76 protein-coding genes, 2 pseudogenes, 4 riboswitches and 1 other annotated feature are annotated in these 88,336 nt (G+C 44.0%); of the genes and pseudogenes, 61 read left to right on the forward strand and 17 right to left on the reverse strand.

Annotated features, from left to right (window positions below; genetic code table 11):
• Nucleotides 1-111: 111 nt before the first annotated feature.
• Genes ACEW8F_RS08190 through ACEW8F_RS08200 form a run of 3 tightly spaced genes read right to left on the reverse strand, consistent with a single transcriptional unit; the run spans nucleotide 112 to nucleotide 1,677 of the window.
• Nucleotides 112-261 (reverse strand): hypothetical protein, encoded by a 150-nt coding sequence (locus ACEW8F_RS08190; RefSeq protein ID WP_373482985.1) that lies wholly within the window; start codon nucleotides 259-261, stop codon nucleotides 112-114.
• A gap of 55 nt (nucleotides 262-316) precedes the next feature.
• Nucleotides 317-865 (reverse strand): toll/interleukin-1 receptor domain-containing protein, encoded by a 549-nt coding sequence (locus ACEW8F_RS08195; RefSeq protein ID WP_373482986.1) that lies wholly within the window; start codon nucleotides 863-865, stop codon nucleotides 317-319.
• 11 nt (nucleotides 866-876) lie between these two features.
• Nucleotides 877-1,677 (reverse strand): hypothetical protein, encoded by an 801-nt coding sequence (locus tag ACEW8F_RS08200; RefSeq protein ID WP_373482987.1) that lies wholly within the window; start codon nucleotides 1,675-1,677, stop codon nucleotides 877-879.
• Nucleotides 1,678-2,178: 501 nt separating this feature from the next.
• Nucleotides 2,179-2,350: riboswitch (cobalamin riboswitch) on the forward strand.
• A gap of 90 nt (nucleotides 2,351-2,440) precedes the next feature.
• On the opposite strand from ACEW8F_RS08200, the gene ACEW8F_RS08205 reads away from it, so the two are divergent.
• The 21 genes from ACEW8F_RS08205 (at nucleotide 2,441) to ACEW8F_RS08305 (ending at nucleotide 28,732) form a co-directional block, all read left to right on the forward strand.
• Nucleotides 2,441-3,943, forward strand: coding sequence for an ABC transporter ATP-binding protein (locus tag ACEW8F_RS08205; RefSeq protein ID WP_373482988.1), 1,503 nt, complete (start codon nucleotides 2,441-2,443; stop codon nucleotides 3,941-3,943).
• Nucleotides 3,943-4,674 (forward strand): energy-coupling factor transporter transmembrane protein EcfT, encoded by a 732-nt coding sequence (locus tag ACEW8F_RS08210; protein ID WP_373482989.1) that lies wholly within the window; start codon nucleotides 3,943-3,945, stop codon nucleotides 4,672-4,674. The genes ACEW8F_RS08205 and ACEW8F_RS08210 overlap by 1 nt, the downstream gene beginning before the upstream one ends.
• Before the next feature lie 87 nt (nucleotides 4,675-4,761).
• Entirely contained in the window at nucleotides 4,762-5,319 is a 558-nt protein-coding gene (locus ACEW8F_RS08215) for a hypothetical protein (RefSeq protein ID WP_373482990.1), read from the forward strand.
• 128 nt (nucleotides 5,320-5,447) lie between these two features.
• Entirely contained in the window at nucleotides 5,448-6,809 is a 1,362-nt protein-coding gene (locus ACEW8F_RS08220; protein ID WP_373482991.1) for a UbiD family decarboxylase, read from the forward strand.
• A 13-nt stretch (nucleotides 6,810-6,822) separates the two neighbouring features.
• Entirely contained in the window at nucleotides 6,823-8,898 is a 2,076-nt protein-coding gene (locus ACEW8F_RS08225) for a hydantoinase/oxoprolinase family protein (protein ID WP_373482992.1), read from the forward strand.
• Nucleotides 8,882-10,609 (forward strand): hydantoinase B/oxoprolinase family protein, encoded by a 1,728-nt coding sequence (locus ACEW8F_RS08230; RefSeq protein WP_373482993.1) that lies wholly within the window; start codon nucleotides 8,882-8,884, stop codon nucleotides 10,607-10,609. The genes ACEW8F_RS08225 and ACEW8F_RS08230 overlap by 17 nt, the downstream gene beginning before the upstream one ends.
• Nucleotides 10,609-11,178 (forward strand): UbiX family flavin prenyltransferase, encoded by a 570-nt coding sequence (locus ACEW8F_RS08235; protein WP_373482994.1) that lies wholly within the window; start codon nucleotides 10,609-10,611, stop codon nucleotides 11,176-11,178. Before ACEW8F_RS08230 ends, ACEW8F_RS08235 begins: the two co-directional genes overlap by 1 nt.
• The gene (locus ACEW8F_RS08240; RefSeq protein WP_373482995.1) at nucleotides 11,171-11,557 is read left to right on the forward strand and encodes a hypothetical protein; all 387 of its coding nucleotides are present in this window, start codon (nucleotides 11,171-11,173) and stop codon (nucleotides 11,555-11,557) included. The genes ACEW8F_RS08235 and ACEW8F_RS08240 overlap by 8 nt, the downstream gene beginning before the upstream one ends.
• Before the next feature lie 13 nt (nucleotides 11,558-11,570).
• On the forward strand, nucleotides 11,571-13,301 hold the full coding sequence (locus ACEW8F_RS08245) for a hypothetical protein (RefSeq protein ID WP_373482996.1): 1,731 nt from the start codon (nucleotides 11,571-11,573) through the stop codon (nucleotides 13,299-13,301).
• Nucleotides 13,302-13,580: 279 nt separating this feature from the next.
• Nucleotides 13,581-14,504, forward strand: a complete 924-nt coding sequence (locus tag ACEW8F_RS08250; RefSeq protein WP_373482997.1) for an AAA family ATPase — start codon at nucleotides 13,581-13,583, stop codon at nucleotides 14,502-14,504.
• Nucleotides 14,505-14,537: 33 nt separating this feature from the next.
• Nucleotides 14,538-16,304: a nitric oxide reductase activation-like protein gene (locus ACEW8F_RS08255; protein ID WP_373482998.1), complete on the forward strand. Its 1,767-nt coding sequence runs from the start codon at nucleotides 14,538-14,540 to the stop codon at nucleotides 16,302-16,304.
• A 71-nt stretch (nucleotides 16,305-16,375) separates the two neighbouring features.
• Nucleotides 16,376-17,278 carry a helix-turn-helix transcriptional regulator gene (locus ACEW8F_RS08260; RefSeq protein ID WP_373482999.1) on the forward strand — a complete coding sequence of 301 codons (903 nt, stop codon included), beginning with the start codon at nucleotides 16,376-16,378 and terminating at the stop codon, nucleotides 17,276-17,278.
• Nucleotides 17,279-17,359: 81 nt separating this feature from the next.
• Nucleotides 17,360-17,818 (forward strand): GyrI-like domain-containing protein, encoded by a 459-nt coding sequence (locus tag ACEW8F_RS08265; RefSeq protein ID WP_373483000.1) that lies wholly within the window; start codon nucleotides 17,360-17,362, stop codon nucleotides 17,816-17,818.
• Between the two features lie 14 nt (nucleotides 17,819-17,832).
• Nucleotides 17,833-18,459: a GyrI-like domain-containing protein gene (locus ACEW8F_RS08270; RefSeq protein ID WP_373483001.1), complete on the forward strand. Its 627-nt coding sequence runs from the start codon at nucleotides 17,833-17,835 to the stop codon at nucleotides 18,457-18,459.
• A gap of 124 nt (nucleotides 18,460-18,583) precedes the next feature.
• Nucleotides 18,584-18,687: riboswitch (glycine riboswitch) on the forward strand.
• Between the two features lie 162 nt (nucleotides 18,688-18,849).
• Nucleotides 18,850-19,227, forward strand: coding sequence for a glycine cleavage system protein GcvH (gene gcvH, locus ACEW8F_RS08275; protein ID WP_373483002.1), 378 nt, complete (start codon nucleotides 18,850-18,852; stop codon nucleotides 19,225-19,227).
• A 26-nt stretch (nucleotides 19,228-19,253) separates the two neighbouring features.
• Nucleotides 19,254-21,896 (forward strand): glycine cleavage system aminomethyltransferase GcvT, encoded by a 2,643-nt coding sequence (gene gcvT / locus ACEW8F_RS08280; RefSeq protein WP_373483003.1) that lies wholly within the window; start codon nucleotides 19,254-19,256, stop codon nucleotides 21,894-21,896.
• Between the two features lie 13 nt (nucleotides 21,897-21,909).
• Entirely contained in the window at nucleotides 21,910-23,256 is a 1,347-nt protein-coding gene (gene gcvPA / locus ACEW8F_RS08285; protein ID WP_373483004.1) for an aminomethyl-transferring glycine dehydrogenase subunit GcvPA, read from the forward strand.
• A complete protein-coding gene (gcvPB, locus tag ACEW8F_RS08290) occupies nucleotides 23,249-24,709 on the forward strand; it encodes an aminomethyl-transferring glycine dehydrogenase subunit GcvPB (protein ID WP_373483005.1) in 1,461 nt (486 codons plus the stop codon). The genes gcvPA and gcvPB overlap by 8 nt, the downstream gene beginning before the upstream one ends.
• Nucleotides 24,710-24,824: 115 nt before the next feature.
• On the forward strand, nucleotides 24,825-25,487 hold the full coding sequence (gene sdaAB / locus ACEW8F_RS08295; protein WP_373483006.1) for an L-serine ammonia-lyase, iron-sulfur-dependent subunit beta: 663 nt from the start codon (nucleotides 24,825-24,827) through the stop codon (nucleotides 25,485-25,487).
• A gap of 8 nt (nucleotides 25,488-25,495) precedes the next feature.
• Nucleotides 25,496-26,371 (forward strand): L-serine ammonia-lyase, iron-sulfur-dependent, subunit alpha, encoded by an 876-nt coding sequence (gene sdaAA / locus ACEW8F_RS08300; RefSeq protein WP_373483007.1) that lies wholly within the window; start codon nucleotides 25,496-25,498, stop codon nucleotides 26,369-26,371.
• Between the two features lie 321 nt (nucleotides 26,372-26,692).
• Nucleotides 26,693-27,160 (forward strand) — a binding site (T-box leader).
• 51 nt (nucleotides 27,161-27,211) lie between these two features.
• On the forward strand, nucleotides 27,212-28,732 hold the full coding sequence (locus tag ACEW8F_RS08305; protein ID WP_373483008.1) for a 2-isopropylmalate synthase: 1,521 nt from the start codon (nucleotides 27,212-27,214) through the stop codon (nucleotides 28,730-28,732).
• 117 nt (nucleotides 28,733-28,849) lie between these two features.
• On the opposite strand, the gene ACEW8F_RS08310 is transcribed toward ACEW8F_RS08305, so the two are convergent.
• Entirely contained in the window at nucleotides 28,850-29,290 is a 441-nt protein-coding gene (locus tag ACEW8F_RS08310; protein WP_373483057.1) for an Lrp/AsnC family transcriptional regulator, read from the reverse strand.
• A gap of 266 nt (nucleotides 29,291-29,556) precedes the next feature.
• On the opposite strand from ACEW8F_RS08310, the gene ACEW8F_RS08315 reads away from it, so the two are divergent.
• The 9 genes from ACEW8F_RS08315 to ACEW8F_RS08355 all read left to right on the forward strand — a co-directional run bounded on the left by ACEW8F_RS08315 (nucleotide 29,557) and on the right by ACEW8F_RS08355 (nucleotide 42,219).
• Nucleotides 29,557-30,816, forward strand: coding sequence for a Glu/Leu/Phe/Val dehydrogenase (locus tag ACEW8F_RS08315; protein ID WP_373483009.1), 1,260 nt, complete (start codon nucleotides 29,557-29,559; stop codon nucleotides 30,814-30,816).
• Nucleotides 30,817-31,101: 285 nt separating this feature from the next.
• Nucleotides 31,102-31,563, forward strand: coding sequence for a MarR family winged helix-turn-helix transcriptional regulator (locus ACEW8F_RS08320; RefSeq protein ID WP_373483010.1), 462 nt, complete (start codon nucleotides 31,102-31,104; stop codon nucleotides 31,561-31,563).
• Entirely contained in the window at nucleotides 31,547-33,010 is a 1,464-nt protein-coding gene (locus ACEW8F_RS08325; RefSeq protein WP_373483011.1) for an MFS transporter, read from the forward strand. Before ACEW8F_RS08320 ends, ACEW8F_RS08325 begins: the two co-directional genes overlap by 17 nt.
• A 497-nt stretch (nucleotides 33,011-33,507) precedes the next feature.
• Nucleotides 33,508-34,872, forward strand: a complete 1,365-nt coding sequence (locus ACEW8F_RS08330; protein ID WP_373483012.1) for a cation:proton antiporter — start codon at nucleotides 33,508-33,510, stop codon at nucleotides 34,870-34,872.
• Between the two features lie 524 nt (nucleotides 34,873-35,396).
• Nucleotides 35,397-37,055, forward strand: coding sequence for a substrate-binding domain-containing protein (locus tag ACEW8F_RS08335; protein ID WP_373483013.1), 1,659 nt, complete (start codon nucleotides 35,397-35,399; stop codon nucleotides 37,053-37,055).
• The gene (locus tag ACEW8F_RS08340; RefSeq protein ID WP_373483014.1) at nucleotides 37,055-37,678 is read left to right on the forward strand and encodes a 5-bromo-4-chloroindolyl phosphate hydrolysis family protein; all 624 of its coding nucleotides are present in this window, start codon (nucleotides 37,055-37,057) and stop codon (nucleotides 37,676-37,678) included. Before ACEW8F_RS08335 ends, ACEW8F_RS08340 begins: the two co-directional genes overlap by 1 nt.
• Before the next feature lie 3 nt (nucleotides 37,679-37,681).
• A complete protein-coding gene (locus tag ACEW8F_RS08345; RefSeq protein WP_373483015.1) occupies nucleotides 37,682-38,752 on the forward strand; it encodes a hypothetical protein in 1,071 nt (356 codons plus the stop codon).
• An 89-nt stretch (nucleotides 38,753-38,841) separates the two neighbouring features.
• Nucleotides 38,842-39,966: a toxic anion resistance protein gene (locus ACEW8F_RS08350; RefSeq protein ID WP_373483016.1), complete on the forward strand. Its 1,125-nt coding sequence runs from the start codon at nucleotides 38,842-38,844 to the stop codon at nucleotides 39,964-39,966.
• A 411-nt stretch (nucleotides 39,967-40,377) separates the two neighbouring features.
• Nucleotides 40,378-42,219: an alkaline phosphatase gene (locus ACEW8F_RS08355; RefSeq protein WP_373483017.1), complete on the forward strand. Its 1,842-nt coding sequence runs from the start codon at nucleotides 40,378-40,380 to the stop codon at nucleotides 42,217-42,219.
• A gap of 518 nt (nucleotides 42,220-42,737) precedes the next feature.
• Here the strand turns inward: ACEW8F_RS08355 and ACEW8F_RS08360 are convergent.
• Nucleotides 42,738-43,547, reverse strand: coding sequence for a CPBP family intramembrane glutamic endopeptidase (locus tag ACEW8F_RS08360; RefSeq protein WP_373483018.1), 810 nt, complete (start codon nucleotides 43,545-43,547; stop codon nucleotides 42,738-42,740).
• Nucleotides 43,548-43,727: 180 nt separating this feature from the next.
• Between ACEW8F_RS08360 and ACEW8F_RS08365 the strand changes: the two are divergent.
• The 4 genes and pseudogenes from ACEW8F_RS08365 to ACEW8F_RS08380 all read left to right on the forward strand — a co-directional run bounded on the left by ACEW8F_RS08365 (nucleotide 43,728) and on the right by ACEW8F_RS08380 (nucleotide 47,415).
• Nucleotides 43,728-44,564 (forward strand): annotated as a pseudogene (locus tag ACEW8F_RS08365) (methyl-accepting chemotaxis protein).
• Nucleotides 44,565-44,824: 260 nt separating this feature from the next.
• Complete coding sequence (locus ACEW8F_RS08370; protein WP_373483019.1) at nucleotides 44,825-46,183, forward strand: MBL fold metallo-hydrolase; 1,359 nt, start codon at nucleotides 44,825-44,827, stop codon at nucleotides 46,181-46,183.
• Between the two features lie 112 nt (nucleotides 46,184-46,295).
• Complete coding sequence (locus ACEW8F_RS08375) at nucleotides 46,296-46,523, forward strand: DUF3006 domain-containing protein (RefSeq protein ID WP_373483020.1); 228 nt, start codon at nucleotides 46,296-46,298, stop codon at nucleotides 46,521-46,523.
• Between the two features lie 43 nt (nucleotides 46,524-46,566).
• Nucleotides 46,567-47,415 (forward strand): EFR1 family ferrodoxin, encoded by an 849-nt coding sequence (locus ACEW8F_RS08380; protein ID WP_373483021.1) that lies wholly within the window; start codon nucleotides 46,567-46,569, stop codon nucleotides 47,413-47,415.
• Between the two features lie 431 nt (nucleotides 47,416-47,846).
• On the opposite strand, the gene ACEW8F_RS08385 is transcribed toward ACEW8F_RS08380, so the two are convergent.
• Nucleotides 47,847-48,365: a heme-binding protein gene (locus ACEW8F_RS08385; protein WP_373483022.1), complete on the reverse strand. Its 519-nt coding sequence runs from the start codon at nucleotides 48,363-48,365 to the stop codon at nucleotides 47,847-47,849.
• A 396-nt stretch (nucleotides 48,366-48,761) separates the two neighbouring features.
• On the opposite strand from ACEW8F_RS08385, the gene ACEW8F_RS08390 reads away from it, so the two are divergent.
• From ACEW8F_RS08390 to ACEW8F_RS08405, 4 genes are all read left to right on the forward strand, one after another.
• Nucleotides 48,762-49,382: a TetR/AcrR family transcriptional regulator gene (locus tag ACEW8F_RS08390; RefSeq protein WP_373483023.1), complete on the forward strand. Its 621-nt coding sequence runs from the start codon at nucleotides 48,762-48,764 to the stop codon at nucleotides 49,380-49,382.
• 174 nt (nucleotides 49,383-49,556) lie between these two features.
• Nucleotides 49,557-50,255, forward strand: coding sequence for an ABC transporter ATP-binding protein (locus tag ACEW8F_RS08395; protein ID WP_373483024.1), 699 nt, complete (start codon nucleotides 49,557-49,559; stop codon nucleotides 50,253-50,255).
• Between the two features lie 9 nt (nucleotides 50,256-50,264).
• The gene (locus ACEW8F_RS08400; RefSeq protein ID WP_373483025.1) at nucleotides 50,265-53,153 is read left to right on the forward strand and encodes an FtsX-like permease family protein; all 2,889 of its coding nucleotides are present in this window, start codon (nucleotides 50,265-50,267) and stop codon (nucleotides 53,151-53,153) included.
• A 263-nt stretch (nucleotides 53,154-53,416) separates the two neighbouring features.
• Complete coding sequence (locus ACEW8F_RS08405) at nucleotides 53,417-54,403, forward strand: MBL fold metallo-hydrolase (RefSeq protein WP_373483026.1); 987 nt, start codon at nucleotides 53,417-53,419, stop codon at nucleotides 54,401-54,403.
• Between the two features lie 191 nt (nucleotides 54,404-54,594).
• Here the strand turns inward: ACEW8F_RS08405 and mutM are convergent, their stop codons facing one another.
• Nucleotides 54,595-55,407: a DNA-formamidopyrimidine glycosylase gene (gene mutM, locus ACEW8F_RS08410; protein ID WP_373483027.1), complete on the reverse strand. Its 813-nt coding sequence runs from the start codon at nucleotides 55,405-55,407 to the stop codon at nucleotides 54,595-54,597.
• Between the two features lie 235 nt (nucleotides 55,408-55,642).
• Between mutM and ACEW8F_RS08415 the strand changes: the two genes are divergently transcribed.
• The 4 genes from ACEW8F_RS08415 (at nucleotide 55,643) to ACEW8F_RS08430 (ending at nucleotide 57,377) form a co-directional block, all read left to right on the forward strand.
• Entirely contained in the window at nucleotides 55,643-56,203 is a 561-nt protein-coding gene (locus tag ACEW8F_RS08415) for a cysteine hydrolase family protein (protein WP_373483028.1), read from the forward strand.
• A 40-nt stretch (nucleotides 56,204-56,243) separates the two neighbouring features.
• Complete coding sequence (locus tag ACEW8F_RS08420; protein ID WP_373483029.1) at nucleotides 56,244-56,579, forward strand: TfoX/Sxy family protein; 336 nt, start codon at nucleotides 56,244-56,246, stop codon at nucleotides 56,577-56,579.
• Between the two features lie 150 nt (nucleotides 56,580-56,729).
• Nucleotides 56,730-57,146, forward strand: a complete 417-nt coding sequence (locus tag ACEW8F_RS08425; RefSeq protein WP_373483030.1) for a secondary thiamine-phosphate synthase enzyme YjbQ — start codon at nucleotides 56,730-56,732, stop codon at nucleotides 57,144-57,146.
• A gap of 60 nt (nucleotides 57,147-57,206) precedes the next feature.
• The gene (locus tag ACEW8F_RS08430; RefSeq protein ID WP_373483060.1) at nucleotides 57,207-57,377 is read left to right on the forward strand and encodes a hypothetical protein; all 171 of its coding nucleotides are present in this window, start codon (nucleotides 57,207-57,209) and stop codon (nucleotides 57,375-57,377) included.
• 88 nt (nucleotides 57,378-57,465) lie between these two features.
• On the opposite strand, the gene ACEW8F_RS08435 is transcribed toward ACEW8F_RS08430, so the two are convergent.
• Nucleotides 57,466-57,684 carry an Ltp family lipoprotein gene (locus ACEW8F_RS08435; protein ID WP_373483058.1) on the reverse strand — a complete coding sequence of 73 codons (219 nt, stop codon included), beginning with the start codon at nucleotides 57,682-57,684 and terminating at the stop codon, nucleotides 57,466-57,468.
• Nucleotides 57,685-58,309: 625 nt separating this feature from the next.
• Between ACEW8F_RS08435 and ACEW8F_RS08440 the strand changes: the two genes are divergently transcribed.
• Nucleotides 58,310-58,942, forward strand: a complete 633-nt coding sequence (locus ACEW8F_RS08440) for a DUF305 domain-containing protein (protein WP_373483031.1) — start codon at nucleotides 58,310-58,312, stop codon at nucleotides 58,940-58,942.
• 248 nt (nucleotides 58,943-59,190) lie between these two features.
• Nucleotides 59,191-59,313 carry a hypothetical protein gene (locus ACEW8F_RS08445; RefSeq protein ID WP_373483032.1) on the forward strand — a complete coding sequence of 41 codons (123 nt, stop codon included), beginning with the start codon at nucleotides 59,191-59,193 and terminating at the stop codon, nucleotides 59,311-59,313.
• A gap of 38 nt (nucleotides 59,314-59,351) precedes the next feature.
• On the opposite strand, the gene ACEW8F_RS08450 is transcribed toward ACEW8F_RS08445, so the two are convergent.
• Nucleotides 59,352-59,888: a S24 family peptidase gene (locus ACEW8F_RS08450; RefSeq protein WP_373483059.1), complete on the reverse strand. Its 537-nt coding sequence runs from the start codon at nucleotides 59,886-59,888 to the stop codon at nucleotides 59,352-59,354.
• Between the two features lie 303 nt (nucleotides 59,889-60,191).
• Between ACEW8F_RS08450 and ACEW8F_RS08455 the strand changes: the two are divergent.
• Nucleotides 60,192-60,470: pseudogene (locus ACEW8F_RS08455) on the forward strand (hypothetical protein); the annotation flags it as partial.
• 88 nt (nucleotides 60,471-60,558) lie between these two features.
• On the opposite strand, the gene ACEW8F_RS08460 reads toward ACEW8F_RS08455, so the two are convergent.
• The 4 genes from ACEW8F_RS08460 to ACEW8F_RS08475 form a co-directional block, all read right to left on the reverse strand.
• The gene (locus ACEW8F_RS08460) at nucleotides 60,559-61,296 is read right to left on the reverse strand and encodes a phosphatase PAP2 family protein (RefSeq protein ID WP_373483033.1); all 738 of its coding nucleotides are present in this window, start codon (nucleotides 61,294-61,296) and stop codon (nucleotides 60,559-60,561) included.
• Between the two features lie 46 nt (nucleotides 61,297-61,342).
• Complete coding sequence (locus ACEW8F_RS08465) at nucleotides 61,343-62,374, reverse strand: diacylglycerol kinase family protein (protein ID WP_373483034.1); 1,032 nt, start codon at nucleotides 62,372-62,374, stop codon at nucleotides 61,343-61,345.
• Between the two features lie 210 nt (nucleotides 62,375-62,584).
• Nucleotides 62,585-62,908, reverse strand: a complete 324-nt coding sequence (locus tag ACEW8F_RS08470; RefSeq protein ID WP_373483035.1) for a DUF1206 domain-containing protein — start codon at nucleotides 62,906-62,908, stop codon at nucleotides 62,585-62,587.
• Nucleotides 62,909-63,330: 422 nt separating this feature from the next.
• Nucleotides 63,331-63,477 carry a hypothetical protein gene (locus ACEW8F_RS08475; RefSeq protein WP_373483036.1) on the reverse strand — a complete coding sequence of 49 codons (147 nt, stop codon included), beginning with the start codon at nucleotides 63,475-63,477 and terminating at the stop codon, nucleotides 63,331-63,333.
• A 478-nt stretch (nucleotides 63,478-63,955) separates the two neighbouring features.
• Nucleotides 63,956-64,031, forward strand: a riboswitch (cyclic di-GMP riboswitch).
• A gap of 59 nt (nucleotides 64,032-64,090) precedes the next feature.
• A riboswitch (cyclic di-GMP riboswitch) is annotated at nucleotides 64,091-64,166 on the forward strand.
• A gap of 191 nt (nucleotides 64,167-64,357) precedes the next feature.
• Between ACEW8F_RS08475 and ACEW8F_RS08480 the strand changes: the two genes are divergently transcribed.
• The 6 genes from ACEW8F_RS08480 to ACEW8F_RS08505 all read left to right on the forward strand — a co-directional run bounded on the left by ACEW8F_RS08480 (nucleotide 64,358) and on the right by ACEW8F_RS08505 (nucleotide 70,593).
• Entirely contained in the window at nucleotides 64,358-66,052 is a 1,695-nt protein-coding gene (locus ACEW8F_RS08480) for a hypothetical protein (RefSeq protein WP_373483037.1), read from the forward strand.
• A gap of 25 nt (nucleotides 66,053-66,077) precedes the next feature.
• Nucleotides 66,078-66,482: a hypothetical protein gene (locus tag ACEW8F_RS08485; RefSeq protein WP_373483038.1), complete on the forward strand. Its 405-nt coding sequence runs from the start codon at nucleotides 66,078-66,080 to the stop codon at nucleotides 66,480-66,482.
• A 261-nt stretch (nucleotides 66,483-66,743) separates the two neighbouring features.
• Nucleotides 66,744-67,745: a hypothetical protein gene (locus tag ACEW8F_RS08490; protein ID WP_373483039.1), complete on the forward strand. Its 1,002-nt coding sequence runs from the start codon at nucleotides 66,744-66,746 to the stop codon at nucleotides 67,743-67,745.
• A 354-nt stretch (nucleotides 67,746-68,099) separates the two neighbouring features.
• Nucleotides 68,100-69,569, forward strand: coding sequence for an ice-binding family protein (locus ACEW8F_RS08495; RefSeq protein WP_373483040.1), 1,470 nt, complete (start codon nucleotides 68,100-68,102; stop codon nucleotides 69,567-69,569).
• A gap of 367 nt (nucleotides 69,570-69,936) precedes the next feature.
• Nucleotides 69,937-70,251, forward strand: a complete 315-nt coding sequence (locus ACEW8F_RS08500) for a 4Fe-4S binding protein (RefSeq protein WP_373483041.1) — start codon at nucleotides 69,937-69,939, stop codon at nucleotides 70,249-70,251.
• Between the two features lie 99 nt (nucleotides 70,252-70,350).
• Nucleotides 70,351-70,593: a hypothetical protein gene (locus ACEW8F_RS08505; protein WP_373483042.1), complete on the forward strand. Its 243-nt coding sequence runs from the start codon at nucleotides 70,351-70,353 to the stop codon at nucleotides 70,591-70,593.
• A gap of 129 nt (nucleotides 70,594-70,722) precedes the next feature.
• Here the strand turns inward: ACEW8F_RS08505 and ACEW8F_RS08510 are convergent, their stop codons facing one another.
• On the reverse strand, nucleotides 70,723-70,950 hold the full coding sequence (locus ACEW8F_RS08510; protein WP_373483043.1) for a CsbD family protein: 228 nt from the start codon (nucleotides 70,948-70,950) through the stop codon (nucleotides 70,723-70,725).
• Between the two features lie 44 nt (nucleotides 70,951-70,994).
• Nucleotides 70,995-71,264, reverse strand: coding sequence for a lmo0937 family membrane protein (locus ACEW8F_RS08515; protein WP_373483044.1), 270 nt, complete (start codon nucleotides 71,262-71,264; stop codon nucleotides 70,995-70,997).
• Between the two features lie 297 nt (nucleotides 71,265-71,561).
• Here ACEW8F_RS08515 and ACEW8F_RS08520 point away from each other — a divergent pair, with 297 nt between their 5' ends.
• Nucleotides 71,562-71,690: a hypothetical protein gene (locus ACEW8F_RS08520; protein ID WP_373483045.1), complete on the forward strand. Its 129-nt coding sequence runs from the start codon at nucleotides 71,562-71,564 to the stop codon at nucleotides 71,688-71,690.
• A 119-nt stretch (nucleotides 71,691-71,809) separates the two neighbouring features.
• Here the strand turns inward: ACEW8F_RS08520 and ACEW8F_RS08525 are convergent, their stop codons facing one another.
• A complete protein-coding gene (locus ACEW8F_RS08525) occupies nucleotides 71,810-72,067 on the reverse strand; it encodes a hypothetical protein (RefSeq protein ID WP_373483046.1) in 258 nt (85 codons plus the stop codon).
• A 221-nt stretch (nucleotides 72,068-72,288) separates the two neighbouring features.
• On the opposite strand from ACEW8F_RS08525, the gene ACEW8F_RS08530 reads away from it, so the two are divergent.
• Nucleotides 72,289-73,878: a 4Fe-4S binding protein gene (locus ACEW8F_RS08530; protein WP_373483047.1), complete on the forward strand. Its 1,590-nt coding sequence runs from the start codon at nucleotides 72,289-72,291 to the stop codon at nucleotides 73,876-73,878.
• Between the two features lie 149 nt (nucleotides 73,879-74,027).
• Here ACEW8F_RS08530 and ACEW8F_RS08535 read toward each other — a convergent pair whose 3' ends face one another.
• Complete coding sequence (locus tag ACEW8F_RS08535; RefSeq protein WP_373483048.1) at nucleotides 74,028-75,941, reverse strand: diguanylate cyclase; 1,914 nt, start codon at nucleotides 75,939-75,941, stop codon at nucleotides 74,028-74,030.
• A 266-nt stretch (nucleotides 75,942-76,207) separates the two neighbouring features.
• Here ACEW8F_RS08535 and ACEW8F_RS08540 point away from each other — a divergent pair, with 266 nt between their 5' ends.
• From ACEW8F_RS08540 to ACEW8F_RS08575, 8 genes are all read left to right on the forward strand, one after another.
• Complete coding sequence (locus ACEW8F_RS08540; RefSeq protein WP_373483049.1) at nucleotides 76,208-76,738, forward strand: DUF2284 domain-containing protein; 531 nt, start codon at nucleotides 76,208-76,210, stop codon at nucleotides 76,736-76,738.
• Between the two features lie 42 nt (nucleotides 76,739-76,780).
• The gene (locus ACEW8F_RS08545) at nucleotides 76,781-77,293 is read left to right on the forward strand and encodes a hypothetical protein (RefSeq protein ID WP_373483050.1); all 513 of its coding nucleotides are present in this window, start codon (nucleotides 76,781-76,783) and stop codon (nucleotides 77,291-77,293) included.
• 106 nt (nucleotides 77,294-77,399) lie between these two features.
• Nucleotides 77,400-79,361: an FAD-dependent oxidoreductase gene (locus ACEW8F_RS08550; protein ID WP_373483051.1), complete on the forward strand. Its 1,962-nt coding sequence runs from the start codon at nucleotides 77,400-77,402 to the stop codon at nucleotides 79,359-79,361.
• A gap of 104 nt (nucleotides 79,362-79,465) precedes the next feature.
• On the forward strand, nucleotides 79,466-80,377 hold the full coding sequence (locus ACEW8F_RS08555; RefSeq protein WP_373483052.1) for a DMT family transporter: 912 nt from the start codon (nucleotides 79,466-79,468) through the stop codon (nucleotides 80,375-80,377).
• Between the two features lie 867 nt (nucleotides 80,378-81,244).
• Nucleotides 81,245-82,219, forward strand: coding sequence for a helix-turn-helix transcriptional regulator (locus ACEW8F_RS08560; RefSeq protein WP_373483053.1), 975 nt, complete (start codon nucleotides 81,245-81,247; stop codon nucleotides 82,217-82,219).
• A 63-nt stretch (nucleotides 82,220-82,282) separates the two neighbouring features.
• Nucleotides 82,283-83,986: an NERD domain-containing protein gene (locus ACEW8F_RS08565; protein ID WP_373483054.1), complete on the forward strand. Its 1,704-nt coding sequence runs from the start codon at nucleotides 82,283-82,285 to the stop codon at nucleotides 83,984-83,986.
• A 2-nt stretch (nucleotides 83,987-83,988) separates the two neighbouring features.
• The gene (locus ACEW8F_RS08570) at nucleotides 83,989-86,304 is read left to right on the forward strand and encodes a dynamin family protein (RefSeq protein WP_373483055.1); all 2,316 of its coding nucleotides are present in this window, start codon (nucleotides 83,989-83,991) and stop codon (nucleotides 86,302-86,304) included.
• Nucleotides 86,291-88,210, forward strand: a complete 1,920-nt coding sequence (locus ACEW8F_RS08575) for a dynamin family protein (protein WP_373483056.1) — start codon at nucleotides 86,291-86,293, stop codon at nucleotides 88,208-88,210. The genes ACEW8F_RS08570 and ACEW8F_RS08575 overlap by 14 nt, the downstream gene beginning before the upstream one ends.
• The last annotated feature ends 126 nt before the right edge of the window (nucleotides 88,211-88,336 follow it).

An 88,336-nucleotide genomic window follows, 5' to 3' on the forward strand; every position in this document is an offset into this window, starting at 1 on the left:
TCAGAAGTTGACTGATTAATTCTTTTCGTTCTTTGGTTAGTTTTCGTTGTCTCGCCATAATAAAAATCCTCCCAGATTAAATTTATTTTAACATTAATCTGGAAGGTTTTTCTAGCTTGACACAAAATTATTTACAGTCTCAGATAGTGCAAAAATACCCGCTATCAATGTGACCGCCCAACCTTTGAGAGTGAAAGAATTACCAGCCATTCTGCTAATAACAGATTGGATCATTTCTAAATGTTTAGTTTTATTTTCCATTTATTAACCGTCCTTTTCAATTAAATTTGGAACCACAAGCCAAGCGAAGTAATTGTTAGAGATCTGTCGTCTTTTTCTGTGCATACATAATATCCTCTTTTAATTGGATTTCCGTTTGAGTATTTCTCAGTTCCATCATAAAAGGTATGTATGGATATATTGACATATGCTCTGTTCCTCTGTAAGAGCTATCATAGGCGTCTTTGGGTTTTATTGGAAATAATGCAATATGGTCTTGGAATTTTTGAGCGTCACCAAATCCCAATTCCCAGTTACACCATTTCGAATCGATTGCACCATTAGTTGCCAATAGAATGAATTTTTTACATTGCCTAATCCTGTTTTTTATATTCTCTGCTGTTTTGCCACAAGTGATTTGTGGCATTGAGGTATCACGACTATCAATGTATACTTTTACTGGATATTCTTTCTCTAAGAAACCAACAATATCTTTTAAATCATCAAGATCAGCATGCTTGTGTGATAAAAACACAGTACTACATCCCTTTGAGAATTGATAGGATTCTATTACTGTGCTTTTTGATTCATACAAGCTCGATACTTGATATTGACTAAACTCACGACTTTCAAATATATTCTTCAATATTGTTCATCCTATACTTTCTTAAAGTGTAAAATATCTTTGATCTCATATAGTTTATCCAGTGGTATTGAGCATATATCCTGTTGTCGCTGCTTTTGCCATTCAATTAAATCACCATCTGTCAAGTCTATTAGATCTTCTAATGGAATGTTATAACGTATTTTCAAATCCTCACGTTCTTTAGAGAAATTTGCAGCAGATTCGTTAATAATACTGTTGACATTACGATATTCAGACAGTTTTCGATGTCGTATCATTCGCGTTGTTTCTATTTCTGTATATATCCATGGCGATAATGTATGATTGTTTTTTTCTATGTTTTCAGATACAGTGATTGAATTGGGTGTGTTAACGAAAAAAACGCATTCACATTTATCAATCATTTTTGATAGAGCTGTTGAAAGCATCATATGGACGTGACTTGTTGAGATATTTCTTTTTTCATAACTATAGTTTTTTGAAGAGTTCAAACAATATTTATCATCAAGAAGCTTCAATAGATTATTAGAATATCCCCACACCATGGAATCAATGAAAGTATGTAGCCCAAATTTTTCGTACAGCCAACCAGCAAGTGAAATAACAAGTTTTTCATCTGCATGCGAGTGAGATAAGAAGATATCTGCATTGATTTCTGGAAACCAATCACTTTCAATCAAATTACCGTCCAGTACATCATTTGTACAAATGTATTTTTCCAAATCCTTATGGGTTTTTTCCTTAATTTGATCTGTAGTATTTTTCCCAGATGAATAAAAAGTACTATTGCTAATAATTTTGTCACTTAATTTTACATTGAAACTTGAAAACATATTGTTACCTCGTTGTTTCTCAATAAAAAGATTATACCTCATCGTTATTACCATAACAAGAAAAATGAAGATAATCATACAACGAATTGACGAAAAAATATTGCTGACATTTTCGTGTGGAACAGAAACAGATAATTGAATGGACGACCACCTTGAGTTTAGGTATTGAAACTTGAGGTAACTATCGGAGTGGAGATCTAATATTGAAAAACAGAAATACAGAGAATATTTTTCTGGAAAAGTTCTTTTAATGCGAGGAAATGAGCCCTGTGAGAGAGCGATCTGTAAATTAGGATATGATAAAAGTTACAAGAAGAATTGTGTAGGTTTATGATTTAAATGAATTATGAAGAGGGGTGGTGTGAGTAGAATCCTTTAATATATGAGAATTACTGCATCTAGAGAGATGATATTTTATTATCAATCTTTATCTCAGATTCAAGAAAAAATTCTGTAACTTGTTGACAATTGCCAATAAATTCGCTATGATTGAGTCAATAAAATATCTACAAGATTTATGGTGCCTTGTAAAAGGAGAATAGGGAATCAGGTGAGAATCCTGAACGAACCCATCACTGTAATGGTTTTGTTTCTGCAAATGTCACTGGAAACGGGAAGGCGCAAAAACAGATAAACCAGAGTCAGGAGACCTGCCATTAAATTATAATAGTATGAAACGACGGTAAAGTTTCGGCTATCCTTAGGATTACCCTAGGATAGCTGAAACCTTACCGTTTTTTTTATAGAATCACGAGGCGATCCCATGAAACCGATCATCCAACTGGATATTAAAGCGCTGACCTTTCCGGACGAGCAGGAACCGGCGCTTAAAAACATCAAACTGAATATCAATGAGGGCGAGTTCATTGCCATTACCGGCGGCGCGGCTGCGGGGAAATCGGTATTGCTTCACGCTATTACCTCGGCGGCGCCGAAGTTTTATCCCTGTGCGCTGGACGGGACGGTGAAGGTCGCTGATCAGGATGTGTCCAGCATTCCGCTCTGCCAAATGGCCGACTATCTGGGATATATGATGCAGGAGCCGCAAAACCAGATGGTCAATCGGCGGGTTGGCGATGAGCTGGCGTTTGGGGCAGCGAATCTTAATCTGACTCAGGACGAAATCGCGCACCGGGTCAATGAGATTATGGACTTTCTCGGGATCTGGGCGTTTTCAGACCGGATGACGGATGCCTTATCCGGTGGGCAGGCCCAGAAGGTGGTGCTAGGGAGTATCCTGGCGATGAAAACCCCGATCCTGCTGCTGGATCAGCCCACTGCCGAACTGGATCCCAAAACCAGTTCGGAACTGTATCGGCACCTGGGGCGACTGAACCGGGAGAAAAAGGTCACGACCCTGGTCGTCATGGATAAATCCGGCGCGGTTTTAAAAGACGCCCATCGGGTGCTGGTAATGGAAGCCGGTACGGTGAAAGATTTTTTGCCGGTTGCCGAATATCAGAAAAAATATGGTAATGAGAAAAAGTACCAACGAACCCTACCGTTCATAGTTGATGAAAGTACCGACGTGATTAAGTTAAGCGGTGCGTCGCATTGCTATAAAGGTGGGATAACCGGATGCCAGCCCCTGGACTTCAGTCTCAAAAAAGGCGATTTCACGGCGGTCATCGGTCAGAACGGTTCAGGTAAATCGACTATGCTCAAGCTCATCGAAGGGCTGGTCAAACCAAGTACCGGCAGTGTGGAACTATTCGGGACCGCGGTGACAAAGAAAAATGTCGGTGAACTGCGGCGCCGGATCGGGTTTCTGTTTCAGAATCCTGATGATCAGATCTTTTGCAGTTCGGTCAAAGACGAAATCAGCTATGTTTTAAAAAATAAAAATAGCAGCAATAAGAATCTCAGTCAGCACGAGCAGGAGCAAAAAATTCAGGAAACCCTGGCCCTGATCGGACTGGAGGGACTGGAGGAAATGCATCCCCAGCGGTTGAGCCGGGGACAGCGTCAATTGCTGGCCCTGGGTTCGGTGGTCATAAGTGACCCGGAGTTGATCATTGCCGATGAACCGACCTCTGGCTTAAACGGTCCCCAGAGTCAACTGGTGATGGAAAAACTGGCCCGGCTCAGCCGTCAGGGTGTCACCATCCTGTTGGTGACCCACGATTTGGCAGAGGCCAGAGACTTTGCCAATCGGATTGTGGTGATGCACAATCATCAGCTGGCTCTGGAATTTGCAGCCGCCGCAATGGATGATTATAAAAACGACTTAGTCCGACTGGAACTGATAGAAGGAGGCGATTGTTAATGTTCAAGTTTAAAGAACTGGACCCGCGGCTGAAACTGACCTGGTGTCTGTTTCTGGTTTTGACCGCCCTGGTTTCGCGCAGTATGATCCTCAATGGCGTTTTACTGGGGCTGATTCTGGTCAGTGAACTGCTCTCGGAAAAGACCTTGAAATCATTCAAAATGCTGTCAATTCTGTTGCTGATTATTGGCTCACAGGTATTGATTATCAATCTGATTTTTGGACGGGTCGGAGAGCTGCTTTATTCCTGGGGAATGCTGCAGATTTACAGCGGCTTTATCGCCACCTCGATCCTGGCCTTTCTGAGAATCGGCATCGTTTCATTGTCGGCCTATCAGTTTGGCGTGCACACCGATCCCATGGATATGGCCCAGATGCTGATTTATTGGCATATCCCCTACCGTTATGCGATGCTGGTGCCAATGGTGGCCCGCTTTTTTCCGGTGATGATTGGCGAATACCAGTCCATTTGTGACAGTCAGTCAGCCCGGGGGGTGCCCTGTGATACCGTAGTTGAAAAAATCCGCAATCTGCCGGCCTCGATTTTACCGTTGATGTACCGGGCCATGCGGATATCCAATGATGCGGCGCTATCGGTGGAACTCCGCGGTTATGGCCGCCACCCATCCCGAAATTTTCAGAATAAAATTAATCTCCGTCCCCTGGAAGGGATGACCATCGTCTGCCTGATTATCGGGTTTGGTGGGGTCTTGATAAAAACCATTCTATAATGGCATACCATTGTCTGATTAGAAATTATAATAAATTTCAAATTATAATAAATACAAAAGTAAATTAAAAAAACAGAGGAGAACAACATGCAAAACGAACAAGCAATTGGAAAAAGAAGTATTTTTAAAACGGACACCAAATCTTTAATTGGTGCTGTCGTCATGGGGATCGTATTTGTTATTGCCTGCCAGATTACCGGTCAGATCGATAACATGCTGCCCTGGGGAAAAATGGGGATGTACCTGATTAATGGAACGGTCTGGGCATTTTTTACTGCCATCCTGACCCTGCTTTACAAACAGCCCGGCGGTCTGATTGCCGCTGAAGTAGAAGCGGTCATTTCAGTGATGTATTCGCCGCTATGGGTCGCGTTTATTTTTGCCAACGGAATCGCATCGATCTGGGTATCTTTCGTCGCTGCCAAATATGACATGACCAAATGGTCGCATCACATTATCGCTCAGGCGGGGGTTTGTGTTTTTGGGAACATTATTGTCTCGATCGGTCTGGTTTTCATTCTTGGTCTGCCAGTCAACGTCGCGGCCATTGAAACTCTGATTCTGATTGCGGTGACCTGGCCATTAGCGACCATTGCCACAAAAAAAGTTTATGATGCCTTAATGAAATCAGGTATGGTAAAATAATACGATAAAAGTCTAAAAAAAAATAAAGAAAAATCAAGTGCTTTGGTATCTGTTTGGTAAAACAGGTGCCAAAGCAATTTGTAGTTTTACAAGTAGTTTATTCAATCACAATTAAGGAGAATTTGAATATGAGTCAGGATTTACGGGTGTTTTTAGAACAATTGGATAAAGATGGGGAAATCTGTCATGTGAAGGAACCCGTTAAGCGGGAATATGAAATCAGCACTTTGATGATGGAGCTGGAAAAACAGCGAAAATATCCGGTGATGTGGTTTGATCAGGTGGATGGCGGCGATATTCCGGTGGTGACCAATATTCTCGGCACCAAAGACCGGTTTGCCAGAGCCATGGGCGTTAAAACCGAAGACCTGTCATTTGAGTTTGCCGAACGGATCAAGAATCGTTTTGATGAGGTTAAGGTGGTCGAAAACCCGCCCTGTAATGCCCATTTGATTACTGGCGATGACGTCGATTTAACCAAGCTGCCGATCATTACCCATTTTCCTATTGATGCCGGCCCCTATATTACCTCCGGTCTGACGGTGGCCAAAGATCCCGAAACCGGAGTTGAAACGCTGGGTTTTCATCGGCTGCAGCTAAAAGGTAAAAACAAGTTGGGGATTTCCTTCCATTCCCGCCAGCGGATGTGGGAATTTTTCAGAAAGAGTGAAGAACGGGGCGAGAACATGAAAGCCGCCATCTGTATCGGCGTCCATCCCAATATTGCTTTGGGTTCACAAGCCTCGGTTCCCTATCATCTGGGAAAATATGGTGCCATCGGCGGACTATTTGGCGAGCCTCTGGAAGTATCCCCCTGTGCCACCATCGACCTGAATGTACCCACCTATGCTGAAATTGTGCTGGAAGGGGAAGTCCTCTGCAATGTCCGAGAACCGGAAGGTCCCTTTGCCGAATACACCAATTACGCCTGCTTCCGCAGCACCGAAAATGTTTTCCAGGTCAATGCCATCCGCTACCGGGAAAAACCGATTTTCCACGACATTACCCCGGCGATGAGCAGTGAACACATTACCATCGTCTCGATCCAGCGGGAAGGGGATATCACCAAGTTTTTAAAACAGAATCTGCCCAACATCAAGGCCGTTCATTCGCCCTTATCCTCCTGCGGTATTTTCCACTGCTATGTGTCGATGAAGAAAACCGCCGAAGGCCAAGCGCAACAGGTTATTTTAACCGCCTTGGGGATGGATCATCATATCAAAATGGTGATTGTCGTGGACGAGGACGTCGATGTTTTCAACGAACAGGAAGTGCTGTGGGCCATGGCCACCCGGCTTCAGGCCGACAAGGGAGTGATGATCTTCCCAAATATGATGGGTGAAACCCTCGATCCTTCCACCGGTGACGATGGTCTCACCGCCAAAATGGGCATCGATGCCACCAAACCCCTCAGCGGCTTTTCACCAAAAATCGACATCGATGAAAATGTTACTCACGATATCAAGCGATTGTTTAAATACGTAAAATAGAAGAAGGTCAAAGATGATAAAAATTGCGATTGACACCGGTGGTACCTTTACCGATTATACGTCGGTGGGCTGTGTCGGAGATCAGGCCGAACAGCGGATTGCCCTGAAAAACCCGACCAATCATGAACACCCAGCCCAGGGCATTCTGGCAGGACTTAAAGAATTGGCGGTGGCTTGGGGAACCGATCTGGAAAAACTATTGGAAGAGACTGAAAAAATTTCTCTGGGGACCACCCTGGCCCTGAATGCCCTGCTGGAGAAAAAAGGGGTTAAAACGGCCTTGTTTACCACGGAAGGATTTCGGGATGCCCTGGAAATTCGCCGGGCCCAGCTGGCTAATCAATGGGATCTGGCGATAGAAAACCCGATGGTGCTGGTGCCGCGACGGCTGCGACTGGGGATTGAACAGCGAATGGACTATCAGGGGGTGGTGATCAAAGCCCTTAATGAAGCCGCCGTTCGAGCCGCCTGTCAGAAATGTCGGGAAGCGGACGTAAAAGCCATTGCTGTTTGTTATCTGTTTTCATTTCTCAATCCGGACCATGAAAAGCGGACGGCGGAGATCATCAGAGCGGAACTGCCTGATGTGTTTGTGTCACTATCCTCAGAAGTTTCGCCCCGCATCCGGGAATACGAGCGGACCACGACGACGGTGATCAACGCCTATTGCACTCCGGTGCTGGCCGATTATCTGAAGCAGGTCAAAAAGGAGCTGGCTGCTTTCGGCTGGGATAAACCGGTTCATATTATGAAAAATAGCGGCGGCCTCAGCGATTCGGGGGCTCTGGAAAGCTTTGGGGTAAAAACCCTGCTATCCGGGCCTGCCGGGGGTGCTGTGGGTAATGAATCCCTGGGTAAAACCCTGGGCCGTACCCATACCGTCCTGGCAGATATGGGTGGAACCAGCTTTGACCTCCATGTGGTCAGCGGCGGTGTCAATCAATTGGTGCCACAAACCGAACTGGACGGCTATCCGCTGAGTATTCCGATGATCGATATCCGCTCCATCGGTGCCGGGGGGGGCAGTATCGCCCATGTGGAAGCCGGCGGACGGGTGCTGATTGGTCCGGATTCCGCCGGGTCGATTCCCGGCCCGGCCTGCTATAACCAGGGCGGCGAGAATCCCACCGTTACCGATGCCCTGTTGGTGCTGGGACTGATCAACGGCGACAATTTCCTCGGTGGTAAGCTGCCGCTGTCGCTGGATCAGGCGGTTAAAGCGATTAAAGAAAAGGTGGCCGATCCCTTAAATCTTTCAGTCACCGATGCCGCCCGGATTATCTACAGCATCACCGCCGAAATGATGGCCGATGCCCTGCGGCTGGTGACGACTCAAAAAGGGAATGATCCGCGAATTTACAGTCTCATCAGTGCCGGTGGCGCCTTTGGCCTGTTTGCGGCCAGGATTATGGAATCCCTGCAGATGCCGGAAGCCCTGATTCCGGTGCAGGGGCCGGTATTTTGTTCCTGGGGAATGCTGGGAGCGGCCTGCCGTTATGACATTAACCAGAGTATTCTGATGGAAAAAAGATGTTGGGATGCCAAGCGGTTAAATACCATGGTTGCGGCCATGAAGACCGAAGGGTCGGCGCAGTTGGAACGGCTGGGGGTGGCGAAAAACCGCCAGCACTTTGATCTGATGCTGGAAATGCGCTATGTCAGTCAGCACCACGAAATCTCAGTACCCTGGACCCGGGGCGAATTTAGTCCCGAAAGTGTTCAGGACGTGGAGCGAGCCTTCTACCACACCCATGAAGCCATTTATGAATATGCCGAAGCCAAGGATTGGGAAATTATCGATCTGCATCTGGCCTGTTCCGAATGCGATCAGGAGCATATTTTATTCCCCACGACAACAGCAATAACCGGTGTGACAACTAAAATGGTTGCCGGGGAAGTCTTTAACAGTCACGGCGAGATCACGGTTCCGGTTTACCGGGAAGGCGATTTAACGGAACGCATTAACGGTCCGGCGCTGATAGATTTTGTTTATACGACGCTGATTGTTCCCAACGGCTTTTATTGTATTCAGGAGGACGAAGGCATCTTCGCGCTCAGAAAGGAGGCGACCCATGAATCAGCGAACTGACGATATTATTAACCGCACCGTCATTATGAACCGGCTCGACAGCATCACCAGTGAAATGGGGATCGCCCTGGAGCGTTCGGCCCATTCCCCGATTTTTGCTGAAGCCTGTGATTTTGCCTGCTGTATCTGCGACGAGGCCGGGGAGCTGGTCTCCCAACTTAGCGGCATTCCAATCCTGGCTACCGCCGGATCTTTCAGTGTCAAAGCGGTGCTGAGGAAATTCGGCGGAGCCATCGCCGACGGTGATGTATTTATCATCAACGATCCTTATGATGGCGGCAACCATCTACCGGATATTGGTATCATCACCCCGGTATTTTATCAGGACGAGCTGTTGTTCTTCTGTGTCAGCCGGGCTCATCACGGCGACATCGGCGGTTCCACCGCCGGCAGTTACAACCCCAAGGCGACGGAGATTTTCCAGGAAGGGCTGCGAATTCCACCGACCCGACTGATGAAAAACAACGAAATGATTACCGACGTGCTGGAGCTGATCCGCCTGAATACCCGAAATCCGGAAATGCTCACCAGCGACTTTCTGGCTCAGATCGGTTCCAACCGCCTGGCCGCCCGACGGATCAAAGAGATGTTAGGCACCTATTCCGTGGCCACCGTCAAGAAAGCGGTGACGGAGTCGTTGATTCAGACCGAAACCCTGACCCGTCAGCGCATTGCCGCCACGCCGGACGGCACCTACACCGCCGTTGATTATATTGACGATGACGGTTTTCAAACCGAACCGGTCAAAATCGCCGTGGCGGTGACCATCACCGGTGACCGGATGCTGGTCGATTTTACCGGTACCGACGCCCAGGTCAGAGGCTTTATCAACACCTCGGTGGTGACCGCCACCTGCGCTTCTGGTATCGCGGCCTTATGGTTTCTGGGCAAAGACATTCCCCGGAACAGCGGTGCCTTCCGCTGTATTGAGGTCAATCTGCCCGAAGGTTCGCTGGTCAATCCTAATCTCCCGGCGCCAATGACGCTGTGTACCCTGACTCCGGCCAGTGAGATCATCGGTGTGATCTTCAAAGCCCTGGATCAGGCCCAGTCAGGTCGGGTATCGGCCGGCTACCATCGTTATCTGGGGCCCTCCTTTTATGGGGTCGATCCCCGCAATGATCGCTACTATGTCGGCTTTTCTTTCTGTTCGCTGGGCAGTGGCGGGGCCATGGCCGGCCACGACGGCAAACCCTATATGGCGACCTTATCGAATTTCGGCGGGGTCAAGGCTCCCAATATCGAGTCCAATGAGGTACAATACCCGCATCTGACTCTGCATCATGAGATGGATAATGATACCGCCGGGGCCGGCGAATATCGGGGTGGCTGCGGCATGAAATATGCCTTTGAGATCACCGCTGAAAAGGGTGATGTAGTCAATTTTGGCGATGGCATTAAATTTGCTCCCTACGGACTCCGGGGCGGTCATCAGGGCAGCCTGAACCGCAGCGTTTTTGTTCATGACGGCGAGGAAATCATCATGGAAAGCAAGGAAGCTCCCCGCCATGCGGTTAAAGGTGATCGGATTTACCTGAACACCAGCAGCGGCGGCGGCTGGGGTGAGCCGATGAAACGGCCCCCGCAAAAAGTTTATGATGACGTACTCGATGAGATTATTTCCAAAGAAACCGCCGAAGCAGTTTACGGGGTCATCATCAATGAAGCCGGCATCGATTTTGAAAAAACAGAAAAACGGAGAAACAACTGATGAAAATTGCAGTGGGAATTACCGGCGCATCCGGTGTTGTTTATGGCATCCGGCTGCTGGAAGCCTTAAAAGAGACTGAACACCATGTCTCACTTGTCTTAAGTGAATGGGGCAGCAAAACCATTGGCCTGGAAACCAGTTACACTGAAGACTACGTGCTGTCACTGGCCGACCAGGTCTACGACAGCTGGGATATGGCCGCCGCTGTGTCCAGCGGTTCTTATGGCATCGACGCTACTGTGATTGCGCCCTGCAGCATGAAGACCCTGGCCGGGATTGCCAACGGCTTCAGCGACAACCTGATCGTCCGAATCGGCGATGTGGCCTTAAAAGAACGCAAACCTCTGATTCTGATGGTCCGGGAAACCCCGCTGACCCTGATTCATCTGCGGAATATGACCGCGGTAACCGAGGCCGGTGGAATTATTCTGCCACCGATGCCGGGCTTCTACCACAAACCCCAATCCATTGATGATGTGATCAACCAGAGCGTCGGCAAGGTCTTCGATATGCTGAGGATCCCCCACAATCTGTTTACCCGCTGGGGCCATGAGGACGGCCATGACTGAGCGCATCAAACTGATTCAGGGCACCGGAAAAACGGCGCTTCATTATGAGATCATCCCCGTTGGCAATGACTGGCTGATTTTGCTCACCGGCGGCGATGCCCATATCGGCTGCACTGCCATTGGCGATGATGGTCGACTTTGCAGTTACACGCCTCAGTCCCATAAGGATGATGCCCTGGCGATACCGCTGGCTAAAAAGATATCAGAAACCTGTCATTGCGTCTGTACTGTGGTAGCCGGATTCCATCTCGACGAGATTACCCGGGAGCAAATTGATGAGGTTGTTGCCAATGGTAATATCGGGATCACCCGGATTCTGGCAGCCATTGAAGAAAAGACAAACGAGGGTGGGATTGAAAATACGGGTAGCATTATTTAAAAAGAGGTTCAATATGGATAAGACGTTACAATGGGAATATGATGATTGTGAGTTTGACAATCGGGTTGCAAATTTAATGTGGACAATTTGCGGTGATTATACAACAACAATGGGACAAAATGAAAAGATCAACTTATCAAAAAATAGTGCCCTCTATTATGGGATAACAGCCGGCGGTCGTCGTAAATTTGTGGATTGGAAAAAAATAAATCGTTATGTCGGCAGCCGTATCAACCAGGGTTTCGACCGTCAAAAACTACAGAAACTAGTTTTTTTGGCGATCAATCCGATGGTCATTAGACAAATGGGAAAAGAGCGTCCGGGAGTAATCGATATCCAAAAAGAAGCCTGCGGCGAGATATCAACCTTGCTTGAAAAACCAAAGTCGCAGCAGTTTTTAGATTTAGTGGAATTCGCAATGCTTAAAATCCTGGCTGAAACGGGCAGCAATGAAGAAAAAAGCGTTCAGCAAATGAGCTATAAAATTCTGGAAATTTCAAAAGCGGAAACGACCGATTTTTTCATCAATGCAATTGATGCCCTTTACATCGAATGGTTGAATTTGAAAGCAGTAGCACCGCTCCAATATTTAGATGAACCAAGCAGCGATATCGATGTTATTGATACTGAAGCATTTATCGACCAGTCGGTTGAAGCTATGTTTCAGATAAAAGACCTAAGTAATCTTGAAGGCGAAGACGGGCAAGTATCGGAAAAACCGGATGTTGTCATTGTCAATCAGGTTGATCTTGAGAATCTGCAAAAACAGGTTGCATATTTTTGCGGCCGATCATATCTGGAAACCTATCAGACAAAGAAACTGGAAAATACTCTTTGCAAAGGCGTCCATCGAGATTGTAGCCTGCATTTTACGGAGGGGGTCCTCAGAAGTGAGTGCGATAGTGAAGCCAAAAAAAAATATGCGTTGAGAGATCAACAAAATAATATCACGGCATATCAGGACAACGCCCGAGTTTATATCCGCACAATAAAGCGGTTACGGGACGCTTTGTTGCGCACTCTGGTAATGGAGCGGTCCCGGTATCCAGTTTCAAGCGATTGGGGAACGATAAACCCGCGCAAGCTATGGAGAGTTGGTAAGGTACCCGCAGCCCGCTTATTTGAACGCTTTGACAGCAACGATAAGGGGGGCTTTGTCGTTGATTTATTACTGGATAGCAGCATGTCTCAAAAAGGCCGGGAAGCCGTTGTCGCGATCCAGGCTTACATTATTGCCAGGGCTTTGATTGAAGCCGGGATTCCTTGCCGGGTAACAGGCTTTAACAGTTTTTTAAATTTTACCGTAATGAAGCGTTATCGGGATTACGATGAACCCGTTAAAGCAACCGAGGATATTTTTGAGTATTATTGTGAGGGCAGCAATCGGGATGGCTTAGCAATTCGGAGTGTCTGTGAAAGCCTCTATCGACGTAGCGAAGAAAATAAAATTTTAATCATATTGAGTGATGGAAAGCCCAATGATGTTCGCTTACAACCTAAAAATGGGGCAGCTGCTTTTAGAGGGGTACTAACATATAGCGGTGGAATTGCGTTGGCTGATACGGCAAAAGAAGTGCGCATTGCCAGGCATCGGAGTGTTTCTGTGCTGGGTGTTTTCACTGGGAATGAACGTGATCTTGATGCAGAAAAGCATATCTATGGCAAGGATTTTGTTTTTACCCGTAACATCAATCATTTTGCAGATATTGTAACGACTTACTTAAAACGAGTTATTACGAATTAAAACGATCTGATGCAGGTTTGGATAACCACCAAAAGACCTTTGTCATCAGATAGAAATAGCGGTACTATGAATGAGGGCGGTCGTTCCTTTGGCGGCGCCAAAAATTACGGCGATTGAATTACAGGTGTTTTGCGATTTAAGCTAAAAGGCTCCAAAAGGGATAAATTTTTGTTGTTTTGCATTTTTTCTAACCATTCCGCTGGGTTTTGTGTTATATTCAAATCATTCTAAATAAACAGTTGCAGGATTAGTGCAAGCATTAGCGAAAGGAAAAAATTTATGAGATTAACACAGGAATTATTAAAACAGGGAATCAGCGAAAAACTGCTCGATGATATAAAATATTTCAAACACTTTTATAAATTGGAAGAGCGTCTTCAGGATCGCGTTCCCAGTACTGAAACTGTTTTTTACGGCAAGGATATCTGGTCGATGTGCATTACCGCTATTTTAGAGGGGGAGAACATTCTGCTCTCTGGTCCCAAGGCCACCGGGAAAAATGTCCTCGCAGATAACATCTGCGAACTCTTCAACCGTCCTCAGTGGAATACCTCCTTCCATGTGAACACCGACAGCTCCAGCCTGATCGGTACCGATACCTTTATTGATAATGAGGTCCGGTTGCGCCGGGGATCGGTTTATGAGTGCGCGATCAACGGCGGCTTTGGCGTTTTTGACGAAATTAATATGGCTAAGAATGATGCCTTGGTAGTCCTCCATTCAGCACTTGATTATCGAAAGGTTATCGATGTGCCAGGCTATGAAAAAATCAAACTCCATGACGCCACCCGCTTTATTGGCACGATGAACTATGAATATGCCGGTACCAAAGAGCTTAATGAAGCCCTGGTATCCCGTTTTATGACCATTGATATTCCTCAGATTGAAGAAGAAACGCTGATGATTATTTTAAAAGAATATTTTCCGGATGCCAACGAAGAAATTTTGCCGCAGTTTGCCGGGATCTTTCTGGACCTTCAGGAAAAATCAAAAAATTCTGAAATTTCCACTAAATCGGTGGATCTGCGGGGGATTATCGGCAGCCTGAAAACCATCCGCCGGGGACTCAAACCGATGCTGGCCGTGGATATGGGCGTCATCGGCAAAACCTTTGACCAGTTCGAAAAGGAAATTGTGCTGGATGTTATCAAAACTCGGATCCGCGAAAGTTGGGAAGCCGCCGATGTTTTTACCGGTCGCTAAAGCCCCACAATCCAGAGAAGGGAGGGAAACGCTTTGAAGGATGCCAAATGGATGTACGAAGACTTTGAATTTGACAATCGAGTTGCCAATTTGATGTGGACTGTTTCCGGCGATTATGACGAAAATATGGACAGCGGCGAGAAAAGCTTTATTTCAAAAAATGTCGCTCTTTATCATGCCGTTACTGCCGGGGGACGGCGAAAATATATTAACTGGCCCAGCGTCAAAAAATACGTCATCAGCCGTCATCGGGCCGGTTTTAATAAAGATATTCTATTAAGCCTCATTGCCATGGGCAGCGATGTGGTGGTGGAAGAAAAGATTATTGCCGAACGTCCCGGGGTTTATGATATCCGCAAAAATGCCTACGATGATATCCTCAGCAATTATTATAAACTGCATACCAGTGACCTGCTGGAAAAGGTGCGCCACACCATGATTCTCGAAAAAATCGGAAAAACTCCGATGGTAGACACCGAAACCCGGAACATTGCCAATGATTTAATGGCACTGCAAAAGCGCGAAGATACCATTGAACTGCTCCGTGGCATTGAAGATGTCTATTTGAAATATTTCCCTCTGTTTGTCGAAGGCGAAGCCGGTGATGATTCTGAATCCGGACACAATAAAAATCATATCCGGGGCGATTTTTCGGACTTTATGCTGGAAGAAATGTTTGAAGATCCTGAAGATCAGGATATTGAAGCCTCCATTGAAGAAATTGCTGAAGCTCTGCTGGGAGAATCCCAGGGCGATATGGCCAATATCAACAGTGCCAATGATAACCGGGTTTTGCGGGTTCAGGAAGAAGACATCGAAAAAATATATGAAAAAGTGGCCTATTATTATGGCAACTCTTTTTTAGAGACGAGTGATGTCAAAAAACTCCAGAATCGGGTCTGCAGAGGGGAGCACGGTAATTGTCGGATTCATATGACCGATGGGGTAATCCGCAGCGACTGCAAAAATGAATTTCAACAGAAATATGTGCAGCGACATCAGGTTAAAAATACGGACGTGTTCCGGGCTAACTACAAGGTGTTCAAAAGGAATATCAATAAACTTAGGGAAAGCATGTCCCGAACCCTGGTTCAGGAAGAAATTATCGACGCTATCCCATCAGATGCGGGTCAACTGATCCCCAGCAAACTCTGGCGGATTGGCCGCAGCAGTAACAACAAGGTGTTCGTAAAGAATATTGATAACAATAAGGGCAGTTTTGTGGTGGATATCCTCATTGATTCCAGTGGTTCCCAACGGCGCAATCAGTCTCGGGTAGCCATCCAGGCCTATATTCTGGCGATGGCATTAACCCAGCTGGGACTTCCTAATCGGGTGTTGGGTTTTTCCAGTTTTCTGGATTATACGGTGATCAAACGCTTCCGGGATTATGAATCCCCCCTTTCCGCCAATGATAATATCTTTGAATATTACTGTTCCGGGAACAACCGCGATGGTTTGGCTATTAAGGCTACCTGCGAAGATTTGATTAAACGCCGGGAAGATAACAAAATTCTGATCGTGCTGAGCGACGGACGGCCCAATGATATCAAGGTGGGAAAAGGTCAGGTCAACGATTTAACCGCAGCCTACCGGGGGCGGGTGGCGATAGCCGATACAGCCCGGGAAGTCCGGTTTGCCAGACAGCTGGGAATTATGGTGCTGGGCGTTTTCACCGGCAAAGAACAGGATCTGATGGCCGAAAAACTGATCTACGGCAAGGATTTTGCCTATATCAAGGATATCAATCGCTTTGCCGATATGGTTATTAAGTATTTGAAGCAGATTATTATAAGTTGACGAAACCGCTGTCTAATGAGAAGGATTATTGGGCAGCGGTTTTTATTGACTTAAAGAAAGGGGGATAACAGGTGCAGATCAATCGATTGCTGGAAACGGTCTATATTCTGATTGAAAAGAAAAAGATCACCGCCCAGGAATTATCCGATTATTTTGAAGTATCCCAGCGGACCATTTACCGGGATGTGGAAGCCTTAAGTGCTGCTGGGATTCCCGTCTATGCGGAAAAAGGTAAGGGCGGCGGGATCCGGCTGTTGGATAACTATGTGATTAAAAAATCGCTGCTTTCTGAGCAGGAACAGGTTAATCTGTTGGCATCGCTACAGGGGATGAAGGCCTTAAACGGACCGGAACTGGATCCGGTGCTGAGAAAACTGGCAACCCTGTTTGAAAAAAAAGATGCCGACTGGATTGAAGTCGACTTTTCCCACTGGGGTGGCGGTGCCTCTGAGCGGGAAAAATTCAACGATCTAAAAAGCGCGATTCTCAATAAAAACCGCATCGCGTTTGACTACTTCAGTGCCTCCGGCAAAAAGACCGGGCGCTGTATTGAACCGCTAAAGCTTTTGTTTAAGGGGCAATCCTGGTATGTCTACGGATTTTGTCTGACCAAAGAGGCGCTGCGTTTTTTCAAGGTCAGCCGGATCAGACAGCTTAGCCTGTCAGCAGATTCCTTTGCCCGAACCCTGCCGGAGGGCACTGTTTTTGAAACACCGGAAATAAGCATTGCCCCAATCAGGCTGGTTCTGAAAATTGATGCGGCCATGGCTTATCGGGTTTACGATGAATTTGATCCGACGGCGATCACAAAAAATCAGGATGGCACCTTTATGGTCACAAGCAGTTTGCCCGGGGATGGCTGGGTGGAAGGCTATATCCTTTCTTATGGGGATGCCGTCGAGATAGTCGAACCCCAGTGGCTGCGGGAGGCGATTAAGCAAAAACTGGAGAATAGTTTAAAAAAGTATCTTTAATATGACATCAGGTGTCAGGTTTACAGGCGTATACTGATCTTATCAATAAGAACAAAATGATAAGAGAGAAGAGGTATACAAATGGATTATGAAGTGGTACAACTAACAGAAAAGCAGATAGCAGGTTTGAAAATACGGACCAGTAATAACGATCCCCAGATGGGCGAAAAAATTGGGGCGACCTGGCAGCGTTTTTATGGCGAGGGGATTGAAGCAGCCCTGACTGGCCGAGAAAATGATAAGTGTATTGGTCTTTACAGCGATTATGAAAATGGTGTGGCCGATGACTATGAGGTTATGGTTGGCTGTGAAGTGGCAGCTGGGGCGTCCCAACCACAGCCGGTTGCGACAAAAACCATTGCGGCCGGGAACTATGCAAAATTTATTGTCCATGGTGATGTCCAGCAGGCCGTTGGCGACTTCTGGATGAAGCTTTGGGGGATGGAACTTGACCGGAAATTCGGCAGTGATTTTGAGGAATATCAACCGGGGGAAGATATGGCCAACGCCGAGATCCATATCTATATTTCATTGAATTAAGGGAGACGCAAACGATGGACAAAGTCGATTATAAAAAGCAATTTAAGAGCTTATATCTGCCCAAAAAGCAGCCAACAATTATGGCAGTTCCGCTGATGCGCTTCGCCATGCTGGATGGTAATGGCGATCCCAATGGGGAAGAGTTTGCTGAGGCGGTTACGGCGCTGTACAGCTTCAGTTATGCAGTAAAAATGTCCTATAAGAGTAAAGCGATCCCTGACAGCTATTACGACTATACCGTTTTCCCTCTGGAAGGGATCTGGGATCTAGTCGATAAGACCAGATCCAGTGCAGATAAAAGCAATTATGCTTATACGATGATGATCCGCCAGCCGGATTTTCTGACCAACGAACTGGCAATGCGTTTTATCACGGAAGTCAAAAAGAAAAAGCCCAATGATTTTCTCGATCACATTCGGCTTGAGGATTTGGAAGAAGGTACCTGCTGTCAGATGCTGCATTTGGGCAGTTATGATGATGAGCCAGCCAGTTTTGAGAAGATGGAGAAATTTTGTAATGAAAATGGCTATCTACGAACCGATAAAACCCATCGGGAAATCTATCTTTCCGATCCCCGCCGGACTGAGACGGCCAAATTAAAAACGGTGTTGCGGTTTAAGGTAAGCATGCTATGTAAGTAATCGATAAAGGTGGTTGACAATCCCCCCTGGAAAGGGTTATACTCACATAAAGCATAAAGAAATATCGATACGAAATATTCAAACAAATAGGAAGAACTCAACACAATTAAATAGTTGCGAATGGATGATGGCTACGGGAGAGTCTGCATAAGTGCAGCACCGAAGGATAAAGCCGATATTTAGCTAATATCGGTGATGATCTCAGGTAAAGGGGACCGTAACCGGACATAACTCTGGAAAGCGTAGCACCGAAGGGGCAACTTCCTAAAGGAACGAAACTCTCAGGTCAATAACAGAGCAGAAGGCGTAAGCCTTCTGTTTTTTTGTTTATAAAATTTCGGAGTGGGTATTGAATTTACAAAAAAATAAAAAATAGTGGAGGAAATGAAGATGAAAATTGTTGAAGGTTTGAAGTATTCAAAAGATCACGAGTGGGTAAAAGTTGAAGGCAATCTGGCCACCATCGGGATAACCGATTATGCCCAGCATTCCCTGGGCGATATTGTCTTTGTCGAATTGCCGGAGATTGGTGATGCAATTGGCAAAGAGGAGACCTTTGGCGTGGTGGAATCGGTAAAAGCCGCATCTGATATTTATTTGCCAGTATCCGGAACGGTTGTTAAAATAAATGAAGCCCTGGTTGATGAGCCAGAACTGCTCAATACTGATGCCTTTGAAAACTGGATGATCTGTGTTGAAATGGACGATCCGGCGGAACTGGATGCGCTCATGGATGCCACAGCATACGAAACCATCTGTCATGACTAAAATGCAGAAAACAGGAGATTAAGTAAATGGGAAATTTAAAACGCACACTTTTTTATGATAATCATGTCAAAGCCGGGGCAACGCTGGTGGACTTCGGGGGCTGGGAAATGCCGATCCAGTATCCGGCCGGGATTGTCGATGAACATATTCATACCCGCATTAAATCAGGAATCTTTGATGTCTCCCATATGGGCCGATTCATTGTCTCCGGGAAGGAAGTCATCGACTTTTTGCAACATGTGTTAACCAATAATGTGCTGGCGCTGGATCTGCTGCAGGCTCAATACACGATGATCCAGAATTGTAACGGCGGAGCATTGGATGACGCTTATCTGTATCGCTTTTATGAAGATGAGTTTCTGCTGGTGGTCAATGCGGCCAACGCCGAAAAAGACTGGAAGCACCTGAACACCGAAATAAAATTTTTTGATGCCAAAATCGTTGATCGATCCGCTGAGATTGCGATGATTTCGCTGCAGGGTCCCGATTCAAAAACGGTACTTAAAAAACTCACGGGCAGCGAGAATCTTACCGAGCCGCTAAAAAATGCTCTGGCAATTCTTGATTATCAAGGTGAGACCTTGCTGATTGCCCGAACCGGATACACCGGCGAACCCCTGGGCTTTGAACTTTTCGCAAAGGCATCGCAAGCCGCCGAAATCTGGGAAAAGCTGCTTGAGCTGGGAGCCATGGCCATCGGCCTGGGCGCCCGGGATACCTTAAGACTGGAAGCCGGGCTACCCCTTTATGGCCATGAGCTAGGCCTTGATAGCGATGGTAATGAAATACCAATTTTTTCTTGCCCACTGGCCAAATTTGCGGTCAGCTTTGCCGAAGTCAAAGGCGATTATATCGGCCGGGCAGCCCTGGCTAAACAATATCTTGGGTTTAAAAAAATTATGGAACGGGATCTTTCAGATTTGTCGGAATTAGCCCGGATTGTCAGACCGATTGCCATTACTGGCCGCGGCATTGCCCGAGCTGGCTGTCAGGTTTTTAAAAATGGAAAGGCAGTCGGCTATATTACCAGTGCCACCATGGTACCTTATTTAAAGGCGGAAGGATACGGGCTGGAAAGCAAAATCACCGACGAGAAAGCGATGCGGGCCATCGGCCTGGCCCTGATCGATGGCGATGTTGAATTAAATGATCGGGTTGATGTGGAAATCCGCGGCAAGATGGTAGCGGCAGTGATTGCCCCCTATCATATGAAAAGCGATGCGCCACCCTTTGCCAGGCCGATCATTTATGGGGTCGAAATTGAGCGTCAGTTTGACAGTGCTCCAGATTATCAAACCAAAGCCCTGAATTTGCTGGAAAGAAGCTTTGACAATACCATTTTGAGACAGCATCAAACCATTAACCTGATCCCATCGGAACAGTCTCATTCAGCGGCGGTGCGGTTATTGTCGGTGATGGATCCCTCTTTCCGTTATGCGGAGCACAAAAAAACAAAATCCTTCTATGATTATGATGTGTTTTATTATCAGGGGACGGCCTTTATTGATGAGATTGAATATCTGTTGATGGAAGAAATGAAAAAATATCTTCGTTGTGCCGAGGTAGAAACCCGGGTGATCAGCGGGCAGATGGCCAATGTGGCGGTCTTCAGTGCGCTAATGGATTATAAAAACCGGGTCAACCGCAAGGTTGATGCCAAACGTTTGGGTTATGTGATGAACAATCATATCATCAGAGGCGGTCATTTAAGTGCCCAGCCGATGGGTGCCCTCCATGACTATATTGCCATTGATCCTCAAACGGAAAAAACAGCGATCGTGAATTTCCCGGTGGAAAAGGACAACCCCTTTAAAATCGATGTGGTCGAAACCAAAAAGGTCATCGCCCAATATCAGCCGGAGCTGATTATCTTTGGTAAGAGTATGGTCTTGCATAAGGAACCCGTTCGGGAAATCAGAAACTTCGTCGATGCCCAGAAACTGGGTTCGATTATTATGTATGATATGGCTCATGTTCTGGGGCTGGTAGGTGACCACTTCCAGGATCCCTTTGCTGAAGGGGCGGAACTGGTGACCGGTTCCACCCACAAAACCTTCTTTGGAACGCAAAGAGGTGTCATTGCCGGTAATTATGACAAGGATGATTATAAATATGGCCTCTGGGAAACCATTGAAACCCGGGCTTTCCCGGGCAGTGTCAGCAATCATCATCTGGGGACGATGCTGGGGTTGCTGATGGCTACCTACGAAATGAACTATTTTAAAGACGAATACCAGCAGAATGTTATTAACAATGCCAAATATTTTGCCAAATGTCTGGCCGATGCCGGCCTGGATGTGGCTGGCGATCCGGCCATCTCCTATACCGAGACCCACCAGGTGGTGGTGCGAGTTGGTTATGGGATTGGACCGCAAGTCGCCAATCGACTGGAAGCCAACAATATTATCATCAACTATCAGGCCACCCCGGAAGAAGAGGGCTTTACCGCGTCCGGCGCCATTCGTATCGGCGTGGCGGAAATGACCCGGTTTGGTTTTGGCATCAAAGAGTTTGAAGAAACCGCCGGCTTGATGGCCGATGTGATCTTGCGAAATAAAGATGTTAAAGAAGATGTGATGAAGCTGAGAGGCAATTTCACCAATCTCAAATATTGCTTTGATGATGAAGCAATCGCCGCACAGCTGGAAAAACTCAAATCTATAATATAAAGGAGGACAAATCGTGGCATCCTATTTATCAAGTACCAAAGAAGAACAACAAGCCATGCTTTCGGAGATCGGTCTGTCATCAGTGGAGGCGCTTTTTGCCGATCTTCCGGAATCGGTTTGTCTGAGCCGGGATCTGGAATTACCACCGGCCTTATCAGAAATGGAGCTGACCAGCTACATGCGGAAACTGTCCCAGAAAAACATCAGTCTTGATGACACCAGATGTTTTCTCGGCGCCGGCGCCTATGACCATTTCATTCCCAGTGTGGTCGGTAATCTCACCTCGCGGCAGGAGTTTTATACGGCCTATACCCCCTATCAGCCGGAAATCAGCCAGGGCACCCTGCAGGCAATCTTCGAGTTTCAGTCGATGATCTGTGAACTGACCGGCATGGACATTGCCAACGCCTCAATGTATGATGGCGCCACCGCTCTGGCCGAGGCAGTCGCTATGGCCGCTAGCCAGACCGGCAGAAATGAGGTGCTGATCGCCAATACCGTTCATCCCGAGAGCCGCGAAGTGTTAAAAACCTATGCGCACTACAAGGGCATTGCGGTTAAAGAGATTGGCTACCATAATGGCAGCATCGATCTAGACGCTCTGGCAGCGGCGTGTTCCGATCAAACAGCGGCGGTGATCGTCCAGAGTCCCAACTTTTTTGGCATCATTGAAGATCTCGGTCAGGCTGCCGAAGTGACGCACCAGCATAAGGCGCTGCTGATTGCCAGTGTCGATCCGATTTCCTTGGCAATTCTTAAATCTCCCGGCGAGCTGGGAGCCGATATCGTTGTCGGAGACGGCCAGTGTTTGGGTAATCCGATCAGTTTTGGCGGACCGGGTCTTGGTTTCATGGCCACCTCCAAAAAATTGATGCGGAAGCTGCCGGGCCGGGTCGTTGGTCAGACCACCGATGTCGATGGTAAGCGCGCCTTTGTGCTGACCCTGCAGACTAGAGAGCAGCATATCCGCCGGGACAAGGCGACTTCTAACATTTGCTCCAACCAGGCCTTAAATGCTTTGGCGGCGACCATTTACATGACTGTTCTCGGCAAGGAAGGCTTAAAAGAAGTGGCCACCCTCTGCCTCAACAAAGCCCATTACCTTCATGACCAGTTGATCCAATCGGGGGAATTTACGCCCATTTTTTCGGCGCCCTTTTTCAAGGAATTTGCCGTCAGCAGCACTGGTGATACCGAAGCACTGAACAATGCTCTGCTCGCAGATCAGATTATTGGCGGCTATGTTGTGGAGAAATCGTACCCGGAGCTAAAAAACGGCTGGCTGCTGGCGGTGACCGAAAAACGAACCCGACTGGAAATGGACAGTTTAGTAGAAAAGGCGGTGAACCATTGTGATTAAGAACGAAGCACTGATTTTTGAAAAGTCGGTTCCGGGCCGCAGAACCAGCCTGTTACCGGCCTGTGATGTCCTGGAAAGGGACCTTACCAGCGTCATTCCGGCCACGTTTTTGCGGCAGCAGTCGGCAGAACTGCCAGAAGTTAGCGAGGTGGATACGGTTCGGCACTTTACCGCCTTATCGAAAATGAATCACGGTGTGGATTCCGGCTTTTACCCGCTGGGTTCCTGTACCATGAAGTATAATCCCAAGGTCAATGAAGATGTAGCCAGATACAGTGGGTTCTCGCGAATCCACCCCTATCAGTCAGAAAAAACCGTTCAGGGTGCTCTGGAACTCCTTTATCAAACTGATCTGATGCTGGCGGAAATCACCGGAATGGCGCGGGTATCGCTGCAACCAGCGGCTGGCGCCCATGGGGAAATGACCGGACTGATGATTATCAAAGCCTATCATCAAAATCGCGGTGACACGAAGCGACAAAAAATCGTCGTGCCGGATTCGTCCCATGGTACCAATCCGGCTTCGGCGGCAGTGGTTGGTTTTGATGTGATTGAAGTAAAATCCAATGAATTTGGCGGTGTCGATATCCCGTCATTAAAGGCCGTGATGAGTGATGAGATTGCCGGGCTGATGCTCACCAATCCCAGTACCCTGGGTTTGTTTGAAGAAAACATCGTCGAAATAGCCCAGATTGTCCATCAGGCGGGCGGATTGCTCTATTATGACGGAGCCAATATGAATGCCATTATGGGCAAGACCCGACCCGGCGACATGGGTTTTGATGTGGTGCACCTAAATCTGCACAAAACCTTCAGTACCCCCCATGGCGGCGGCGGCCCGGGTTCCGGTCCGGTGGGGGTCACAAAAGAGTTGGTTCTCTTCCTGCCGGGGCCCGTGGTGGAACGGGCCGTTGATAAGTATGTTCTGGATCACAATCGCCCCTTATCGATTGGCCGGGTTAAATCTTTCTATGGCAATTTTGGGGTAGTGGTCAAAGCCTTTGCCTACATCCGCTCATTAGGGGCTGTCGGTCTTCGGGAGGCCTCAGAGATTGCGGTGCTCAATGCCAATTATATTAGGGCTAGACTCCAGGATGCTTACGACCTGCCCTTCGGCAAAATCTGTATGCATGAGGTGGTTTTCTCGGCTCAGAAGCAGAGCAAATTTGGGGTTTCGGCCCTGGATATTGCCAAACGGCTGATTGATTTTGGTTATCATCCGCCGACGATTTATTTCCCCTTGATTGTCAAAGAAGCGTTGATGATTGAACCGACGGAGACTGAAAGCAAGGAAACACTGGACGAGTTTATTGAAGCGATGCTACAAATTGCCAGGGAAGCAGAAACAAGTCCGGAGCTGTTAAAGGAAGCACCCCATGATACCATCGTAAAACGGTTGGATGAGGTCAAGGCGGTGCGAAAACCGGTACTACGATATGCCAAAGAGGTATAAAGAGGAGTAATCGCTTAAAAAGTAATTTCCGGGGTAAAAAGATAAGAGCATAACGGATCGCGACACCGCCGATTGGTGTTTAAAAACTGGCTGACGCCTGAAGATTGAGGTTGGCATGAATGTATTTGATATTATCGGACCGATTATGGTTGGCCCGTCCAGTTCCCATACGGCCGGAGCGGTGCGGATCGGAAAAATAGCCAGAACGGTTTCCGGCGGGCAGCCGGCAGCCGTTACCATTGAGCTTTATGGCTCCTTTGCCCAAACCTACAAAGGCCACGGTACTGATAAGGCGATTATTGCCGGGCTGTTGGGGATGGCGCCGGATGATGAGCGGATTAAAGATAGTCTGGAGCTGGCCCGGCAGGCGGGAATGACATTTAAGTTCAGGAAGTCCCATAATAAAGAGGTTCATCCCAATACGGCCCTGATTTCTGCGGTTGATCAAGCCGGTAAAAAAATAATTGTCCAGGGCTCGTCAGTGGGTGGCGGCCGAATCGTGGTCAACCGGATTAACGAGATCAATGTCAAATTCAATGGTGAATATTATACCCTGCTGATCCCCCACACCGATACTCCTGGGGTGATTGCGGCGGTGACCAATCTGCTGGCGGATCAGGGGATTAACATTGCCGAGCTGAATATGTACCGTTCCCATCGTGGCGGGGAGGCGATGATGGTGATTGAGACCGATCAGGCCGTTAAGGACGAGCTGGTCAGTTTAATCGAAGCGGTGAATAAGGTGAAAAAGGCTGTCTTAATTAAGCCAATCTATTAGGAGCGAAGATGATAAGTTATGATTCGATACAAGAACTGGTAGACAAGGCGAAAAAAAAGGGAAAAATGATTTCCGAGCTGGTCCTGGAGGATCAGGCCCTGCAAATGGAACAATCTCAGGATGAACTCTTTGCGCTGATGCGGGCCAGCCTTCAGGTGATGGCGGAAGCGGCTGCTAAAGGCCTTACCGCAGTGAGTAAATCGGCCAGCGGCCTCAGCGGCGGCGATGCCAATAAAATGAGACAGGCGGTTGATGCGGGCCGATCCCTTAGTGGTAAGGTGCTCAGTGAAACCCTGGCCAAGGCGCTGGCGATTGCCGAAGTGAATGCCTGTATGGGCAGAATTGTGGCCGCGCCGACAGCCGGCTCCTGCGGGATTATTCCGGCCGTCTTACTGACCTTGAAAGAAGAAAACAACTTAGCCGAGGAGCGGGTGGTGATGAGTCTTTTTACCGCCGCCGGTCTCGGTATGGTAATTGCCAAAAAGGCCAGCATTTCTGGGGCGGAAGGTGGTTGTCAGGCAGAATGCGGCAGTGCGGCAGCGATGGCGGCAGCTGCGGCAGTTGAATTAATGGGGGGCACCCCACAAATGTGTGCCCATGCTTGCGCCATGGCCCTGAAAAGTGTGCTGGGACTGGTCTGTGATCCGGTCGCCGGACTGGTGGAAGTGCCTTGTGTCAAGCGCAATGCCAGTGGCGCTGCCAATGCCCTGATTGCCGCGGAGATGGCGTTAGCCGGCATTGAGAGCACCATCCCGGTGGATGAGGTGATTGGCGCCATGAAAGCGATTGGGGATGCCATGCCAAAATCATTAAAAGAAACGGCGGAAGGTGGTCTGGCCGACACCCCCACGGCGAAGAAAATCGCCCGGGATATTTTACGCTGACGCAGGACCGGATAATCAGGGGTCGCAAACAAGCGGGTAACCAGATTAAAATTAAAGATTGACATATTTATTCTTATCTTGAAAAAGCTTGGGAATCCCTGGAAATAAATTACACGGATTTTCATCTTTTTTTAACATTTGCTTAAGTAACTGTAAGTTTACAGAGAAAGTTAAGCTTAACAATTTATAATTTGTGAAGTGGAAAAAGTTTCGACATCTTTTTTCACTTCACTATCTTGGCAGCTGTTCATGAAACGGCTGCTTTTTCTGTTTTGTAGGGTTGACAAACGGGTTTGATTCGTTTATGATAAACAGAATATTAAAAAGACGTTGATGAGGAATAGTAGTTATTGGATGATTTTCAGAGATCTGCTGGGTGGTGCGAAGCAGAAATCAGAAGACGATGAACTCACCTCGGAGTTGCTTGCTGAAATATCGCTGATAAAGTCAGCGAAACTAGGTTAAGACGGAAGCCCACCGTTATAGGGGATGGATATCGGTTTTATTAAACCCGTATTGAAGATTTGTATAAAATAGAGTGGTATAGCAGATTTTACGTCTGTCTCGTTTGAGACAGGCGTTTTTTTGCGTGAAGGCAACGAGCCAATCGCAAGCTCGCTTGCAGTTGGCGACTGCCCACGAACCAAAGATGAAGCGGAGCGGAATCGTGGTTGCAAAATTTTCTATACGAAAGAATCTTCAGGGGCAATAAAGGGTATCGATAAAGTGCATACAGGCTTCTGTATGAATAAGAGTGGTACCGCGGAAAGCTCCCTTTTCGTCTCTGATTGAGATGTCAGGGAGCTTTTTTTACCTAAAATTCATAAAAGGAGAAAGAATATGTCACGAAAAATTTATGTTTTTGACACCACCTTAAGAGATGGGGAACAGGTACCAGGAGCGAAATTGAATCTGGCCGAAAAGTTGGAGGTCGCCGAGCAGATTGCCAAAATGAAGGTCGATATGATGGAGGTGGGCTTCCCTTCTTCATCCCGGGGGGATTTTGAGGCGGTTCGGGCGATCAGTCGGAAAATCGGTCAGGACGTCTGGATTGCCGCCCTGGGCCGGGCGGTCCAAGCCGATATTGACTGTATTTATGAGAGCATTCGGGAGGCCGAGAATCCGCTGATTCATATTGTTTTGGGGTCGTCAGATGTTCACGTTGCCAAGAAATTCAGAAAAACACCGGAGCAGGTTATTCAAATGGGGGTCGGCGCAGTTAAATATGCCAGCAGCTTGCTGCCCCAAGTTCAGTATTCCTTGGAAGATGCCAGCCGCTCAGAATTTGAGTATCTCTGGCAAACCATTGAAGCCGTGGTCAAGGCCGGAGCCACCATCATCAACGTGCCGGATACGGTGGGGTTTGCCATTCCTGAAGAATTTGGCAAGCTGATCTACCGCATCAATGATCGGCTGAAAAATCTCGATCCCCAGGTGATGCTCAGTGTTCACTGTCATAATGATACCGGTCTGGCCACCGCCAATACCCTGGCAGCTGTTAAAAACGGGGCGGATAAGGTGGAGTGCACCATCAACGGCATCGGTGAGCGGGCCGGGAATACCGCGCTGGAAGAAGTGATCATGGGGATTTCGCTTCATCAAGCTTATTATGGTGGACATACCACGGTGGATACCCGGAAAATCTATGAAACCTCCCGGATGGTCAGTGCCACCATGGGGCTGGATATTCAAGTGAATAAAGCCATCACGGGAGAAAATGCCTTTGCCCATTCCTCGGGGATCCATCAGGATGGGTTGCTCAAATCCAAAGATGTTTATGAAATTATGGATCCCGAAACTATCGGAGCACCGGCAATGGAGATTGTCCTGACCGCCAGATCCGGCCGGCATGCGTTTATCCACGTCACAAAACATCTGGGTTTTGATATCCCCGACGAATCGGTGGCGGAAATCTATCAGCAGTTTTTGACGATGGCCGATGCCAAAAAAGAAATCTATGATAATGATGTGCTGACCCTGCTGAAAAACAGTGGCGTTCCCAGCCGCGGTAATAGCCCGGAATTATGGCAGCTGGTTGATTATCAGCTGCAGGTGAGCGACGGCTTGCCGGCAGCGACGGTAAGACTGGTCCGAGGTGGGCAAGAAGTGGCAATCAGCCACAGTGGCTCCGGGGTTATCGATGCCCTGTATGGGGCCATTATGGAAGCCGTCGGTGCGCCCATTGAACTCATCGATTACCGGATCAACAGCCTAAGCCGGGGCAAAGGGAGTCTGGGTAAGGTCACCGCCCAGATTCGCTGTGACGACCAATTATTCTCCGGGAAGGCCATCGAACAGGATGTGATGCGGGCCAGTGCCCTGGCGCTGATTAATGCGGTCAATAAGATGCTGCTTAAATAAGTTCGGGAGAATGAATTGAAAAAGTCTTATTATGATCGCTTGCGAATCAGTAGCGCTTAAAGATTCACAAGGGTTATTGGCAGATGATCGAGTGGGATCCAAAGGTTCGCTCAGTTTCTACTCCAGGGAAAACTCAATCCCCCGGTGTTCCACCGAAGTCGAAAAGACAATCAGTGTTTTGGTTCGGCCGAATCGTTGCAGTTCGCCGATGAAGCTGTCCAATTCGCTGGTGCTGGGGAAAAGAACCTCCAGCAGCATCGAATAATCACCGGTGACACAATTGCATTCAATGACGTTATTACAGCCTTGGATATAGGGATAGAACTCTTTTTTGCGGATGGGTTCAACCTCAAGATTGACAAAAGCTTTAATGTGATAGCCCATTTTGATGGGATTTACCACCGCCTGATAGCCGCAAATATAGTTGTTTTTTTCCAGTTGTTCAATCCGGGAAGAAACCGCTGGTGATGAAAGATAGACCAGGGCGGCCAGTTCTTTGATTGAGATCCGGCCGTTTTTCTGGAGCAGATTTAATATCTGCAGATCGATGGCATCCAGTAACTTGTTTTTCATTATCTTAGTCTCCTGAAATCTTTGAAAATAATTGAAAATAGATTGTTGATGTAAAAATCGCATATTCGTTACAATATTGTAACATAATTAAATTAAGTTAAAAAGCGAAATAACTTTTTAAATTAGGTAGGTATGCTTAAAATAATTAGGTATCATCGTTTTACATTGAGTGATTGACAATGTAAATGCTTTAAGTTTATGATTGTTTTCAGTTGATGTGCCGCAACAATTCATAAACAGGAGATATTTGTATGAGAGAATGCTATGATCCATATTTGAACGTGGTAGAGGTAATGACAGAGGCAATGGAAATTGGTGGGATGAATCAATATATGTTTGATATCATTAAGAATCCCCAGCGGGAAACAAAGGTATATTTGCCAGTAGAAATGGATGATGGAACAGTGCAAGTGTTTGAAGGGTATCGGGTGCAGCACTCCAATATTCGGGGGCCGTTTAAAGGCGGGATCCGTTTTCATCAGGATTGTAACCTCAATGAAGTTAAGGCTCTGGCAACCTGGATGTCGTTAAAATGTGCGGTGGTCAATATTCCCTATGGTGGCGCCAAAGGCGGAGTACGGGTGGATCCCGATACCTTGTCACTGCGGGAACTCCGTAAACTGACAAGACGTTATGCCTTTGCCATCGAACCGCTAATCGGTGCCGATACCGACATCCCGGCCCCGGACGTTAACACCAATTCCCAAACGATGGCCTGGATTCTTGATACTTACAGCATGTTAAAAGGCAAACCCTGTCCCGGGGTTGTCACTGGCAAGCCCTTGGAACTGGGTGGCTCCAAAGGACGTAATTCGGCCACCGGTCGAGGGGTGGCCATCAGTACCAAACTGATTCTGGAACGGGATGGCAAGAAGCTTACGGATATTGCCGTGGCAATTTCGGGGATGGGCAATGTCGGTGGCAATGCGGCTCGGATCCTTTTTCATCGGGGCAGTAAAATTGTCGCCTTAAGCGATGTTTCCGGGGGCATCTACTGCGAAAATGGCCTGGATGCCGATGAAATATCGGAGTTTTTGGAGACTAAAGGCAAGCAGTTAAAAGATTATCAGAAAGAAGGCGTCAGCCATATTACCCATGAGGCGGTACTCACCTGCAAATGTGATGTGCTGATTCCGGCGGCGCTGGAGAATCAGATCAATGCTGAAAACGCTGAAAAACTGCAATGTTCCTATATTATTGAAGGTGCCAACGGACCCACCAGCGTGGCCGCCGATGCCTTGCTGGAAGAACGGGGCATCGTCCTGGTGCCGGATATTTTTGCTAACAGCGGCGGGGTCATTGTTTCTTATTTTGAGTGGGTTCAGAATATTCAGATCTTAACCTGGAACCGGGATCAGGTCAATAAAACCCTGGAAAAAATCATGTCAGCCGCTTTTATTGAGATTCTCGAAGAAAGCCAGCAATCCCGGTGTTCATTACGGATGGCCGCTTATATCATTGCCTTAAAACGATTGATCTACGCCGAAGAGATCAAAGGAATTTTCCCCTGATCACTAAGGTTATTTGAGTAAGTATTGGGAGATACTCTATTTTAAACTTAATTTCAAGGTTTTGGATTAAATTATTAAGGTAATAACATCCATCTCACCCAAATAAAAAACAGCGGACTTTGTATCAGTCGGCTGTTTTTTTATTTGGTGATGAATGATTGCTGATGCAGGCGCAAGGGTCACTCCAATTTTCAAGCAGGATGAGTGATCGTGAAAGATAATTGACAACTCAACAAAAATAGCCTACAATAACGTTGACAAGTCAATGATAAAAGGAGCGCTACAGTGGAAATTGAAAACATGCATTTTATTATGCTCAATAATAAAATATTCAGAAACAACCAGATTCAACTGGACAAGGTGATGAAAAAATATGATTTAAGCAGTGGCTTGATGCCCTATCTTTTTATTCTGGAAAAAAGCGAGGGCGTCAGCCTGCATGAACTTAGTCGGAAAATTGGCAATGACAAGGCCATGACGACCCGCACCATCAAACGGCTGATCGAGCTGGAATATGTTGATAAGGTTGGAAAAGATGGGGATTGTCGCGCCTATCAATTATATCTGACCGCAAAAGCCAAAACGATATTGCCGCAGATGCATGGGGAAGTTCAGGAGATTGTCGACTTAATCTCGGTCGATTTATCGCCGGAAGAGAAGGCTGTGACCCTGACAGCGATGAAAAAAATATTGATACGAACCCAGCAGCTCAGAGTCGAGGAGGAAATGTATGGAAAAAAACTATGAAAAAAACAAATGGCCGATTCTGCTGATTGTGGTCATGTCCACTTTTATGGCCACCCTGGACAGCAGTATCGTCAATGTGGCCCTGCCTCAGATGGCCCGGGCGATGAATGTTGACACTTCTCAAATTCAGCTGGTGGTGACCAGCTATCTGATTGTCATTGTGGGGATTATCCTGATTTTTGGAAAACTGGGGGATATGCTGGGTAAGACGAAGATCTATACCGTCGGCATTGCGCTGTTTACTCTTGGGTCGTTGCTCTGTGGCATTACCAGTTCCTTTCCGGTGCTGATCGGGGCCCGGATTGTTCAGGCCGTTGGGGCCGCGGCAACCATGGCCAACAATCAGGGGATCATTACCCAGGTTTTTCCAGCCACGGAGCGGGGTCGGGCCCTGGGTTTTGTTGGCACCGCCGTGGCATTGGGATCACTGGTTGGTCCCGGGTTGGGCGGCATCATTGTGGGAGCTGCCAGTTGGGAATATATCTTTCTGATCAATGTTCCGGTGGGAGTGGTGGTTTTATTTTTGGCCATCAAGCTGTTGCCGCGAAGCAATAAAAAAATCACCGGTAAGCTCGATATGCTGGGAGCCGGGCTGTTTATGCTCAGCATCGTGCCGCTGTTTGTGGCCCTGGGGCAGGCTCAGAGTCTGGGTTTTGCCAATCCGCTGATCCTGACCGGCTTTGGTATATCGATCGGAGCATTTATCGTCTTTATCCGGGTTGAACAAAAACGGGAAAACCCCTTGATTCCCTTGGATATTTTTAAAAACAAATTATTTTCATTGAGTATTTTTTGTGCCTTCATTACCTTTGTGGGGCTTTTCTGTAACAATATTATTCAACCATTCTATCTTCAGAATGTGATGATTTATTCACCGGAGCAGGCGGGTTTGATCATGATGATTTTCCCGTTGATTTTAACCGTGGTATCACCGCTTAGCGGTCATTTATCCGATAAAATCGGATCGGAATTGTTGACCTTCATCGGCTTGTTGCTGATCAGTCTGGGCTTGTTTTTGATGTCGACGCTGACGGAACAGTCTAACCTGGTGACCATGGTGGTCTTTATTGTGGTCTTGTCAGTTGGCATGGGCCTGTTTCAATCGCCGAACAATTCCCTGATCATGTCGACCGTGGGCCGGCATCAGCTGGGAATTGCCGGGAGCATCAATGCCCTGGTCCGCAATATGGGGATGGTTTGTGGGATTGCTCTGGCCACCACCCTGCTTTATGGCAGTATGAGCGCAGAACTGGGCTATCGCGTGACGGATTATGTGGCCGGCCAAAATAGTGCTTTTATTAATGGCATGAGAATCGTCTATATGACGGCAGCAGTGATCTGTCTTTTCGGAGCAGGCTTAACCCTGCTGCGGCTTATCGGAAAAAAGTCTCAGGCCGGGGAACAAGCCATGATGTTGGAAAATGAAATCGGCAGCGAACAGAAATAAGTCGACCAGAAAAACAGTGTCTAATAGTTCTGATAGTTAAAGGTATCCGAGTTCGGGCGATGTGGCTTTGGTGATGCTCATATTTGTCAGCAGCGGAACAGCCTGGCCATTATATTAATAGGAAGAGAACTTTCCGGAACTGGCCATTCTTGATCGACCAGCGCGTTTATATTACTTTTGTGATGTACGAATCGACAGTAAAACCGATAAAATATGATCAGGAAACAGGATTAAGTTTGATAGAAAAATAACAGTTAAATCAGACTTACGTTTACATAAGAAATGCGGATGAAATTGTTGTCAAATGGATTGACATGTCATTACGATAGTGCTATAATTCAGAAAGTTTCAAAAGTATACTAGGTTAACGACAAAGTAGATCATGGTATGCTGTTGTTTAGACTCGGACGTATCGAAGGTGATAACAAGGTGAGCCTATTTTGTTGTCGCCTTTTTTTTGCGCAAATTTTGATGTATGGAATCAGAAGGAGAAAAAAATGTTTAATTTTGATCAGCTGCTTATCCTGTTCAGCGTACTGCTTTTGTTAGTGGTCGTGTTTAGCTTTATTAATGAAAAAACAATAAAGCTGCCGTATGAAATTGGTCTGGTCGTTTTTGGATTTATCTTTGTCGTTATTTATATCATTGGCCGGAACTTAAATCTTATCCACTTACCAATGGAGTTTGTCAATCTCTACCGGGAATTTGATTTCACCGATTTTCTGTTTAAAGGTGTTTTGTGCTTTATGTTGTTTAGTGGGGCATCGCGGATCGAATTTGGTGATTTTAAAGCGGATAAATATCTGATTGGCAGCATGGCCATTATCGGAACCCTGGTGTCAACCGTGGTCTATGGTCTTCTTTTCTTCGGACTGGGGTATCTGATCCATGTAAATATTTCATTTCTGGAAGCCTGCCTGCTGGGATCCATTGTAGCCCCAACCGATCCAATTTCAGCGATGAGTATTCTGGCAAAGGCGGGATTACCGAAAAGAATCGGCTTGATTATCGAAGGGGAGGCCCTGTTCAATGACGGCGTGGCCGTGGCTATTTTTGCCACCCTGCTAACAGCTCTAAAACTCTCTGCCAGCAGCGTCTCAGTGGTGAGTTTTGCATGGGGATTAACCACCGAAATTCTCGGTGCGGTGGCAGTTGGCTTTGTTGTATCATTCCTGTTATTTGAAGTATTCAAACGTTCAAATGATAATTTCATCAAAATATTTACCAGTATTTTGACCGTGATGCTGGCCTATCTGATTTGTGAATACTTAGTTTTCTCGGGACCGATTGCGGCCGTCATCTGCGGACTTTACTATGCGACCGGGATCGCCGGAATGAAGCGAAAAAATCACATTTGTATGTCTGAGGAATTACACAATTTGTTTTATTCCTTCTGGTCTGTGGTGGATAACCTGTTAAATGGCATCTTATTCCTGTTAGTCGGGGTGATATTGCTGAATATCAAAAACATCAACACCCTGTCAGTGGGTATGATTTTTACCATCGCAATCGGGGCGATTGTGTTTAATACCATTGCCAGAATGGCGGGGGTTTATGCATCGATGATCTTTAACAGAAACCCCCCAAAAGGAAAGGGAATGAGAAATTCTAAATTCATTACCTTTATGACCTGGGCCGGGTTAAAAGGCGGTCTTTGTCTGGCTTTGATCATGGGCACCAGCATCTCCCTGGCTACCCCAACCTATAACCTGTTTTTGGTGGCGACCTATGCGATTGTGCTCTTTACAACAGTCGTACAAGGTTTATCAGTGGGCAAGGGTTACATCATCCTCAGCAAAAATAAAGTAATACTAAACCCAAAAAAGAAAAACTCGAAAATAGCCGGCAATCTAACGAAATAAATAAAATTGTCAGGTGGACGGGGACGACTGGTGCCACACCTGAAGCAACTTAGAAATATTTATTGCCTGGTTTTTTTTAAAACGGAATGGATTTTGGGTAGTGTAATGATATTTGAGGTTTCGATTGTGCTGTAAACAACTGTTCTTAAGGCTAAGATTATCTCTTACAAGGGAGATAATCTTAGCCTTTTTTTTACCGAACCAGAAATAGAAACTGAAGCACCTAACTTTGCTCAATTTAAAAATTATCACTTTTGTGAGATTGTTTTCATCAAATTTCATTGTGGTCACTGGACCTATTCGCACTGAGAAGGACTAGCTTATTCTTTCGATTTTTTCACAGATCCAGAAATGTTTTCGTGTCATTGAAATAGTCTGTATACCAACAGGCAGCGATAAATCCTAACAAGAACTTAACATAAATTTAACCTTGACGGAATGCTAAAAAATGTTTTATGGGTTACACTAAGCTGAATCAATCCATCGATTTTTGCGGAACACTTGGATGAAACGTGAGGTGTGAAATGTTTAGCAATAAAAAAAAGAGCGTAATAAAAGTAGTGACAGTGATGCTTGGGATACTGGCCTGTGCATTAATGCTGACTGCCTGCAGTGGCGGTAGTAATGCTGAAAGCAACCTCGAGGGAGATACTGTTTTTGAAGCTTCGGGAGCCAAACAAACTTTGCATATTGTGTCAGGTTCGGAAAATAAGGAACTGGAACCACTGATCGAGAAATTTGCCAACGAGAAAAAAATAAATGTCATCATGGACTATCAGGGTTCATTGGATATCATGCGTTTGCTGGATCAGGAGGTGATTGATTACGATGCGGTCTGGCCGGCCTCCAGCTTATGGGTATCGGTTGGTGATACCAGACATCGGGTGAAAAATCTGGAATCCACATCCACCACTCCGGTGGTTTTCGGCATCAAAAAAAGTCTGGCGGAGTCTCTTGGTTTTATCGGGAAGGATGTGGCAGTTAACGATATTCTTGCGGCGATTAAGGCCGGGAAACTAAAATTCACGATGACCTCGGCCACCCAGTCCAACTCCGGTGCCAGCGCATATATTGGATTTATTTATGCATTGTTGAATAATCCCCAGACATTAACCCTGGAGGCCCTGGATGATCCGACCCTGCAACAGAATCTCCGCGATTTATTAAGCGGGGTTGAACGATCCTCCGGCAGTTCGGACTGGTTGAAGGATTTGTATCTGGCGGGTGATTATGACTCAATGGTAAATTATGAAGCGCTGATTATTTCGGCCAACCAGACCCTGGAAGCCGAGGGGAAGGAACCTTTATATGTCATTTATCCCCGGGATGGTTTGACCATTGCTGACTCGCCGTTGGGTTTCATTTCCGACAATGGTCAAACAGACCGAAATGAAAGCGAGCAAGAAACGGCATTTCTGGCATTTCAGGAATACATTATGTCCGAGTCGGTGCAGAATGAAATTCAGCGAACCGGACGGCGGACCGGTTACAGCGGCGTTAGTACGGCCAATCAGGACATTTTTAGAAGCGACTGGGGAATTGATACCGACCGGGTCATCAGTGCCATGAACATGCCCAAAGCGGAGGTCCTGTTTAAAGCCCTGAATCTTTATCAGACTAACTTGAAAAAGCCGTCGGCAACCATCTACTGCCTTGATTTTTCCGGCAGTATGAGTGGCGATGGGCGGGATCAGCTGGTCCAGGCATTGTCTCAGGTGATGATTGATGAAAATGCGCAGACTAATTTCCTTCAGGCTTCAACCCAGGAATACAATCAATATCTATTATTTGACAGCAAAATTATTAAACAGCTCGAAGTCACTGGAAATGGCATTCCCTTGTCGCAGGCCTATGATCAGATTGCCAGTACTCCGACCGGCGATAGTACCAATCTTTACGGAACGGCAATTGAGGCAGTCAAAGCGATCCAGACAATCGATCAAAATGTCTACTCGCCGGCCATTGTACTAATGACGGATGGCATGAACAATGGTGAATACAACTTTGAGGATTTCAAACAATTTTATGAGTCTCAAAATATCGATGTGCCCGTATTTGCGATCTTATTTGGCAGCGCTGATGAAAAAGAACTGGAAGAAATTGCCGAATTAACCCATGGCCGGGTTTTTGATGGCCGTGAAAATTTAATCAAAGCATTCCAGACGGTCAGAGGATATAACTGATGAATAATACCAGACAAGTGATTTTTTCAACAATTGGTTCAGTGGTGGTTTTTTGTCTCCTGAACTTTTTGCTGCACTGGCCAATTCTGGTCAGTGCAGTGCTTTCGCTGGGAACATTTGCCGGGATTTATCTCATCAGTAAACCCCGAAGGAAAATTGGCGGGCTATTGATTGACGAGCTTGATAACGGCGAAGAACTGAAGGCATTAATGGATGACGCCTATGAGGATATGGTGATTATCGAAAAAGCCAGTCGCCAGATCCACAACACCAGCATTAAAGAGCAGACGGTTCTGCTTCATCAAACCGGGAAGAATATTCTGGAATATCTGACCAAAAACCCGGATCGTATTTCAGCAGCCCGACGATTTTTTGGCTATTATCTGGATACGGCCAGAGAGATTTTAGAGAAATACCTGTCCTTTCAGAAATCGGGTTTAAAGACGGACGATGTGCGGCGGGTTACCCAGGCCACTCAGGATGCTTTGCCGGTACTAAATGAAGCCTTCGAAAAGCAATTCAACAGTTTAATGGAAAATGATATCATCGATATTGAGGCCAATATTAAACTTCTGAAAACAAATCTGGAAATGGACAGCCCCAAAATATTTAAGGGAGAGTAAGGAATGAAACAAATAAAAACCATTTTAATTGGTGTTGGAATATTGCTGGTGGTGGTGCTGGGTGCTGTTGGCTATCAGGTTTTTTCGGATAAAAACGTTCCGGTAAAAACGATCAGCGGTTTTGTCGGTGGTGAGAAAATCAGCTTTCTTGAGAATCCGGAGGTCAAAGCAATTCTGGAAAAAGACTATGGTATTCAAGTTGATGTCAATAAGGCCGGCTCCCTGGATATGATCCGGGCTGATCTGTCAAATAAGGATTTCTTGTTTCCATCAAGTCAGACGGCACTGGAGCTTTATATTAAAACCATTGGCCCGGCCTATAAAGATGAAATCATTCTCAATACGCCGATTGTGCTTTATTCCCATCAGGTGGTGGCCGATGCCCTTGTGAACAACGGTCTGGCCACAAAAGAAAACGGGATCTATCAGGTTGATATGGCCAAGCTGGTTAAGATGATGGAAGAGAATAAAACCTGGGCCGATGTTGGTTTGTCGCAATTGTATGGACCGATTGTGGTGGATACCACCGATCCGGCCAAATCAAACTCCGGCAACATGTTTGCCGGTCTGGTGGCCAGTATGTTAAATGGTGGGCAGGTGGTTACCGACGCGCAACTGCCGCAGATCTTACCCCGACTGACGGGAATATTTGATAAGCTGGGCTATATGGAAACCTCATCGTCGGATTTGTTTAGTCAATTTCTTAAAACCGGTCTGGGAGCCAAGCCCATTGTAGCGGGCTATGAAAATCAGCTATTGGAATTCTCCCATGAACAGACAGAAGCCTGGAGTCAGGTTAAAGATGACATTGTCATGATGTATCCGGTCCCCACCGAATGGACGGCCCATATTTTTATCAGTTTGAATGACGAGGGGGTTGAATTGATGCAGGCTCTTGAGGATGAGCGGCTGCAGCAAATTGCCTGGGAACAGCATGGCTTTAGAACTGGAGTCAACGGCACCATTACCCAGGGAAAGGTCTTTGATGTGCCGGGGGTTCAGGAAAGTGTAACTCAGGTTATTCAGATGCCCGGCAGCAGCGTAATGGATGCGATCATTAAAGCCTTTGAATAAAAAGGATGGCTGCGAAGTGGGGGCCGAATCAATGTTTGTTCGATCGGGATGCGTTTAGCGAAATTATTAGAATAAGAGGAGAGATGAACATGTCAGAAACAATTACATTGGCAGATCTTGCCGCCGGAAAAAATATGCTGGCGACCGCAGAAACAGCGGCAGCAGGAGATGTGATGCAAGTTGCGGCGCAAGCGGAGATTTCACCAGCGGTGCGGGCTCATATTAATGAAATAAAAGATGATATCAACTTGCTGGATTCTCAGGCGCTGGTGACCTATGGGGTTGGCGCCCAACGGGAAGTAACCAACTTCGCCGACAATATTCTACAGAAGGTCCGGGCGAAAGATGCCGGAAATGTCGGTGAGGTGATGACTGATTTAATGATCACGGTTACGGATCTGGATATTGAGAAACTGGACGATGAAAATTTCTTTTCCAAAATTCCGATTTTCAATAATCTGAAGCGCTTTATGGCAAAATATAAAACTGTGGAAATGCAGCTGGATCGCATCGAAGCGGAACTGGATAAGGCCCGGATGATGCTGTTAAAGGATATCGGGATCTACGATACCCTCTATCAAAAGAACGTGGATTATTTTCGGGAGCTGGAGTGTTTAATCCTGGCAGGTGATGAAAAAATAGCGGAAGCACGGCAAGAGGTGTTGCCGCAATTGGTGGCCGAAGCTCAGGCTAAGGGCGACCCCATGTCAGCCCAGCTGGTTGGCGATTTTGAAGACACCATCAACCGTTTTGAAAAGAAGGTCCACGATTTAAAACTGAGTAAAACCATGGCAATTCAGACGGCCCCACAGATTCGGCTGATTCAGAATACCGATAAAATTCTGGTTGATAAGATCCAGACGGCGATTCTTAATACCATTCCGTTGTGGAAGAATCAGATCATCATTGCCCTTGGCTTGCAGAAGCAGGAAAAGGTTCTTAAAATGCAAAGAGAAATCAATCAGACCACCAACGATCTGATCACTAAAAATTCAGAAATGTTAAAACAGAATACCATTGACGCCGCCAAAGAATCCGAGACAGGTATCGTTGAACTTGAAACCCTGAAAAAAGTCAATGCCGACTTGATCGAAACCATCAACGAAACCCTGAAAATTCATCAGGAAGGGCGCAGTGCCCGGCAGGCCGCGGAGGCCGAGCTGCTGAATATTGAAAATCAATTAAAAGGGGCGATGATGAGAGCAGGGCAGTGAAATATAAGCATTATCGAGGAAATAGACTGTTCAATAATAAGTAAAGATAAGCAAGGCATTCTTTAAAATATTTTTTAGAATGTCTTGCTTTTAATTTATTCGACTGCAACCATCCCTAATAATGATTTGAGTTAGTATTGAATCGTATCGAATTGTTATTAATACCGTCGTACGATTTTTGTGTTTGGTATCTTTTAATCAGATATTAATCTTTTTTTAACACCTTCTGTAATAAAGAAAAAAATAGAAAGAGTATACTTAGCTTGCATGGGGATATCAATAATTTTCATTCTTGCGGTTACATTTGTCCTTTTATAAAGAGACACGGGTGGAGCAGGCAGGGAAGAAATTTAGATATATCAGAAACGGAAAAAAACATGTAAACATGTAAAAAAATTGTGAAGGAGCGTTATGAAAAAGGTAATTAAGAGAGGATTTGCGACATTAGGGATTGCTTTAATGTTGGGAATGCAGTTGTCAACAGCAGTTTTTGCGGAAGGATTAGAAACAAATGCAACATTGAGGGGTGTTCCACTGGTTTTTGAAGGAAACTGCAGTTATCAAACGCAAATTGAAAATATTGGCTGGCAAGATTGGAAGTCAAAAATGTCAATAAGTGGAACAAGTGAAAAAGGCTTGCGACTTGAAGGAATCCGAATAAAAATCAGTGATATCGAAAACCTGGGTGTTAGCTATCAAACCCATGTCCAAAATCTTGGCTGGCAGGATTGGGTGGACAATGGCGAAATGAGTGGAACAGAAGGTGATGGCTTAAGGCTGGAAGGCGTTCGGATTAAACTTGATGGGTCTGAAGCCTGGAAATATGATATCTACTACCAGGTTCATGTTGAAAACGTGGGTTGGATGGACTGGGTCAAAAATGGCGAGCTTGCTGGAACAGAGGGAAAATCCTACCGTTTAGAAGGAATCAAGATTGTTGTCTTACCAAAAGGATCGGTTCCGCCGGTTAATACAGGTTCCGTAAAAAATGTGATTCTGATGATCTCAGACGGTTGCGGTTCAAACGAGTTGCTGGCAACAAACTATTATACGACAGGGGAAGCAGAGGCCCAGGTTTACGAACAATTCCCGGTTGAGTTACACATGAGTACATATTCCCATAATGAAATTGGAATGGGCGATGACCTTGCCAGTGTTTATGACCCCAAGACAATCTGGAATAACTTCGAAACACTGAAAAATCTCCCTACCGATTCTGCGGCCGCAGCGACAGCCATGTCAACTGGGACGAAAACCTATAATGCAGCGCTTGGTAAGGATGAAAATGGACTGGATCTAGTCAATATTTGTGAAGATTTTGAGGCTCAGAATAAGGCAACAGGGGTGATCACTTCGGTTGAATTTAGTCATGCGACACCAGCTGGTTTTGTTGCTCATAATGCCAGCAGACAAAAATATAGCGAAATTGCCAATGAAATGATTCGGGACAGTCAAACCGATGTTATTATGGGAGCCGGAAATCCCATGTATGACAATAATGGTGAGATCAGAACTGAAATCGAGGATAAAAACTATAATTATGTGGGCGGAAAAGAGACTTGGGAAAGTCTGGTAGCAGGTCAATTGGGAAATGATGCCGATAATGATGGAATCATCGAAAACTGGAATCTGATTCAAACAAAAGATGCTTTTGAAAGCTTAACAACCGGGGAGACGCCGGAAAGAGTCATTGGTGTGCCGGAAGTCTATGAAACCCTTCAATACAACCGGGAAGGTGATGTAAAAGCTGATCCATATGTTGTTTCACCAAACGAAAATGTCCCGACCCTGGATGTTATGACAAAAGGTGCCCTTAATGTTTTGGATAATCAGGAAAATGGTTTCTTCCTGATGGTTGAAGGCGGTGCTATTGATTGGGCTGGCCATGGCAATGCTGGTGGAAGACTCGTTGAAGAAGAAGTGGATTTCAACAATTCAGTGAATGCTGTTTGCGAGTGGGTGGAAAAAAACAGCAGCTGGTCAGAAACGATGGTTATTGTTACTGGGGATCATGAAACCGGGTATTTAACTGGAACAGCTGGGGTTTATGATGAGGTAATCAATAATGGCAAAGGAAATATGCCAACCATGGCTTGGAATAGCGGCGACCACACCAACCAACTGATTCCTTTGTTTGCTAAAGGCCCTGGGTCAGAATTGCTTTTATACGCTGCTAATGGGAGTGATCCAGTAAAAGGCTCTTATATCGATAATACCGAAATTGTATTGGCAATTCGAAATCTGCTAAAATAAAGAGGATCAGACTTATTATATTTACGAATTACTAAGCAAGACAGCTGTCGCATTCTCGATGTGGCAGCTGTTTTTTTGTGCAAAATTAGATAAAATAGAAGGGACTAAAAAGAGATGGAGGATTTGTTTGACCATCGGATTAAAGCGTTTACAATATTAAGTACAGAATTAAACAAGAATGTGAAGGATGTATAGATTATATAAAAAGAGAGGTAAAAAACCATGCTTTATCTTCTCCACTAGTGCAGTTATGGGAGAAAAAAGGTCGCAAAAGATCATTTGGCACTAAGACAAAAGCTTCAGTCAAAAGGATACATCGTAAAAGGTGAATTTAGCTGCAAAGGGTTTAACACCTACAGTTTTCTTAAATACTTTGGTGGAATGAATAAGGTCCGGCCAAACAGTGAGGATTTAAAAGATGCAAAAGAATTTGCGTTGAACTTGGAATAAGCAGTTATGCACAAATGGACAAAGGACAAAAACGTTCCCTTGTGCCGATCTACCGCAGTTTTAACAAGTTATTCGGTTACCATCTTTCGATTGCGGATAACGACAACATATATTGTAAAAATCCACAAGACTGCTGCAAAGACACCGTTCCAGATAACCGCATCTTCGTTGGAACTAACTGGTCCTAAAAGATAGAGCGACCCAGAGAAGCAGCCATGCATCAATTGGGCAAGAAATACACTTTTCACCCTGCTGTAAGCCCATACCATCAATATCCGATAGGCAACAAGAGCCATTAAATAGCGAAAGAAAAAGGTTGGAAGCCATGTAGCACCAAGACTTGCGCTTGCGCCGAGATAATCCGCCAGGAAATGCCACACCCCCCAGAGCAAACCCAATATTATACCTGCTTTGATGGGGATATGCTTTTTTAACAATTCAGGCAAGGCAAACCCTGTCCATCCGATTTCCTCAAAATGGCCAGCTGCAAAGCCAAGTATTATTCCGATAACCTGAAAACCCGGTAAAAACGCATCCGATAGTGTTATTGAAAGCCCGAGTAAGGTGATCAATAATAAAATAGGCACGGTAAAAATAGCAAGTAAGTACCATTTTACGCCAATTTTTATTTTTATCATCTTTGAAAACAAATCTTTCAGGCCGGATTTGCCGTAAACCAGCCCGCTGAGCAATATTCCCATAAAGCTTGGTCCGAACAACATGAACAAAAACATCATTCCGATATCCGGAAATTCAAATGTTGACGCCGATGCTAATTTTGGATAGGCAACAACCAGGATGCCTCCCCAGGATATCAAGTATGTTGCGATAAAATAAGTGTATATGGGGTGTCTCTTAAGTATATTAGTATCTTTCATATAAATGAGTCCTTTCAATAAATTTGCAATCCTATTATAAAATGATGGTTAATTTTTGTCAAAATTGGGAAACGCTCAGACAATGATAAGTTATTACCAGCGCTGATTACGACACTCACGACGATCGATAATCTCATTGCTGAAACCACGAAATTAGTAGAGGCTGGGATTAATGGGAATTTGAATCGGCGTGGGGATGTTTCCAAATTCCAGGGGGGATACCGGGATATTATTACCGGCTTTAATCAGACCTTGGATTCCATTGAAGAACCGATTGGTGAAGCTGCGATTGTTCTTGAAAAAATGGCCCAAGGGGATTTGAGCATTCAAATGCAAGGGGACTATCTGGGGAGCTATGTCATCATAAAAGACTCAATCAATAACACCCTGTTTGTTTTCAATGAAATTCTCGGACGGATTAACATCTCTGCCGACGAGGTGACAGTGAGTTCGCGACAGGTATCGTCAGCCAGTCAAGCGCTAGCTCAAGGAGCTACAGAGCAGGCCAGTTCGATGGAAGAAATTAATGCATCGTCATCTAAAATCTCGAATATTATAAAAGTTATTGATGACATTGCTTTCCAAACGAATATTCTGGCTCTCAATGCTGCAGTTGAAGCAGCCCGGGCGGGACAATTGGGAAAAGGCTTTGCAGTTGTAGCGGAATAAGTCAGAACGTTGGCAGGCCGAAGTGCAGAGGCTGCCAAGGAAACAACAATGCTTATCGAAGGTACGATTTCAAAAGTTAAAGAGGGGACGCAAATTGCCAATAGTACGGCCGGATCACTTAATGAAATTGTCGACAGTGTCACAAAGGTGGCTGGTTTAGTCAGTCAAATTGATGTATCGTCGAATGAACAGGCGGAATCGATAAATCAGGTCAATGCCGGCATTGATCAGGTTGCCAAAGTAGTCCAAACTAATTCGGCAACAGCTGAAGAAAGCGCTGCAGCCAGTGAAGAACTCAATGGTCAAGCAGAACTACTAAAAAACATGGTCAGCCGATTCGGGCGATAAACAAAAGCGCAAAGGCACCGGGGGAAAATCCTTCCGTGCCTTTTTTAATAGTTTTTTGATCCATTGACATCACCCCAAATCTATGATGCAAAAGTTAATGGCATTTATAGTTGAAAGATTTAAATCAGACCGGCTTCAGGATCTCCGAAAACAAGGGATATAATATAGAAATTGCCTGAAATTAATGAAATTGAATTATTGAAATTAAATAACTGAAAGCGTATACTTAAGCCAGTGAGAAAACGAGAAGGAGTAAAGTGATGAGAAAAAGGATTAAAAGGATGGCATTGCTTTTTGGTGTGCTGATACTGATCTTAGGGAGTCTACCGATGATGATCAATGCAGTGGCTAGTCCAATTGTAGACTATCAGACCCACATTCAGAATGTCGGATGGGAAGCAGATACAGATGTGGGTTGGCGTTCAAATGGTGAAGAAAGCGGAACGTCAGGACGCGGGTTACGACTAGAAGGAATAAAAATAGCGCTGAATGAGGCCAGTGGATATAACCTGGGAATTACCTATCAAACCCATATTCAGAACATTGGATGGGAAGGCAGCACCGATCGCGGTTGGAAAAATGATGGCGAAATGAGTGGTACTTCAGGATTGAGTTATCGACTGGAAGCAATTCAAATTGAGCTGACAGGTGAAGATGCGTCAAACTTCGATGTTTATTATCAAGTTCATGCTGAGAATTTTGGTTGGCTGGGATGGGCCAAGAATGGTGAAAGTGCGGGAACCGCTGGTTATGGCTATCGTTTGGAAGCTATTAGGATTCAGATTGTGCCAAGAGGATCAGGAGCACCCTCGGTGGTATCGGCATTGCCATTCTATGATAAAAATGCTCCACCACCAGCCATCGGAAAATTAAAAGTTCATTTTATTGATGTTGGCCAGGCTGATAGTATTTTAATACAGCAGGGCACCCATGCAATGTTAATCGATGCTGGAAATAATGAGGATTCGGAATTGGTTGCCAATTACCTTTCAAATCAAGGTGTAGCCCAGCTGGATTGTGTGATTGGAACTCATCCGCACGAGGACCACATCGGTGGTCTTGATTATGTAATTAATCGTTTTGAGATTGAAGAAATTTATCTGCCAGAAGTATATGGTACTACGAAGAGTTTTGAAGATGTAATGACAGCGATTCAAGATAACAATCTAACAATCTCAGCCCCGGTTATTGGCGAACAATTTGATTTAGGTAGTGCAGAATGTACAATTTTAGGACCCGTCGCTTGGGATAGTAGTGAATTAAATACGTATTCGATTGTCATCAGAGTGGATTTTGGAGAGAATAGTTTTCTGTTTACCGGTGATGCCGAGGCCATTAATGAATCGGCAATGATAGCGAAGGGGATGAACTTAGAAGCTGATGTTTTGAAAGTTGGGCATCATGGTAGTTATACGTCAACTTCACAAGCCTTCTTAGATACGGTAAATCCGAAGACAGCAGTAATTCCAGTTGGAATCGATAATGACTATGGATATCCGCATAATGTGGTTTTGAATCGATTGAATAAGAAAGGCGTCAATATTTTCAGAACAGATCTTGACGGGACCATTATTGCAACGAGCGACGGTGCAACAATAAATTTTAAAGTAAATCAATAAGCGGTGTGGAGATGAATTAATAAAATGCGAAAACCAATTAACGAGACTTCATTTTGGCCGTTTTCAATATACCGATTGGGTTGTTTCAGGAATAAGCATGAAGGAGATTTTTATGGAATCACCATCCAAAAAAATAATTATCGATCGAATTGAGGGGATTTATGCGGTCTGCGAAAAAGAAGATCGGACAATGATAAATATCCCTATCTCAGCTTTTCCAGTAAAGGTCAACGAAGGTGAGGTGTGGATCACTGACGGGGGAAATTTAATCTTTGACTATACAGAAACGGAGAACCGAAAAAAAGATATGGCTGAAATATCAAAACGGAAATGGCACTAACGAAGCGTTAGTTTACAACAAGTTATTTGGAGGTAGGATAGTGATGGACACAATTAAAGACGGAGAAACCCAGGGTGTTTCGACGAGTAAGGTCTATTATTTTTCAGGAACCGGGAACTCTTATTATGTGGCAAAAAGAATTTCAGATGCACTAAATGCAAAATTATTACCATTAGTTTTGCTCAAAAAGGACGATGCGATTGAAGCGGATTTATTGTTTTTTGTTTTCCCTGTTTATGACTTTAAACCGCCAAAGCTTGCTTCAGAAATCATTGGAAATTTAACGCTAATTAGAGCAAGAAGAATCATTGCGATTGCCACCTATGGAATCGCCTTATCTTCAGCATTGAGGCATTTTGAAAGAACGTTGTCTAAAGCTGAAGTAACTCTTTCTCAAGGATACGGTATTAGATTTCCTCATAATGCGGTGGGTTCAATCGGATTTACTGAAACGGAAAATAACGCTAGACTTTTGGCGGCGGAGCATCGAATTAACCATATCTTGAGAAACATTGAGTCCTTATCCGCTGGAAGTGTTGAAAAGATAACTGTCTTTGAAAATCTGACACTAGTGAAGCAGCTGCCCCATGTTTTAAAACTCATTTGGGTATTGCTTTTTAAAGGCCCGGAATCATTAGCTTTTAAGGTAACAGAAAACTGCGTACAATGTCATCTATGTCAAAGTATTTGTCCGGTGGACAATATTGAATGGGGTAGAGATAAGCCAATATTTGGCGATAGATGTACTAGTTGTTTTGCATGTATTCAGTGGTGTCCAAACTCCGCGATTCGTCTAGGGGATTTCAGTTTTGAAGAGATGGGGATGAAGCATTACCATCATCCGAAAGTAAAGGCTGCGAATTTGATTATAAATCAAAAATACAGAAAATAAATTTGATAGGAATGCATATGCATAGTTTGGAAGCTGCGAAGCAGTTGAAAGATATATGCTGTGAAAATTTTGGAAATGGCTGTTATGTGTTGCAAAAACCTGTCCGCGTCAGTTAGAGTATCACTGCTAATTAAATAGTCTGTCGATATTTATTCGAAATGTGCAAGTGGATATGACGAACGAAATGTCCCTATGTCTTCCATGTCTTCAAAAACAAACAAAGTAATATAGCGAGCGAAATCAGCTAATGAGAGAAGCGGTAAAAAAAAGAACCAATCAGAGATCGCAGTGGAAGCGTTCAAGATTATGATCTGATTGGCTCAGGTTCAGGCATCGATAGTGCAAGGCGCAACAAAGAGTTGCTGGATCATCTGGCGGAACAGCTGCCGGACATTTATTTACTCACGGCATACATCCTGAGCACAGTTTCTTTACCCGTGTCTATTATTTTCGACATCAATCAACAGTTCGTTGTGCCTGAAAAATGAAGGGGTAAAGGGAGAATTGTAACGGGCCAGACGGAAACCGCCAGACGTCTTCAAATTCTTTCCCTCAACCCATTTGAGTAATTTCGTTTCAAGTTCATCAAGCTTTTCTTTTTTTACCGAACCAGAAAAAGTAATTGAAGCACTTACCTTTTCCGGGATATTTTTAATTTTTATTCTCGAATTACCAGGTTCAGGGGGCGATTCACTGGCATATTTACCGGGAAGAACAAACGCCGTTACTGATATGCCTGTGCCGAGCTCATTGAACACCGGGACAGTCATGGCAATTTTTTCTCGCCTGAAATTATTCCCGCTGATATAATCAAAAATTTGATTAAATCCGCTGGTGTTTTCACTTTTAAGATCTTCGATAGAAGCAGTGAGATAACTTTTATAGGCTCGAAGCTCAAATTCACCGTCTTTTTCAACAACTGAGTATTCAGGGGTTTCATAATTTGACATTACAGGTCCTCCTCGTATTTTATAAACTATTATTACCCCAAAATTTAATTTATAATGATATTTTTGTATGTTTTAAGTTAAATAGTCTATCCGCTCCGATTCGGCAAAGATGGTTTGCAACCGGTGAAACCTTGTCCTATCCGGATTATCTGGTCCAGATGAACCGGCTTGTAAAAGTAAAAGGTGGCGATTTGTTTGTGTATCGCGCAAAATAAAGATAGTTTTATGATTTTTTTACCCCGGCTTGGTCCGGGGCTTTTTTATGCCCGGATTTCTCACTGTTTGTTCCCTTGTGGTCCGGTTCAAACGCTGATTCGAGTCCGCAAGGATTGACATGGGCGGCTTATCATGATAACATAACACTGTTATCTAAAATTGTTAGAGCAAAGGTGCAAAATGGGGAACGAAACAGAAACACGAGAACGATTATTAGAAGTTGCGAAGGATGAGTTTCTTGAATTGGGCTACGAAAAAGCTTCGATGCGAAAGATTTGCAAAAAAGCAGGGGTCACAACTGGAGCTTTGTATTTCTTTTTTAAAGATAAGAATGACCTGTTTGCAGCATTAGTAAAAAAAGTTGCTGATGAAATAAAAATGATCATTGTCGATCATACCGAAAAAGAGCAAGCTATTTATGTGGATGCAAAAACGACGCCACAGGCATTAATTGCCGATGGGATACAACAGGGTCGAGAGTTTGTAACCTATATGTATGCCAATAAAGATGCGTTTATTTTACTTCTCAGCAAAGCTAATGGCTCAGCATATGAGAATTTCTATGATGAACTGGTCGACTTAATGGAAAAAAATACGCTGCAATTTCTGGATCACATAACTTTTGAAAATGGCAAAGAAAATGGAATCAAACCCTACACCATGCATTGGCTGGCTCATCTGGAGACGTCCTCCTTTGCCCAATTGCTGACGCATGGATTGACTTTGGAAGAAGCCTTGATTCAAGCTGAGGTCATTGCCAAATACCTGACCGGAGGCTGGTTGGAGCTACTAAAAAAGTAAGATGATAAAATTGTTAACAAAGAAAAATAAGATTGAATTCGAATCTGGAATTCAATTTTATTTTTAAATTAAACATAACGCTGTTATGCTGCGCAAACATCAAATTGTTTTAACTAATCTACAAAACAAGTTTCAGAATAAGTGAATGATAGTCAAAATATGAAAGGGGCAAAAATGTTTATTGAAGTGAATGATATTAAAAAAAGTTATGGAGAAGGGGGAAGCTACGTTCAAGTACTCAAAGGTATTTCGACAGGAATTCAAGAGGGCCAAATCTGTGCGATATTGGGGCCAAGCGGATCGGGAAAATCGACATTGCTTAATACCATCGGAGGGTTGGATAGCATCGATAGTGGTAGCATAAAAATAAGTAACATTGAAATCACTAAGTTGAATCCAAAAGAATTGTCACTATATCGACGAAAGTTGCTGGGTTTTATTTTTCAGTTTTATAATCTTGTTCCAAATCTTACGGTTAAAGAAAATATCCAGGTTTGTGAATACCTGACAAAAACACCGCTGGATATTAATGAACTGCTGGAGATATTGGGATTAACCGAGCATCAGAAAAAATTTCCCTCCCAATTATCGGGAGGGCAGCAACAGCGCTGTGCGATTGCCAGAGCACTGATCAAGAATCCCGAGTTGCTATTGTGTGACGAACCGACCGGAGCGCTGGACTATCAGGCATCCCGGGAGATTCTGATGCTGATTGAGAAAATTAATAAAAAATATGGTACTACCATGCTCATTGTCACCCATAATACCGCGATTAAAGAGATGGTTCATCGCGTCATAAAAATCAAAGACGGTCAAATCAGTGAAGACAACGCCAACAAGGTATTAAAGCCGGCTAGTCAACTGGAATGGTAGGTTTTTCCAATGATTTTAAATAGGCGAATCATCCGGGAGCTGAAAGAAAACTGGGTACGATATGGCGCATTGGCATTTTTAATCATCTTTTCGCTGGGGTTGGTTGTCAGCATGGCTGGTTCCACCGATGTGGTTAATTATACCATTGATACAAATAATGAAAAGAACCAACTGGAAGACGGAGAATTTTCGGTTTATGTTCCCCTAACTGAAAATCAGAAGCTGGAACTTGAAAAGATGGGAGCTAAAACCGAAGACGCCTTCTATGTGGATTTAACGGGGGCAGAAAAATCCGTCTTGCGGATATTTGAAAATCGCAACAATATCAATACCATTGAGCTGGAGGAGGGACGGCTGGCCGATCAAAGGGGTGAAATCGTCCTGGAGAAACACTATGCCGAAAATCATGGGATAAGGGTTGGACAGTCTATGATCGTGAATCAGAAAAACTATCTGGTAACCGGGATCGGAACAGTACCGGATTATTCCAATGTTGTCCAAAATGTTTCGGACGTGCTGGCGGATTTAAAACAATTCAGCATCGGATTTGTCTCCGAAGCAGAATTTAATCAATTGTTAGCAGAAGATATCAATGTCGAATATAATTACAGCTATCAGTTGGACGGGAACCTGACCGCTTCAGAACTTAAAGAAAAATTGGTTGATCTGGATTTCGATAAAACAAAGGTCGCCAATAAATATATGCAAGAAATCATCAATACCATTGAAAAAGGAAAGAATGACTTATCCGGTGGTGTTAATGATCTGGCAGATGGGACACAAAAACTGGCAAATGGAACAAGCTCACTCAAACAAGGAAGTAATGAATTGGCAGATGGAGCAAGCAGCCTGACAAATGGAACTGATCAATTAAGCGCAGGTTTAGAAGAATTGACAAAATCCAATGCCACTTTAAATAAAGCGGCAGACGATGTCTTTCAGGGGATGATTGCTCAGGTAAACAGTGAATTTGAAAATATGGGGATGACAGTCACCATTACCGGCGATAATTACAGTGCTGTGATTGATGGCTTAATCAAAGCCATTGGCGGCTCAGATGCGAATGCGGTGATAGTGCTTAATACCATGAAAGCGCAACTGGATAGTTATAAAACGTTTAAAGATGGGCTCACAGCTTATACAAATGGTGTTGAAACTGCCTATTCAGGGTCGGCGGAATTGTCAGCAGGAGCAGCTGATCTGTATGAAGGCAGCGCGGCCGTGGCAAATGGGGTCAGTACCCTGAGTAATGGCTCTGCCGAGTTAAACAGCGGGATGGGAGAGTTTAAAAATCAGGTCACCAATTTTATCAATGAAAATATGGATTATCAATATGTCAATCTGATCACTTTTTTAGAAGCGGATGATAATCAACGGATTACAAGCTGTAAAAGCGATGCCGCCATTAATAAAAACTCAGCATTAATTGCCGGAGTTATTATTATCACCTTAATTGCCTATATGATTTCAGTGTTTGTCATTCATACCATCGATAAGGAAAGTGCCGTTATCGGGGCATTGCATTCGATGGGCTATGTAAAAAAAGAACTGCTCAGACATTTTATGATCCTGCCGATGTTGGTTGTCACCGCATCGGCAATGCTGGGGACTGGCTTGGGGTTTCTGCTGATTGGCGAAAATATTAAAGAAAATGTTGCCTATTATTCTTATCCTGGCTATGCGATGGTATTTCCACCATATCTTTTAATTTATGGGGTTTTAATACCAGTACTGATCGCTTTGATGGTCAATTATTTTGTTATTAACAGCAAATTATCCCTGGCACCACTCAAACTGCTCAGACGGGAAAAGAAACAGCATCAGTTGGCAAACATCGACCTGAAGGAGATGGGTTTTATTAATCGCTATCGGATTCGCCAGTTGCTGCGCGAAATCCGGGGAAATATCACCATGTTTTGGGGATTATTTATTGCCATTCTACTGATGGTTTTTGGATTTAGTATTTATGGGAGTATTAGTGATTATGTCAATAATGTGGCATCCGACGTCGAGTATAATTATCTTTACTTGCTAAAATATCCCATGGAAACGGCCCCCAATGATGCCACTAAAGCTTATACCGAGTCGTTGACCGCAGACCTTTATTTAACCGGGGGCGAGATGGACGTGACGATCCAGGGGATTAATGATGAAAACCCCTATTTTGATTTCTCGCTCGATGGCGAAAAAAATGAGGTGATCATTTCTGATTCAGTTGCCAACAAGTTTGGTTATCAGGTGGGGGATGAGATTACGCTGTCTGATAATCTTGCAGATCGGAATTATAACTTTAGGGTTAAAGAAGTGGTCAGTTTTGCAAGCGGTCTCTATATTTTCATGGACATTAAAGACATGCGCGAGATGTTTGGACAGGAAGACGACTACTATAATACCCTGATGTCTGATCATGAACTGGATATTGAGGCGGGAAGAATTGCCACGGTCATAACGGTTGATAAAATGGTCGCTGCGGTCAGACAAATGTTCACCATGATGTATGGGTTGGTTATTACCATTCTGGGCGCATCGGTACTGCTCTTTGCGATTGTTATGTATTTGTTAGTAAAAATGATGATTGATAAATCAGCCTTCAGCATTTCATTAATCAAGGTGTTTGGCTATAATGAGCGGGAAATAAAAAAGCTATACCTGGGTACCACCTTCTATACGGTTGCGCTCTCGACCCTTATTGCCATTCCAGTCAGCAAAATGATTATTAATAAGATTTACCCGTATATGGTATCTAATGTTTCGGCCGGGATGAATGCCACCATGGCACCCCAATCCTATCTCATTATGGTGGCGATTATTTTAAGCGCTTACGCCATCGTTAATTTTATGATCGGCAGGCACTTGAAAAAGATTTCTCTGGTAGAAATTTTGAAAGAACGCGAGTAGCTGAGAATAAGGGCGGACGCAATGGGAACCCGCAAGGAATTTGCAGACTATGTCTGTGATCGGTTAATAGCAGCGAGTACCATTTTTACTAAGGCTCCTATGGTATCAAATTATAGTAGAGAGGTTTGATATTCAAACAAAATAGTCTTAATTGCATAGCCTAGCTGCCGATTTTATATTATAATAAGAGTAAATAAAAGAACTACAAAAAGAAAACGGTATGACTAAAAAAACACCTGATTATTATGTTTTTAAGGAGATTTATGATAGAAAGAATATGTGAAAAACCTGAGATTTATAACATCCATATCCCATTGCCGAATAATCCGCTGAAAAACCTGAACTGCTATGTGATGAAGACTGATGCCGGAAGTCTGGTGGTGGACACCGGCTTTGCAAAACAAGAATGCTTAGAAGCGCTGACTGCCGGACTGCGGGAGCTTAATGTCGATATGGATCATGCCACCTTGTATATTACCCACCTGCACGCAGACCATACCGGCCTGGTCGACTGTATCCGGACGGATCAGACCCGGGTCATCATGGGTGCCGAAGATTACCGCTATATGGGACGAATCTTTAACGGTGAGATCTGGTCTGAATATAATCGACGTCTCATTGAAGAGGGCTTTCCGGAAGAAGATATTCAGACCCAAAAGAAAGAAAATCCGGTGGTGATTTACGCACCGAAAGATATTTTTGCGGCAGAAGCGATCAAAGACGGCGAAAGTTTTTTTATCGGCGATTACGAATTTGAATCGGTGTCCACACCTGGGCATACACCGGGAAATACCTGTCTATATTTGAAAAAAGAAAAGATTATGTTTACTGGTGATCATGTTCTGTTTGATATCAGTCCCAATATTACCTGTTGGCCGTTTGTCAGAAATTCGCTGGAAGATTATCTGATCAGTCTTGATAAAATAACAAGCTATGATATTCAGCTGGCCCTGCCGGCGCATCGAAAGAACACAATGGATGTATATGAACGGATTACCCAGCTGAAAAATCATCATGTTATCCGGCTCCAGAACATCTTTGAGGTTGTCAAAAAGAAGGATTATCAAAATGCCTATGAAATAGCAGCGCAGCTTAAATGGTCGCTGCGGGAAAATACATGGCAAACATGTCCGATTCGGCAAAGATGGTTTGCAACCGGAGAAACCTTGTCCCATCTGGATTATCTGGTTTTGATGAACCGGATTGTGAAAGTAAAAGATGGAGATTTGTTTGTGTATCGAGTAAAATAAAGATAGTTTATGGTTTTTTTACCCCGGCTTTTGTCCGGGGCTTTTTTTATGAATTTGATGATATAAACATCTTTTAAAAATCGCGGGATTTTAATAATAAAAGTAGCAGAAAAAAACAAGAAAATATTTCAAAAGAATATGGAAAGATACGAAAAGTGGGATCCGAAACGCCCCTGCGTCATCTTTGGACGCTAACCCTTCTTTTTCTGGCACGCCTGACAATAATAGGTGCCTCGGCCACGAACCATTTCCTTGGTGATGGCGCCATTGCATACGGGGCAAAATTTTTGCGTATGTACTTGTAACTGCACCTGAAACAACCCGGTAATGCCGTTGGCATCAAAAGAGTGAATCGTGGTTCCGCCCTGGACAATGGCCTGCTCCAAGATTTCTTTTGATACGGCGATTAATTCAGCTGTCCGCTTTTTACTGATCCGTCTCCCGGGGGTGGTGGGATCCATTTTCATTCGAAAACAGATCTCATTGGCGTAGATATTACCGATTCCAGTCATAATGGTTTGATCGAGTAACAAGGATTTAATCGGCAGACTGCTCTTATGTATCTTTGCATAGATCGCTTTAGGATCGGCATCCCAGGGTTCCGAACCAAGCTTGCAAAGCGGTAAATCCTGACGATAGGTTTCTTTGTTCACCAGTTCTAAACGGCCAAATTTACGGGTGTCCTGATAGCGTAATTCGGTGCCATCACTAAAGACGAAGCTAAGATGTTCGTGTTTGTTGAGCGGTTTTGAAGCATCAACAAGATGATACTTGCCTTCCATCCGTAAATGAGAAATAAACGCATCACGATCCAAAATAAAGATTAGATATTTACCCACCCGATCAATATCCCGAATGGTTTGTCCGGTTAACGACGCCACAAAATTTTGGGTATCCCCGGTGATGATCTTATCGTAATGAACGCGGATTTCCCTGATTTCTTTGCCAATAATAAAATTCTTTAACGTTCGGCGAACGGTTTCGACTTCTGGCAGTTCTGGCATAACTTTTCACCTGCTTTAATGGATACTGATTTTTGCGATATCCACCCTGAGTATACACCAACTGAAACCATTGCGGCAAATAAAAATGAAATATTAAGCCGCAGAAATTAGAGTTCTTTCTTAGCGAATGGTATCTTGTTCTTGTGACTTTGAGGGCATCAATATCTTTTGTCACAATTGCTGAATTTTAAGATGAAAAGTGGTAGAATAAAGAAAAACAAGGAGAGTAAAATATATGAGAAACATCCTGTTAGTAATTGATTACCAGCAAGATTTTGTCGATGGAGCCCTTGGGTTTCCCCAGTCGGTTCGTCTTGAGGATCCAATTGCCCAGAAGATATTGGAATGTCGGTCTAATGGTTATGAAATTCTGTTTACCTATGATACGCATACGGCAGAATATTTAAACACTCAGGAAGGAAGAAATTTACCGGTGGTTCATTGTATCAAAGGAACAGCCGGGTGGGAACTTTATGGAAAGGTGGCTCAGCTGCGGCGGGATACCGATATCTGCATTGAGAAGATTGCTTTCGGATCCATGGAGCTTGCTGAGTTTCTGTCAGCGAACCAGTATGACCGGGTCGAGTTGGTCGGTGTTGTGTCAAATATTTGTCTGATCTCGGATGCCGTGCTGGCCAAGGCGGCCCTGCCGGAAGCGGAAATTATTGTCGATGCCAGCTGCGTCGCCAGCAATGAAGACCGTCTTAATGAGGCCGCTTTGGATGTCATGGAAAGCATGCAGATCCGTATTATCAACCGAGTAAAAGGCTGGCAAAATTTCAATTCCCCCAGCTGAAATTGCGGAGGGATAATAAACAAAACACAAGGAGGAAATAATGGGAACCAGCAAGGAATTTGCAGACTATGTCTGTGATCAGTTAATGGCAGCGGGTAACATCAGCTGCAAAAAAATGTTTGGTGAATATGGCGTCTATCTTGACGAAAAGATTGTCGGACTGATCTGTGATAATCAATTTTTTCTCAAGAAAACAGAAGCGGGGCGAGTCATGATTGAAGAACACTTGACAACCGTTGAAGAAGGTCTGCCATACCCAGGTGCCAAGCCACAGTTTTTGATTGATTCGCTGGATGACCGGGAATGGTTGGCCGAATTGCTGCGGGCCAGCTATCAGGAACTGCCAATGCCCAAGCCGAAGAAAAAGAAAAAATGATGGATTAGCAGTTTTATAAAAAAGAATTTTTCAACCCACTTGGTCTGGGGCTTTATTATTATAACTTTGATGACATCAACATCTTTTGAAAAATTGCTGGATTTTATTATGAAAAGTAGTAGAATAAAGAAAAAACAAGGAGAGTAAGAAATGATTTCCTATCGCAAAGAGTTGCATTTTAATTTACCCAGACGAAGAGGACTGGTCAATATTACCGGAGATGTTGAAAAAGCGCTGGCGGAAAGTGGAATTAAGGAAGGGCTTATTTTGATCAATGCGATGAATATTACGGCCAGTGTTTTTATTAACGATGATGAGGGTGGTTTACATCAGGATTATGAGGACTGGCTGGAAAAACTGGCACCAGAAAAGCCGTATAGCCAGTATCGGCATAATGGTTATGAAGATAATGCTGATGCTCATTTGAAGCGAACGATTATGGGAAGAGAAACAGTGGTGGCCATCACCGCAGGCAAGCTGGATTTTGGACAGTGGGAGCAGATTTTTTATTTTGAGTTTGATGGCAAACGGGATAAGCGGGTGCTCGTTAAAATAATTGGGGAGTAAGGTAATTAGAGAAGCATCCCAACGGTGGGATAATTTAAAAATTTGGAGGAGGAAAGCAATTTGAAACATGAATGGCGTAAACACGAAAAATCACTTTATTTGCCGAAGACAAAACCGGAGCTTGTGACTGTTCCCCGGCAGAAGTTTTTTATGATTAAAGGGCGGGGAAATTCTAACAGCCCTGATTTTTCAGAGCGAATCGGAGTTTTATATACTTTGTTCTCTGGCTAGCCACTATTCCTGGCTGTATTTGTTGGTATGCTTTATTTTTTCAAAGATACTTTCGTTGTATTCGATGATTTGGTTCACGATGTACTCCTTAATAACCAACAGCTGTTACGCCGTATTCGGCTTGATCACTGGTAAAACCCTCATATAACAAATGATCAATTAGACCATCACGGGAGAAGGATGTAAAATCCAAATAACTCTTAGTTTTTTTAGCTGCTTGTTCATTCCAATTAGTACCACAATTATCTGCAGCATACGTTGAATCTTCAGTCGAAAAACCTTCACAACAACCCAGGTTTTCTGCCAGAAAGCCACTTTAACATTTTCTTCATACCGATCCAAATCAATAAAGCAGCAACTTCTACCAAAGATCAGGAAAGCGCCAATATTTTGACTGATGAGTGTAAATAACCCCCAAACACCACCGCAAAATAAGCCATGAGGTACCGTTTTGATGGATCTACGGTCTTATAAAAAACCTACAAACCATTGGTCCTTTGGATCCTAGTATTCATAGCAGCGAGTACCTTGATGTTAACTGTAATCAGTCGAATTCTACAGGAGTTATTCCAAAAAACCTGGGATGAGGGTGCCGAGGTTAGAATGAAACTGATGTGCATGGTTATTGCAATTGATGGTTTAATGGTTATGATTTATGCAGGGGAAATAGAATATAATATGCGTAGATAAAGAATAGGAGGGACTAATTGGCACAAGCAAATATATCTACGAACCCCCCCTTGTTGCTCAGGGCAATCATCGTTTTCTCAGCAGACAAAAACTGTAACCTGCCTTAAAGATTATTGGATGTGATACAGTCACATCCAATAATCTTTAAACATGATATACTAAAAAATAAGATTAAAGTTTCAACGATATGATTTAAAATGCTGCGCTGGAATGACTTTAGTCTGAAAGTGAAGGTGTCTACTATGAAAAAGACAACAATCGTGATACTTGGGGTAACATTTACTGCAGTACTGTTGATTCTGTTCGGGATGATGACGTATATCATCTTTTTGTTAACAAATAACGGCACAGCTCATCAAAACCTTAATAATGGATCTGGAGGGATGATGGCTTCAGGGATGATGAGTTCTGAGATGATAGACTCTGGAATGATGCATGAATCGATTGAAAGCGAACATGATTATTTAGTGCATATGATTGCACATCACGAGGAAGCTGTTTCGTCTGCCAATATTCTGAAAGCGAATACGCAACGTGAAGAAATGAAAAAATTTGCGGACGATATTATTAAAACTCAGAGTGCCGAAATTGAACAAATGAAGATCTGGCTTAATACCTGGTATCCTAATGAAGATCATGCGGTTGATTACCAGCCAATGATGCGGGATCTTACGAATCTTCAGGGTGATGCGCTGGATCAGGCTTTCCTGCAAGATATGATTTTCCATCATATGGATGCTGTGATGATGTCTCAACAACTGATCACCAGCGGATTGGCCAAACATTCGGAAATCATTCCTTTTGCCGAAACCATCCGAAACACCCAGCGAAATGAAATTCATATGATGCGAAATTGGTTGACAGAGTGGTTCTAAAAGGACTATGTAGGACAGTCGTTTTTTCGTCATTATGATGACGCTGGAAAAAAGTAGATTAAATTTTGTGCGAAGTTTGAGTTAATAAAAAGAACTGTTATAATTATAGCAGTTCTTTTAAACTTCTTAATCCTGTTTTTCTTCAATCAAATCCGATGAGGATCTGTTTGCCACGTTTGTTGGCAATGAAAAATCGAGATGTGATAGAATGTACGATGATAAAATAAACAAAACACAAGGAGGCAATAATGGCAACCAGCAAGGAATTTGCAGACTATGTCTGTGATCAGTTAATAGCAGCGGTTAACATCAGCTGCAAAAAAATGTTTGGCGTATATGGCGTCTATCTTGACGAAAAGATAGTGGGATAGCTGGTTTTCCTATTTTTTGATCCTCATGGTCCATTTTTTTAAAACAAAGTTCTTCTCATTTGAACAACAACACCAAGAATGGCGACGCCATCTTCTCCTAAACGGTAGGTTTTGGGTGGGTACTCCGGGTTATACGATTTGAGGGTCAGCGATCCGTCGTCGTTTTGTTGAACCTGTCTTAAGACCGCCTCAGTACCATCGGCATAAACAAGGGCGTCGCTGCCATTGCGGCAATTCGGGGTGATTCTGACAATCAGGAGGTCACCGGCCAGGTAGCGGGGATACATGCGAACATCCTTAACCTTAAAGGCGATAAATTCCCGATCATCGGCCAACCAGGCGGCGGGAATTTCTTCGTCGCCGATCACGTCCGTAACGGCGTCGAATGGGATGCCGGCCGGCAGCGATCCCAGAAGCTTAATTTTGACGGTTTCTGCGACGCCATCTTTCCAGCTGTCATCGTCGCTTTCTGCTGAGATGTCGATCGCAATGTCCGCCCCACGGCCCTCGTCCGCTATTATTTGATTCGCATCCCAGCCGAGCAGCCTGCTGATTCGCCGCTGGTGGGCTGCCAGGTATGGTGTTAAGGGGCCTTTATTTTAACCACAATATTTTACCCCTTTTTTTTATTGCGAATAGTTGAAATGCTGTTATAATTAAACTCAGTAACATGAGGATATGTTAGACACTGGGCCCTGGCAGCACCTTTGCATTGTCCCTTGTTACTTTTTTATTGGTTTCTTTGGCCACCTTCGGGTGGTTTTTTTGGTTGCAGGCATGTTGCCGAGCTGTGGGAATCTCTGCATAATTCAGATTTTAAACTTCTCGAATTCGAGGGGTTTAGACGAGAGGCCGGTCTGAATGCTTTTACCTTGTGTTCACTGCTTAGAAATAGAATCAAAGCAATGGTAATTTCAAAGCTCTTGATCGAAAGTGAACTATCCCAAAAGGAACAAAGGTCTAATGTTCTGGGGCAGTACACAAAAGAAGAATTGGCCGCAGCACTCAGGCCGGTGGTTTCAGTTATCAGTAAGTGTGAAAAAGCACAGGAGAAATTCGATGAAGGGACATCTCATCATCAGCGTCTTGATAATTTAATCAAGGCAATGGATATTTCTAAAGGTTTGATCGAGGATCAGCTTATCTTGATGGGATAAATGGTGGTTTGTGATAAAAATAAGTGGAGAAAAAAAGGCCACTTAGTGTAGCAAGGATATGATGAAACGTCCCGCTTGTGTCATCATTTTATTGCCGAACAAAAAAGCGTGTTTTTCCCCAACGGTAAAAATGAATACCAGCAATCAGACATAACCCTCCCAATAGATATGCACCTAATACATCACTGGCCCAGTGATGGCCAAGATAAATGCGCGATATTCCAACCAGAACAATGTGACCGCCAAAGATAATAAACAACAAAGTCCGGATCCAGAATGGTTTGAGCAGTGTATAAGTCAGGAAACAGATAAATCCGAAAAATCCGGTATAAAACATGACATGTCCGCTAGGGAAACTATAGCTACTCAGGACACTAATTACGTGAATCAGATCCTCGCCCGGACGAGGACGATGGACCAAAGTTTTTATGAGAAAGTTGAGTGATGGAAGAATCACCGCGATGACCAAAGCGACTGTCGACTCCCACCGATACCCCAGAGCAAAAAGAGTCACAATAATAACGGCAGTTACTATCGACGATTGCGGTGAAAACCCAACCCAACTTATGGCGGTCATCAGCCCGGAAAAGACAGGATTATTGATCAATTGCAAACCAGTCGAAATAGTTAAATCAATCGCAAATGAAGGAACGGTGATAACCAAGAATGTCAAAACCGCAAAAGCGGCAAGCATTAATCCAACACTCAGTTGAAACAGACGGGCTTTTCTCCGACTTTCAACGGGGGCGGGAGTCTTGTCTTTAACCGCTTTCACAGCAGCATTTTCAGGTTTTTCAGGGTTATTGGGTTTGATCGATTTTTTCATCTTTTGCACCGCCTTAAAATTGTTTTGACCTGAAATAGAACCTTAATTAGGTTGATGATTCCTTGTTTGGCTTAATAAAAGGAGAAAGCGGGGCAGATAATTCTTCTTCTCCATCCGCTTGCGACTTTTCATCACCTGAACCGATCGGCGGCGCAAATACTCGAAGTGCTCTGCGGTTCATTTTGATTATACACGTGCCTTTTCCTAAGGAAATCCCATCGGCGGAAATTTCCAACTTGGGGGTGGATTTGACTTTTATTTTATGAGCGCGAAAGCGTTGAAGTTTTCCGTCCGGAATCAGATTTTCTTCCTCAGTTCTTTTAAAATAGCTAAGAACCTCCGCTTTGTTATAATCCGGAAATACCGAGATATCAAAGAGTCCGTCCTGCATTGAGGCGTCTGGAGCGACCAGATTTTTAGAGGCAATGAGCGGAGTATTCGCTATCGTTACCAGCATCGTATCGACCTTGATTTTGCTTTCGTCATCCAAAGTCAGCAAAACTTCAGGTTTCGCTTCATGTTCGACTAATGTTACAACGGCATCTTTCAGCGCAGTGAATTTCTCTTTAAATTTACCCTTGGGTATTTTTTTGACATCGGGATACAGGGCTGCCGTCAGGCCGATGACGGTTACCATAAAGAAATAGAATTTCTTATGTTTGCGGGTTTTGATTTGCCCGAGATCCAACTCACGCGTATCGCCCTTTGCGATCAATGCACATGCTGCCTCAACGTCTTCAGGGATACCAAGACTTGCGGCAATATCGTTCATGGTTCCACCGACAATAACGCCCAGTGCCACATCTGAGCCGGCTATACCTCGAATGACTTCCCCGATCGTTCCATCTCCACCCATGGCAATGACAATTTTATAGCCCTTTTCAACAGCTCTCTTAGCAAGGATACGGCACTCTTTTTTTGGTGATGCATACGCAACGTTTACTTTTATTCCATGATGGGTCAGGCAGCGAACTGCCTGTTCCAAAAGAGAAGGAGCATCCACTTCATTTCCGGCTCCCGGGTTCGCTATCAATTTGGCACGAATATGTTTATGCTTATCCTTGTTTTTATTTTTCATTTTATTTTACTACCTTTCTGGAGTGCCAAATATGCGAGTATTCCAAAAATCATAAGGCATAAGAGAATTATTGTGATGCTAAAAACAGGATGATGCATAAGAAAATCTGGACTTTGCAGGCCACCTGGTTTTCTGTGCTCCTTTCTATCGGGGTGAACAGTGTTCGCAGTCATAAAAACACGACCTTTCAAATAACGCTGTTTTGGTTGATTAGTTTTTTAATCTGAAAAATATCGACATACACAGGGAATACAAGCCTAAAGAAATAAGACCCAACGCAATTACAGCCATTAGAAAACCCCCATAAGGCTGTTGCAGAATATATGTTAAAGTGCTGTCAAAACCTTTAATTTGCTGTGAGTTGGCTGTATATGCAGCCATAACGATGAAGACACCGATCAGTGCAAAGATGATTCCCCGGGCTATGGTGCCTAATCTGCCGAGAAATCGGACCCGTTTCAATTGAACCGGATTCAGTTTTGTGAGGTGAATCCGTCGTTCAAAACCCGGGCTGAATCCCTGAAAAATTTGCATGAAACCAACTAAGATCAATATTATACCGATCCCAAGCGGGCCATTGTTTCAAAAGTTTTACTAAGCGCCGCATTATTAGCGGTTAGTGAATCGGTTCCATTGACCTTCCCTTTTGATTTTGTTTTGCCTGTCATATACTCATACATCCTCTCTTTCACGAAATATTACTGGTGCGGAGCAGTCTTTGTTTTCATCGTCTGAAGTGAATACCGTAACCACTCACACACAAAAACGGTTAAATATCGATACCATGAGGGTAGGAATTACTTTTTCATAAAAAAATAATCCCTTTTTTAATGATTTAGTACCCAATTGTAAATAGATGAAACAACTATTTGCTCGATACGTATAAGGGCAAGGTTAGGGACCAGTGAAAAAGTCGAAAATATTAGTTTAGTCACCGTCCCCTTGGGCTTGATTTTTTAAAACAAAGTTCTTCTCATTTGAACAATAACACCAAGAATGGTGACGTCCTCTGCTCCGGTGGGGTAGGTTTTGGGGGTATACTCCAGGTTATAAGGTTTGAGGGTAAGGGCGCCGTTGTCAAGGTGGTCGACTATTTCAATCACTCCTGTCAGACCGAATTCAAAGCGGCAACGGCGGCAACGGAGCGACTGATAACCGACCGGGAGCACGAGGACTTTGGGTTTGACGACTTCAGGGCGGCAATAAGCGCAGTGAAAAGCGGCTGCTTAATTTTGCGGTCGCGCGGGAGCAGTTGGCTGTGGCGAAAAGGATTTGAGGTATCGGCCGACGGGAGCAGCATAGCTGACACCAATTGATATTAAAAAGGCAATGCACCTTTTCGAAATAGATCGATAAAAGCGAAAGTATGATGAAGAATGAGGTTGAAATTGCGAGCACGTTCTAATCGACAAATTTGTTGAGCCTGATGACAGATATTGCCATTTTTATACGGAATATTTTTGCGCATTGGAAAAGTTCTAGAATAGCATTGACAAGCAAGAATAAATATGATAGATTCGCAGCAAACAAACATGAAATTAAATATTTCGAAAATGATATAAACATTGTCGAAAAATTTTTCAACGATAAAGGCAAACCTGTCGAAAGACCGGGACGCAAAACTAAAGGGCCTGTAAAATGGCAGCCAGTTACCGAAAAGAAGATTTGTTTAAGTTAAACTATGCAAATTTAATAAATGTCGTCGAATAAACTTTCCAACAATAAAGGCAAACCTGTCGAAAGACTGGGACGCAAAACTAAAGGGCCTGTAAAATGGCAGCCAGTTACTGTATGGAGAGTTTTTTGTATTTCAGGGAACCGTCTCCCCAGGCGTGGCTGAATATTTATAAATTAGAAAGCCGCAAAGCGATTGAGATCAAATTAGAAAAAACCATAAGATGGATGAATAATACTGATAACGATTAAATATATGAAACACAAATAGGAAATCCGTGAAATTTAGAAAGAGGAAGGTGTTTTATTATGAAAGCTGAACGGGGTTCAATATCCTTTGCAAAAGATATTGGCAGTAATGATTTTTTGTTGGCAGCGGAAGATCCGGCAACGATGAGTGAAGAGCCTGTATTTAAGGTGCTTTTAAAAGAATACGAACAAGTCGTTGTTAAAAGTTTCATTACTTCATTTGGCTTGGATTGGTTGCTGATGGATGATAAGCGTGGTGGTGATGTGGACACGATGAATACGGTCAGAGATCCAAGCGTAGAAGATTATGCAAATAAACAGAATCAGGCTGATTATGATAATAGAGGAAATTATGATGCATCGGGTTATCATAGCCATGTAAATTATAAAAAAGTAAATAAAGCGGCGAGTGAGCAAAGAAAAAATGGAAACTTTGAAGATGCTTATACCGGGAAAAAAACGGTAAGAAATGCCAATCTGGATTTGGATCATATTATTTCGGCCAATGAAATACATGAAGATCCTGGTCGTGTATTAGCCGCGCTAAAGGGTGAGGATTTAGCGTGTAAGGATACGAATCTAACGGCAACTGATCGAAGCATCAATCGATCCAAAAAGGCCGAAACCGTGACAGCATTCAAGGCAAGACTTGAAGCGGAAAAATCAAACCGTCAAGCAAAAATAAAAGAATTAGAAACGAAAGGAAATCTGACTGATAAAGAACGACAAGAATTAAATAAGCTTCAGAAGTTAGATGAAGTTGATCCTGAAAAAATGAAAAAAAAGGATGATAAAGCCAGGGAAGCATATGAACGAGAACTGGCAGGAACTTATTATACGAGTAAGAAATTTCTCAAGGATACAGCGGCCAGTAGCTTGAAAAGCGGTTGTCGCTTGGGACTTCGTCAAGGCCTGGGTCTAATTTTAGCAGAAGTGTGGTTTAGTGTTTCAGAAGAATTTCCGCAAATAATGAAAACAATGAAAGAAGAATTTAAACTTGGTGAGTTTTTGCAAGCGATAGCTGAGACTTTTAAAACGGCGTTTATCAGGATAAGAGAAAAGTATAAAGAATTAATAAATTCGTTTAAAGATGGGATGTTGGCGGGGATATTGTCTTCACTTGCGACTACAATTATTAATATCTTTTTCACCACTGCAAAATTCGTCCAAAGAATTCTTCGTGAATCTTGGGCATCAATCATTGAAGCGGTTAACATATTGACATTCAATCCAGATAATTTGCCTTTTGGTGAAGTAATAAAAGCGGTTGCCAAAATTATTGCAGTTTGTGCTGCTGTTTTATGTGGCGGCCTGGTCCAGGAAGCGATGACAAAAATGATTACGATACCAATCATAGATGAAATATTAAGTATGTTTGTCGGTGGTCTGGTTACCGGAATTATGTCGATTTCAATGCTCTATTTCTTTGATCACTCAGAGATGGTAAAAAAAGTTGTCGATTATGCCAATTTCCAAAAAACTGAATTCGATCATAAGTTAGATCATTACAAAGAAATTAAGAAGAACTTGACTGCTTATGTTGGCAAGCTTGCCTCAATCGATTTTGAGGTGTTGAGAAACGAAGTTACAAAACTTGAGATTATCAACCAGAAGTTGCAACAAGCAACAAATGAAAAAGAGTTAAATAGCGCCCTTCACCATGTTGTAAGCACTTGTGGAATTGAGCTGCCATACCAGAACTTAACAGAATTAGACGATTTTATGGCAAATAAGGATATGATCCTGGTCATATAATAATTTAAGAAAGAGGGATGCCATTATGTATTTATCGCAATTGGATTTAGAAGAGCAGGAACTGTTTTTGGATTTAGCCATATACGCGGCATTGGCTAACAATGAATTTGCGGATAAAGAAAAAGAAGTCGTAGCTGCTTATTGTCTCGAGATGGGATTTGAGAATAGTTCATATGAACCCAAATTAGCATTGGATGAGGTACTGGATAGAATTTCAAAAAAATGTACGAAAGTTGAATTAAATATGATCATTGTAGAGATCCTTGCGCTGGTACGGTCGGATGATACTTATGATCCGCTAGAAGCGGAATTTGTAGAAAAGATCCAACATGCTTTTGATATTTCTGATGAAAAGATTGAAAAAATTCAAGCAGCCATTAACCAGTTAATGGGAGCCTATGAAACCCTAAATGCGGTTATTCAAGAATAATGTTCGACTGTGACAAATGTGGGTTATGTTGTCAAAACATTGGCGGAAATCCGATCTACGCTGATTTAGACAACGGAAAAGGTACCTGTCGGCACTTTGATACATTGACGAACTTATGTAAAATTTATGCAAAGCGACCCTTAAAATGCCGGATTGATGAAGCATATGAACGTTGGTTTAAAAATTCAATTGGATTACAAGAATACTACAAATTAAATCACGAGGCTTGCCATGCTTTGAAAAATGATAGGAGGAAATAAAATGCCATTACCATTTATACTTATTGGAGCCGCAATTGTTGCCGGCGGCACTGGTCTGGTTACCGGTACCTTAGGCACAATGAAAATAAATGAAGCTAAGGATATAATCAGTAAAGCAGAAATCAAATATGATGGAAAAAAAGATTTGCTGGATCAATCAGAAAGAACTGCAAAAATTGCCCTTGAAAACTTAGGTGAATTAAAACTCAATGTTTGGAAAAGTTTCGATCGATTTTCTGTTGCCTTCGAAAAAATAAAGAATAAGCCAGAATTCACAGATAATCTCAATCAAAAAATTTCATTTTCAAAAACTGAATTAGAAGAAATAAAAAAAATATCAATAAATGCGATTGAAGTTTTAGGTACCGGTTTGCTCTCGGCAGGTGCAGGGGCATTGGTTGGTTTTGCCGCATATGGCGGAACGATGGCATTGGGTGTAGCTTCGACAGGAACTGCAATTGCGGCGCTGTCAGGAGTTGCGGCAACAAATGCGACGATGGCGGCATTAGGTGGTGGAGCGCTGGCTGCCGGTGGCGGTGGGATGGCGTTAGGAGCCACGGTTTTGGCAGGTGCCGTCGCAGGACCTATTCTCGCAGTGGGGGGACGCCTAATCAACGCCAAAGGCGATCACAGCATACAAAAGGCACATGACGTTGAAAAGGAAGTCGATGAAATTTTTGAATTAATGGAGGTTAGTCTAATTTATCTAGGAGAACTGAGAGATGTATCCAGAAAAATGGAAACAGAGTTGCGAAAATTGTTTGCTTTATATGAAAAGCAAGTGAGTATTTTAGAGTACCTGGTAAATAAAGAATCAGATTATTTTATGTTTAGTGATGAAGAAAAAAGAGTTGTTGATAATAATATCATGCTGGTAAAGCTGCTTAATAAACTAACAAGAGTAAATCTTGTTGAAAAGTTTAATGATAAAGACTATGTTCAAGCTAATAATGTTGATGCCAGCGTTCTGGAGTCAGAAAATCTTAGAATAGCAATGAAATAGCTTTAAGCCGGTTCTTTTTATTCATGTTGAGATAAACCTGTTACGTACGTAGCAGGTTTTTTATTGGCAAAAAAAGACTTCGCTTTAGTAAATGCCGGGTAATGAATGAAACAAAGTGAGCAAATTAGCAGACAATAGTTTAGTGAGGTTGAGTTTTCTTTAAGGTAAGAGGTGTTTGGGTGTTTTTTTCAATAAAAATGAAATTATGTCGATCGGCATGATATGATAGATAGTAAAGAAAGGAGCAAAAGAATAATATTTCAGAGAAGTTAAGATAGTTATCGATCAAAAGAAGTGGTATCAACACTGTCTTTTCGAGTTTACAAGATAAAATATAAATCTAAGGAGAAGAAAATGAAAAAATTCAAAAAAAAGCAAGCCTTGTTATTAGCATCGTTCCTTTTAGTTGCTAGTTTCTTTCTGGCTGGAAACGTTTTCGCGCAGGAAAATCAGCGGACTACGGAGGCGGCCAGTCCCGTTGGTGTGACATATCAAACCCATGTCCAAAATCAAGGGTGGAGCGGCTGGGTCGCTGATGGCGAAATATCTGGTACGGCAGGTCAGGGACTGCGGATGGAAGCGTTGAAAATTCAACTGGTTAATGCTCCGGCAGAAGCCAGGATCGAATATCATGTCCATGTAGAAAATCAGGGCGACCAGAGTGTTCGTAAAAATGGCGAACTGGCCGGCACGGAAGGTCAGGGCTTACGTCTGGAAGCTGTTAACATTAATCTGATCAACATGCCTGGATACTCAGTTGAGTACCGGGTCCATATTGAAAATCAGGGTTGGACTCAGGGATGGGTTTCTGATGGCGCATTAGCAGGAACCAGAGGACTGGGTTTAAGATTAGAAGCAATGGAAATTAGAATCATCAAAACCGATGATGTCGTTCATCCGGTATCGGTCAGCCTGGATAAAGGAACAGCCAACCTTACAGTTGGTGAGAGCCAGGCACTGACAGCAACCGTCTTACCAGTGGATACCACCAATAAAAGCGTCACCTGGTCATCCGACAATACGGCCGTCGCTATCGTCGATGAAAACGGCAGCGTTACCGGTGTGAGTGCCGGCATTGCCACAATCGTGGTCACAACTGTTGATGGCAACAAGACCGACAATTGTGTCGTAACTGTTGTCGCACCAGGCGCCATCGTGACCGAACCAGTTAACCTGGGGACAGCAGCTAATTTTGCGATCCTCGCCAAAACAGGCATCTCGACGGTGCCAGATTCATCAATTACCGGCGATATCGGCGTTAGCCCCATTGCTGCAGCTGCCATGACAGGATTCTCGCTGACGGCAGATGCCACGAATGTGTTTGCAACTTCCCCTCAAATTACGGGTAAAGCATATGCATCAGACTACGCAGCACCAACCGGGATTAACCTGACCACCGCGGTCAGTGATATGGAAACAGCCTACGTTGATGCGGCGGGCAGAGCAGTTAATTATACGAACCTTTTCACCGGCGATATCAGTGGTCAAACGCTGACACCGGGGGTTTACAAGTGGGATAACGATGTTTTAATCAATTCGGATGTTACCCTAAGTGGTGGTCCGAACGATGTTTTCATCTTCCAAATCGCCAAAGGCATCACTCAAGCCAGTGACACAAAAGTCATTCTAACTGGCGGCGTACAAGCCGAAAATATATTCTGGCAGGCCTCGGAAACCGTTTCAATTGGAACCGGTGCCCATTTTGAGGGAATCGTCCTGGGCCAGACAAACATCGGTCTGGGATCGCAAGCATCGATCAATGGTCGGTTATTAACCCAGACAGCAGTCACTTTGATTCAGAGCACGGTTGTCGCACCGGTATAAATCAGGTCTGAAGGCACTGAGCTAGAAGAAAAAAACAATGCCTTAAATAATTAGTCGAGCGCAATTAGATGCTCCCTTCGTTGCTGAAAGTTTAAATAGTAAAACTGTTGGCGACGAAGGGAGTGTTTTTTTCTGACAGCAATTCATAATTTCCTAAAGATGTTACATTGGTAACATCTTTTTTATCGTTTTATTACTATAATGATAAGAACAGATCAAGAGGTAAGATGCAGAAGGGTGAGATGCGCTAAGATGCTTACCATTGCATGGTTGATCATCGCCATCGGCTTAACCGGTGTGCGATCTAAATACCAGGCGCTTGTTCGAAAAATCCTGACGGCAGAAAGGCTTTAAAACCGATCCGATTTTGCCGTTCTGGCTGGTGATATCGGTGCTGGTGACGTTGCGATATAAACCGGAAATTTTCCATAATCTTATTTGCCCATTTGGGGCATTACAACGGACGTTTGGCCGCTTTGCCAGACTGTCCAAAAAAGTTGATAAAACGGCCTGTGTTGGTTGCAAGTTATGTGAAAATGCCTGTCCCTCCAACGCCATCGTCGTTTCTGCAGAAGACAACAAGGCGGAGATCAACATCGCATTGTGCCATCAATGCCCAAATTGCAGTCAGGTTTGTCCAAAAGAGGCCATTCACTATGGTGTACCGGATACCAATTTATAAGCCTCTGGAACCGATTTTACACAAAAAAAGCGATAGGGCCTTTATTGTGAATATTTAATTGTCTTAAAAAGCGCCGTGGCCGAACAATAGGTGCAGTTGTTGCTGGTGACCTTTGATGATATGATCCGCAGCTACTACAATGAAGTTGATCTGAGCATGGGTCATATCACCACCAAAAACAGAAATGGCGAATTAGTCGAGTTTCCCCTTATTTCATTGAGCGTTGCCGGCTTCGATCTCGCCAGAGAAACCCATGGAAATTATTTTGCCATCATTGACAATTGCACCCTGTTAAAAGCCCGGGCCAAAAAAATACCCGGTAGCGTCTATCTGATTGAATAAGGATCAGCACCCTAACAGCCCGTGGTCATGCGTCTTTGAGTTGCTATTAACGCTGATAAAAAAAGTGCCGCAAACCAGCTCATTGCTGCTTTGCGGCACTTTTTTTGCCAATTGATAATCCGGCCGATCTTATTTGTCTTTATCAAAGGCGTCATTGATCTTTTCGGCGATATCATCGGTTGTTTTTTCGACCTGATCAACGATTTCGATTGCTTTTCCCTCAAGTTCGCCCTTTTTAGTCTGAATTTTACCCTTTAATTCGAGCTTTTCGTTGCCGGTTACTTTTCCGACTGTCTCTTTGACTCCGCCTACGAGTTTATCTTTGGTAGACTCCATTTTACCTTTTACATTTGACATAATTAAAACCTCCTTGAATTTTTTTGTTTAAATGCTCATGCGAGCTATCGACGCCGAATAAGATTAATGACAACTACAACAACTGCCAGTACCAGCAGAATATGAATAAACCCGCCAAACGTATATGAAGTAATAAACCCTAACAACCATAAAACAACGAGAATAATTGCAATAGTCCAAAGCATTTTGTTCACCCTTTCCTTTTTATTAAATGATATCATGGTGCAATAATGCCATACAATTGCTATCTGCTTAGATGTGATATCTGGAATTGCGTTTTCCAATAACCATTTATATAAATAAATTTCGCTCAAAATCCAGCATCCTTACTTAATATTTATACCCGGGATAAGGCGCTCTAAACATAATTAAGGAAATAAATACGGATCGGGGAACTGCTGGGGATGCTTCGGGATCAGCAAGAAAAAGGGCCGGTTGCCCAGAGCTGATTTAATTTTGTTTGTTCGGGCAAATAACTGATTAACGAGATCAAGCCTTAAAATTTGGCAACAAGGTACCAGAAAAACAGCAGCCAGTAAAACGCGTCGAGCCTTTGATGCGTTTTTTTTGAGTTCATTTGTTTTATTTTAATTATTTGGGTAACTAATAATATGAAGGCCCTGGGAGGCGGCCAGATTGTCAATACCATTTCTGGCATCACCGGGTCAGCGATGGCTCTCCAATCGATGTATGCGGCTACCGCCACCAACGCCCGGGAGTCTTCAATTGACGATCCATGAGGTGATGTCGTCATCGACAAGGTGTTGGGTGCCGGCTGGATGGTCAGCGACAACATGGTAGCAGTGATAAAATCAAAAAGAACCTGCCAGATAACTGAGAGGTTCTTTAAGGCTTAATTCTATTTAGTTCTTCCGTTCTGGATGCCAGTGCCGTCCTGTGGCTGTGTCCCAAGATCGCAGACACCGTCGCCGTCGGCATCGACAAATGAGTCGGAGCCATATCCGCCACCAGTACCAGATCCGTCACAGACACCTTGTTGGGTACAGGTTCCGGTTCCATTTTCAGCGCCTCGTCCGTTAGCAGGAGCTGCCATCGCACTTCCGGCTGTCGCCAGCATCAATGCTAATGATGCGATTAAAATTAATTTTGTTTTCATTTTTAATTTCTCCTTTTTCTGAGTTATTTTATATTCATAATATACACCGCTTATATGTCATTGTTGTGTCAGATAATGGGTATGAACATAAAACATCGAGTAAAAGCGAATAATTAGTTTAAGAACGAGGCGGTTTGGGGCAGGTTCGGCTGACACAATAATGACACATAACAAAAATACAATTTGTTTGGTAAAATTATTTTATAAAGAGAGGTATTATAATGAAATTAAATTGGAACAAAGTGGCAAAATGGTCAAGACTGCTGATATTGGTGGGTCTGCTCATATGGGTTATTTATGAATCGTATCTGCATCAGGTTCTGGGTGGCGGAAAAGCGCCGTCGATTCATGCGTTGTGTCCTTACGGAGCATTGGAAAGCTTATATACGTTGCTCTTGACTGGTAGCTTTATCAAGAAAGTTTATTCTGGTACGCTCGTTTTACTGGTCTTGACCGTGGCCCTGGCAGTGCTGTTTCGCAGGAGTTTTTGCGGATTGCTGTGTCCCTTTGGCGCCTTGCAGGAAGTGTTTGCGAAGATCGGACAAAAAATATTTAAAAAGCGTTTTATTATTCCACAAAAAATTGATGGAATTTTGCGCTATTTCAAATATTTTGTTTTAGTTTTTACGGTGGGAATGGCCTGGTATTATGGTACCCTCTGGATGTCACCCTATGATCCGTATGCGGCCTTAGGACATATAACAGCAATATCGGGAACGATCGCCGAGGATCCCTTAACGATTATCGGTTTTGCACTGTTAGCTATTACCATTATTGGTTCATTTTTGTATGACCGCTTTTTCTGTAAATATTTATGTCCGGCGGGTGCTGTTTATGCCATCATCGGTAAATTGAGTCCGACCAAAATTGAGCGTAACGACAGTCTTTGTATTCACTGCAAAAAATGCGATAAAGCCTGTCCCGTGAATATTGAGATTGAAAAGGAAGAGCGGGTTACGACAGCAGAGTGTATCAACTGTAACGATTGTGTTCTGGCATGCCCGGTTAAAGGCGCGCTTGAAGTCAAAGTGGCCCGAAAAACGGTTCATCCGATGGTGATGGTGGTCTTGGTTGTGGGTTTGTTCTTTGGTACAATTGTGATAGCCCAGCTAACCGGTAATTTCCAAATATTGCCAAAAACTGTTGCCCAAGGTGAGCTTATTCCCATTTACGAAGTGAAAGGCTACAACACCATTGAAGAAGCAACAACTTTCACCGGACTGACCCTGGATGAAGTGTATCAGCAACTGGCAATTCCCAAAAGTGTTCCGATGGATACGCAATTTAAAAATATTTCATTGCTGGTTCCTGAATATAAATTCGATGAAGCCAAAGCGAATGCTGGGGGATCAGAAGCTGAAGCAACTTCAGGAGAGGCATCAACCTCAGGTACCCTTGATGTCAGCGGGATTAAAGGAACAATGACGATTCAGGAAGCGATGGACAGTTTAAGTATGGAAGCAAAAGACTTTTATGCACTCTTTAAAATTCCGGAAACCGTGCCACCCCAAACGATCCTAAAAGAAATTACCACTATTTCGCCGGGCTATGATTTCCAGCAGATCAAGGATTCTTTAAGCGTTCCAGCTTCCACCGAAACACCCGAAAATACATCAGGGACCGTTGATGTCAGCGGCATTAAAGGCTCCATGACAATTCAGGAAGCGATGGACAGCATCAGTATGGAATCAAAAGAATTCTATGCGCTCTTCAAAATTCCCGAAACCGTACCGCCCCAAACGGTTCTAAAAGAAATTACTAATATTTCGCCGGGCTATGATTTCCAGCAAATCAAGGATTCTTTGCAGTAGTATTGATCCAGGAAGAGTCTCTCAGAAACAATGCTGTTTTTGAGAGATTTTTTTGTAAAAAAAGAACAAGAAAGAACACGAGCGGCCTCGCTCGTGTTCTTTGTCAGGAGTAGACTATTTCTGGTGAAAGCCAGGGGATTTAGGCTGATCTATCCATCCCGAAAAACAACCTGGTTGCGGCCCTGGGACTTAGCCTGATAGAGAGCTTTATCAGCAATTTTGACCAGATCTTCGTGGTTGCTATGAGTATCCGGCAGCAGGGTGGCAACCCCGATGCTGACGGTGATGCAATCTTTAACCACGGATTCAGCGTGGGGAATGGCCAGGGCTTCAACTTTTTCACGCAGCCGGTTGGCGTTTTGGATGGCTTCTTCCTTACCTGTTTCGGAAAGGAGCACGATAAATTCCTCGCCGCCGTAACGAACCACCATATCGGTGGGACGGGACAGGGCCGTGCGCAGCGTGTTGCCGATTTTAATCAGGGTGGCATCCCCGGCCACATGGCCATATAAATCGTTATAGTTTTTAAAATAATCCACGTCAATAAATAACAGGGATACGGGTCGTTGCTGTCTTAAACAACGGTTCCATTCCAGCCCGATGGTTTCGTCATATTTCCGGCGGTTCCATAGTTCGGTCAGGGGATCCCGCAGGGAAAGCCGTTGTAGTTCATGATTGATCTGTTCCAGTTCAAAATTCTGCTGCGCTACCTTTTCATTGGAAACTGTCAGCTCCCGGGTTCGCTGCGCCACCAGTTCATCGAGATTATCATTCATTGTGGCCAACTTTTCATTCATGACGGTGCGGTATTCTAAAGATTCGGAAAAGGTCTTGGCCAGCAACAAAGAATAAAGGCCCGCAAAGATCAATTGTCCGGTGGAAGAGTTGGCATCGCCCTGAAAGATTATCAGTAATAGCGGTGGCCAGCTGTCGTTGATCCAAGGGCTCAGCGTAACGATATCAATGAGACTGGTAGCGATCAGGGCCAAACCGCCCAAGATGATCAGGCCGCTGTTTTTTTCCCGATGATGAGCGATTTTAATCAGCATCGCAAAGAGATAAATGATTAGGATAATCGTCCAGATCTGGTACAGGGGATTAATGGCGTTATAAATATTGGTAGGCGCAAAAATCACCATTGTGGTATAGGCGATACTGATAATCATCACGGTCTTGATGATTCTGATATGGAAATAATTGGGTAAAATGGCCCGAAAAAAAAGCAGGATCAGCGGGACACCCAGATAATAGGTCAGGGTCTGGATTTTTCGGGCAATCACAAAGTTCAGATCCGGCAGCGCAAAGTAAAGGAAGGATTCGCCAATCAGCAAGGTGCGAACTGCCACCAGCAGACAAAAAAGTCCAAAATACAGGGGCGCCCGATCTTTTTTCCGGAAGAAAAATAAGGCCAGATGGTAAATCCCCATCATCATCAGGGCGCCACAAAGGAACACCTCATAGGCCAGGCCGTTATAGCGCAGGGCCAGCAGCTGATTTTCCCCGCCCAGCAGGATCGGGTTTAGCAGCCCGCCGCTGGACATATAAAAATTGGATAGCTGCAGGACGATTTCGTTTTCACCCGTCCGGGCATTAAAGGAGACGATCTGCGGCTTATACTGGGGCACCATGGCCTGCTTGGTTGTTGCGACGGTGCCGGCGGTGGCAATCAGTTCGCCGTTCACCCAGAGTTTGTAGGCAGTCCGGACCTTGGGAATTTTCAGGGCCAGAATCTGATTTTCGGCAGCAGCAAAGGTTAGCCGATAGGTGGCATACCCGGAACCGGGAACCGTTTCGCCGTTGATTTGATATTTATTCCATGAGGATGGAAAAGAGACATAGCCGCTAAGGGTTCCCTGGCCGACCTCGGCGGGTTCCAGGAGCTGGTTCCAGTAAAAGTCCCAGTCGCCGGCCAGGGGAATGATCTCGTTTTTAAGATTGTATTGGGTCAAATCAAGATGACCGTTTTCGGCTTTTTTTTCGATCTCCGTTGGTTGTGAGGAACAGCCTCCCAGCAAAAAAAGCATAAAGATAATAATCGGTAATACGATGCTGCGTTTAACCATGGAAGACTCCTTTCGGGGGGGCCAAAGTGAAATGTATTTGACTTGGCCTTAAAGTCAGCTGGAGACGTGATGCTCACGCCTCCAGCTGTGAAGGTTTATTGAGTTTTTTTCGATCTGATGTCATAGTTTCATACCCCGATGTATTGCGTTCACGATTGTTTCATTATACAATGAGACGATCAATCCAGTCAATTGCGATTTTGGCTCTTGACTGGGACAATTAAATTTAGTTATGATAAAATATATAAAAAAGAGGCAAACAAAGAATGACAAGAGAAAATATTGAAAAGAAAATTACTGAGTATCCCATTTTTGAATATGCGTTTTTTGATCCGTCAGAGATTAATTTTTATCCGGCGGTGCGCACCATCTGTGAGCTGGAATGTCCCCAGTATGGCCAATCCTGGTCCTGTCCCCCGGCGGTGGGGACCCTGGAAGAGTGCAAAGAGCGGTGTCTGGGCTACGATCACGCCTTTATTTTTAGCACCATCTCCGAGGTCAATGACATTCTCAATATGGACGAAATGCTGGCCACCCGCTGCGAGCATTTAGAAATCGTCGAGGCGATCAAGGCCAATGTTTTTGGCGAACATCCGCATAAACTGATCCTCACCGCCGAATCATGCGCCATCTGTGAGGAATGTGCCTACCCTGAAGCGGCCTGTAAGCATCGTGACAAAATGTATCCCTGTGTCGAAAGCCACGCCATCTCGGTGACGGATATCTGTGAAAAAAAACAGCTGTCATTTTTAAACGGATATAATGTGATCACCTGGTTCGGGATGGTCTTTTTTTAGAAATGGTGGGCGGGAAGAGTCTGGGAGTCAGGTGTTTTAAGTATGAATTACCAAGAAAGCGGGGATAAGATGGATTTATCATTTTTAGGGATTGCGAGCAATCCCATTACAGTTTTTAGCCAGGCAGACAAAGCGGATTATTTACGGAACCCCGATGACATTGATGAGGGCATCCGGGAGCTGGTCGATGCGATTAATGCCATCGCGGCGTTTTTTTCGATGAGTGCTTGTCAGGGCTTTTTGATTGAGGCGGAACGGGAGGATCATTGCCCGGAAACCTATGTCGATTTTTATGTGATCGACGAGCAGTACCATCTGGCCCGGCTGTTGCTGGGATCGCTGGCCAGCAAATTTGGTGCCAGTATCGACTGCAAAGTGGTTTACGAAGCGGATTTTGATGTCACGGCTGAAGACGAAATCGTCGCGAACGGAATGGTTAAGCTGCGCCATAGCATTGAACTCTATGAGCTGCCTGCGGATCTGATGACGACCACCTATCAGGAACTGGTGGACCATATCAGAAAATTCGGGGCTGCCGTAAAGCAAACAGCCTAAGGCTTGTTTGAGGTTGTCGGTACTGGGTTATCTTTTTTGTTAGGCTGAGTTTTGTTCAATTCTTATAAATATGAAGTTATTCTGAAAATAAGAAGGTAGGGGAGAAATGATGGATAGGAAGGTCAGGGCTTTATTTGAGCCCTTCACAATCAACAAGCTTGAGCTGAAGAATCGGTTGTTTATGCCGGCGATGGGTGTACCCACCGTCGATGACAACGGTGCTTATACGAATGAGGCCATCGCCTTTTATGCGACCCGGGCCAAGGGTGGAGTGGGTCTGATCATCACTGGCGCCAATGAGGTGAAAAGTTTAGAAGAAAAAAAGACCGTATGTACTGATCCGGCACCATGGTTTAACCCTGATGCCTATATTTGTGCGGGGCAGGAAATGACCCGGCAAATCCATGATCAGGACAGCAAGATCTTTATTCAGCTGGCCGCTGGTTTGGACAACTTGAACAAAGACGCCCGGGCAGTACAAATTAAGCACTGTCAGGCGATGACCACTGCGGAAGTCCGGTTGCTGGTGGAGTCCTTTGCTTATTCAGCCAAAATTGTCAAAGCGGCCGGTTACGACGGAGTCGAAATCCAGTCTGGCGAGTTGCTGGATGGTTTTACGCTGGCCCTTTTTAATCAGCGAAAGGATTGCTATGGCGGCGATCTTAGAAATCGATTCCGGATCGTGATGGACATCATTGCTGCCATTAAGGAGGGCTGTGGCAGTGACTTCCCGGTGATTCTGCGGTTGGCAATGAAGAGTTATCTTAAAGCTGAGGGACAGCAAGCTCTGCCGGGGGAAGCATTTGCGGAACAGGGCCGTGATCTGGAAGAAGCCCTGGCGGCGGCAGTCATGCTGGAAGCGGCGGGCTGTGACGGTTTTGACGTGGCGGCGGGCATCAGCTTGTTTGAGAAAGCCTCCTATTGGAAATATCCACCAGTTTATTTTGATAAAGGGGTTTATCTGGATCTCAGTGAAGCCCTGAAAAAAGCCGTCCCGGTGCCAGTATTGGCAGCCGGAAAAATGGATGATCCGGAGCTGTCGGCAGAGGCGCTTGAAAAAGGCCAGTTGGATGCGGTGGGACTGGGTCGGCCCCTGCTGGCAGATCCCGATCTGCCGCAAAAGTTAATAAACGGCCAGGCGGAAGAGATCCGCCCTTGTCTGGGCTGTAATGATGGTTGTCTGGCTAATAAAATTGCTGGGGGCGAGGCCTCTTGCACCGTTAACCCGGCCTGCAACCGGGAACTGTTGTCCGAAATTGAAGCAGCCAAAACGCCTCAAAAAGTGGTGGTCGTGGGCGGCGGCCCGGCGGGAATGGAAGCCGCCCGAGTCAGCGCCTTGCGGGGTCATCAGGTGACCTTGTTTGAAAAAAGCTATGGCCTGGGGGGCAAGCTGAAATACAGCAGTCAGCGGATCTTAAAAACTGCCGACAGGCGGCTGATCCATTGGTATCAAACCCAGTTGGAGAACTTAAAGGTCGAGATCCGCCTGGATGAGCCGGCAACGCCGGAACAAATAGCGGCCCTCAATCCGGAGATCGTTTTTATTGCCCAGGGGTCTGAAGCCCGGAAGCTTATATTCCCGGGGATGGACAGCGAAAAAGTGACCAATGCCATTGATGTACTGACTGACAAAACCTTTGTCGGACCCCGCTGTCCGGCTATTGGCGGCGGCCTGGCAGGATGTGAGGCGGCCCTCCATCTGGCCATGCATCGTCACAAGATGATCATCGTGGATTCTGCCCCGGATATTCTGGCCGCTGGCATTCCGCTGGCCCCGGCCAACAAACAGATGCTCAAGGATCTGCTGGTCTTTTATCGCAGCGAAATCATCACCAATGCGACCCTCAAAGCCGTTACCGACGCGGGGGCGGTGATCGAGAAAAACGGTCAGGAACAACTTCTTCCGGCTCATCATGTGATGATTGCGGTGGGCTTTGAACCCGTTCCTTCCTTATATGAAGAATTAAATAACAACTACGGCCAGGTTTATAATATTGGTGACAGTCAGGCGATCAGAACTATTCGGGCAGCCATCTCGGCGGCCAATGAGGTGGCCTGCCTAATTTAATCACATGATTTAATTAAAATAACTCAAAACAGACAATTGTGAAAGCACCCTGAGTTTTGGGTGAATTTCGCAATGTCCATAAACAGCATCACCAGGAGAAAAATTTGAAAGATCGACTGCAGAACAAAGGCCTTATCTTTGCCCTGGCAACCCTCTGCTGCCTGCTCTGGGGGAGTGCCTATCCCTCAGTGAAAATCGGCTATGGGCTTTTTGACATCCAGACAACCGGTGCCCAGGTGTTGTTTGCCGGCTATCGGTTTACCTTGGCGGGGATGCTTACCTGGATCATTACCAGCATATACTACAAAAAAACCGTGGTACCGCGAAGGGCTGAATGGGGTCGGATGATCAGCCTGGGGCTGGTCCAGACGACCCTTCAGTATATTTTCTTTTATATCGGCCTGGCCAATACCACCGGGGTCAAGGCGGCAATTATCAATGCTACCGCCACCTTTTTTGCAATTCTTTTTGCCCATTTGATCCTGAAAAACGAAAAGATGACCCGGGCCAAGATTTTTGGCTGCCTGCTGGGCATGGCCGGGGTGATCATCATCCAGCTCAATGGCGGAAAAATCGACAGCAGTTTTTCCCTGACGGGGGATGGTTTTCTCTTTCTGGTCTGCATTGCCTCTGCCCTGGGTGCCGTGATGACCCGGATCTTTACCAAAAAAAGCGACGCGATGATCCTAACCGCCTATCAGCTGATGATCGGCGGGGTGGTGTTGATTGTGGTGGGCTTGATGATGGGCGGAACGATCACCCAGATCACCATCCCGGGACTGCTGCTGCTCGGCTATCTCGCCACCTTGTCAGCGGCAGCCTTTACCATCTGGGCGATCCTGCTAAAGCACAATCCGGTGGGAATCGTGGCTATCTACGGTTTTATGATTCCGGTCTTTGGGGTGATGCTGTCCGGGATTTTTCTCGGCGAGCAATTTATGAGTCTGCGGATTCTCGTTTCCCTGGCCTGTGTCAGCGTCGGGATCTGGCTGGTTAACCGCGAAGCGGGCGGGTGAGGTGGAGAGAATAAAGAGATAAAAACAGGATGCCGTAAAAAATGGCAGCCTGTTTTTTTTATGTTTCGGTAACGACAAGTTAGTCTTAAAGCAAAAGTTTTCGATATATCGAAAAAATATTTTATATGGGTGACGAGAAATGTCGCCAGGTAACGGCTACACAATCGAACTTTAAGTAGCGGGTTATTTTCTTTTTTCCGAAAAAATTCGGGCACACAATTTGCCACATTTTGAAATTTTCTGTGAGTCGTGTTTGATGAAATTGGCGAGGATGAAGTGGCTTTTTTCGCAAAATGGATTTGAATCTTTAACATATGTCAAAGATTTTTAGAGAGTGAAAAAAAGGCATTAATTTAGACAATAAATGTTTTGAAAACGTTGATAAAAGGCGTATAATAAAAAAGTACGGTTTATTGTAGCAAAGAAATCATGTTTTTATTTCTGGCGTTTCATTAAAATAAAATGATGATAATAATGGCTAGGGGCCTATCAGTTGATTATTTCGGTCTTTAAGAAATTGATAATTAAATATCGTTATCTCAGAAAGCGGATCAAAAGGAACAGTGGCGCTGGATGAGCGCAGTGCGGTAAATAAAAAACGGATAAATTGATGGTTAAGGACAGATGTTGTCCATCCCATTTCGATATAATCAGGATATCAAATCAATCAATGGAAAAGGGGAATGACAATGTTATTTGAGAAAAAAGACCAAGATCAGAAAAAAAAACATAAGCCACTATGCCAGATCTGCCATCAGAATCCGGCCACAACCACGATGCGAGGGCCGCTTGGGCTGGTGCAGGTATGTAAAAGCTGCAAGAAAAATTGGCGGATTTGAAGGGCGTTAAAAAAGGGGGGACAGTTCAGTGAAATCACATTATGATGAAAAGAAAACCGCCCGGATCCTGGCCATTTATGATCAGATCGTCCGCGGCGAGATCGTCAACAAGCAGAAATGGGCCGAAAAACAGGGAGTCAGCGACAAAACCATCCAGCGGGATCTGAAGGAGATCGAAGATTATCTGCAAACACTTTATCCCGAGAGTGCGGTGGCCTATGACCGGAAGCGTCAGGGACACCGGCTATTTCGCGAAGGCAGTATGGCGCTGTCGGATCACGATATCTTTGTGGTGATTAAGGTATTGCTGGATGCCCGGGCTTTCAGTCAAAAAGAAATGGAAGAAATCCTCGATCATCTGCTGCGCCTGTCCTATAACCGTAAGGCGATTGAGCTGGCTATCGGCAATGAACGCCAGTTTTATCAGCCGGTCAAACACGGCCAGGACTTAATTGAACGAATCTGGTTTTTCAGCCAGAGTGTTCAGAAGCAGCAGGTGCTGGATGTACAGTATCAAAAACAGGATGGCACCGTAAAAGCCTATAAAATCAATCCCCTGGGGCTGCTGTTCAACGAGTATTATTTTTATGTGATCGCTGAGATCAACGGTAAGGAGAACCCCGTTTCACTGGTTTTCCGGCTCGATCGTTTTCTCAATTACGCTTTTTGTGAGGGCGATCAGCGCTTTACGATTGACTACGGCAACCGCTTCCTGGAAAGCGAATTCCGGGATCGGATTCAGTTTATGTATACCGGTGAACTGACCACGATCCGCTTCCGGTTTTCCGGCCCGTCCCTGGAGGCGGTGCAGGATCGGCTGCCTACCGCCAAGGTAGAGAAAACCGAAGCCGGCGTCACTACCCTGTCAGCCCGGGTCTATGGCGAAGGGGTCAAGAAATGGCTGCTTTCCCAGGGCGATTGGGTTGAGGTATTAAGCCCACCGAGTTATCGCAAAGAGATGGTGGAGATGATTGAGCGGATGCAGCGGAAGTATGGGGCGTGAAAAAAATAATTGTTCATAAAAAAACTAATTTTTAAATTTGCAGTTACAGGGAGAAAGTAATCCATGGGAAAAGAGACCGTATTCCTCCCACCCTATTGTGGTGATGAGGTCAAGAGTAACGCCGAACGAAAAGTTTTTGAAATCTTGCAGGACTTGGAACTGAAAAATGCAGTGGTGATCCATTCATTGGGACTGCCAAGGCATCAGACAAAGGTCTATGGCGAGATTGATTTTGTAGTTGTTTGTGAAAAAGGCATTGCCTGCCTTGAGATAAAAGGGGGGCGGGTTGCCTGTCAAAATGGGCAATGGCTTTTTACGGATCGTCATGGAAACGAAAACAGAAAAAACGAAGGCCCTTTTGCCCAGGTAACTGGCAATATGTTTTCTCTCAAGAACGTCATTAAAACAAAGTTCAGAGGAAATCACCATTTCGGTAATATTCTTTTTGCGTCCGGGGTGCTTTTTCCCGACATCGAATTTCTTTCTCAGGGCGAAGAAATTATCTCCGGAATTATTTATGATGAAACAACCTTAGACATTACCGCTTATCTGGCAGGCATCTTTGACTATTGGGAAAATCAGCAACGGTCGCTGCCTTCAGTTTTATCAGCACAGGATATTAAGGAAATTGTTGGTTTCCTCAGAGGTGAATTGCTTTATCAACCGAGTCTCGGCAGTCGGATTGAAGATGTCGATCGTTTTTTATCTCGCTATACCGAAGACCAGAAGGCCGTCATCAAAGGTCTGACCGGAAACCGCCATTTAATGATCAAAGGCGGTGCAGGAACTGGTAAAACATTTTGCGCCCGGGATTATGCGCTGCGGGAATCAGCCAATGGAAGCCGGGTGTTGTACCTGACCTTTAACAAGAATTTAGCCACCGCTTTGAATCGTGAGATTAAAGATTGTGAGCAGCTCAAAATCATCAATATTCATGGTCTGTTTGTGGAAGTGATACCAGTGGATCTGGATTTGCTCAAACAAGACAGCAAGCATTATTTCGAAGAAGTGATGCCAGAACACTATTATCAAAAGCTCAAAGCCATGTCACACGATGAATTAGAAGTTGTGCAGTACGATCTGCTGGTAATCGATGAGGCCCAGGATATCCTGCGGAGCAACTATCTGTTCTGTCTGGATCTTTTGCTTCGTGGTGGTTTGGACAAAGGCCATTGGGCCATTTTCTATGACGACAAGCAGAATTTGTTTAATCCGCATTTTGAAGAGGGGCTGGAAATGCTGGAAGACTGTGATCACATAAAATTTACCTTATTTACCAATTGCCGGAATACCCGGCAGATTGGCGAGTTTAATGCCAAAGTCAGTAGTTATGAACTCAATGAATGTCTGCGGGAAAACGGCGAAGACGTTACCGTTATCCATTATCAGAATAATGACCAATTTGAACAGGAAATTACCAGCCTGATAAGAACTCTTAAAAAAGAAAAGGTGCAATTATCGGATGTGGTATTCTTATCGCCGAAAAAATATCAAAATTCAAAAGCAAAAAACTGTCTTGAAAGAATCGGCGGGGTCAATGAACTGCATGACCAAATTGAGATTCAAAACAATAAACCGGTTTTTGCAACCATCCAGGGTTTTAAAGGATTGGATGCCAAGGTGGTAATCCTGGTGGATACCGATAAGATTTTTGATCATAACTTTTCGAAATATATGTATATTGGGATTTCGCGGGCCAGGGGGAAGTTGTTTGTGATGGTGGATGAGAAAGTGAATAAAGAGAGAATGTTAAGAGATGAGGATTAGTGATGGAAAAGAGTAAAATCTTAGAGGCAAACATAAAAAAAATCAAGAATACAAAGCCAGTTAATTCAAATATGATTTATTCAAGCGAAATGCAGATATTGCTGGATCGTCTTGGTGACTCGGATTTTAAAGTAGCGGTTGTAGGAGAATTTAGCTCGGGTAAATCGACATTTATCAATGCAATGTTAAAAAAAGATATCCTGAAACACGAGTCCAGAGAAACGACAGCTTGTATCACTTATCTTGTCAATGTTCCAAAAAATTCTGATAAAGATGGCAAATGTGAAGTAACCTTCAAAGATGGTCAAACAATCAGTTTGGATAGTTTGGAAGATTTAAGAGAGGTCACAACAACCAGTTCAAACAAACATAATGTCAGCAGTGAAATTAGTTGTGTGCGAATTATGCAGCATTTTTTTGATGAAAATGAAAATTTCACATTGATTGATACCCCAGGTTTAAATGGTATAGCAGACAACCATCGACAGCTGACAATAGATGAAGTTAAAAATGCCCATGCTTGCATTTATTTATTACAGCTTAGGAGTTTGACGAAATCTGATGTTGAATTTATAAAATATTTAGCCCAGTATCAGGATAAGTTTATTTTTGTTCAAAATTTCATTGATGAGCTGAAATCCCAGGAAGGAGAAACCGTTGAATTAAAAATACAAGAAATTGAAAAAATTTTAAAAGAAAGAGTATTTAACGAATTAGACGGGGACTACGAATACAAAGTTTGTGGTGTTTCTGCGATTAAAGCCTTGACTGCTTATGATAATTCCATAAAAAGGCTGTATGCCTATGATGAAATTGACTTGTCCGAGACAGATAGGAAACAGTTACTGGAAGAATCCTTATTTGAGGAATATGCGATAATTTTAAAGAATGACTTTGGCAAAGAGAAGTATGAAGAGGTAAAAACAAAGGCTGTTCAAAGTACCTTTGAAAATCTGCTGCAGAAGATTCTGATCAAAGCAGAGGACATACTCGAGACAAATCAGGAATTATATAATCAGAGCAAGGATAAAACGCAAATTGAACACCTGGCAAACAAACGGAATATACTGGCGGAAAAAAGAACAAGTAATAAAGGTATCATCGATAACTTTATTCTTTCGGAGCAAGGGAAAATCAAACGTCTGTTAGTTGATGATATTACCTTGCAAATAAAGGGATTAAATGAAGAAATGGCAGAAGTAATTGGTAGCCAAAGTGATTACTCTGGTTTTAAAGAACGTGTTACCAATCAAAGCTTCAATCGGATGATTCAAACGAGACTTTATTCTGTAGATCAAAAAGTTGAAAATAATAAGAATAACTGTCTTCAGCAACTGTTCAACAATGTATTGTTGAGAATTGATGAACTGTGTACCTGGAATCAGATGGATAATAAAAATTCAAAACTTGATTTTGAAAAAATTGCTTTTGAACAAAATGATTCTATGGAAAAAGAAAAAAGTTATTTGGAAAATCTGAGAAATCAGTTAAAAAAAGAAAAGGAAAGAATAATAAAAAACGAGGTCGATAGTGAAAAAGCGAGAGCTGAATTAAAGGAACAAAGAGAACAAATTGAGAGAACAAAAAGGGAAATTTCTGAAGTTGAAAAAAAACAAGCGAGTATGATCAATCGTTTGGGACAGAAACCAGCAAAAGAACGGAAAACTCGTCCAGTTAAAGAAGAACGATATCGCGATGGTATTTTGGGTGGTATAGCAAATTTCTTTTGTGGTACAAAAACAGTAACAGTTGAGAAAGAATACTTTGATGACAGCCGTTGTAAAAAATGGGAAAAGGATCTGCGGGATATTAAAGAAAAATCCGGAGAAAACAGGGATCGGTTAAATCGGCAGATCAGCATGCTGGAATCAAATGTCATCAGTAAGGAGGAAAATTTAAAGCATACACAAATGGATAAACAAAAAGCTGATCAGGCTTATCAGAATGCAAAAAAACAATTGGAAGAAAAGGAAAAAGAACTGAAGTTTTTCGAAGAAAAAGCAATGAAAGAGTTTTTTGAGGTGAAAAAGAACGAGTATATTAAATTGATTTCTAACTATCTTATCGACGATGAAAACTCGGTACTTCAAACTAGAATTGAGAGCTTAAGAGGTAATCTTGAAAAAAATATTGAGATGATTAAAATCAATGCTAGAAAACGTTATGATGAGACTTATGATGCAAATTTAAAAACAATTGACAGCTTAATCAATGGAAAGCAACAGTTATTGACAGGTGAACTAAAAGAATTTGAGGTTTCCATCCAATTATATAGAGAAATATTAAACAATGGAGGTGCGGCGTATGCAAAATGCTAAAGAATTATTTATAGAAAACAAGAATCAGATTATTGATCTTTTGAATCGGGGTAAAGAGTACTTTGAAGAAGTTGAGAATGAGGAGAATGCTAAAGCATTAAGTTCGCTGATTAAAGATGTTGAAACGGGTGAGTTTTCAATTGTTGTGGTTGGCGAATTCAGTAGTGGGAAATCGACTTTTTTGAACGCCTTAATGGGTGATAAATTCTTGCCTTCCTTTACCAGTGAGACAACGGCGACAATCAATAATTTAAGACATGTCGCAAAATCAGAAACAGGTTTACCGGGACAGGTGAAGTATTTTGATGGGCGAAGCATTGACCTGGAAACAATCGAATTTGAAGCGGTTGAAAAGTATCTTACAACTAGCCAGGGAAAAAATTGTGAGAATGTGGCAGAAACGATCGAATGCGTGGATTTGTATTTGGATTCAAAATTTTTAGAGGACGGCGTAGTTCTGGTTGACAGCCCAGGTTTAAATGGCGTTGCGGATAAACATCGGGAGCGGACAATACAACAGATTAATCAGTCTCATGCAAGTATTTTTGTTTTTTCGGCAGAACAGCCGGGAAGAAAAACAGACTTTGAATTAATAAAAGAACTAAGAAGTAAAGTTGATTCTATAATCTTTGTATTGAATAAAATTGATTGTGTAAAAACATCAGAACAAACACTGGATAGTGTCATGGAGGTTTTAAAAAATAGTTATAAGGAAGTTTTTCCCGAAGAAGTAACGATTCCTAAAATTTGGCCAATTTCTTCTTATCAGGCCCTTATTTCCAGAGCAACCTCAGATCTTGAGTATCATGGAAAGATGACTTTTTCTGGAGTAGAAAAAGAAAAGTTTTTAAATGATTCTCGAATAGAGAGCTTTGAAGACCGATTATGGCGGTTTCTTACCCTATCCGAAAAATCCAAACAACAGTTATTGGCGCCAATTAAAAAAGTGGAGATGAACCTTACAATTGAAGATAAAGAGCTTAAGGAAAAGCTGGATCTGCTGGAAGGAAAAAAAGATGCGGATGCTTTGACAGAAGAAATATATGAAATAGAGGAAAAACTGAAAAAAACTAAAGAGATTAATCTGGAGAAAACAAGTGAGCTTGAGAAACGACTGAAAGACATTGAAAGAGAAATTCGCGAAAAAGCTGAAGCAGATTTTGAACGAGTGAAAAAGAAACAGATCAAAAAAATTGAAGATTGGGCAGATCTGGAAGAATTAGAAGAAATAGTTGAAGGATTTTCCAAGACAATTGAGAAAGAAAAACGGAGTTTGGCAAGCAGTTGTGATGAGGTCTTTAATGAAAAAATAAATGACTTAATGATGCTCTATTATTCAGAATTCAGAGAGTTATTGGAATTGTCTGTTGATAGTTCAATCGATATTCACGTGGATACCAAGTTGGAAATTACTAACGAAGATATCCATTTGGGTATTGAAGAGTACCGAACAAAGATTGAAGGTCTGGAAAGAGAAATTTTACTACTGCAAGAAAAAATTGATGGCGCTGAAGAGGATGTTTGGGAAAAAAGAAAAAGAGAAGAAAAGTTTAGAAAACTGGAGTATGAATTAGGGGCCGCCAAGGATCGTAAAGAAATGTATATGAGCAATGTAATTGTACCGGCAGTTGAGAAGCGCGAAGTGATGGTGGATGAATATCGTTCCAGAGGCGGGTTATTAGGTGGACTAACAACGCTACTGGTTGGCCAAAAACTGGTTACAACTGCAAAATTAGAAACTGATTCCAGTGAACGGGATGCGTGCCTAAAAATGTTAAAGGAAAAAGAAACAGGATATAATGACGAAATTTCCCGACTAAGTAGTGAATATAATGAGCTGGACAAAGCTGATATTGATACACAAAAAGCGGAGCTAATAGTAAAAAAGATTGAATGTGTTTGGTAAAATATTAGTTAAGCAAAAGGTCTCCAAAAAGTTGTGCACCCATTAAGGTGGTTTCGAAGCAAAGAGCCATTGTCAATACCGATCAAATGCGTTACCTTTAAAGATGTCCAGTCTCTAAGAAAGGTA

Source organism: Acetobacterium sp. (assembly GCF_041752335.1).
Taxonomy (GTDB): domain Bacteria; phylum Bacillota; class Clostridia; order Eubacteriales; family Eubacteriaceae; genus Acetobacterium.

What these genes read in the sequence shown, in the direction of transcription:
- ACEW8F_RS08190 (WP_373482985.1), bottom strand. Translation starts at nt 261, where the DNA reads ATGGAAAATAAAACTAAACATTTAGAAATGATCCAATCTGTTATTAGC.
- ACEW8F_RS08200 (WP_373482987.1), bottom strand. Translation starts at nt 1,677, where the DNA reads ATGTTTTCAAGTTTCAATGTAAAATTAAGTGACAAAATTATTAGCAAT.
- ACEW8F_RS08205 (WP_373482988.1), top strand. Translation starts at nt 2,441, where the DNA reads ATGAAACCGATCATCCAACTGGATATTAAAGCGCTGACCTTTCCGGAC.
- ACEW8F_RS08210 (WP_373482989.1), top strand. Translation starts at nt 3,943, where the DNA reads ATGTTCAAGTTTAAAGAACTGGACCCGCGGCTGAAACTGACCTGGTGT.
- ACEW8F_RS08215 (WP_373482990.1), top strand. Translation starts at nt 4,762, where the DNA reads ATGCAAAACGAACAAGCAATTGGAAAAAGAAGTATTTTTAAAACGGAC.
- ACEW8F_RS08220 (WP_373482991.1), top strand. Translation starts at nt 5,448, where the DNA reads ATGAGTCAGGATTTACGGGTGTTTTTAGAACAATTGGATAAAGATGGG.
- ACEW8F_RS08225 (WP_373482992.1), top strand. Translation starts at nt 6,823, where the DNA reads ATGATAAAAATTGCGATTGACACCGGTGGTACCTTTACCGATTATACG.
- ACEW8F_RS08230 (WP_373482993.1), top strand. Translation starts at nt 8,882, where the DNA reads ATGAATCAGCGAACTGACGATATTATTAACCGCACCGTCATTATGAAC.
- ACEW8F_RS08235 (WP_373482994.1), top strand. Translation starts at nt 10,609, where the DNA reads ATGAAAATTGCAGTGGGAATTACCGGCGCATCCGGTGTTGTTTATGGC.
- ACEW8F_RS08240 (WP_373482995.1), top strand. Translation starts at nt 11,171, where the DNA reads ATGACTGAGCGCATCAAACTGATTCAGGGCACCGGAAAAACGGCGCTT.
- ACEW8F_RS08245 (WP_373482996.1), top strand. Translation starts at nt 11,571, where the DNA reads ATGGATAAGACGTTACAATGGGAATATGATGATTGTGAGTTTGACAAT.
- ACEW8F_RS08250 (WP_373482997.1), top strand. Translation starts at nt 13,581, where the DNA reads ATGAGATTAACACAGGAATTATTAAAACAGGGAATCAGCGAAAAACTG.
- ACEW8F_RS08265 (WP_373483000.1), top strand. Translation starts at nt 17,360, where the DNA reads ATGGATTATGAAGTGGTACAACTAACAGAAAAGCAGATAGCAGGTTTG.
- ACEW8F_RS08270 (WP_373483001.1), top strand. Translation starts at nt 17,833, where the DNA reads ATGGACAAAGTCGATTATAAAAAGCAATTTAAGAGCTTATATCTGCCC.
- gcvH (WP_373483002.1), top strand. Translation starts at nt 18,850, where the DNA reads ATGAAAATTGTTGAAGGTTTGAAGTATTCAAAAGATCACGAGTGGGTA.
- gcvT (WP_373483003.1), top strand. Translation starts at nt 19,254, where the DNA reads ATGGGAAATTTAAAACGCACACTTTTTTATGATAATCATGTCAAAGCC.
- sdaAB (WP_373483006.1), top strand. Translation starts at nt 24,825, where the DNA reads ATGAATGTATTTGATATTATCGGACCGATTATGGTTGGCCCGTCCAGT.
- sdaAA (WP_373483007.1), top strand. Translation starts at nt 25,496, where the DNA reads ATGATAAGTTATGATTCGATACAAGAACTGGTAGACAAGGCGAAAAAA.
- ACEW8F_RS08305 (WP_373483008.1), top strand. Translation starts at nt 27,212, where the DNA reads ATGTCACGAAAAATTTATGTTTTTGACACCACCTTAAGAGATGGGGAA.
- ACEW8F_RS08315 (WP_373483009.1), top strand. Translation starts at nt 29,557, where the DNA reads ATGAGAGAATGCTATGATCCATATTTGAACGTGGTAGAGGTAATGACA.
- ACEW8F_RS08325 (WP_373483011.1), top strand. Translation starts at nt 31,547, where the DNA reads ATGGAAAAAAACTATGAAAAAAACAAATGGCCGATTCTGCTGATTGTG.
- ACEW8F_RS08330 (WP_373483012.1), top strand. Translation starts at nt 33,508, where the DNA reads ATGTTTAATTTTGATCAGCTGCTTATCCTGTTCAGCGTACTGCTTTTG.
- ACEW8F_RS08335 (WP_373483013.1), top strand. Translation starts at nt 35,397, where the DNA reads ATGTTTAGCAATAAAAAAAAGAGCGTAATAAAAGTAGTGACAGTGATG.
- ACEW8F_RS08340 (WP_373483014.1), top strand. Translation starts at nt 37,055, where the DNA reads ATGAATAATACCAGACAAGTGATTTTTTCAACAATTGGTTCAGTGGTG.
- ACEW8F_RS08345 (WP_373483015.1), top strand. Translation starts at nt 37,682, where the DNA reads ATGAAACAAATAAAAACCATTTTAATTGGTGTTGGAATATTGCTGGTG.
- ACEW8F_RS08350 (WP_373483016.1), top strand. Translation starts at nt 38,842, where the DNA reads ATGTCAGAAACAATTACATTGGCAGATCTTGCCGCCGGAAAAAATATG.
- ACEW8F_RS08355 (WP_373483017.1), top strand. Translation starts at nt 40,378, where the DNA reads ATGAAAAAGGTAATTAAGAGAGGATTTGCGACATTAGGGATTGCTTTA.
- ACEW8F_RS08360 (WP_373483018.1), bottom strand. Translation starts at nt 43,547, where the DNA reads ATGAAAGATACTAATATACTTAAGAGACACCCCATATACACTTATTTT.
- ACEW8F_RS08370 (WP_373483019.1), top strand. Translation starts at nt 44,825, where the DNA reads ATGAGAAAAAGGATTAAAAGGATGGCATTGCTTTTTGGTGTGCTGATA.
- ACEW8F_RS08375 (WP_373483020.1), top strand. Translation starts at nt 46,296, where the DNA reads ATGGAATCACCATCCAAAAAAATAATTATCGATCGAATTGAGGGGATT.
- ACEW8F_RS08380 (WP_373483021.1), top strand. Translation starts at nt 46,567, where the DNA reads ATGGACACAATTAAAGACGGAGAAACCCAGGGTGTTTCGACGAGTAAG.
- ACEW8F_RS08385 (WP_373483022.1), bottom strand. Translation starts at nt 48,365, where the DNA reads ATGTCAAATTATGAAACCCCTGAATACTCAGTTGTTGAAAAAGACGGT.
- ACEW8F_RS08390 (WP_373483023.1), top strand. Translation starts at nt 48,762, where the DNA reads ATGGGGAACGAAACAGAAACACGAGAACGATTATTAGAAGTTGCGAAG.
- ACEW8F_RS08395 (WP_373483024.1), top strand. Translation starts at nt 49,557, where the DNA reads ATGTTTATTGAAGTGAATGATATTAAAAAAAGTTATGGAGAAGGGGGA.
- ACEW8F_RS08400 (WP_373483025.1), top strand. Translation starts at nt 50,265, where the DNA reads ATGATTTTAAATAGGCGAATCATCCGGGAGCTGAAAGAAAACTGGGTA.
- ACEW8F_RS08405 (WP_373483026.1), top strand. Translation starts at nt 53,417, where the DNA reads ATGATAGAAAGAATATGTGAAAAACCTGAGATTTATAACATCCATATC.
- mutM (WP_373483027.1), bottom strand. Translation starts at nt 55,407, where the DNA reads ATGCCAGAACTGCCAGAAGTCGAAACCGTTCGCCGAACGTTAAAGAAT.
- ACEW8F_RS08415 (WP_373483028.1), top strand. Translation starts at nt 55,643, where the DNA reads ATGAGAAACATCCTGTTAGTAATTGATTACCAGCAAGATTTTGTCGAT.
- ACEW8F_RS08420 (WP_373483029.1), top strand. Translation starts at nt 56,244, where the DNA reads ATGGGAACCAGCAAGGAATTTGCAGACTATGTCTGTGATCAGTTAATG.
- ACEW8F_RS08425 (WP_373483030.1), top strand. Translation starts at nt 56,730, where the DNA reads ATGATTTCCTATCGCAAAGAGTTGCATTTTAATTTACCCAGACGAAGA.
- ACEW8F_RS08440 (WP_373483031.1), top strand. Translation starts at nt 58,310, where the DNA reads ATGAAAAAGACAACAATCGTGATACTTGGGGTAACATTTACTGCAGTA.
- ACEW8F_RS08445 (WP_373483032.1), top strand. Translation starts at nt 59,191, where the DNA reads ATGGCAACCAGCAAGGAATTTGCAGACTATGTCTGTGATCAGTTAATA.
- ACEW8F_RS08460 (WP_373483033.1), bottom strand. Translation starts at nt 61,296, where the DNA reads ATGAAAAAATCGATCAAACCCAATAACCCTGAAAAACCTGAAAATGCT.
- ACEW8F_RS08465 (WP_373483034.1), bottom strand. Translation starts at nt 62,374, where the DNA reads ATGAAAAATAAAAACAAGGATAAGCATAAACATATTCGTGCCAAATTG.
- ACEW8F_RS08470 (WP_373483035.1), bottom strand. Translation starts at nt 62,908, where the DNA reads ATGCAAATTTTTCAGGGATTCAGCCCGGGTTTTGAACGACGGATTCAC.
- ACEW8F_RS08480 (WP_373483037.1), top strand. Translation starts at nt 64,358, where the DNA reads ATGAAAGCTGAACGGGGTTCAATATCCTTTGCAAAAGATATTGGCAGT.
- ACEW8F_RS08485 (WP_373483038.1), top strand. Translation starts at nt 66,078, where the DNA reads ATGTATTTATCGCAATTGGATTTAGAAGAGCAGGAACTGTTTTTGGAT.
- ACEW8F_RS08490 (WP_373483039.1), top strand. Translation starts at nt 66,744, where the DNA reads ATGCCATTACCATTTATACTTATTGGAGCCGCAATTGTTGCCGGCGGC.
- ACEW8F_RS08495 (WP_373483040.1), top strand. Translation starts at nt 68,100, where the DNA reads ATGAAAAAATTCAAAAAAAAGCAAGCCTTGTTATTAGCATCGTTCCTT.
- ACEW8F_RS08510 (WP_373483043.1), bottom strand. Translation starts at nt 70,950, where the DNA reads ATGTCAAATGTAAAAGGTAAAATGGAGTCTACCAAAGATAAACTCGTA.
- ACEW8F_RS08520 (WP_373483045.1), top strand. Translation starts at nt 71,562, where the DNA reads ATGAAGGCCCTGGGAGGCGGCCAGATTGTCAATACCATTTCTGGCATC.
- ACEW8F_RS08525 (WP_373483046.1), bottom strand. Translation starts at nt 72,067, where the DNA reads ATGAAAACAAAATTAATTTTAATCGCATCATTAGCATTGATGCTGGCG.
- ACEW8F_RS08530 (WP_373483047.1), top strand. Translation starts at nt 72,289, where the DNA reads ATGAAATTAAATTGGAACAAAGTGGCAAAATGGTCAAGACTGCTGATA.
- ACEW8F_RS08535 (WP_373483048.1), bottom strand. Translation starts at nt 75,941, where the DNA reads ATGGTTAAACGCAGCATCGTATTACCGATTATTATCTTTATGCTTTTT.
- ACEW8F_RS08540 (WP_373483049.1), top strand. Translation starts at nt 76,208, where the DNA reads ATGACAAGAGAAAATATTGAAAAGAAAATTACTGAGTATCCCATTTTT.
- ACEW8F_RS08545 (WP_373483050.1), top strand. Translation starts at nt 76,781, where the DNA reads ATGAATTACCAAGAAAGCGGGGATAAGATGGATTTATCATTTTTAGGG.
- ACEW8F_RS08550 (WP_373483051.1), top strand. Translation starts at nt 77,400, where the DNA reads ATGATGGATAGGAAGGTCAGGGCTTTATTTGAGCCCTTCACAATCAAC.
- ACEW8F_RS08565 (WP_373483054.1), top strand. Translation starts at nt 82,283, where the DNA reads ATGGGAAAAGAGACCGTATTCCTCCCACCCTATTGTGGTGATGAGGTC.
- ACEW8F_RS08570 (WP_373483055.1), top strand. Translation starts at nt 83,989, where the DNA reads ATGGAAAAGAGTAAAATCTTAGAGGCAAACATAAAAAAAATCAAGAAT.
- ACEW8F_RS08575 (WP_373483056.1), top strand. Translation starts at nt 86,291, where the DNA reads ATGCAAAATGCTAAAGAATTATTTATAGAAAACAAGAATCAGATTATT.